General features: G+C 67.9%; 116 protein-coding genes and 6 pseudogenes (1 of these 122 running past the window's edge). 50 read left to right on the forward strand and 72 right to left on the reverse strand.

The window, feature by feature from the left end; all coding sequences use genetic code 11:
* Positions 1-392: 392 nt before the first annotated feature.
* Positions 393-1,616: a non-hydrolyzing UDP-N-acetylglucosamine 2-epimerase gene (wecB, locus tag C466_RS07330; protein ID WP_004598853.1), complete on the forward strand. Its 1,224-nt coding sequence runs from the start codon at positions 393-395 to the stop codon at positions 1,614-1,616.
* Between the two features lie 68 nt (positions 1,617-1,684).
* On the opposite strand, the gene C466_RS07335 is transcribed toward wecB, so the two are convergent.
* Positions 1,685-2,848 carry a glycosyltransferase family 4 protein gene (locus C466_RS07335; protein WP_049911501.1) on the reverse strand — a complete coding sequence of 388 codons (1,164 nt, stop codon included), beginning with the start codon at positions 2,846-2,848 and terminating at the stop codon, positions 1,685-1,687.
* A gap of 323 nt (positions 2,849-3,171) precedes the next feature.
* Between C466_RS07335 and C466_RS16540 the strand changes: the two genes are divergently transcribed.
* Together C466_RS16540 and C466_RS16010 are read left to right on the forward strand one after the other, a co-directional pair.
* Positions 3,172-4,566, forward strand: coding sequence for a hypothetical protein (locus C466_RS16540; protein ID WP_152418591.1), 1,395 nt, complete (start codon positions 3,172-3,174; stop codon positions 4,564-4,566).
* A 4-nt stretch (positions 4,567-4,570) separates the two neighbouring features.
* Positions 4,571-5,728, forward strand: coding sequence for a glycosyltransferase family 4 protein (locus C466_RS16010; RefSeq protein WP_004598852.1), 1,158 nt, complete (start codon positions 4,571-4,573; stop codon positions 5,726-5,728).
* A 182-nt stretch (positions 5,729-5,910) separates the two neighbouring features.
* Here the strand turns inward: C466_RS16010 and C466_RS16015 are convergent.
* Together C466_RS16015 and C466_RS16020 are read right to left on the reverse strand one after the other, a co-directional pair.
* Positions 5,911-6,877 (reverse strand): annotated as a pseudogene (locus C466_RS16015) (IS1595 family transposase).
* Positions 6,878-6,971: 94 nt separating this feature from the next.
* The gene (locus C466_RS16020; RefSeq protein ID WP_080505989.1) at positions 6,972-8,456 is read right to left on the reverse strand and encodes an oligosaccharide flippase family protein; all 1,485 of its coding nucleotides are present in this window, start codon (positions 8,454-8,456) and stop codon (positions 6,972-6,974) included.
* A gap of 414 nt (positions 8,457-8,870) precedes the next feature.
* Here C466_RS16020 and C466_RS16025 point away from each other — a divergent pair, with 414 nt between their 5' ends.
* On the forward strand, positions 8,871-9,686 hold the full coding sequence (locus C466_RS16025; RefSeq protein ID WP_239641204.1) for a glycosyltransferase: 816 nt from the start codon (positions 8,871-8,873) through the stop codon (positions 9,684-9,686).
* 394 nt (positions 9,687-10,080) lie between these two features.
* Here C466_RS16025 and C466_RS07355 read toward each other — a convergent pair whose 3' ends face one another.
* Positions 10,081-11,337, reverse strand: coding sequence for an ISH3 family transposase (locus C466_RS07355; RefSeq protein ID WP_004599679.1), 1,257 nt, complete (start codon positions 11,335-11,337; stop codon positions 10,081-10,083).
* A 136-nt stretch (positions 11,338-11,473) separates the two neighbouring features.
* On the opposite strand from C466_RS07355, the pseudogene C466_RS17570 reads away from it, so the two are divergent.
* Positions 11,474-11,671, forward strand: a pseudogene (locus C466_RS17570) (hypothetical protein); the annotation flags it as partial.
* 77 nt (positions 11,672-11,748) lie between these two features.
* Here the strand turns inward: C466_RS17570 and C466_RS17575 are convergent.
* The 4 genes and pseudogenes from C466_RS17575 to C466_RS17500 form a co-directional block, all read right to left on the reverse strand.
* Positions 11,749-11,859, reverse strand: a pseudogene (locus C466_RS17575) (RNA-guided endonuclease InsQ/TnpB family protein); the annotation flags it as partial.
* A 120-nt stretch (positions 11,860-11,979) separates the two neighbouring features.
* Positions 11,980-12,102: pseudogene (locus tag C466_RS16040) on the reverse strand (bifunctional sugar-1-phosphate nucleotidylyltransferase/acetyltransferase); the annotation flags it as partial.
* Positions 12,103-12,237: 135 nt separating this feature from the next.
* A complete protein-coding gene (locus C466_RS07360; RefSeq protein WP_004598847.1) occupies positions 12,238-12,738 on the reverse strand; it encodes a DUF7529 family protein in 501 nt (166 codons plus the stop codon).
* Between the two features lie 95 nt (positions 12,739-12,833).
* The gene (locus C466_RS17500) at positions 12,834-13,004 is read right to left on the reverse strand and encodes an HVO_0758 family zinc finger protein (protein ID WP_004598846.1); all 171 of its coding nucleotides are present in this window, start codon (positions 13,002-13,004) and stop codon (positions 12,834-12,836) included.
* Positions 13,005-13,686: 682 nt separating this feature from the next.
* Here C466_RS17500 and C466_RS07365 point away from each other — a divergent pair.
* The 5 genes from C466_RS07365 (at position 13,687) to C466_RS17650 (ending at position 20,611) form a co-directional block, all read left to right on the forward strand.
* Positions 13,687-16,398, forward strand: coding sequence for an ABC transporter ATP-binding protein (locus tag C466_RS07365; protein WP_049908414.1), 2,712 nt, complete (start codon positions 13,687-13,689; stop codon positions 16,396-16,398).
* A gap of 196 nt (positions 16,399-16,594) precedes the next feature.
* Positions 16,595-18,283 (forward strand): ABC transporter substrate-binding protein, encoded by a 1,689-nt coding sequence (locus C466_RS07370; RefSeq protein ID WP_049908413.1) that lies wholly within the window; start codon positions 16,595-16,597, stop codon positions 18,281-18,283.
* A gap of 28 nt (positions 18,284-18,311) precedes the next feature.
* Entirely contained in the window at positions 18,312-19,331 is a 1,020-nt protein-coding gene (locus C466_RS07375) for an ABC transporter permease (protein ID WP_004598843.1), read from the forward strand.
* On the forward strand, positions 19,328-20,257 hold the full coding sequence (locus C466_RS07380; protein ID WP_004598842.1) for an ABC transporter permease: 930 nt from the start codon (positions 19,328-19,330) through the stop codon (positions 20,255-20,257). The genes C466_RS07375 and C466_RS07380 overlap by 4 nt, the downstream gene beginning before the upstream one ends.
* A gap of 3 nt (positions 20,258-20,260) precedes the next feature.
* Positions 20,261-20,611, forward strand: a complete 351-nt coding sequence (locus C466_RS17650) for a DUF7268 family protein (protein ID WP_080505988.1) — start codon at positions 20,261-20,263, stop codon at positions 20,609-20,611.
* Between the two features lie 23 nt (positions 20,612-20,634).
* On the opposite strand, the gene C466_RS07385 is transcribed toward C466_RS17650, so the two are convergent.
* On the reverse strand, positions 20,635-21,078 hold the full coding sequence (locus tag C466_RS07385; protein WP_004598841.1) for a VanZ family protein: 444 nt from the start codon (positions 21,076-21,078) through the stop codon (positions 20,635-20,637).
* Positions 21,079-21,193: 115 nt separating this feature from the next.
* Between C466_RS07385 and C466_RS07390 the strand changes: the two genes are divergently transcribed.
* The 3 genes from C466_RS07390 (at position 21,194) to C466_RS07400 (ending at position 23,945) form a co-directional block, all read left to right on the forward strand.
* Complete coding sequence (locus C466_RS07390) at positions 21,194-22,294, forward strand: DUF4330 family protein (protein WP_004598840.1); 1,101 nt, start codon at positions 21,194-21,196, stop codon at positions 22,292-22,294.
* A gap of 125 nt (positions 22,295-22,419) precedes the next feature.
* The gene (locus tag C466_RS07395) at positions 22,420-23,070 is read left to right on the forward strand and encodes a hypothetical protein (protein ID WP_004598839.1); all 651 of its coding nucleotides are present in this window, start codon (positions 22,420-22,422) and stop codon (positions 23,068-23,070) included.
* 47 nt (positions 23,071-23,117) lie between these two features.
* Complete coding sequence (locus tag C466_RS07400) at positions 23,118-23,945, forward strand: undecaprenyl-diphosphate phosphatase (RefSeq protein ID WP_004598838.1); 828 nt, start codon at positions 23,118-23,120, stop codon at positions 23,943-23,945.
* Between the two features lie 73 nt (positions 23,946-24,018).
* Here the strand turns inward: C466_RS07400 and hepT are convergent, their stop codons facing one another.
* Positions 24,019-24,447 (reverse strand): type VII toxin-antitoxin system HepT family RNase toxin, encoded by a 429-nt coding sequence (hepT, locus tag C466_RS07405; protein ID WP_004598837.1) that lies wholly within the window; start codon positions 24,445-24,447, stop codon positions 24,019-24,021.
* Positions 24,448-24,888 (reverse strand): type VII toxin-antitoxin system MntA family adenylyltransferase antitoxin, encoded by a 441-nt coding sequence (mntA, locus tag C466_RS07410; RefSeq protein WP_004598836.1) that lies wholly within the window; start codon positions 24,886-24,888, stop codon positions 24,448-24,450.
* A gap of 273 nt (positions 24,889-25,161) precedes the next feature.
* Here mntA and C466_RS17315 point away from each other — a divergent pair, with 273 nt between their 5' ends.
* The 3 genes from C466_RS17315 to C466_RS07420 all read left to right on the forward strand — a co-directional run bounded on the left by C466_RS17315 (position 25,162) and on the right by C466_RS07420 (position 27,238).
* A complete protein-coding gene (locus tag C466_RS17315) occupies positions 25,162-25,215 on the forward strand; it encodes a DUF433 domain-containing protein (protein WP_394295019.1) in 54 nt (17 codons plus the stop codon).
* Positions 25,216-25,361: 146 nt separating this feature from the next.
* Positions 25,362-25,610: a UPF0175 family protein gene (locus tag C466_RS07415; RefSeq protein WP_049902063.1), complete on the forward strand. Its 249-nt coding sequence runs from the start codon at positions 25,362-25,364 to the stop codon at positions 25,608-25,610.
* 245 nt (positions 25,611-25,855) lie between these two features.
* Positions 25,856-27,238: an ATP-binding protein gene (locus C466_RS07420; RefSeq protein ID WP_004598834.1), complete on the forward strand. Its 1,383-nt coding sequence runs from the start codon at positions 25,856-25,858 to the stop codon at positions 27,236-27,238.
* Between the two features lie 115 nt (positions 27,239-27,353).
* Here C466_RS07420 and C466_RS07425 read toward each other — a convergent pair whose 3' ends face one another.
* The 6 genes from C466_RS07425 to C466_RS07455 form a co-directional block, all read right to left on the reverse strand.
* A complete protein-coding gene (locus C466_RS07425) occupies positions 27,354-27,650 on the reverse strand; it encodes a UPF0175 family protein (RefSeq protein WP_004598833.1) in 297 nt (98 codons plus the stop codon).
* Positions 27,651-27,934: 284 nt separating this feature from the next.
* Complete coding sequence (locus C466_RS07430; protein ID WP_004598832.1) at positions 27,935-28,357, reverse strand: hypothetical protein; 423 nt, start codon at positions 28,355-28,357, stop codon at positions 27,935-27,937.
* A gap of 1 nt (position 28,358) precedes the next feature.
* On the reverse strand, positions 28,359-28,619 hold the full coding sequence (locus tag C466_RS07435; RefSeq protein ID WP_004598831.1) for an AbrB/MazE/SpoVT family DNA-binding domain-containing protein: 261 nt from the start codon (positions 28,617-28,619) through the stop codon (positions 28,359-28,361).
* 350 nt (positions 28,620-28,969) lie between these two features.
* Positions 28,970-29,497: a hypothetical protein gene (locus tag C466_RS07445; protein WP_004598829.1), complete on the reverse strand. Its 528-nt coding sequence runs from the start codon at positions 29,495-29,497 to the stop codon at positions 28,970-28,972.
* A 107-nt stretch (positions 29,498-29,604) separates the two neighbouring features.
* Complete coding sequence (locus C466_RS07450) at positions 29,605-30,345, reverse strand: G protein-coupled receptor family protein (RefSeq protein WP_004598828.1); 741 nt, start codon at positions 30,343-30,345, stop codon at positions 29,605-29,607.
* A complete protein-coding gene (locus C466_RS07455) occupies positions 30,338-31,921 on the reverse strand; it encodes a methyl-accepting chemotaxis protein (RefSeq protein ID WP_004598827.1) in 1,584 nt (527 codons plus the stop codon). The genes C466_RS07450 and C466_RS07455 overlap by 8 nt, the downstream gene beginning before the upstream one ends.
* 204 nt (positions 31,922-32,125) lie before the next feature.
* Between C466_RS07455 and C466_RS07460 the strand changes: the two genes are divergently transcribed.
* Positions 32,126-32,575 (forward strand): acyl-CoA thioesterase, encoded by a 450-nt coding sequence (locus tag C466_RS07460; RefSeq protein WP_004598826.1) that lies wholly within the window; start codon positions 32,126-32,128, stop codon positions 32,573-32,575.
* Positions 32,576-32,645: 70 nt separating this feature from the next.
* Positions 32,646-32,825, forward strand: coding sequence for a hypothetical protein (locus tag C466_RS16545; protein WP_152418590.1), 180 nt, complete (start codon positions 32,646-32,648; stop codon positions 32,823-32,825).
* Positions 32,826-32,874: 49 nt separating this feature from the next.
* Here the strand turns inward: C466_RS16545 and C466_RS07465 are convergent, their stop codons facing one another.
* Both C466_RS07465 and C466_RS07470 read right to left on the reverse strand, forming a co-directional pair.
* Positions 32,875-33,744 (reverse strand): ABC transporter permease, encoded by an 870-nt coding sequence (locus C466_RS07465; RefSeq protein WP_004598825.1) that lies wholly within the window; start codon positions 33,742-33,744, stop codon positions 32,875-32,877.
* Positions 33,741-34,817, reverse strand: a complete 1,077-nt coding sequence (locus tag C466_RS07470; protein WP_004599685.1) for an ABC transporter ATP-binding protein — start codon at positions 34,815-34,817, stop codon at positions 33,741-33,743. The genes C466_RS07465 and C466_RS07470 overlap by 4 nt, the downstream gene beginning before the upstream one ends.
* A 56-nt stretch (positions 34,818-34,873) precedes the next feature.
* On the opposite strand from C466_RS07470, the gene C466_RS07475 reads away from it, so the two are divergent.
* Positions 34,874-35,338, forward strand: coding sequence for a hypothetical protein (locus C466_RS07475; RefSeq protein ID WP_004598823.1), 465 nt, complete (start codon positions 34,874-34,876; stop codon positions 35,336-35,338).
* An 18-nt stretch (positions 35,339-35,356) separates the two neighbouring features.
* On the opposite strand, the gene C466_RS07480 is transcribed toward C466_RS07475, so the two are convergent.
* Genes C466_RS07480 through C466_RS07490 form a run of 3 tightly spaced genes read right to left on the reverse strand, consistent with a single transcriptional unit; the run spans position 35,357 to position 37,273 of the window.
* On the reverse strand, positions 35,357-36,301 hold the full coding sequence (locus tag C466_RS07480; protein ID WP_004598822.1) for an ABC transporter substrate-binding protein: 945 nt from the start codon (positions 36,299-36,301) through the stop codon (positions 35,357-35,359).
* Positions 36,302-36,326: 25 nt separating this feature from the next.
* Entirely contained in the window at positions 36,327-36,608 is a 282-nt protein-coding gene (locus tag C466_RS07485) for a hypothetical protein (protein WP_004598821.1), read from the reverse strand.
* Entirely contained in the window at positions 36,605-37,273 is a 669-nt protein-coding gene (locus C466_RS07490) for a class I SAM-dependent methyltransferase (protein WP_004598820.1), read from the reverse strand. The genes C466_RS07485 and C466_RS07490 overlap by 4 nt, the downstream gene beginning before the upstream one ends.
* 122 nt (positions 37,274-37,395) lie before the next feature.
* On the opposite strand from C466_RS07490, the gene C466_RS07495 reads away from it, so the two are divergent.
* Positions 37,396-37,764 carry a VOC family protein gene (locus C466_RS07495; protein WP_004598819.1) on the forward strand — a complete coding sequence of 123 codons (369 nt, stop codon included), beginning with the start codon at positions 37,396-37,398 and terminating at the stop codon, positions 37,762-37,764.
* A 35-nt stretch (positions 37,765-37,799) separates the two neighbouring features.
* Here the strand turns inward: C466_RS07495 and C466_RS07500 are convergent, their stop codons facing one another.
* From C466_RS07500 to C466_RS07510, 4 genes are all read right to left on the reverse strand, one after another.
* Positions 37,800-38,084, reverse strand: a complete 285-nt coding sequence (locus C466_RS07500) for a hypothetical protein (protein ID WP_004598818.1) — start codon at positions 38,082-38,084, stop codon at positions 37,800-37,802.
* 228 nt (positions 38,085-38,312) lie between these two features.
* Positions 38,313-39,347, reverse strand: a complete 1,035-nt coding sequence (locus C466_RS07505) for a hypothetical protein (RefSeq protein ID WP_004598817.1) — start codon at positions 39,345-39,347, stop codon at positions 38,313-38,315.
* 135 nt (positions 39,348-39,482) lie between these two features.
* On the reverse strand, positions 39,483-39,656 hold the full coding sequence (locus tag C466_RS16970) for a hypothetical protein (protein WP_162832650.1): 174 nt from the start codon (positions 39,654-39,656) through the stop codon (positions 39,483-39,485).
* A gap of 549 nt (positions 39,657-40,205) precedes the next feature.
* The gene (locus C466_RS07510; RefSeq protein WP_004598816.1) at positions 40,206-41,258 is read right to left on the reverse strand and encodes a zinc-dependent alcohol dehydrogenase family protein; all 1,053 of its coding nucleotides are present in this window, start codon (positions 41,256-41,258) and stop codon (positions 40,206-40,208) included.
* A 195-nt stretch (positions 41,259-41,453) separates the two neighbouring features.
* On the opposite strand from C466_RS07510, the pseudogene C466_RS17320 reads away from it, so the two are divergent.
* The 3 genes and pseudogenes from C466_RS17320 to C466_RS07525 all read left to right on the forward strand — a co-directional run bounded on the left by C466_RS17320 (position 41,454) and on the right by C466_RS07525 (position 44,365).
* A pseudogene (locus tag C466_RS17320) lies at positions 41,454-42,533 on the forward strand (type II secretion system protein E).
* 95 nt (positions 42,534-42,628) lie between these two features.
* Positions 42,629-43,300 (forward strand): hypothetical protein, encoded by a 672-nt coding sequence (locus C466_RS07520; RefSeq protein WP_004598814.1) that lies wholly within the window; start codon positions 42,629-42,631, stop codon positions 43,298-43,300.
* 369 nt (positions 43,301-43,669) lie between these two features.
* Complete coding sequence (locus C466_RS07525) at positions 43,670-44,365, forward strand: CRISPR-associated protein Cas4 (RefSeq protein WP_004598813.1); 696 nt, start codon at positions 43,670-43,672, stop codon at positions 44,363-44,365.
* A 39-nt stretch (positions 44,366-44,404) separates the two neighbouring features.
* Here C466_RS07525 and C466_RS07530 read toward each other — a convergent pair whose 3' ends face one another.
* The gene (locus C466_RS07530) at positions 44,405-44,893 is read right to left on the reverse strand and encodes a cupin domain-containing protein (protein WP_004598812.1); all 489 of its coding nucleotides are present in this window, start codon (positions 44,891-44,893) and stop codon (positions 44,405-44,407) included.
* A 300-nt stretch (positions 44,894-45,193) separates the two neighbouring features.
* Here C466_RS07530 and C466_RS07535 point away from each other — a divergent pair, with 300 nt between their 5' ends.
* Positions 45,194-46,765 carry an alpha-isopropylmalate synthase regulatory domain-containing protein gene (locus C466_RS07535; RefSeq protein ID WP_004598811.1) on the forward strand — a complete coding sequence of 524 codons (1,572 nt, stop codon included), beginning with the start codon at positions 45,194-45,196 and terminating at the stop codon, positions 46,763-46,765.
* A gap of 61 nt (positions 46,766-46,826) precedes the next feature.
* Positions 46,827-47,138, forward strand: a complete 312-nt coding sequence (locus C466_RS07540; protein ID WP_004598810.1) for a hypothetical protein — start codon at positions 46,827-46,829, stop codon at positions 47,136-47,138.
* Between the two features lie 31 nt (positions 47,139-47,169).
* On the opposite strand, the pseudogene C466_RS07545 reads toward C466_RS07540, so the two are convergent.
* Together C466_RS07545 and C466_RS07550 are read right to left on the reverse strand one after the other, a co-directional pair.
* Positions 47,170-47,545: pseudogene (locus tag C466_RS07545) on the reverse strand (group I truncated hemoglobin).
* A gap of 59 nt (positions 47,546-47,604) precedes the next feature.
* Positions 47,605-49,041, reverse strand: coding sequence for an MATE family efflux transporter (locus tag C466_RS07550; RefSeq protein ID WP_004598808.1), 1,437 nt, complete (start codon positions 49,039-49,041; stop codon positions 47,605-47,607).
* A gap of 154 nt (positions 49,042-49,195) precedes the next feature.
* On the opposite strand from C466_RS07550, the gene C466_RS07555 reads away from it, so the two are divergent.
* Positions 49,196-49,603 carry a gamma-glutamylcyclotransferase family protein gene (locus C466_RS07555; RefSeq protein WP_004598807.1) on the forward strand — a complete coding sequence of 136 codons (408 nt, stop codon included), beginning with the start codon at positions 49,196-49,198 and terminating at the stop codon, positions 49,601-49,603.
* 268 nt (positions 49,604-49,871) lie between these two features.
* Positions 49,872-51,083: a threonine ammonia-lyase gene (ilvA, locus tag C466_RS07560; RefSeq protein WP_004598806.1), complete on the forward strand. Its 1,212-nt coding sequence runs from the start codon at positions 49,872-49,874 to the stop codon at positions 51,081-51,083.
* A gap of 412 nt (positions 51,084-51,495) precedes the next feature.
* Here the strand turns inward: ilvA and C466_RS07565 are convergent, their stop codons facing one another.
* The 4 genes from C466_RS07565 to C466_RS07580 all read right to left on the reverse strand — a co-directional run bounded on the left by C466_RS07565 (position 51,496) and on the right by C466_RS07580 (position 54,126).
* A complete protein-coding gene (locus C466_RS07565) occupies positions 51,496-51,684 on the reverse strand; it encodes a DUF7511 domain-containing protein (protein ID WP_004596599.1) in 189 nt (62 codons plus the stop codon).
* A gap of 123 nt (positions 51,685-51,807) precedes the next feature.
* Positions 51,808-52,626 carry an imidazole glycerol phosphate synthase subunit HisF gene (gene hisF, locus C466_RS07570; protein WP_004596597.1) on the reverse strand — a complete coding sequence of 273 codons (819 nt, stop codon included), beginning with the start codon at positions 52,624-52,626 and terminating at the stop codon, positions 51,808-51,810.
* 46 nt (positions 52,627-52,672) lie between these two features.
* Positions 52,673-53,716: a glycosyltransferase gene (locus C466_RS07575; protein ID WP_004596595.1), complete on the reverse strand. Its 1,044-nt coding sequence runs from the start codon at positions 53,714-53,716 to the stop codon at positions 52,673-52,675.
* Positions 53,717-53,853: 137 nt separating this feature from the next.
* Positions 53,854-54,126: a MarR family transcriptional regulator gene (locus C466_RS07580; RefSeq protein ID WP_004596594.1), complete on the reverse strand. Its 273-nt coding sequence runs from the start codon at positions 54,124-54,126 to the stop codon at positions 53,854-53,856.
* 151 nt (positions 54,127-54,277) lie between these two features.
* Here C466_RS07580 and C466_RS07585 point away from each other — a divergent pair, with 151 nt between their 5' ends.
* On the forward strand, positions 54,278-54,670 hold the full coding sequence (locus tag C466_RS07585) for a PPOX class F420-dependent oxidoreductase (protein WP_004596592.1): 393 nt from the start codon (positions 54,278-54,280) through the stop codon (positions 54,668-54,670).
* 100 nt (positions 54,671-54,770) lie between these two features.
* A complete protein-coding gene (locus tag C466_RS07590) occupies positions 54,771-55,490 on the forward strand; it encodes a class I SAM-dependent methyltransferase (protein WP_004596590.1) in 720 nt (239 codons plus the stop codon).
* Between the two features lie 15 nt (positions 55,491-55,505).
* Here the strand turns inward: C466_RS07590 and C466_RS07595 are convergent, their stop codons facing one another.
* The gene (locus C466_RS07595; protein ID WP_004596588.1) at positions 55,506-55,916 is read right to left on the reverse strand and encodes a TRAM domain-containing protein; all 411 of its coding nucleotides are present in this window, start codon (positions 55,914-55,916) and stop codon (positions 55,506-55,508) included.
* 152 nt (positions 55,917-56,068) lie between these two features.
* On the opposite strand from C466_RS07595, the gene C466_RS07600 reads away from it, so the two are divergent.
* Positions 56,069-57,172: a bactofilin family protein gene (locus C466_RS07600; protein ID WP_004596586.1), complete on the forward strand. Its 1,104-nt coding sequence runs from the start codon at positions 56,069-56,071 to the stop codon at positions 57,170-57,172.
* 68 nt (positions 57,173-57,240) lie between these two features.
* Positions 57,241-58,146 carry a dihydrodipicolinate synthase family protein gene (locus C466_RS07605; RefSeq protein ID WP_004596583.1) on the forward strand — a complete coding sequence of 302 codons (906 nt, stop codon included), beginning with the start codon at positions 57,241-57,243 and terminating at the stop codon, positions 58,144-58,146.
* Positions 58,147-58,183: 37 nt separating this feature from the next.
* Here C466_RS07605 and C466_RS07610 read toward each other — a convergent pair whose 3' ends face one another.
* Entirely contained in the window at positions 58,184-58,984 is an 801-nt protein-coding gene (locus tag C466_RS07610) for a YkgJ family cysteine cluster protein (RefSeq protein ID WP_004596581.1), read from the reverse strand.
* Between the two features lie 119 nt (positions 58,985-59,103).
* Here C466_RS07610 and C466_RS07615 point away from each other — a divergent pair, with 119 nt between their 5' ends.
* Positions 59,104-59,550 (forward strand): DUF5788 family protein, encoded by a 447-nt coding sequence (locus C466_RS07615; RefSeq protein ID WP_004596579.1) that lies wholly within the window; start codon positions 59,104-59,106, stop codon positions 59,548-59,550.
* 19 nt (positions 59,551-59,569) lie between these two features.
* Here the strand turns inward: C466_RS07615 and C466_RS07620 are convergent, their stop codons facing one another.
* The 6 genes from C466_RS07620 to C466_RS07645 form a co-directional block, all read right to left on the reverse strand.
* Positions 59,570-60,040, reverse strand: a complete 471-nt coding sequence (locus C466_RS07620; RefSeq protein ID WP_004596577.1) for a Rieske (2Fe-2S) protein — start codon at positions 60,038-60,040, stop codon at positions 59,570-59,572.
* An 87-nt stretch (positions 60,041-60,127) separates the two neighbouring features.
* A complete protein-coding gene (locus tag C466_RS07625) occupies positions 60,128-60,727 on the reverse strand; it encodes a DUF5789 family protein (protein WP_004596576.1) in 600 nt (199 codons plus the stop codon).
* A 78-nt stretch (positions 60,728-60,805) separates the two neighbouring features.
* Positions 60,806-61,747 (reverse strand): aminotransferase class IV, encoded by a 942-nt coding sequence (locus C466_RS07630; RefSeq protein ID WP_004596575.1) that lies wholly within the window; start codon positions 61,745-61,747, stop codon positions 60,806-60,808.
* Positions 61,740-62,393, reverse strand: coding sequence for an anthranilate synthase component II (locus tag C466_RS07635; RefSeq protein WP_004596574.1), 654 nt, complete (start codon positions 62,391-62,393; stop codon positions 61,740-61,742). The genes C466_RS07630 and C466_RS07635 overlap by 8 nt, the downstream gene beginning before the upstream one ends.
* A complete protein-coding gene (locus C466_RS07640) occupies positions 62,390-64,129 on the reverse strand; it encodes an anthranilate synthase component I family protein (RefSeq protein WP_004596571.1) in 1,740 nt (579 codons plus the stop codon). Before C466_RS07640 ends, C466_RS07635 begins: the two co-directional genes overlap by 4 nt.
* Positions 64,130-64,185: 56 nt before the next feature.
* Positions 64,186-64,761, reverse strand: coding sequence for a helix-hairpin-helix domain-containing protein (locus tag C466_RS07645; RefSeq protein ID WP_004596570.1), 576 nt, complete (start codon positions 64,759-64,761; stop codon positions 64,186-64,188).
* 104 nt (positions 64,762-64,865) lie between these two features.
* Between C466_RS07645 and C466_RS07650 the strand changes: the two genes are divergently transcribed.
* Complete coding sequence (locus tag C466_RS07650; RefSeq protein ID WP_004596569.1) at positions 64,866-65,324, forward strand: hypothetical protein; 459 nt, start codon at positions 64,866-64,868, stop codon at positions 65,322-65,324.
* A 404-nt stretch (positions 65,325-65,728) separates the two neighbouring features.
* Here the strand turns inward: C466_RS07650 and C466_RS07655 are convergent, their stop codons facing one another.
* The 5 genes from C466_RS07655 to C466_RS07675 form a co-directional block, all read right to left on the reverse strand.
* Complete coding sequence (locus tag C466_RS07655; RefSeq protein WP_004596568.1) at positions 65,729-66,553, reverse strand: shikimate dehydrogenase; 825 nt, start codon at positions 66,551-66,553, stop codon at positions 65,729-65,731.
* A gap of 72 nt (positions 66,554-66,625) precedes the next feature.
* Positions 66,626-67,762: a DUF373 family protein gene (locus tag C466_RS07660; RefSeq protein ID WP_004599694.1), complete on the reverse strand. Its 1,137-nt coding sequence runs from the start codon at positions 67,760-67,762 to the stop codon at positions 66,626-66,628.
* An 85-nt stretch (positions 67,763-67,847) separates the two neighbouring features.
* A complete protein-coding gene (sppA, locus tag C466_RS07665; protein ID WP_004596566.1) occupies positions 67,848-68,783 on the reverse strand; it encodes a signal peptide peptidase SppA in 936 nt (311 codons plus the stop codon).
* A gap of 156 nt (positions 68,784-68,939) precedes the next feature.
* Positions 68,940-69,863: a coiled-coil protein gene (locus C466_RS07670; RefSeq protein WP_004596565.1), complete on the reverse strand. Its 924-nt coding sequence runs from the start codon at positions 69,861-69,863 to the stop codon at positions 68,940-68,942.
* 248 nt (positions 69,864-70,111) lie between these two features.
* Positions 70,112-70,789, reverse strand: a complete 678-nt coding sequence (locus C466_RS07675; protein ID WP_004596564.1) for a 2,5-diamino-6-(ribosylamino)-4(3H)-pyrimidinone 5'-phosphate reductase — start codon at positions 70,787-70,789, stop codon at positions 70,112-70,114.
* Positions 70,790-70,884: 95 nt separating this feature from the next.
* On the opposite strand from C466_RS07675, the gene C466_RS17465 reads away from it, so the two are divergent.
* On the forward strand, positions 70,885-71,010 hold the full coding sequence (locus C466_RS17465; RefSeq protein WP_193365831.1) for a transporter: 126 nt from the start codon (positions 70,885-70,887) through the stop codon (positions 71,008-71,010).
* Between the two features lie 39 nt (positions 71,011-71,049).
* Entirely contained in the window at positions 71,050-71,469 is a 420-nt protein-coding gene (locus C466_RS07680) for a VOC family protein (protein WP_004596563.1), read from the forward strand.
* Between the two features lie 38 nt (positions 71,470-71,507).
* Here the strand turns inward: C466_RS07680 and C466_RS07685 are convergent, their stop codons facing one another.
* The 10 genes from C466_RS07685 to C466_RS07730 all read right to left on the reverse strand — a co-directional run bounded on the left by C466_RS07685 (position 71,508) and on the right by C466_RS07730 (position 81,596).
* Entirely contained in the window at positions 71,508-71,714 is a 207-nt protein-coding gene (locus tag C466_RS07685; RefSeq protein WP_004596557.1) for a hypothetical protein, read from the reverse strand.
* An 83-nt stretch (positions 71,715-71,797) separates the two neighbouring features.
* Positions 71,798-73,939, reverse strand: a complete 2,142-nt coding sequence (gene metG / locus C466_RS07690) for a methionine--tRNA ligase (protein WP_004596555.1) — start codon at positions 73,937-73,939, stop codon at positions 71,798-71,800.
* 333 nt (positions 73,940-74,272) lie between these two features.
* Positions 74,273-74,725 carry a pyridoxamine 5'-phosphate oxidase family protein gene (locus C466_RS07695; RefSeq protein ID WP_004596553.1) on the reverse strand — a complete coding sequence of 151 codons (453 nt, stop codon included), beginning with the start codon at positions 74,723-74,725 and terminating at the stop codon, positions 74,273-74,275.
* Between the two features lie 79 nt (positions 74,726-74,804).
* Positions 74,805-75,713, reverse strand: coding sequence for a thiamine-phosphate synthase family protein (locus C466_RS07700; protein ID WP_004596552.1), 909 nt, complete (start codon positions 75,711-75,713; stop codon positions 74,805-74,807).
* On the reverse strand, positions 75,710-76,330 hold the full coding sequence (gene dcd, locus C466_RS07705; RefSeq protein ID WP_004596550.1) for a dCTP deaminase: 621 nt from the start codon (positions 76,328-76,330) through the stop codon (positions 75,710-75,712). Before dcd ends, C466_RS07700 begins: the two co-directional genes overlap by 4 nt.
* Before the next feature lie 92 nt (positions 76,331-76,422).
* Entirely contained in the window at positions 76,423-77,166 is a 744-nt protein-coding gene (locus tag C466_RS07710) for a YIP1 family protein (protein ID WP_004596549.1), read from the reverse strand.
* 92 nt (positions 77,167-77,258) lie between these two features.
* Positions 77,259-77,867, reverse strand: a complete 609-nt coding sequence (locus C466_RS07715) for an NfeD family protein (RefSeq protein ID WP_004596548.1) — start codon at positions 77,865-77,867, stop codon at positions 77,259-77,261.
* Positions 77,868-77,967: 100 nt separating this feature from the next.
* Positions 77,968-78,255: a DUF7312 domain-containing protein gene (locus C466_RS07720; RefSeq protein WP_004596547.1), complete on the reverse strand. Its 288-nt coding sequence runs from the start codon at positions 78,253-78,255 to the stop codon at positions 77,968-77,970.
* Between the two features lie 118 nt (positions 78,256-78,373).
* Positions 78,374-80,131, reverse strand: a complete 1,758-nt coding sequence (pyk, locus tag C466_RS07725; protein WP_004596546.1) for a pyruvate kinase — start codon at positions 80,129-80,131, stop codon at positions 78,374-78,376.
* A gap of 529 nt (positions 80,132-80,660) precedes the next feature.
* Complete coding sequence (locus C466_RS07730) at positions 80,661-81,596, reverse strand: sulfide-dependent adenosine diphosphate thiazole synthase (RefSeq protein ID WP_004596545.1); 936 nt, start codon at positions 81,594-81,596, stop codon at positions 80,661-80,663.
* A gap of 376 nt (positions 81,597-81,972) precedes the next feature.
* Between C466_RS07730 and C466_RS07735 the strand changes: the two genes are divergently transcribed.
* The 7 genes from C466_RS07735 (at position 81,973) to C466_RS07765 (ending at position 84,274) form a co-directional block, all read left to right on the forward strand.
* Positions 81,973-82,239 carry an eL43 family ribosomal protein gene (locus tag C466_RS07735; RefSeq protein ID WP_004596544.1) on the forward strand — a complete coding sequence of 89 codons (267 nt, stop codon included), beginning with the start codon at positions 81,973-81,975 and terminating at the stop codon, positions 82,237-82,239.
* 4 nt (positions 82,240-82,243) lie between these two features.
* Positions 82,244-82,378 carry a DNA-directed RNA polymerase subunit P gene (locus tag C466_RS07740; RefSeq protein WP_004049526.1) on the forward strand — a complete coding sequence of 45 codons (135 nt, stop codon included), beginning with the start codon at positions 82,244-82,246 and terminating at the stop codon, positions 82,376-82,378.
* Positions 82,379-82,406: 28 nt separating this feature from the next.
* The gene (locus C466_RS07745) at positions 82,407-82,658 is read left to right on the forward strand and encodes a KEOPS complex subunit Pcc1 (protein WP_004596541.1); all 252 of its coding nucleotides are present in this window, start codon (positions 82,407-82,409) and stop codon (positions 82,656-82,658) included.
* Between the two features lie 119 nt (positions 82,659-82,777).
* Positions 82,778-83,164, forward strand: a complete 387-nt coding sequence (locus C466_RS07750; RefSeq protein ID WP_004596539.1) for a prefoldin subunit beta — start codon at positions 82,778-82,780, stop codon at positions 83,162-83,164.
* Positions 83,165-83,168: 4 nt separating this feature from the next.
* Entirely contained in the window at positions 83,169-83,465 is a 297-nt protein-coding gene (locus C466_RS07755; RefSeq protein WP_004596537.1) for a DUF3194 domain-containing protein, read from the forward strand.
* Positions 83,466-83,626: 161 nt separating this feature from the next.
* Positions 83,627-83,824 carry an HVO_0649 family zinc finger protein gene (locus tag C466_RS07760; RefSeq protein ID WP_004596533.1) on the forward strand — a complete coding sequence of 66 codons (198 nt, stop codon included), beginning with the start codon at positions 83,627-83,629 and terminating at the stop codon, positions 83,822-83,824.
* 24 nt (positions 83,825-83,848) lie between these two features.
* Complete coding sequence (locus C466_RS07765) at positions 83,849-84,274, forward strand: universal stress protein (RefSeq protein ID WP_004596530.1); 426 nt, start codon at positions 83,849-83,851, stop codon at positions 84,272-84,274.
* Positions 84,275-84,296: 22 nt separating this feature from the next.
* Here the strand turns inward: C466_RS07765 and C466_RS07770 are convergent, their stop codons facing one another.
* The 5 genes from C466_RS07770 to C466_RS07790 form a co-directional block, all read right to left on the reverse strand.
* Positions 84,297-84,851 carry a GMP synthase subunit A gene (locus C466_RS07770; protein ID WP_004596529.1) on the reverse strand — a complete coding sequence of 185 codons (555 nt, stop codon included), beginning with the start codon at positions 84,849-84,851 and terminating at the stop codon, positions 84,297-84,299.
* Positions 84,852-84,955: 104 nt separating this feature from the next.
* Entirely contained in the window at positions 84,956-86,431 is a 1,476-nt protein-coding gene (gene truD / locus C466_RS07775; RefSeq protein WP_004596523.1) for a tRNA pseudouridine(13) synthase TruD, read from the reverse strand.
* A complete protein-coding gene (pth2, locus tag C466_RS07780; RefSeq protein ID WP_004596522.1) occupies positions 86,432-86,770 on the reverse strand; it encodes a peptidyl-tRNA hydrolase Pth2 in 339 nt (112 codons plus the stop codon).
* 109 nt (positions 86,771-86,879) lie between these two features.
* Complete coding sequence (locus C466_RS07785) at positions 86,880-87,698, reverse strand: bacteriorhodopsin (protein ID WP_004596521.1); 819 nt, start codon at positions 87,696-87,698, stop codon at positions 86,880-86,882.
* 242 nt (positions 87,699-87,940) lie between these two features.
* Positions 87,941-89,476: a phytoene desaturase family protein gene (locus tag C466_RS07790; RefSeq protein WP_004596520.1), complete on the reverse strand. Its 1,536-nt coding sequence runs from the start codon at positions 89,474-89,476 to the stop codon at positions 87,941-87,943.
* 134 nt (positions 89,477-89,610) lie between these two features.
* Between C466_RS07790 and C466_RS07795 the strand changes: the two genes are divergently transcribed.
* The 6 genes from C466_RS07795 to C466_RS07820 all read left to right on the forward strand — a co-directional run bounded on the left by C466_RS07795 (position 89,611) and on the right by C466_RS07820 (position 95,969).
* On the forward strand, positions 89,611-90,390 hold the full coding sequence (locus C466_RS07795; RefSeq protein WP_004596519.1) for a helix-turn-helix domain-containing protein: 780 nt from the start codon (positions 89,611-89,613) through the stop codon (positions 90,388-90,390).
* 121 nt (positions 90,391-90,511) lie between these two features.
* On the forward strand, positions 90,512-90,937 hold the full coding sequence (locus tag C466_RS07800) for a plastocyanin/azurin family copper-binding protein (protein ID WP_004596518.1): 426 nt from the start codon (positions 90,512-90,514) through the stop codon (positions 90,935-90,937).
* Positions 90,938-91,079: 142 nt separating this feature from the next.
* The gene (locus tag C466_RS07805) at positions 91,080-91,922 is read left to right on the forward strand and encodes a sulfite exporter TauE/SafE family protein (protein ID WP_004596517.1); all 843 of its coding nucleotides are present in this window, start codon (positions 91,080-91,082) and stop codon (positions 91,920-91,922) included.
* Position 91,923: 1 nt separating this feature from the next.
* The gene (locus tag C466_RS07810; protein ID WP_004596516.1) at positions 91,924-94,512 is read left to right on the forward strand and encodes a heavy metal translocating P-type ATPase; all 2,589 of its coding nucleotides are present in this window, start codon (positions 91,924-91,926) and stop codon (positions 94,510-94,512) included.
* 90 nt (positions 94,513-94,602) lie between these two features.
* Positions 94,603-95,025 carry a hypothetical protein gene (locus C466_RS07815; protein WP_004596509.1) on the forward strand — a complete coding sequence of 141 codons (423 nt, stop codon included), beginning with the start codon at positions 94,603-94,605 and terminating at the stop codon, positions 95,023-95,025.
* Between the two features lie 158 nt (positions 95,026-95,183).
* The gene (locus C466_RS07820; RefSeq protein ID WP_004596507.1) at positions 95,184-95,969 is read left to right on the forward strand and encodes an aldo/keto reductase; all 786 of its coding nucleotides are present in this window, start codon (positions 95,184-95,186) and stop codon (positions 95,967-95,969) included.
* A gap of 18 nt (positions 95,970-95,987) precedes the next feature.
* Here C466_RS07820 and C466_RS07825 read toward each other — a convergent pair whose 3' ends face one another.
* Together C466_RS07825 and C466_RS07830 are read right to left on the reverse strand one after the other, a co-directional pair.
* Positions 95,988-97,391 (reverse strand): PAS domain S-box protein, encoded by a 1,404-nt coding sequence (locus C466_RS07825; RefSeq protein ID WP_004599703.1) that lies wholly within the window; start codon positions 97,389-97,391, stop codon positions 95,988-95,990.
* Between the two features lie 124 nt (positions 97,392-97,515).
* The gene (locus tag C466_RS07830) at positions 97,516-99,321 is read right to left on the reverse strand and encodes a S9 family peptidase (protein ID WP_004596506.1); all 1,806 of its coding nucleotides are present in this window, start codon (positions 99,319-99,321) and stop codon (positions 97,516-97,518) included.
* 179 nt (positions 99,322-99,500) lie between these two features.
* Here C466_RS07830 and C466_RS07835 point away from each other — a divergent pair, with 179 nt between their 5' ends.
* Positions 99,501-100,550, forward strand: a complete 1,050-nt coding sequence (locus C466_RS07835) for a glycosyltransferase family 4 protein (protein ID WP_004596505.1) — start codon at positions 99,501-99,503, stop codon at positions 100,548-100,550.
* Positions 100,551-100,582: 32 nt separating this feature from the next.
* Here the strand turns inward: C466_RS07835 and C466_RS07840 are convergent, their stop codons facing one another.
* From C466_RS07840 to C466_RS07870, 7 genes are all read right to left on the reverse strand, one after another.
* Positions 100,583-100,786, reverse strand: coding sequence for a hypothetical protein (locus C466_RS07840; RefSeq protein ID WP_004596504.1), 204 nt, complete (start codon positions 100,784-100,786; stop codon positions 100,583-100,585).
* A gap of 102 nt (positions 100,787-100,888) precedes the next feature.
* Positions 100,889-101,524 carry a halocyanin domain-containing protein gene (locus tag C466_RS07845; RefSeq protein ID WP_004596503.1) on the reverse strand — a complete coding sequence of 212 codons (636 nt, stop codon included), beginning with the start codon at positions 101,522-101,524 and terminating at the stop codon, positions 100,889-100,891.
* A gap of 659 nt (positions 101,525-102,183) precedes the next feature.
* Positions 102,184-103,278 (reverse strand): tyrosine decarboxylase MfnA, encoded by a 1,095-nt coding sequence (gene mfnA, locus C466_RS07850; RefSeq protein WP_004596502.1) that lies wholly within the window; start codon positions 103,276-103,278, stop codon positions 102,184-102,186.
* A gap of 75 nt (positions 103,279-103,353) precedes the next feature.
* Positions 103,354-105,711, reverse strand: coding sequence for a phosphoenolpyruvate synthase (gene ppsA / locus C466_RS07855; RefSeq protein WP_049908358.1), 2,358 nt, complete (start codon positions 105,709-105,711; stop codon positions 103,354-103,356).
* Positions 105,712-106,046: 335 nt separating this feature from the next.
* A complete protein-coding gene (locus tag C466_RS07860; protein ID WP_049908359.1) occupies positions 106,047-106,676 on the reverse strand; it encodes a hypothetical protein in 630 nt (209 codons plus the stop codon).
* A gap of 136 nt (positions 106,677-106,812) precedes the next feature.
* Positions 106,813-107,523 (reverse strand): hypothetical protein, encoded by a 711-nt coding sequence (locus C466_RS07865; RefSeq protein ID WP_004596499.1) that lies wholly within the window; start codon positions 107,521-107,523, stop codon positions 106,813-106,815.
* On the reverse strand, positions 107,520-108,287 hold the full coding sequence (locus C466_RS07870; protein WP_004596498.1) for a nucleotide-binding protein: 768 nt from the start codon (positions 108,285-108,287) through the stop codon (positions 107,520-107,522). The genes C466_RS07865 and C466_RS07870 overlap by 4 nt, the downstream gene beginning before the upstream one ends.
* Positions 108,288-108,966: 679 nt before the next feature.
* On the opposite strand from C466_RS07870, the gene C466_RS07875 reads away from it, so the two are divergent.
* Positions 108,967-110,265 (forward strand): MBL fold metallo-hydrolase, encoded by a 1,299-nt coding sequence (locus tag C466_RS07875; RefSeq protein WP_004596497.1) that lies wholly within the window; start codon positions 108,967-108,969, stop codon positions 110,263-110,265.
* Positions 110,266-110,292: 27 nt separating this feature from the next.
* On the opposite strand, the gene C466_RS07880 is transcribed toward C466_RS07875, so the two are convergent.
* Positions 110,293-110,565, reverse strand: a complete 273-nt coding sequence (locus C466_RS07880; RefSeq protein WP_004596496.1) for a DUF7385 family protein — start codon at positions 110,563-110,565, stop codon at positions 110,293-110,295.
* A gap of 109 nt (positions 110,566-110,674) precedes the next feature.
* Positions 110,675-111,254: the 3' portion of an endonuclease V gene (locus tag C466_RS07885; protein ID WP_004596494.1), read on the reverse strand. The gene runs 290 nt beyond the window's last position; only the last 580 of its 870 coding nucleotides appear in the window; the start codon falls outside the window, past its right edge — the gene reads right to left on this strand; the stop codon is at positions 110,675-110,677.

Raw genomic sequence — 111,254 nt, forward strand, 5'->3', positions numbered from 1 at the left:
TTCGTGGATTTCATCGTCTGCTTGCTGGGTTTTAGACACACCTTCTGCAAGCAGACGTCTCAACTAACCGGCTTTGTGATGTACTGAGGTTATCCACACTAACCGAATCGGCATCATCGTTGCGGTCAATTACCGTTGGCACCCGGTCTGTAAATTGATTAGAACCCTTTAGACGGTGACCGACCCGCCGGGAACAACCTCTCTGGCGGCCGTTACTGTCTTCACTCCACATCATTCTCCAACGATCGTTACGGTGTCTTCAGATTCGATGTAATTCTCTAGTGCCTCAATCAGTTCCGCCTCGTAATTAGTCCGGTGTGCTGGCCCCACCCAAGATCGGAAGTAGGAATCGGCCACAATTGGAAGGTTCGGTCGAGGTTGAGGAACTGTACATGTGTATTGTGGCTCTGTTGAACCAGTGGAATATAAACTCGATAGGGAAGTATAAAATCCCGGGGGCAATTAAGGCCGATATGACAGACGCGAAGTTTCTCGAAGATACTGTGCCAGACAAGACGTGTGTGATCGTAGGCACACGTCCAGGAATCATCAAGATGTCGCCGATTATTGATGAACTCGATAACAGAGATGTCGATTCATTCATCATCCACGCGGGTCAGCATTACTCGCACAGCCTTGACGGCCAGATATTCGAGGACCTGCGCCTCGACGAACCAGACTACCACCTCGAAAATGTTAAAAAGAAGACGCATCATGGCGAACAGACCGCGGCGATGCTTACTGGAATCGAGCGCGCGCTTCTTGAGGAGCAACCGGAGAATGTCCTCGTCTGTGGCGACGCCAATTTCAACCTTGCTGGCGCCCTCGCCGCTCGAAAGCTCCGCTTGACGCTCGGGCACGTTGAGGCTGGCCTTCGGAGTGACGACTGGCGGATGCCTGAGGAGCACAACCGAGTCATGATCGACCACATCTCCGACTATCTCTTCGCACCGACTGAACGTGCAGTAGAGAACGCCACCGAGGATAATGTTAAGGGCAAGGTCTTGGTCACCGGAAACACCGTAGTTGACGCGCTTCAGCGCAATCTTGATGTGGCTCGGAGTGAGAGTTCGGTTTGCGATGACCTAGGCGTTACCCCCGGTGATTACGTAGTCTTTACCGCCCACCGGGAGGAGAATGTCGATGACAAGTCCACCCTCACAGACCTCATCGAGATTATAGAACGAACATCTGAGCAGCTTAATATGCCAGTTGTCTATCCTATCCATCCGCGAACAGAAGATCGCCTAGCTAAATTCAATCTCCAAGAGCGCATCGACACTATTGATAACCTCTGCCTCGTTGACCCGCTAAGCTACCTCGATTTCATTAAACTTCTCGGAGAAACAGCACTAGCGATGACCGACAGCGGCGGAATTCAGGAAGAGGCCTGTATAATGGGTGTACCGTGCGTGACGCTCCGCGAGAACACCGAACGCCCCGAGACCGTCGAGGTGGGAGCAAACGTCATCGCCGGGACCGACCCTGACACAGTTCTGGACAGAACGATTACAATGGTCAACGCCGACGGTGACTGGAACAACCCCTTCGGCGATGGAACGGCGTCGAAAAAGATTGTCGACACTGTTCTTTCGACATCAGACGAGAGGGTTTAGAATGTCTCCTCTGAATTTGTTTTGCTGTATCGGCAGCATCACAGATAGATTATCATTAGAGATGAGTATCATCCGCGTTTCTCGACTACCGTGTTGAAATAAGTCCGCATCTGCTCTTCCCAGCGCTCGTTAGTGTAGTACTTGAGTGCCCGTTTACGGGCTCTTTTGCCCAGTATCTGTCGGGTTTCTGGATTCGCGACGAGTGTCTCCAGCGCGTCTGATAGTGCTGGCGCAGTTGGCTTGACTTTAATACCTCCATCGGTCTCACTCTGGTAGACAAGTTCTTTCAACCCACCAACATCCGTGACAACGAACGGCTTTCCGCAAGCCATCGCCTCGATACAGGCGATCGACGACCCCTCCGAATGGTAAGTAGGAATTGTCACTATATCGGCTGCATTATAATATTTGTGCATTTGATCGTGAGGAATGTGGCCGAGAAACTTCACCGAGTCGTAGAGGTTGTACTGGTCAATTCGATCGCGTACAACCTCAGCGTCTTCAATATCCTCGGCGCCTAGGAAGAGGCCAAGGATATCATAACCATTGTCTCTGAGTGTCGCAAGGGCGTCCACAAATAGATGTGCACCCCGAGCAATCCTCAGAGTCCGAGGAAAGAGAATAAGTGAGGACCTAGGATCGATACCCAGCGACTCCGGCGGGTAATCGGCCGGGGCAAAGCGATCAGTGTCAACTCCGTTCGGGACGGGAAATACCTGATTACGCGCCGAAGTGTGTTCCGACTGCGTGTAGGTCAGAAATGAGTTGTCGGAGGCACGCACAAACGCTCCGGATTTGAGGGCTCTCTTCACGTAATGACGCTTAATTCGTGTGGTGAGACCACTACCTTCCGGAACATCCCAGGTCAGTCCCTGCTGATTTACCGAATCAACACGCCCGAACAATGGAATCGTGTAATCCATCGAATGGGCGTGGATGATAGCGTCGTCTGGCACGTTTCGCTGCCAAGTGAGGTTGAACGCAACTTGCTTGGCCCGCCCTGGCAAGTCCGGCACAGATAAGTATTCAATATCGATACCATCATACTGCTCAATTTCGTTGCCCGTATCCTGCTGAATGACTGTCACGTCGTGTCCCATATCCATGAGCAACTGAGCTGTCTGGTAGAGGTTGATTTCCGCACCGCCAATTAGCTCGTCAGGTTCAACACCCTCGTAGTTGTCTGGGTTCCCAAGAAATGTGTCGGTAATGAGAACGAAATGTTCCGTCATATTATTTCTGCCCATCGCGTCACACCTAAGTATTTACAATCGCTCACCCGTAGCATATTACTGATTGTATAGCATCTTCGAATAGCGCGTTTGAGAGCAAACAGCAACAAGCAGTGGCCGGTTTTGTGAGGAGCTGACGCTAGTACCGACGACCAGCGTCGTCCGCATCGGGCCTCGCGGAGATATAGGGGGGGCGTCGATGCGATCCTGACCGAGGTCAAACGCGCGAACTGGGGCTAGCTCAGGTGTTCACCGACGGCGTAAATCAAGTTCACAGATATCGCCAAAGATATACTCGCACACTGGCGACAAATAAACTGTAAATGAGTACGGTTGAAGAGGGAACGACAGACAGTCAGGAGTACGTCGTAGAAACGCTACTCCTCAGCGCGGTTGTCCTAGCTGTGCCGTTCTATGGCTGGGCGTTGTTTAGATTTGGGTCTTTCCCAGTAGGTCGACCGGACCTGCTTGCGATTGGGCTCCTCACCGTCTACGTCAGTATGAGCGTGCTGTTCCGTCACCGAGTTCAAATCGACATCCCTAGCCTGTTGCTACTCGGATGGATAGCCGAAATCATCGGAGTTGGCGTCTGGATATCCTTGACTGGCAGACATATACTCGACTTCACGACCGTATTCTTACAATTAGTGTTGTTGGTCGGTACTTATGTGGCCGTAGTGAATGTCAGAGTCTCGGAAAATAGCGTAGTGGCGCTCGTCCGTCTGTGGGTTCTCTCCGCCATCTCTATGGCGTTGTTCGGGTTCTACCAGGGCGTCGCACGAATCTTCTCGCTACCGCTTGCGTATCTTAAATTCAATATTCCCAAATCAGGCACTATACAGCGTGCCGGCTACGACACGTTGTTTCCTGATGTGTTGAGAGTCGCTAGCGTGTTCGCGGAGCCATCATGGTACGGCGCACACCTGCTTCCACCAACGGTACTCTGTCTCGTACTCGTGGCCCAGGATAGCCGAAAGACACTATTTCGTTCGCGGTGGTCACTGGTGGGAGCGACCGCGATACTGGTCGGTGGTGTTGTACAGTCGGCCTCTATAACCGCTTACATTACCCTCCTAGGGGCTTTATTGATGTATGTCGTACCGGTGTCCGTCTATCGTGGTCCTTTCCGGTTTCGTCACGTGCTAAGTGCTACCACCGCCGGCGCACTCGTTGTGGCCAGCGTTCCAATTCTGCGACTCGTAGCTTTGGAACTCGTTGAGTTGTCTTGGGAAATTATCGTCTGGCTCCAAACAGGGAACGAGGCAGTTCTTTCGTTCGCATCCGCCACCGTTCGTCTTACCAATAACTATCAGGCCCTACAGTACTGGGCCTCTCTAGATCCGGTACATATGCTCTTCGGACAAGGATTAAATTCTATTACGAATACATCCGCAGTACAAGGTACCTCCAGCAGCAATTCGTACCTCCAACTACTGGTCGATACTGGTGCTGTCGGCGCCGGGCTATTTATTTTGTTTATCACATACTTGTTCTGTAAGCTTGTCGTCACCCCTCGGGAACACTCTTCGCGAACCCGGGTCGCAGATCTCGGAGTTGCTCTGGCCGGCAGCGTACTCGCGGGAGCCATGATTTTGTTCCAGACAGGTCACATCCGTCCGGCAAGGTGGTGCTCGTTCTTACTGGCCGGGCTATTTCTCGTAACAGTGAACCGCTCCAAATTTGACGACACAGGTAGAACGTGGAACGAGGGACAATAGACCGATGACGAGTGACAGAGTTGCGGTAATCGATCCGTCGAATTTTACACCACCGTATAATCATCACCTGTGCGAAGGGCTCGCGGACACTGGTTGGGAGGTTAAGTTGTTCACCTCTGGCGAGACAAACTGGACATCTGAGAATTACGAACGTGTTCTGGCGTTCTACCCGCTCACAGAGGAACGTGTGGTGGACGTTCTCCCGGAAAGGATTCGGGTGATCGGCAAAGGTACGGAACACATTATCGGTATGTTTCAGTTGATACAACGTCTCAATCAGTGGGATCCAGATATTATACATTTCCAGTGGCTCCCTCTCCCAGTCGTTGACATCCCACTTGTACGTCTAGTGGGGCACATCGCTCCGACAGTCTTCACGGTCCACGACAGTACTCCGTTTCAGGGGGCCGCCACGTCCCGTATCCAGCGGTTCATGGCCGACAAGGGTCCCCGAGTTGTCGACCAAGTCATCGTCCACACAGAGAAGACAAAAGTCGAACTCGTCAACACCGGTGTCTCCCAAGCAGATATATCTGTCATCCCACATGGTGTGATCCGGCACCCCAGTACGGACCGCCTGCCAACAAACACTTCCGACGTGACTACTGTGTTGTTCTTCGGGAATGTGAAACCCTACAAAGGTGTCGACGTACTAATTGATGCCGTCGCTCGTCTCCCACCGGAGGTCAGACAGAAGTTACGTCTCGTCATTGCTGGGCGTCCACATGGATCCACTGACGAACTTAAGCAAAGAGCCCGCAAGCATGGCGTAACTGATTCAATTACCTGGGAACTCGGATTTATTGAGCACGAACGTGTCGGCGCGTACTTCCAAGAGAGCGATGTTGTCGTCTTTCCATATCGACATATCGACCAAAGCGGCGCGCTGATGACGGCTCTCCCGTTTGGAAAACCGGTGATCGCCACGGAGGTAGGTGGCTTCATAGACGTGCTCACCGACGGTGTACACGGTCGGCTAGTACCACCGGATAACGCCGACGCACTCAGCAGTGCCTTGGCTGAGCTTCTTGGAGACGAGAATCGACGAGAAGAGATGGGTGATTCCGTCGCGGAACTTGCTAATAATACATATTCTTGGGGGCGGATTGCCAAGATGACCACAGATCTATACCGAGAAGCGCAGCGTGACCGACGAGCGTAGCGTGACTAGCCGACTTGTGGCCGAAGCGGGTGGATCCGAGGTTTCACCGCTGATTTATCTACTTGATGAGGGCTGCTAAAGACCCGAATCGTTCAGTGTCTGCCGACGAGCCCCGCAGAGACATACAATGGAACCTTGTACTGAATATTCTTCAATCGCTCTTGTGTAGCACATTGTTGATTTCAGAGAGTCGCTTTGACAGCGTGTTTGAGCGCTTCTCGTCCGGGTTTGCGGTAGAGTTCTCGTCTGAGTTGGAACGCTCGGAGGTACTGTGTGAGACGATCTTTTGAGATACCTCGATGCGGCGAGAGCCACCGTCGCGCCAGCGGCGCGTGGCTCTCGCAGGTGTTCACGTGGACCGTCTCGTCGGCGTACTCACCGTCTCCGTGAACGACGTATTCGCGGTCGAATTGGTCGTCTTCTTCAAGCGGATCATACGCGCAAAATCCGTCAGTATAGACGGTGAGAGGCTCCTGCTGGCGGTTAGCCAGCAGGAGCCGAATTGTCGATTCGTCTGCGGATTTTGCTGGCACAACGTACCGCTGATCGGTGCCGCGATCTACGAGTACGAACACGGGCGGTTTGTCTTGTTCATATGTCCCGCGCCCGCGTCGAGAGAGACCGCGAGAGCGCGACCAGCGGTCGCGCTCGCGGCCTTTCAAGCCGGCAGAGACGTAGAACTCGTCAATTTCGACCGGACCACGGAGCTCGAGTGACGGCGCGTCGAGCGCTTCGCTGAAGCGCTCGACACGGCTGTGGATCGTTTTGTAGGTGACTTCGATTTCACACTGTAACTGCCTGAGACTCGTGTTAAACCGCAAAAACGCGTAGATCGAAAACAGCCACTTGCGGAGCGCGATCTTCGAATGAGCGAAGATTGTGCCGGTTTTATCGTTGAACGTGCGGCCGCAATCCTTACAGAGATACCGCTGAAAGTGCCCGTAGCTGCCGTTTCTGACCGTTCGGTCAGAACGGCAGNAACGTGCGGCCGCAATCCTTACAGAGATACCGCTGAAAGTGCCCGTAGCTGCCGTTTCTGACCGTTCGGTCAGAACGGCAGCGAGGACAGGAAACACCGTCACGCCAGCGAACCTGTTGGAGCAGGTCCGCTGCGACCGATTCCGACCCAAACACATCGAGCGGAATCATTCGTGTCGGACACCGCTGACGCGGTGTCCTTGTCCTCTTCGACTCCACAGCGATAGCTCACCAGTATCAACAATCTCCTACAGAAGAGCGTTCTTCAATTAGGGAAAAAATGGTCTATTAGATCTCTGTCTACTTGTTCCAACCCGAACATGTATAATGAGACTAGATACACGAGTAACCCCAGTGGGATTCCCACATATGACAACGGAGTCGCTAGGAGGGATTGAACCGAGAACATGCTGAAACCCCCCAAACAGAGGGCAGGAAAGAACTTTAGGTATGAACTGTCGTACGGAAATATCCCCTCCAGCACATAAATTTCGACGACACGAGCGATGTTCAAGGCGGCAAAGACCAGCGCGGTTGCCACTGCGGCACCGATTGGACCATATTTTATAAATAGCAAATAGTTGAGAATAATATTGGAGATACCCATACTCATCTGATTAGCTAACAGGACGTACCGATGATCCGTCATCGCCAAGAGATGATCCGCTGGGCCGGCGGCCGAGTTTACCAACTGGCCAACAGCCAAAACGAATAAAATTTTGCCCCCTGCGGTGTAGTCAGATCCAAAGATAGAGAGTAAATCTGTACGATAGATCATAAGGCCTACAAATCCTGCAGAAGTTAATATAATTGACCACCTCGTCACGATACTGTAGAGTTTTTCAAGCTGGTCTATGTCTGCCTTTTCGTATAATCTGGAGGCAATTGGCGGGAATAACTGACTAAACCCAGCCAGAGGCAGTAGCAACGTCCCAGACAGAAGGAGTGATACATTATATACCCCCACTGCTGTCGAGACAGACAAATAGCTGAGCATAAAAATATCAATTCTTCTAAATAACAGCGCGGATGAGTGCGAAAGTGACATCAAGAAAGAATATTGGAAGTGGTCGCTGACTATTGACCTCGAATCACTTAACGAAGGAACGCGGTCTGTGTATACCACAAATAAAACCACACTCAGCGCGAGAGTCGCAACGCTTGCGACGAAAAGGCCTTGTACAACACGGCCGAGTGACGGGTCAAACAGAGCTATACCGCCGACAACGACAAATAGGACTCCAGGACGAATGATCTTTTCGATGAGGATTTTCATCCGAATCCGTTCCATTGCCCGAAATGCACCACTTAAGGTCTTAACTACGGAGAGGAGAGGAATAGTGACAGCGACTACTCGAACATACCCGACCGTCAGTTCGCCGGTGAACGTCAGGGCAGACAGCACCGGTGCCAATATGTATAAACTGCTGCCGATGAGGGCACTTCCAACAACAGAGAACACGAGTGATAGGCCCAGTATACTGTCCTGTTTGGATGGTTCGTCGATATACTTCGACAAGAACCTATTAAGAGCCGTATTAGAACCACCCGAAAATAGTCCGACGGACAGCGCAATTAGCTTCCTGATAAACGCGTAAACGCCATACGAGGCAGTCGAGAGAGAGTTAGTCAACAAGATCTGGGTCAACAAGCCGACTATGTACTTAAACGCCCAACCGAACAAAAACCAGTAGCTACCGGACGAAATTGACTCCAGCTCAGACGTAATTTTCTCTCGATCTTTGGACATCGTGTTCTCTCATCACGGCTATTGTAGTCCAACCCTATGCCGGCCAGTTGGTGGCACTGTACCCGAGCCGAATTCTGTCTTGATAGAATGGCGACCACATAAAAAACGAGTCGAATTCCGACAGAGGTTCAGATGAGACAGTGCTGGCACCACCCCGACTGATGTTTGTGTCCAAGTCGTTCCGTCTATCGAGTGTTTTCCGAACCATCGTACCCGCCATAACGTAATTTGGTCCCCTAAGCAGTTACATTGTCGATGATACCCTCGTAACCGGTAATGGAGATCAGGGGATGTATTTATGCGCTGGTTGGACAAATCAGAAACAGGCGTGGGGGTTCCGAAGAACTCTCACCGGAGGATGCCACTCGCGTGAGACTACCAGAATTAAATACGTAATGTACTCAACAAAGAGATATGGATACAACCGTTTCGGTCGTAATGACAACATATTCTGGAGATGATCATGCCGAATTACGGGACTGTTTTACTAGTTTATTAGAACAAAAACGGCAACCCGATGAGGTGATTATTGTAAGGGGATATAATCTTCCATCTGAACTGGTCAAAGTGATTGCTGAGTTCGAAATGAATGCCCCCTTTTCGGTAAACGACATTACTATCGACGAGCAGGGGCGAGGGCATGCCCGGAGAGTTGGCGTAGAAAGAGCAACCTCAAAGTTTATTGCTATTATCGATGCTGATGATATAGCGTGTCCAAATCGGCTGAGTAGACAGTTAGAATATTTTGACGTGAATCCATCAACCGACGTTGTTGGAGGATATATTGGAGAATTTGAAACGGAGTCTGCTGACATTACATCTGTTCGCGAAGTACCGACAGAATTAGATGATATAAAGAAAATGTCATATTATCGGTGTCCGATTAATCATCCAACAGTAATGTTTCGGCGCGATACCGTACTTGATGTGGGAAATTATCGAGAGATAGAATATGGAGAAGATTACGAACTTTGGTGTCGCCTATTAGCGAATGGTAAGAAGCTCGCTAATATACCAGAAACACTAGCGAAAGTTCGAGCGACAGATCTGATAACACGACGGCAAGGGCGCGAAATTGCCCGTCGTGAAGTCCAGTTACAATATGCTATCGTTCAATCAGGGTTCTATGGATGGGGAATCGCATTTGTGAATCTCTGTATTAGAATACCGATCCGTCTTATTCCGAAACAGTACTTAAAACGAATCTACCGGAAGCTTCTACGCTCATGATTTTATATACCGATGTGGCTCTGTTGAAATCCTTAGAAAGTGATAGATTCTGCCCCGGTTGTGGTCAGTACAGGGGAACCACTTTTCGGTAGGTACTTTGCTCAATTCTCTGGATTTGCGACATGGTTTCCCACGAGAATCAGAAGCTGGTCGCCTCTGCTGTGGTAGCCCTTGCTGTTCTTGTCGCCCTTCGGGCATTGACGAATTTTCAGTACCTCACAAAGCATCCTCAGCTAGCTGTTTCTGAAGCCTGAGTTCTGTGGCGGAGCGGTTGTGCTGGGTGGTCTTGACGAGAAGATCGTCGACGAACCGACGGAGAGCTGTCGCTGTCGGCGGCGGCTGCCGCCGACGCGACAGCGTTGCCACTTCTGGCGGAGGCTAGCCCGGTCGGAGATTAGCGGGTAAACCGGTCGTCTGGTGGTCGGTTTGCGGGGACGGCCCGACGCGTCGCGAGGGCCGTCCACGCTGCCCGTTGAATCATGTTGATGAACTCCTTGAACGACCACTTCCAGAGGCGACGCCCCCCACGGCGGGGCGTCGCCACGTATTCCCAGTGTAAATACCGCCAGACGTTCTGTAACAACAAGCTCACCACGACGTACAGCAGCCGTACGACCGGATTTTGTGTCGAGGTCGTCGCAATACTTTGCTCGGAGAGTCGGTAGCTGGCCTCGATACCAAAGCGTTTCGCGTAGTGGTATCGAGCGTCTCGTGGTGAATCGATGAACGGCGCGTCAGCGGCGTAGCCGTGACGCGCCACTCCATGTTCGTCGTACCGTCCGTTTTGGTACGTACAGTCGATGTAGACGGGAAACTCGACGGTCCAGCTGTGACCGTCGAGTTTCGCCNCTCCATGTTCGTCGTACCGTCCGTTTTGGTACGTACAGTCGATGTAGACGGGAAACTCGACGGTCCAGCTGTGACCGTCGAGTTTCGCCGTCATGTCGTGTTGAATCACGCGACTCCAGCCTTCCGAGAGTTCTTGCTTGATCGTCTGTCCCCAGCGGACGATCGGCATGACGTAGGCGTGGTTGTGTGCCTGAAGCAGCGTCAAACACTTGCTGTCGTAGAATTCGCGGTCAAGAAAGACGGCCTTGACCTCGAGGTCAAGGCCGTCGAGGATACCGAGAAACTCTGCGAGGACACTGCTGGCGGTGTCGCCGTCTTCGAGACGGCGCACCGCCAGCGTGTAGCGTTTGTTCTTCACACGCGCGTAGAGTGTGGCNTAGGCGTGGAACGCAGTCGTTCCACGCTTCGCTTGTGAGTGGTACAGGCCGTCTGTCCCATCTTCGTCGCCGTAGTAGGGCCGCAGGTGGAGGTCTGAAACGACCTCCACCTGCTGGGGAAGGACGTCGAGAACGTCCTTCTGAAGGAGCGCGTTTCCGACTTGCTCAAGCGTCTCAAGGTCGAATTTGGTGTGGAGATGGTAGAGAACCGAATTTTCGTGGGGGGCGTCTTCACTTTTCTCACAGAGCGTTGAGACCGAGGTCCCGTCGGCGCACGCGCCGACGAGGACCTCGTAGATGTCTTCAGCATCGATCTCGGCGTTTTCAGCGAGTGTGAGAGCAACTTCCTCGTCAAGAGCGTTGACGAGGAAGTTAAGGAGTTGGTCTTCGTGGATTTCATCGTCTGCTTGCTGGGTTTTAGACACACCTTCTGCAAGCAGACGTCTCAACTAACCGGCTTTGTGATGTACTGANTCTTCGTGGATTTCATCGTCTGCTTGCTGGGTTTTAGACACACCTTCTGCAAGCAGACGTCTCAACTAACCGGCTTTGTGATGTACTGATGTTTGGGATCTGATCGACGAGCGGACAAATGAGCAAACAGAGCCAGCAACGTACAGTTGGGTCCATCTCAACAAGTTCCGCAAATTCGAACTCCACGATCGATGCGTCCCGTGGACGACAGAGGACGAGCTTCGAACCGCGGTTGACGAACTCCCGTCTCCGACACCACGTCCAGAGTGGGAATCGAATAAGTAGGTCACTCGAGGGAATTCTCAAGCACTGCGGCTGAGTCACCAACAAAGGGCAAATCGGGCGACGTGAACTACCCCACCCTACTCAGCGGCTGACGCCGCTTCGTTGAAGGTGGGGCTTCCTGTTTCGATGACGCGCTTTGCAGACACCTGAGTGGTGTCCGTAGGGAGTGCAGTCTCCACAGGCGTAGATAATTCTACTTAATGGTGTGGATTAGCGTGGAATATCCGGTCTGCCATCGGCGGTGGATTGGGTAAGAGTTGTCGGATTCACTCCCGGCGTAAACGCCGGGATTCTCTCCTCAAAGAAAGATAGCCAGTGACGACAACGAATTCGCCGACAACCCCAACCGCAGTGTCAAAGGCGCGTTCAAGTAGTGAGCGGTCCCCCACTGGAAGCAGCGGTTTCGGGCGGCGATCCGTCAGCGGCCGCATGCGAGTCCCACGGCCGGCCGCAAGCACGACTCCGTACCTGTCTGATGTCGACAAGAGGACAGGGTTTATTGGCTGCGGTCGTCGTCTGCCTGCTCAACAAGAAGCGGCTCCAGTTAGGAGATAGCGACCGCGACGTTACGCGTCTCCAGTGTCCTGAGGCGGAAACAGTGGGGTCGGATCGTCATGGTCGAACTCAATCCGCTCGTCTCCAGAGAGAGCGTGACAGTAGGTCGTCATCGCGTCACCAGCCCGGACGCGATCAAGCATGCGATCCGCTTCGGTAACTCGGTAGTACAGGGGAAGACAAAACACGGTTTGAGTTGTCGTTGCCCGAAACACCAGCGTCAAATAGACAATTCCGTTCTCATGGGCACGGAACGCTTCGAACTCATCAAACTCATCCATCTCAACTAACTCCACTAACCGTTCAAATTCCGCACCAGACAATAGCACGTCAAGCCCGACCTTCGCATCTGCGGAGTCACCGGGTGCGGGGACCGGGACGACGTCACCGGGGACCGGGGCAAACACTGTCCAGCCACGGTCTCGGTACTCTTCAGCGGTCGCACGACACTCCTCAATAACCGTGTTCCAAGTATCGTCGTCGTCGGCGAGTGGATGCTCTTCAAAGTCCATACACGGCGTAGGCAGTCGACGGCCGGTAAAACTTCCCTCCTATCTATCGATGTATTGGTGATATCCGGCCACACCACAAGACCCGCAACGGCCAGTCACGGCAGATCTTTGTATTGTGTGCCGCACTCTGGACAGGTGCGAAGATCAAACACAGTGTTCGAATCAGTCGTCGTGTTTAATACTTTCTCACAGTCTGTACAAGTAAGGCGCTGATAGGTGTCCTTGTATAGGTCATCATCACGGAGTCCCTTTCGTGTCGACTTCATGTGATCCTGTGCTCCATCGATCCGGATATAGCCTCGGTATTGACATCCTCCTCCGCGTGAACGCGGAGGAATCCCGAGCGGTGGGATTTCCAGGCTCGCAACCACGGACGCCGCCAGTTTACGGGAACTTGTTTAACCCAGTCGTCGTGGTCGGTGGCTGTCTGGCGTTGACGAGAACGGAGTTCTCGTTCGCACATCAGAAATCTTCGATTTCTGAGGACGGTGCCAAACCGCCGTTACTCCTATCCTCGATGCCGTTGGCTCCCATCTGTTGTTTTTGCCAGCAGGGAGTCGCTGACACGTCAGGGGATTCGGAGATATCTTCGGGCTTGCTCAACTGACGGGCACGAGACGAACCCTTCGAGGATTCGCGTTCACCGCGTCGGCGTTTCGGATACTGTCTCATTGGATTAAGCGGCAAGGCCGCCTCCAAAGGCCGTTCGGAATCCGCCCCGTTCCGACCTGACCTTACCGTTGTGTAGTGGTTTTTCTCACTTGAACGGATGGGTTGGAAACCCAAAACCTGCTACCGAACCGCTGTTTGATCGCCAGTTGTCGGATTCATCCTGCGGCTGAAGCCGCAGGTTTTCTCCTCGATTCTGTATAATGACAAAAAAAGACAGTGACCCTGATATAGAACGGAAGCCAAAACTATATCCATTGACAGTCGGATAATCGCCATATGCCTCCGCTGCTTTCACTTTCTGATCTCCACACCCAGTTCTCGACAGAACGGGGACAGGTAAAGGCAGTCGACGGAATCGATCTCGAAGTTCGCGAGGGCGAAACAGTCGGTCTTGTCGGCGAATCAGGCTCCGGAAAAAGCGTCACTGCGCTATCAACAATGGGCCTTGTTGATGATCCTGGTGAGATCGTCAGCGGGAGCGTCGAGTTGACCGACGCGCGACTCGCTGACGAACTCCGTAGCCGGTACGACGCTACCGGGTTTATTTCTGGTGACACAATCGACCTCACCGCCGCCCCTGAAGAGGCACTCCGGTTCGTCCGTGGCCGGGAAGTGAGTATGATCTTCCAAGACCCGATGACATCACTAAATCCATCGGTAACTGTCGGTGAGCAGGTCGCCGAGAGCCTCCGTCTCCACCAGTACGGGGGGCGTCGCAAAGACTCCTGGCTCAATGCGGTGCGGGAGATCATTCCGAAGATCAGCCGTGACATAGACGAAGAAATTCGTGAAGAGACTATCGAGGTACTCGAGGAAGTGGGTATCCCAGAACCCGGCGCGCGGGTTGACGAGTACCCGCACGAGTTCTCCGGCGGGATGCGCCAGCGAGTGCTCATCGCGATCGCATTGGCCTGTCAGCCGGGATTGCTCGTGGCGGACGAGCCGACGACCGCGCTTGACGTCACCATCCAAGCACAGATCCTCGATTTGATTGATGACCTCCAAGCCGAGTTGGGGATGTCTGTGTTGATGATCACCCATGACCTAGGAGTCGTTGCCGAAACCTGTGATCGCGTCGCAGTCATGTATGCGGGCGAGATTGTCGAGGAAGGGCCAGTTGAGGAGATATTCGGGAATCCGTCGCATCCGTACACGTACACTCTCTTGGAGTCGCTCCCCACCGAAGAGAAAGAACGACTCACACCGATCGAGGGAAACGTCCCTGATCTCATTGATATGCCGACCGGATGCCACTTCGCGCCGCGGTGTCCGTGGGCAACCGAGGAGTGTACGGACGGCGAGATCCCGTACCTCCAACATGGGGGAGAAGACATCGACCACCGCTCAAAGTGTGTCATGGAGTCGTTCGACACAGATGACTACGGCGACGGCGCGGTCTCTCCTGGACGTTCTCGTTCGATCGGCGAGCCGCTCGTTGAAATCGACGGACTCAGGAAGTACTATGAGCAGGCCGACAGCGTGCTTGACCGGGTTCTTGGTGCTGACGATCGGAGCGTGAAGGCAGTTGACGGGATCGACTTTACAATAAACCGCGGGGAGACGCTGGGGCTCGTTGGCGAATCCGGCTGCGGGAAGTCAACTGCCGGTCGAGCGCTGTTACACCTTACCGAACCCACCGACGGACGAGTAGTATTCGCTGGGACTGATCTCACGGATCTCGACGGGTCGGAACTACGAAAGACCCGGAAAGATCTCCAGATGATCTTCCAAGATCCGCTCTCATCGCTTGATCCGAGACAAACCGTCGGCCAAACAATCCGTGAACCACTATCGATTCACGACCTACCTGAGAGCGACCCGAAGGTCACGACTGAGGCCGCAGTGACAGTCTCTGGGATCGCTCGCGACCGGGTCGACGTGACAGTTGACAATGGTATCGACGCTGTCGTTGGCTCTGGTGACGGTGTGGCAACTGCTCACATCGACGTAACGGTCACGGGCGACACGGTTGATGTCGATGTCCGTGAACACCTCGGCGTCGAGGGGACTGTCGAGCGCACTGACGCCGGCGACATCAAACGGATCTCAGTGAAAGTTTCTGCCGGCGACAGCGACCGGCTTCGCCGGCAGCGGCGGGTCCGACAGCTACTAGAGGCAGTTGGGCTTGAGGTGGGACAATACGATCGGTATCCCCACGAACTATCTGGGGGGCAGCGCCAGCGTGTTGGCATCGCACGGGCGCTCGCAGTTGACCCAGAGTTCATCGTCGCCGATGAGCCTGTTTCCGCACTCGACGTGAGCGTCCAAGCGCAGATCCTCAACCTGATGGAAGACCTTCAGGATCGGTTCGATCTAACGTACCTGTTCATCGCACACGACCTCTCGGTGGTACGGCACATCAGCGATCGGGTCGCCGTTATGTACCTCGGAGAAATCGTCGAGGTGGCCGCCACCAACGAGCTGTTCGCGGATCCACAGCATCCGTACACAAGGGCACTGCTCTCTGCGATCCCTGAGCCGGATCCGACGGCAGATACAGATGATCGAGTTATACTCGAAGGCGACGTACCGTCGCCGATCGACCCACCTTCGGGATGTCATTTCCGGACCCGGTGTCCCTCAGTGATCCCACCAGATGATCTTGATATCGAACAGGAGATGTACCGGGCAGTAATGGACTACCGTCAACGCGTCGAGCGAGAGGCGATCGATGTCGAGACAATTCTCGAGACGGCCGACACCACACCTGAACAGGCGGCAACCGACGGCGGTTCCGCGCCTACCGCTCAAGCTACCGGCGACTCGGTCCCGCTCGATGCAGTTGAGGCGGTCCGTAATGCCCAGTTCGATCGACCCCCAGAGGGACGAGCTGGAGAGGTCGTCGATCGCTCTCTCAAGTTGGTGATCGGCGGGCAGTGGGAAGAAGCAGCAGAGATCTTAGCGGAAACGTTCGCAAGCGTCTGCGAGCGCAAGGATCCAACGCTTTCAGACGGTGACCACCCGGCAGCGTGTCACCTGATCGACTGAACGGCTCTCTCGTTGGAGCTGTCGTGTTACGCAACTGATCGGGTGCTATGCCGCGACAGCTACACAAGCACAGACCAGCAGGGTGGGAGAAAATAAGATGGAGAGACAGACTTCGAAAGCAAACAATTAGGTGGATCAGAACAATCTATCCGATTCGTTCGGTAGGTTTATACTGGTAAATGCTCAGATAGTATCTATGTCATCCGGCGACACGGACGTTTCACGGCGAAAGTTCCTTGGAGCTGCTGGCGGCGCCGCAGTGACGGTTGGGCTCGCTGGCTGTTCCGGTAACGACTCAAACGGTTCCGATGGTTCAGACGGAGCGGACGGCTCCGATGGCGGAGACTCCAGCCTCCTCCGGTATGGCCGCGGAAGCCATTCCGCGACGCTGGACTTCCAGAACAGCACAAGCGGCGAGGTCGCAAAAGTCACCGAACAGATCTACGACACGCTCGTTAATTTCGAGCCGGGCGAGTCAACGCTCACCGACGGGCTCGCCTCGGATTACACGCTCGAAGGCGAGACGGCGTCGCTCACACTGAAGGAGGGAGTTACGTTCCACAACGGCGAAGAGTTCACCGCACAGGACTTCGTGGCGACGTATCGCCGCTTCGTCGATTCTGAGTACGAGAACTACGCCGGAGACGACTATGTCTCGGCGTACGGTCCGTTCACGCTTGGCAGCTGGATTGATGAGATTCAGGTTGACGGCGACTACGAGCTGACAATTCAGCTCACACAAACGTACGCGCCGTTCCTGCGTAACCTAGCGATGTTCGCAGCCGCGGTACACTCTGAGGCCGCCATTGAGGAGTACGGAACCGATCTGTCAGAGAACGCAGTCGGGACGGGTGCGTTTGAACTCGACACCCTCGACGACTCTAACGAACAGGTTCGACTCACCGCATACGACGATTACTGGGGCGACGGCCCGGAAGTCGATGAAGTCGTATTTGTCACGGTCGGTGAGAACTCCACCCGTGCGCAGTCGCTCGCGAGTGGTGAACTCGACATCATCGACGGACTCGGCGCACAATCCTCCCAGCAGGTAGAAGGCACTGACGGCGTCGAACTGGTACGCACCGAGGGTATCAACATCGGCTACATGGCGTTCAACATCGCGGAGGTTGAGGAGTTCCAAGACCGCCGCGTCCGGCAGGCGGTTAGCCACGCGATCAACACCGAAGCAATCGTCAACCAAATCTACTCCGGCTTCGCGACGGAGGCCAGCCAGCCCCTGCCGCCAAACGTGATGGGTCACAATGACGACCTCGATCCATACGCATACGACCCAGAGCAAGCACAGACCTTGCTTGAGGAAGCTGGCTATGGTGACGGATTCTCTTTCGAGCTGGCGACGTTCCAGAACCCCCGCGGATACAACCCCTCGCCGATCCAGACGGCCGAGACTGTCGCCTCCAACCTCAGTGAAGTCGGCATCGAGGTAGAGATCAATCAGCAGTCGTTTGCTCCATTCCTCGAGTACACCGCACAGGGTCGCCACGACGCCTGCTTCCTCGGATGGTACACTGACAACGCGGACCCAGATAACTTCGCGTACGTTCTCCTCCATCCGCAGGTCGAGGACAGCGAACTCACCGATGGCCAAGACTGGGTCAGCTTTGACGCTGAGGGGTACAACACAAGTAACCGCTCGGCGTGGGCGAACAGCGAGTACATGTCACTCGTCGAGGAATCTCAGCAGACAACCACCGAGAGTGACCGCGTAGAGTTGTACAACGAGGCGATGGAAATCGCTCACGACGAGGCACCGTGGGTGTACCTAGACTACGCTGAAGAGTTACGAGGAGTGGCCGACAGAGTCAGTGGATTCCAGATTGCCGCGATCAGCGGCCCGTACCTGAACCTGGTCTCGCTGGAGTAGTCAAACACTCCACCTCACCTATCCGTTGATGTTTCCAAAACGATTTGTACTGAAGCGGCTGCTGTTGCTCGTTCCGGTGTTAATTGGAGTGGCGACGCTAGTTTTCTCTATCCTTCATCTTTCGCCGGGCGATCCAGCACTCACAATCGCCGGGGAGCGCGCAAGCCAAGAGTTTGTTGAGCGCATTCGCGCTGACTTAGGGCTCAACGATCCGATCTGGGTCCAATATATTGATTTCCTCGGGAACGTCGCGCAGTTCGACTTCGGGGAGTCATATGTCATTAACCGGAACACCAGCGTGCGGGAAGTACTCACCGACACCCTCCCGGTGACACTTGAGCTGGCGCTGTACGGTCAATTATTCGGCATCCTGTTTGGGATCCCGCTTGGCGTGTTGAGCGCGGTGAAACAGGACACGATTACCGATCACGCCACGCGGGTCGGCGCGCTTACCGGCATCAGCGTGCCGATCTTCTGGAGCGGCCCATTGCTGATCCTGTTGTTTGCGCAGGTACTCGGTATCCTCCCAACCAGCGGGCGGATCTCATCAGTGTACAGTGTTGTCGATATCCGCGTTACAGGAATGGTAACAATAGACACTCTTCTGGCCGGTAATTGGGAGATGTTCCGTTCAGCGGTCAGACACATGCTCTTACCGGCGCTTGTGATCGGCGTGTACTCGATGGCGCTTATTTCACGAATGATGCGCTCATCGATGCTAGAAGTCGTCAGGCAAGATTACATGCGTACGGCCCGCGCAAAGGGCCAAGGTGCGAAGATCACCGTGTTGAAACATGGATTTCGTAACGCCCTGATTCCGGTTGTCACGATTATCGGCATCCAGTTCGGGGGCCTCCTCGGTGGCGCAGTGCTGACCGAGACTGTGTTCGCGATCGGTGGGATCGGAACCCTCCTTGTTGAGGCGATCAGGGTCGGCGATTATCCGATTGTCCAAGGAACCGTCCTGACGTTCGCGCTCCTGTTTACGCTGGTGAATCTCATCGTCGACGTAACCTACTCGTACCTCGATCCGAGGATCCAACAATGAGCACCGAAACACTCACCGACGGAGAGACAGAGACGAAGAGTCGTGGGTTCATCGACCGGGTTCGCGCCTCGCCGTTCCTCTCACAACTGTTGTCGAATCGGCTCGCGCTGGCTGGACTCGGTATCATTGTTGCGATGCTCGTGGTCGCGATCTATGCGCGATTAACGCTTGACTTGGAAGTCATCTCTCGATCACAACTCGGTACGAATCCGAACCGCGCCGCTCCGAGTTTGGAGTACCCATTTGGGACCGACGGGCAGGCGCGAGCCCTACTTCCGCGTGTTGGATACGGCGCGTGGTACGCGATGCTGTTTGGTACGGTGACCGTCGGGGCATCAACGGTGCTGGGAGTTGGCCTTGGGATTATCGCCGCCTACTACGGTGACATCACCGACAACGTGATCATGCGGACAATGGACGTGCTGTTAGCGTTCCCCTCGCTGCTCTTAGCGCTCGCACTCGTCTCTATTTTCCCGGACGAACTCGGACTCTGGCGGGCAGTTGCGGCACTCACACTAGTGTACACGCCGCGGTTTGCCCGTGTCGTCCGTGGAGCCGCACTCACGGTGTTGGAAAATGAATATGTCGACGCGACTGTTGCCCTAGGTGCCGCAGATCCCCGGGTACTCGTCCGGCACGTGTTACCGAATTGCCTCGCGCCGATTACTGTTCAATCAACACTGAATTTCGGGCTGGCAATAATCGACTTAGCCGCGCTCTCATTCCTCGGGTTCGGTGCCTCTGCCGGCACACCTTCATGGGGGCTAATGCTCTCAAACGGTGTGAGTCAAGGGCTGCTCACCGGCGTCTGGTGGTGGTCGTTCTTCCCCGGACTGTTCCTCGCACTGACCGTCCTCGGGTTCAATCTGCTTGGCGACGGGATGCGGGACGCGCTTGACCCCCGGATGCGAGAAGCAGTCGACTGATCAATGTTATTGCCACCGGTTCTTTGGGAGCGGAGCCGACTCGTTGCTGGCGGTGCTGTCGTCGGGGCCGCTGCCACGCCGGTTTTTGTCGTCGGAACAAACATAATTGGAGGTATTGGGCCACTGGCTGCCGCCGAAACGGCGTTCGCATTCGGCGGCCTCTGGTTTGGGTTCGCTCTTCTTGGCTGGGCCGGATCTGTGGCGTCCGGCGAAGCTATCGAGGCCACACAGGAGTTCCTCGACGGAGACACCGGCTGGACCGAGCAGCGATCACGACGTGCGATGGCGCGAATTGCCGGATTTGGTGCTGGGATGATGTTTGTTGCGCCAGTTATCGGAACAGCCGTCGGTTAACCGGGCTGTTTCCGCCCAGCCGGTCAAACAGGCGCTTCAAGTTCGTCTACCCGCCGCACCCGGTAGAAACGCACCCATCGCGTTACCACCCGCCAGCACACGACCGCGACGGCCGCTCCGACTGCATTCACGAGTAAGTCACCGAAATCGGCGGTGCGCGCGTCCAGTGTCGACTGAAGTAGCTCAATACTGCCCCCGTACCCGACGGCAACAAAGAACACGACAACCAACACGGTCCAGTCGCGCCATGACCGGTCTTGGAGCGCGTACGCGAGCGTCACTGCGAGGCCGGCGTACGCTAGCCCGTGGAGCCACGTGCTGTACGGGAGGATACCGAACGGTCCCGTCCGAATTACTCCACTACCCGGCGGGGTGACCACTGAAAAGTAGAGGATCGTCGCCGCAACCGCGACAACGCTCGCTAGTCGGAAGGAACGCGGCACAAGCGGGAGCCGCAAACGACTCATTGTGTCCACTCTCCTGAACGACCGACAAAAGCCTACGGGTTCAGGGCGTCGAACGGGTACGCTTTTTACCCGCGCGCCGGTCATCGATGGTAATGCTGCGCTCGGAGGTACCTCCATGGAGTTGATCGACGACGAGGGGCGGTTGTTCGGCCGCGTTAACGTCATCGACGCGCTCGTCGTGTTGCTGATTGTCGCCGTCGTCGTTGCGGGTGCTGCGTTCATGTTAACCGACGATTCGGCTCCGGCACCGGAGACAAACACCACCTACGCGACGCTCGATGTCGGCACTGTCTCACCATACGTCGTCGACGCAATCGAGGAGGGTGATTCCTATGAACCCGACGGCGCGTCGGCGCTCCGGATAACAGATGTGCATCTCACGCCACAAGGCGAGGACACCCGTGTTGTCCTCCGCGTGGCACTTGAAGGCGAACGCAACAATCAGGACAGTCTCACGTACGCAGGGGCCCCGCCGCGGCTCGGGCGGACGCTCGACATCACCACCGACCGCTACCAGATCGACGGGCAGATCCGTTCTGTGGGCGACAGCGACGCATTGGCCACCGAAAAACAGCGCGTACTCCTGTCCAGTCAGGTCGACGCGGGCACCGCAGCGGACGTAACTCCCGGCGATGAGATCCGCCTGAGTGGCCGCACCGTCGCCCATATCGAAGACGTGACCACCTACGCGACCAACCGGTCGACCCAACGACAACTCCTCGTCAAGGCGACACTCACAGCCCACCGCCAGCAGGATCGGCTCCGTTTCGGCGACAGTACGGTCAGACGCGGCCAGACAATTACCCTCCCGACGAGCGATTACACGCTCGAAGGACAGATCGAACAGATCGGTGGCGACATCAATGTGGGTGCGACGACGACGCAGACCGTTACCCTCCGGATGGAAGAGGTCCGCGAGGACTTCGCGGACGCCATCGAGCCGGGGATGGCCGAGCGCACCGGCGACACCACTATCGCACGCGTCACCGGCGTGGAAACGGAGCCCTCGCTCATCATCGCCACCGGGGACGACGGCAGCGTCAACATCGTCGATCACCCAGTCAACCGCGAGGTGACAATCACCGCAGAACTCCAGCTGCGGGAGACCCCAAGTGGGCTCGCGTTCAAGGGCGACCAAATTCGCCAAGGATCGACCGTCACGCTCGATCTCGGCACGGCTACCGTGGAGGCGACAGTCGTCTCCGTGAACCGGTAACGCACCCAGCGGAGACGGTGGCCACAGCCACCATACACGCGCCGCGAGATCTCCAGTGGGCGTCATCGGCCAACTTCCGGACACAGACGCAACACACATGAGGCCGGACGCGAAGGTCCAAACAGATGGGTGACGAGAGGGGGACGGGCACACAGGCCGGAAGCGTGCTCCGGCGAGCAGCCCACCAGTCACGTCTGGGCCAGTTGTGGCGTCGAGCGGCCACCGCCGTCCGCAGTTCCTATCTGTATCGCTGGCTCACCGCGGAGCCGGATCCGGAGGTGATCGTGATCGACCTGCGGGAGACGTGGACGGTCGACCCGGTCATCCGCCTCCTCGATGCGATCCTCGATCGACTGCTCCCCGCGCTCGACGACTCGCGGGTCGCAGCGGCGGCCCGCACCGGCGCAGCGTCCACGCTGGCAGCGCCGGCGGTGGTGGGCGGGCTGGCAGTCCTCGTGGCAGGCCTCGCCCTCGTGCTGGTGAGCATCGCGGCCGGAACCCTCGGCACGACACGGCTCGGCCTCGCGGCCGGCCTCACCGTTGTAGGCGTGAGCGCTACGCGTGAGCGCCGGAGTTGGGCCGAGCTCCGCGAGACGCGCCCGGTCGAACTCCTGGTTGCCGCACTCGAACCCCCCGAGCCCCCGGACGAGTCGGAGCCAAGCGCAGCCCCAACCGACGGCAAACGAGATCCCACGGCAACCGATACTGACGAACCCGACCCCGACCCGCCCGAGCAGGAAGGGGACACTGACAAGCGACCGAACGCCGACCAGTAACCCGCAATCGTCGCCTTTTACCTGTCCACCCGCCTCCGATTTCGATAGTGACCACCACGGAGCTGCTCGTTGCGATACTCGCCGGGATTGTTCAGGGCGTCGTCGAGTGGCTCCCCGTCTCGAGTCAGGGGAACCTCTCGCTCGTACTCACGTTCGTCGGCACGGATCCCGCCGTCGCCGTCCAGCTCGCCCTGTTCCTCCAGTTGGGCACGACGCTGTCGGCCGCGACCTACTACCGCACAGAGATCGCGACCATCCTCAAAACACTCCCCGGGTGGCGTCCCACGAAAGCGTACGACGGCGACCACGCGATCGCGACGTACGTCGTCGTGGCGTCGCTGTTCACCGGGCTCGTCGGTATTCCACTATATATCCTCGCCGTGGATCTCGTCAGCGACCTCACAGGCGGCGTCTTCATCGCCGCGATTGGCGTCCTCCTCGTGATTACCGGCCTCCTCCAGCGGGCCTCAGATAGCGTCAGCATGGGCGGCCGCGAAACACCGTCGCTCGTCGATTCGATCCTCGTCGGCAGCGCGCAGGGGTTCGCCATCCTCCCCGGTATCTCGCGGTCGGGCGTGACGGCAAGCACGCTGCTGTTCCGTAGCTACGACCCGCCGACCGCGTTTCGGCTCTCCTTTCTGCTGTCGATTCCCGCGTCCATTGGCGCCGCCGCGCTCACCGTCGCCGGCGCGGGCGGCCTTCCCGGTATCGCGCCGGTGCCCGCGGCGGTCGCGCTCGGCGTCAGCGGCGTCGTCGGCTACCTGACGATCGACGCGCTCATGCGCGTCGTCGAGCGGGTGCCGTTCGCGACGGTGTGTTTCGCGCTCGGTGCGCTCGCGATCGTCGGCGGGGGCGGGATCGCGCTCATCGTGTGATCTTGTCGGTCCCCCGGCCGTGCTCCGCTCGGCCGACAATGCGTTTCAATACACCGTTTACACAGTCCAAAAACTACGAATCGCGGTCGCGAAGCCACTGTGCGACTTCCTGCTGGAAGCGCTCGAACCAGAGGAGATCTTCGTGGAGCACCTCGTAGACCACCTCGTGGTCGACCTCTCCGTAGCGGTGTGCGAGGACGTTTCGGAAGCCGACCGCCTCCTCAATTCTCTCCCGCGTGTCTTGAGAAATGATGCCCAGCTCTCCCAGTGCCTGAATCTCGTCTTTCGCCGTCCCCCCGGACGAGAGCTCGTTCGCCGCCCGAACGTGTTGCGCGAGATCGATACAGGACTGAATTAGATTCATCAGTGTCCGCTCGACCGCCCGCTGGATGACGACGTCCGAGACGTACTCCGCTTTTGAGATCCCTCGCATCTCTTCGAGGTCGTTCGTGTACTCGTGTGCCTGCCGCAGTTTCGTCGCGACGACCTCCTCGTCGACCATCTATATGTCTCCCTTTGCGAGCCGATCGACGAATTCCCGACGATCCCGCTCCCGTTCGGTGGCGGTTTCGTCGTACTCGGCCTCGACCCGTTCGCGATAGGCGTCGATGTCCCGGTCGTCTCCGACCAGCCGAATCCCGTCCCGGAGGGCGGCGCGCGCGATCGGGAGTGGCAGATTGTCGATGTCGCTCACGTCGACGAAGGCGTCCGCGTGACTCTGGAGGTCCGCGTCGATCCGGTTCCGTCGGCGGAACCGCTCCGTGGGAGACAAATCGTCCGGGAACCGGAGGGCGACGTCGGCGTCGGACGACTCGTGGGCGTCGCCGCGGACTCGCGAGCCGAACAAGACCGCGAAGCGGACGTCCGTCTGCGCGAGATACCGCCGAATCGCCGCCACGTCCACGCCCTCGACGGGCGGTTCCTCGTGGTTCGCTCCCGCCATATCGTCCACCAGTACGGCGGGGGACAAAACCGTTTGGTGGCCAGCGAGTGATCCGAGATGAGGTCTCGACGACGATCCGCTGGACCATGCGTTTCAAGCCGGTACGAGTCGATTCTCCGGTATGGGAATCGTTCGGGATAGCGACCACAGCGACGGGGCGCCGACCGTCGAGGAGACAGGAATTCGTGTCAAGGACATCGCGTCCGCGTACGAACACAGCGGGTACAGCCCCGACGAGATCACCCCGGGTACAGCCCCGACGAGATCACCCAGCTGTACCCCGATCTCACGCTCGGCGGCGTTCACCAAGCGCTCGCGTACTACTAGACCACATCGACGACTTCCGGCCATCGTCCTCCGAGCCGGCCTCCGTATGACGCGACCGCTGTACTACGACGAGGGTGGTTGAATTTGTGCTACGGGTCGGCCCCCTGAGCGGCGATATTACGTTCCACAGCGCCGAAATGAGCGATATGAGTAGTATCGATCTGCCGTCCGGGGTGCTGGACGCGATCGCGGCACCGCCGGCAGACCGCGAGCCCATCGTCCGGCAGGAGCTCGCCGTCTCGCTGTACCGAGCGGAGTACCTCTCCTTCGGGACGGCACGGGAGCTGGCCGGGCTCTCGGAGGCGGGGTTCCAACCGCTGCTCGGCGAGCGCGAGGTCGAACGTCACGACACCGCGGCGGACCTCGCGCTCGACGTCGAGTACGCTCGGGACTGACGGTCGTCTCGAACACTCGCCGCGGACTCGCGGGCCGAGCAGAATCGCGAAGCGGACGTCCGCCTCCGCGAGATACCACCGAATCGCCGCCACGTCCACGCCCTCGACGGGCGGTTCCCCGTGGTTTGCTCCCGCCGTGCCGTAGACCGGTGTGGCGGGGGACAAAGCCGTTTGGTAGCCGGCGAAGGATCGCCGTCACCGACCCGAACAACTATTATGAACGCGATAATATTATCGCACGCATAATGATAAACCGGGAGGCGGAGCTCGAGTGGCTCACGTCGCATCTCACGCGCGCGGAGCGACAGCTGCTCGTCGTGTACGGCCGACGGCGGGTCGGGAAGACGACGCTGGTGACGACGGCGCTCGAGACGCTCGACGACGCGTCGGTCTACTACCTCTGTGACGAGCGGGGCGCGACGCACAACGCCCGCCGGTTCGCGGCACAGTGCGCCGAAACGTTCGACGACGTCACGCCGGACGTCGACGGGTTCGTCGACGCGTTTCGGTACCTCACGGCCCGCGTCGACGGGCCGTGCGTCGTGGCGTTAGACGAGTTCTCGTATCTCGTCGCCGAAGACGACACCGTCCCGTCGGTGTTTCAGACCGTCGTCGACGACGTGCTCGCGGGGACGGACGTCTCGCTCGTGTTGTTGGGGTCGTCGATTTCGATGATGAAGGAGGGCGTGTTGAGCTACGAGAGCCCGTTATACGGACGCCGGACCGGACAGTGGGAGCTCGCTCCGCTCTCGTTCGCGGACGTTCGCGGGTTCTTCCCGGACGAGGACCTGGAGACGCAGATCCAAGTGTACAGCGTCCTCGGCGGCGTCCCCGCGTATCTCGAACAGTTCGACCCGGAGCGGAGCCTCCTCGAGAACGTCGAGCGGGCCGTCCTCTCGAAAGGCGAGTTCCTATACGAGGAGCCGGAGTTTCTGTTACGGCAGGAGCTTCGTGAGCCTGCGACGTACATGGCGATCCTCGAGGCCATCGCCGGTGGCGCCACGCGTGTCACCGAGATCGCCAACGAGATCGGCCGCGACGCGAGCAGTCTCTCCCGGTACCTCCAGAACCTCACGCAGCTGGCGATCCTCGAGCGAGAACACCCGGTAACGGATCCTGACGGCCGGGGACTGTATCGATTGACGGACGATTTCCTTCGATTCTGGTTTCGGTACGTGGCACCCAATCGAGGAACGCTCGAACAGGGGCGCACGGAACCGGTCCGGTCGGCGATCGCCGAGACGCTGCCGACGCACACGAGTCGGACCTTCGAGACCGTGTGCCAGCAGGCGGTTCGGACGTCGGCGTTTCCCGTCTCCTGCTCGCGAGTCGGCCGGTGGTGGTACGACGGCGAGGAGATAGACGTCGTCGGGATCAATCAAGAGACCGAGACCCTGTTGCTCGGCGAATGCAAGTGGACCACAGATCCCGTCGGGCGAGCGGTGTTCGACGATCTCACGGCGCTCGAACCGGAGGTCCGATGGCGGGGACGCGACCGGGATGTACGGTACGCGGTCTTTTCCCGAGCCGGCTTCACCGAGGAGTTACGGACCGCCGTCGACGAGCGATCCGACGCGTCGCTGTACGGAATCCGAGAACTCACGTCGCTGTTCGACGCCGAACAGTAGCAAGCGATTTCACCGCTACCCGACGACGGTCACGGACATCCCAGACAGCAGTTCCAACCGATCGACCGCTCCGAGCGAAGTTGAGACGGTGGTCTCGACGAGCGCCATCCGCCGATTACTCGAGGAACGTTTCCAGCCGATCCTCGCGGGCGGACTCGCTCAGGAGTCCGGCCTCCCGGTCGATCCCCCGTTCCGCGAGTTCGCGTTTGAAGGACTCAGTCGAGACGCCGGCCAGTTCTGCCCCTCGGTTGAGACTCACCGCACCGGTGCGGTACTTCTCGACCGCGAGCGAGAGCCGAAGCTCCGGACGCCGACGCAACAGCTCGCGGACGGCCTCCTCGACCACGGCGTCGGTGTCGTCGTAGCCGCCGGCGGCCGCGATGGCATCGAGATCTGCTCCGAGCCCGGACATACGCGGCGCTACGTCGGAACCACGGATAAATATGCTGTCGCGTCCGATCGAGCACCTGTTACGCACGGGGACGAGAGATGCGTCCCGCTTCGATTGTCTCGGAGCGTGACACCGACGGACCCGGGATCGACGCTCGGTCGCCACCGACGCGAGAGCGTGCGTGTCGCTGTTTGCGAAGCGGACAGTTTGGCCGCCAGTTCGAGTTCGGTGCCAGTCGGAGCGACGATGTCGAGCCGGCCGTCGTCGGACGATTTGACGGCGTCGATACGAGCGAATCTACGGCTTCAGTCGCGGGCCACTGACTCCCAGATCGTTTCGTACCCGGCGTCGCGGATGACACCGTCGGTCGTGAGGATCGCGTCCGTCTCCCGTGCGCGGTGGCTGGCGACGATCAGCCCGTCGTGGATGCTGAACTCGTCCAGCAGTTGCGCGTACGTCGCCAGCTCCGGCTCGTCGACGGGGGCGACCGAGACCGGCCCGTTTCCGACCAACGCCTGCCGGGCATCCTCGGGCGTCCCGGTGAGTGTGATCCCTCGGACGTCCTTGTCGCGGGAGACCGAGTACAGTACCTCGGCGAGAGCCGTACTCGGTGCCTCGATGACCGTTTCCCCGGCTTCTGCCTCGGCGAACACCTGGTCGGCCCCGTGCGGGAGCGCATCGACGAGATACGCCAGTAGCGAGACGGCGTCGGCGGTGTACGTCGCCATCTCAAGCGTCCTCGTAGTTACGGTCGCGGCGGTCGCGGACGCGCTGACCCAGTTCCGCTGCGATCTCCTCACGCTTCTCCGCGGAGGTGCCCTCGGGAACGAGCATCCCACGGCCACCAGTGCGGGTGCGCTTCTTTACAACGATCCCCTCGTCGGTGTCCATCCAGACGACCTCGTCACCGGGCTGTAAGTCGTACTTTTCGCGGAGTTCGTGAGGGATCGTCGCTTGGCCCTTCTCAGTGACACGCGTGGACTTGCTCATATCTAGTAATACTTCTCGTAATACCTTAGTCTTGTGGAGGTCGGACTGTCGCCGTTCAAGCGGTTACAACGGGGTAGAAGCAAGCAACACCGACAACCGCGTCGACCATCTATATGTCTCCCGTCGCGAGCCGACCGACGAACTCCCGGCGGTCCTGCTCCCGCTCGGTGGCGGTCTCCTCGTACTCGGCCTCGACCCGTTCGCGATAGGCGTCGACCTCCCGGTCGTCCTCGGCCAGCCCCGCGAAACGTTCCGGAGATGGTGTTTGCCGTCGGCACGGTCTCGCGTTCGGTGACGACGACGTGCCCGACGCGATGTCCGACCTCACAATCCACGTTCGTTTGGTTTAGTCACGAAAACTCGACGCGGACAGGCGCTTCGGGCCGGTAGTCATCGAGGGAGCCACCCCCTCGCTCGCCGAGAAAGACGATCGCGTCGAGTTCCCCGCGCGTGAACCGTGCTTCGTACGACCAGTGAAGTCCGTCTTCGATGTCGTCGCTCCGCCCATGGAATTCGAAGCTGCCGTGCATATTGTGGTCGAGCCAGAACTCCTCGTCGACGGTCTGGGGATCCGGTGCTCCAAGACCGATTCCACGTTGGATGCGGTCATCTGGGGCTGCGTCCTCACAATACGAGACGTACTCCTCCCACGAGTCGAACCCGTGATCGGCGGCCGCCGTCTGCTTTTCTTCGGGCGTCTTCTCACGGAACTCCCGCTCGCGTCGCAGGAGCCGTCCGTCTGCGGTCAGCTTGTACGCTTGCATGGCTGGCCGGCCGATATCTTTCGTCTGCCACTCGATATCGGACGGGCTGGCGTCGGCCGGAAACTTCGGCAGCCTGACGCCATCTGCGACCAGCACGACATCGTACAGGCCCATGGCAGGGTATCAGTGAACGCCGACAAAAAACACCCTCCCGGATTAACAGTGAGTGGATTGGTGATCGATGACAATACAGACAGCCCAGAGAAGCCGACTGCGCCGACTCAGTCCGCGTTCGACGCCGCAGTCGTCGCGCCCGCGCTCAAACCGACATCGCCGCCGTCCTCGTCGACCCCAGACCCCACCTCAGCCGCCAGCGTCTCCACGTTCGCGAACACGAAGCCCGCGAAGCCGACCCGCAACAGGAGGTCGAGGTACTCTAAGGTCACCGCCGCGGTGAACGTATCGAACAGCCCGGCGATCTGTAACATTGCCCACGCGATCAGCACGCCGAACGCGAACAGCGCGAGGTTCCGCGTCTTCTTGTAGAACAGCTCGCGTTCGGGCGCCTGCCGCGCCGCCGCGCTCGCCACCGGCCCGAAGAACAGCCCGACGAGCGTCGCGTAGCCGACGAGGATCCCGAGGGTGCCCGCCGTCGCGAGCGGGCCCGCGAACACCTCCGCGAAGTCGTACCCGAGCCGCATCGCGACGGTGAGCGCGACGATCCCCCCGACGTACCGCCGGCCCGCCCCCGAGACGAACGCCGCGAACCCGAACAGGAACGGGTACGCCACGTAGTCGCTGAGCAGTTGCCCGGCCTCCAGCGTGCCGGCCCCGACGTCGAACGCCCCGATCCCGGCGCCCCAGCTCGCGATCCCGACGCCCGCGAACGCGACGACCGCGACGAACGGGTAGCAGTACCGCCGCAGGTCGGCGGGCTTGTGCCGCGCCAGCGCGAGCAGCACGACCGCGGAGACGGCGTAGATCCCCGCGGAGGCGAACCGCACCGTCGACGGCTCAATCATCGGCGCTCACCTCCGCGTCGCCGGCGGCCGGGCTCGCGGCGGCCGCGACCCCGCCGCCGGCGCCGCCCGCGTCCGCCCGCGTCTCGAACTGGTCGAGCCGCTCGGTGAGCGACGCGGTGCGCTCGGCGAGCGCGGTCGCCGTCTCGGCGAGGTCGCCGACGGTCTCGGCCGTCTCGTCCGCGGTCTCCGCGAGCGAGCGCGCGCGGTCGGCGGCGTCGGTCGCCGAGCCGTGGACGGCCTCGACGCGCGCCGCGACCGACTCGATCCCCTCGGCGCCCTCGTCGGTCGCCCGCGCGATGTCCCCCATCGCGACGTCGACGTTCTCGACGGTGCCGGTGAGCTCCTCGATCGCCTCCCCGGCGGCCTCAACCGCCGCGGTCGTCTCGTCCAGCTCGGTCATCGTCCGGTCCATCTCGCCGGCGACCGCCGACACGTCCTCGGTCACCTCGCCGATCGTCGCCTCGATCTCGGTCGTCGACTCGCGGGTCTCCTCGGCGAGCCCCTTCACCTCGTCGGCGACGACCGCGAACCCGTCGCCGTCGCCGCCCGCTCGCGACGCCTCGATCGAGGCGTTCAACGCGAGGATGTTGGTCTGCTCGGCGATGTCGGCGATCACGTCGGTGGTCTCCGCGACGCCGTCCATCCGGTCGTCGAGCCCCGTCACGAGGTCGTCGAGCTCCGCGAGCAGGTCGCCGATCGCGGCGATCGCCTCGACCGCCTCGGTCGCCCGCTGTTCGCCCTCCTCGCCGAGGTCGGCCGCGGCGCTCGCGTCGCCCGCCACCTCGTCGGTCGTCGACGCGATCTCCTCGACGGTCGCCGAGAAGTCGTCGGTGTCGGCGGCCGTCTCGCGCAGCCGGTCGGTCTGCTCGTCCAGCTCGTCGGCCAGCCCGCGCATCTCGGCGGCCACCTCCTCGTTCATCGCGGCGACCTCGTCGGCCTCCGCGGCCATCTCCTCGCTCGTCGCCTCCACGTCGCCCGCGAACGACTGGATGTCCTCGACGGTGGTCGAGAGCCCGCCCGTCATCTCGTTGTACGCGGCCGTGATGCGCTCGATCGCGTCGACGTCGCTCTCCTCGTCGAGCCGGTGGGTGAGGTCGCCGTCGGCGGCGTCCTCCATGGCGCCGCCGATCTCGTCGGCGCGCTCCAACAGCGTCTCCGACATGGACTCCGCCTCCTCGCGGGCCGCCTCCGCCTCGCTCTGGGCCCGCTCGGACTCGGCGACCGCGTCCCGGAGCGACCGCCGCGTCTCGTCGAAGGCGGCGAACAGGCGCCCGATCTCGTCGCGGCGGTCGGACGTGGCGCTCGCGTCGAACTCGCCGCGCCCGACCGCCTCGGCGGTCTCCGTCAGCCGCCGCAGTTCGACCGCGACGTTGCCGACCAGCACGATGCCCAGCAAACCGAGGTTCAGCGTGACGACGACGCCGACCGACGTCAGCGCCGCCGTCGCCGCCGCCGGCGTGCCGACCGTCGCTACGTGGCCCGCAAAGAGAGCGACGAAGCCGAGCGTCACGGCGAGCGTCAGGATGACGGAGGCGCCGACCCGTCGCCCGTACCGCGTGGTGATTGCGTTCAACATACGTGTTGTCTGAAGGAAATAAGACTCCCCACTTAGGAGTGAAGGCCGAATTATACGAGACAATAATTTGAGCGGCCGGGCCGCGTTCTCGACCGGCTTCGAGATCCCCGAACGCGACCGTTCGTGTCGCTCGCCCGGTTCCGGATCACGACGGTCAGTCGATCCGAGGGCCGGGCTTTTCCCCCGGCCGCGCCACCGGCGAGTATGCCCAGCGTCAGCGACACGTACATCGAGAACCGCCAGCGCGTCCAGCCCACCCACACGAACAACTACGCCTCCGCACACGGGGGGAACGTCGTCAAGTGGATGGACGAGATCGGCGCAATGTCCGCGATGCGCGCCGCCGGCGAGACCTGCGTCACGGCCAAGATCAACGGGCTCGACTTCAAGCGCCCGGTCCCGCAGGGCGACACCTGCGTCATCGAGTCGTACGTGTACGCGGTCGGGCGCACGAGCCTCCGGACGCGGATCCGCGCGTACCGCGAGTCGCCGCGAACCGGCGAGCGCGAACTCACCACGGAGTCGTACTTCGTGTTCGTCGCCGTCGACGCGGACGGGAACCCGACGCCCGTTCCCGAACTGGAGATCACGGGCGAGCGCTGCCGCGAGCTCCGCGACGAGGCGCTCGCAGCGGAGCCGGACGAAGATCGGTAGGCGGATCAGAGTCCCGCTCCGCGGGCCCGAGAGCGACACGTCCATGTGAGCCCGGAGTCGTCGATCGGGCATGCGGAGAGCCGCAGCGGTGCTCCTCGTCGGCCTCGCGGCGAGCGGGGTGGCGATCGGGCTGTTGACGGCGGTCGGCGCGTCGACGGCGCTGATCCCGACGGCCGCGCTCGGCGCGGCGATCCCGGTGGCGCTAATCTACGCCGTCGTGACGGCGGGCGAGGGGGACGCGGCCGGGTGAGACCCGTCCACGTCCCGAGTCACGCCCGCCGATCTGTGCCCCGGCGCGCTCAGTAGTCGCCGAGCACGCCGAGCCGCCGCGCCCGCGCCGTCGCGTACTCGAACACGAGGTAGCCGCCGAGCAGGTAGCCGACGGCGACCGCGACGAGCAGCGCCAGGTCGACGAGCGGGAACTCCCAGAGTCGGACGCCGTCGACCATCGCGCGCTGGAGCATGGCGCTGCCGTGCGCCAAGGGGAGGACGCGCGTCCACGGCAGGTCGAAAACGGGCGCCGAGATCAGCGCGACGAAGCCGAACTGAAGCAGGTTGAGCCAGTTGCCGATCCGCTTGTAGAGGACCGTCACCCCGCCCGCGGCGAAGCCGAGTCCGAGGACAGACGTGATCGACAGCCCCGCGATCGCCACAACCGTCACCGGGGCGAGACTCAGCCGCGTCCCGGTCGCGAGGAGCATGACGGCGAGGATCACGGCGCTGGTGAGGAACGTCCGCACCACCTTCGCGACCCCCTTCAGCAGCGCGACGGGCGCGAAGCCGAACGGGGTGGTGATGTGACGCTCGAGGGTGCCCCACTGCACCTCGCTGCCGATGTCGTTCGACACCGACGAGTACGCGCCCACCGACAGCGTCCAGAGGAAGTAGCCGACGACGATCCCCTCGATCGAGTCCGTCAGCGCCTGCCCGGCGAGCAGTTGGCCGCCGAGAAACAGCGCGGCGAAAAAGAACAACGACACCACGATCCCCCCGATGGCGTTGGCCGGGTACCGCACGAAGATCAGGAACTCCCGGTACAGCACCGCCCGGGCCAAGTGGTAGTAGGTCGCCGGGCGGGGCTGGTCGTCGACGGCCGTCGCGTCACCGGACGCGCCGTCGGCGGTCGATTCCGCCGTCGACGCCGTCCCCGCGGACGCGTCGCCGCTCACGAACCCTCACCCCCGGACGCGGGGCCGGCGGCGCCGAGCCCGGTCCCGGTGCGCTCCAAGAACACCTCTTCGAGGTCGGGCTGAACCGTCCGAATGTCCGAGACGGTGACGCCGGCCGCCCGCAGCGCGTCGGTCAGGTCGTAGATCCGATCGCCCCCGGCCGCGACCGTCACCGCGGGCGGGCGCGCGTCGCGGTCGACCCCGACGACCTCGAATCGCTCGCGCAGGTCGGCGACCGTCTCGGGCGTGAGGTCCGGGCTCGCCACCCGCACCGCGTCGCTCGCGGCCGCGCCGAGCAGCGCCTCGACGGTGTCGTCGGCGACGATCCGGCCGTTCGACAGCATGACGACGCGGTCGCACACCGCCTCGATCGTCGTCATGTCGTGGCTGCTGACGACGATGGTGAGCCCCTCCTCGGCCGCGAGCCGGCGCAGCTCCGCCCGGAGCGTCCGCGCGCTCTCGACGTCGAGCCCGAGCGTGGGCTCGTCGAGGAACACGAGTTCGGCGCCGCCCGCCAGCACGCTCGCGAGCGACACCTTCTGTTTCATCCCCCGGGAGAGGTCGCGAACCGCCGTGTCGGCCTTGTCCGCGAGGTCGAGCCGGTCGAGCAGCCGGTCGTGGCGCGCCGCCACGGAGTCGGGGTCGACCCCGCTGATCGTCGCGAAGTACCGCAGGTTCTCCCGGACCGTGAGCCGCCAGTAGTCGTTGCGCGCGCCCTCCAGCATCGCGTCCACGTCGGCGTACGCCGCCCGCCGGCCGTCGCGCACGTCGTTCCCGAACACCCGCACCGAGCCCGCGTCGGGGACGACGATCCCCAGCGCGCACTTGATCAGCGTCGTCTTGCCGGCGCCGTTCGGCCCGAGCAGGCCGACGACCGACCCGCGCTCGACCGTGAGGCTCACGTCGTCGACGGCCACCACCGCGTCGTCGCCGTCGCCGAACCGCTTCGTGAGCCCCTCGACCGCGAGCGCCGGCGGGTCGGGCTCGCCGTCGGGCGACTCTGCGCCGCGTGCCGCGTCCGTCTCGTCGCGCTCGCGGGGACCACCGCGCGCGCTCGTCGCGCTCCGTGCCATCGCCCCGTCGTACGGGCTGCCGGCGGATATATCCGCGCTCGGCGGCGATCCCGCGTGTGGACCTCGACCGCTTCGCCGCGGACGTCCCCGAGGATGACGCGCCCGGCGACGCCCGCATCTGCGTCGTCGCCACGCAGCAAGAGACCTTCGAGCGCTGCCGCGCCGGCTTCTACCCCGCGCCGCGCTCGTACGACCGCACCCGTGCCGAGTTCGAGTACATGGCGTTTTACCGGACCGCGCCGGTGTCGGCGGTCACGCACTACGCTCGCGTCGTCGACCGGACCGAGCAGACGCGAGGCGAGCCGGGACCGATGGACGAGGCGGACTGGGCGGCGCTCATCGACCCGTTCTCCGAGGAGCGCGTGGTCGTGATCTTCGAGCTCGACGACCTCGTGCCGCTGGAGCGCCCGGTCGACAACGACCTGAACGGCGTCCGCGGCGCGTGGTATTGTACGGTCGCGGACCTGCGCACGGCAGAGACGCTCTCCGCGCTCCGGGAGTCAACGGAGACGGGTGCCTGACGCGGCGGCCGGGACCGCTCACCCGCCGTCGGGGCAGACGGACGGCATCGCTGCGCGGTCGACGCGCGCGACTCGGTCGTGTGCGGCGGGCGTCGTCGCGGCGTACTCGGGGTGGAGACAGGCGAAAAGCGCCTCCAGCGAGTCGACGAGCCGGTGGCTCGGTCGGTTGAACAGGCCGTTGCCGTCGACCGCGTAGGCTCGGTCATCGACGACCGCCGTGATCTCGTCGAAGCCGGCGCGGGCGGCGAGGTCGGCGACCGAGTCGACGGCGCGGTCGCGGTCGAAGCCGCAGGGCGCGACGACGAGCGCCTCGGGGTCGTGCGCGCACACGTCCTCCCAAGACACCGGCTCTGAAGGGCCGTCGGGCTGGAACGCGGGGTCGCCGCCCGCGAGTTCGACCATGTCGCGCACCCAGTGGCCCGCGCGGATCGGCGGGTCGGTCCAGTCAAGGACGGCGGTCCGGGGGCGCCCCTCGTCGGCGACGGCGCGCTCGGCCCGCTCGCGGACCGCGTCGACGCGCTCGCGGAGGTCCGCCCGGAGGTCGCTCGCGGCCGCTTCCTCGCCGACCGCCGCGCCGATCCGCACCACGTCGTCGAGCGCGTCTTCGAACGAGTGCGGGTCGCAGGCGAGTACGTCGGGCGCCGGGTCGAGGCGTTCGGCGGCGGCTCGGACCTCGCTCGCGTCGACCGCGCAGACGTCGCAGGTGGCCTGCGTGACGAGCAGGTCCGGCTCCAGGTCCGCGAGCCGCGCCTCGTCGAGGTCGTAGACCGCGCCGTCGACCTCGCGCATCTGTTCGTCGATGTCGGCCGCCGAGCGGTCCGCGTGGTCGACGACCGTGCTCGTCAGCGTCGGGAGGTCGCGGGCTGCCGGGGGGTGGTCGCAGCTGTGGGAGACGCCGACCGGCTCGACGCCGAGGGCGAACAGCGTCTCCGTGGCGGAAGGGAGAAGCGAGGCGACGCGCATGTCTGGCTCCAAGTCGCGCGAGGGCCTAAAGTGAGGGGTCCGACGCGCCGACGACGTCCGCGGTCGCCGTTGCGTACGCCGCTGCGAGGTCGGCGTTCGGCAGCGCGTCGAGCGCGGCCGCACACCCCCACCGGACGCGGTCGCGGCGCTCGCCGGCCGGCAGCTTGTTCGTCGCCACCGTCTCGGCCGTCTCGAGCAGGGGCCGCGCGGTGTCGACGTCGCCGCGCTCGGCGGCCACGCGGGCCTCCGCGAGCAGCTGATCGAGGCTGGCGCGCACGTCGTGGGGGACCTCGTCGGAGTCGGTCACGGGTCGGTCGCCCCCGACTCGGTGGCGCCCCCGTCGGGCGCCGCGTCCCCTTTTACTTTCGCGAACGCGAACTCGGTGCTGCTCCCGAGCGGGTCGGTCGCGGTCCGCGTCTCGACGTCGGCGAACCCCGCCGCGCGGAGCTGGTCGAGGGTGCGCTCGCGGCCGGGCGCGGAGAAGAACATCTCGCCGCCCATCCAGCCTTGCCGCACCGTCTCGAAGCGGCCGCTCGGCAGCGTCGCGAGGAGCCGGCCGCCGGGGCGGAGGACGCGCGCGAACTCGTCGTACACGTCCGGGTGGCGCTCGCGGTCGACGTGAAACACCGCGTGGTACGCCGTGATCGCGTCGAAGCGGTCGGCCGCGAACGGGAGCGCGGACATCTCGCCGTGGACGAGCCGCGCGTCGGGGACGGTTTCGCGAGCGAGTTCGAGGCCGCGTCGGGAGACGTCGAGGCCGACGCTGCCCGGCGGGAGGTTCGCGAGGGTCCGGGCGCCGTCGCCGCAGCCGACGTCGAGGACGAGCGGGTCGCCGTCGCCGGCCGCGGGGTCGCCGGCGAGCGCGTCGAGCAAGTCGTCGATCAGCGCCGCGTCCGAGCCGTCGGGGTCGCGGCGGGCGGCGTACGTCTCGGCGACCGCGTCCCAGGCGCGGCGCACCGCGTTGCGGTCCATACGGACGGAAGGTGCGCCAGCGACATGATTGCTCGGGCGAGCCGGTGCCGCGTCGGCCGCGGGGGGCGGCGGTCGGGAACCGGCGGTCGGGAATTTATCACGGCGGGGCGCGAGGCCGACGCATGGAGATTCTCCACACCTGTCTGAACGTGGCGGACGCCGACCGGACCGCGGACTGGTACGTCGACGAGCTCGGCTTCGAGCGGTCGTGGGAGTTCACCACCGCGGACGGCGACACCCGCAACGTGTACGTCGCGGACGGGAACGGCGTCGAGTTCCAGCTGTCGGACACCGATGGCGAGGCGCCGAGCGCGGACGGCGACCGCTACGACCACGTCGCCGTCGGCGTCGACGACGTGGACGCGGCGTTCGCGGAGATCGATCACCACGGCGTCAGGGAGGCGCCGACCGATCACCCGGAGGCCGGCGCGCGGGTCGCCTTCGTGAAGGACCCCGACGGCCACGTCGTCGAACTGATCGAGCCGCTCTGAGCGGGCGTCGCGAACCGCGTTCGACGGGAATCGGGTTAGCGGTCTGCGCGGCGGACCGCAGCGACGACGAGTAACGCGACCGCGACGGCGACCCCGACCGCGCCGAGCGTCTCGGGCGAGACCAGCGCCGGCTCGGCGGTCGCGGCGGCGGTGTCGATCGGCTGGTCGGCGGCGATCGGGTTGCCGCTCTCGTCGATGAACGCCCCGTTCACGTCGCCGTCGTTCTGTGCGAGCGGGCTTCCCGCGAACCCGACGCCGACAGCGAGCAGCAGCGCGACGATCACGACGAGCGTCGGGACACGGACCGAGGCTCGTCTCATCCGGCGATCACTGTCGTGCCTGCGTCGTCGGTTCGGGTGCGGCGGCGTATTGAACTCATGCGTGGAATTCAGTGGCGAAGCTATCGGAGTGAGTACCGCGACACGCATAGTATTTCGCCGATAGAACGACTTCGGTGGGATCCTGAGGGTCGTTCAGGATGGGCCTGAAATCCAAGGCAAACGCGTCGACCGCGTCGGTCGGGATCCCGGAGTCGATCGGCTCCCGTGCTACCCGGCCGATACCTCCGGCGCGGGCCGCGCGAACCAGTACCCGTACCCGAACGGAACGGCGCCGGTCGCGACGCCGATCAGAACCGCAAGCGGTCCGAAGATCAGCCCGACGACCCCGAGCGCGCCCGCGATCGCCGCCGTGGCGAGGAGCCCGATTCCGACCGTCGTGCCGGCGAGCAAGGCCCACCGACGCTGAGCGGCGAGGACGCCGGCGAGGACGCCTGCCGCGACGACCGTCGCGCTCGCGGGACCGGTGACGATGCGGGAGAGCGAGCCGCTCTCGAACAGGGCGGTGCCGACGAGCGCGACGGGGAGCGCGAGCGCGGCGACAGCGGCGGCTCGGCGCGGGGTGAGGAGGCGGTCGCGCGTCGGATCGCGGTAGCGGTACGCGAGGAGGCCGAGCGCGACCGCCGCGTACCCGCGGCCGACCGGCGTGAGGACGAAGCCGACGATGGAGCTCGCGACCTGCGCGAAGACGGCCGCCTCGCTTTCGACCGCGACGGCGTAGTACGCCCCGTCCTGCCGGTACAGTCCCGACCGGAGGGACCCGTTCGTCGCGGTCCCCTCGTCGATAGCGGTCCGCACGCCGGACGACGCCGCGGCCGCCGGGCGCGCGACGGCGTCGAACACCGTCTCGGGGCCGGTCTCACGCATCTCGATCGTCGCGTTCGTCGTCTCGCCGCGCGTCGACAGCGTCCACTCGTAATAGCTCCCGTTGTACGCGACGTACGGCGAGTCGGCGTCGTCGAGCGCGATGTCCAACTCCGGGGAGAGCGACCCCTCGAACGACCCGGTCGCGGCAGCGGTCCGGACCGGCTCCCGGTGCCGATCGGACGTGTCCGAGAGCCGCTCATCGAGGTCGGTGACGTTGCGCGCCGCGTCCGCGACCGACGCCGGGTCCTCGCCGGGTTCGACGGCCGTCGCCTCGTAAGTGATCTGCGTGTCGCCCGCGGTTGCGTGAAAGGCGAAGCTGAGTCCGAGACCGACGACGAGGAGGGCGAGGAGCGCGAGCGTTCGAGTGGAGGGCGGCACGGACCGGAGTACATGATAAGCAGTTGTAAATTTGTGGATCGGGAGTCGGGGGAGGCCGAGGCGAGGCGGCCGCTCGGGGTTCGGGCAACGCGCGATAGAAAGTGGGGGTTCGAGGCGGGGTCGTGCCCGACCGCGTCAGTCGTCGGCCGGAGCGCGCGGCTCCGCCGGGGGCTCGGGTTCCTCCGTCTCGTCCGCCGGCTCGTCGACCGCGTCGACGTCGGGAGCCTCGTCGAGTTCGTCCGCCTCCTCGGACCGGTGACGCGCCTTGACCTCCGTCCACGTGCGCGCCTCGTCGTAATGGTGGCACATGACAACAGGTAACAAGGTATTGGGCGTGATAAAAGTCACGCCGATACGGTCGAAATAGGACGCTTGAGCGGTTCTGTCTGCCATGTGCCCGAATGCCCATCGGCGGCTACTAGTCCGTCGACGGCAGCGGAATCCACGACCGCTCGCTTATAAATGAGCGACTACACCTCGGCGATGAACACGACCAAACCTCAGCCGTTCGTTTATAAATTGGCGTCCGTGGATCGACGGCCAGCACCGCCAAAGCCCCGGCAGACCGTTTATGAATAGCTACTGGCGACTCCGCGATAGACACCTCCAAAGCCCCAGTCGCGAGGCGCTACGCGCCACGGGCAACCGGCGGCTTCACCGTCGGTGACTGCCCCTTTGAGTCCCACCCGACCGCGACAGCACAGCACCTCATTCCTCCCCAGCCTCGTCGCTGGCGGCTGGCGCCGCCAGCGACTCCCTCGCGCGTGCTCCTCGCGCCCGAGGGGCGCTCGGAGGCACGCGCCACCGCTTAAAAATGAAGTCAGTAGCGTCAGCGTGGATGACGGGTGTCGCGGCCGTCTACGCGTCGCCGTGCGGTTTGACGAGCACCTTGATCGCCTCCCGTTCGTCCATCATGCGGTACCCCTCGGCGACGTCGTCGAGACCCACCGTCTCGGTGAAGATCGGCGCGGGGTCGAGCGTCCCCTGGAGCACGTCGGCCATCAGCTCCTCGGCGTACGCGCGGACGGGGGCGACGCCGCCCGCGAGCGTCACGTTCTGCCCGAACATGCCGAACACGTCGAGGCCCTCGTCTTCAACGCCGTAGGGGACGCCGACGTACCCGATCGTGCCGCCGGGGCGGACGGCGTCGATGGCGGTGTTCATCGCGCTCGCGGCGCCGACGCACTCCATCACGTGGTTCGGCCCGCCGTACGTGAGCTCGCGGATCCGCTCGACGGCGGCCTCGCCGCGCTCGGAGACGGTCTCGGTCGCGCCGAACTCCTCCGCGAGTTCGAGGCGGTCCTCGTGGTGCCCGACCGCGATGATGCGCTCCGCGCCGAGCCGGCGGGCCGCGAGGACGCCGCAGAGCCCGACCGCGCCGTCGCCGATGACGGCCACTGTCGAGCCCACCTCGACGCCCGCACTCACGGCCGCGTGGTGGCCGGTCCCCATCACGTCGGTCAGGGGGAGCAGCGAACGGAGGGTGTCCTCGTCGTCAGCGTGGCGGTCGGGAACGCGAACGAGCGTGCCGTCGGCGTGGGTCGAACGAACGTACTCGCCCTGGCCGCCGCCGTTGTCGCCGCCCCACGAGTCGCCGTTCTCGCAGGAGGTGTGGAGCCCCTTCCGACAGAACTCGCACTCGCCGCAGGAGATCGCGAACGGCGCGAGCACGCGGTCGCCCGGCTCGACGGAGGTGACGTCGTCGCCGACCGCCTCGACGATCCCCATTGGCTCGTGGCCGACCGGTGAGCCCGCGTCGCGGTCGCTGTCGCCGCGGTAGAACCAGAGGTCGGAGCCGCAGATCGCGGTGTGAGTGACGCGGACGATCGCGTCCGTCGGGGCCTCGATCTCGGGGCGCGGTCGCTCTTCCACGTCGATCTCGCCGGGGGCGTTGAAGACGGCTGCGCGCATACCGTCGGTGCGGCGCGAACGCACAAAAGCGCGGCGTCGTCAGCGCGGAGGTTTCAGCCCGCAGAAACGACAGCGTTCCGACAAAAAATAACGCTTAAACTGCGGCGCTGGCGAGCCGGAGGCGATTCGAAGAATGACACGGTGCGGCGACGCGAGCGGGGCGACGGATCGACCGGCGAAACGGGTGTTCGAACCGTGAGCGACGGCGCGACCCTCCGGATCGTCGACGAGCCCGACGACGACCCGGGCGGCGCGGTCCCCGCGCCGGTGCCGCCGGGCGACCCGGAGGCGTGATACGCGCCGGACGTCCGGGCGCAGTACGAGGCGGCGCCCGGCGTGGTGGCGACCGTCCGCGAGCGCGACGGCGGGCGGTTCGGCTACGACGTCCGCGAGCCGCCGCTGTCGCCCGCCGACGAGCGCGCGCTCGACCGGGTCCGCGACCGCTTCTCCGCCGTGCGACACCGCCGCCCGCTCACCCGGGTCGGGGTGGTCGAGCGCGCCGAGCGCGGGTTCGAGCCGAAGTACGCGACGGCTATCGACCGGCTGGTCGACGCGAGCGCGGCGGCGCGGCGGCGGATCGACTACCACGCGCTGCGGGAGTTCCGGCTGCTCGGCGAGCTCACGCCGGTCGCCCTCGACGACCGGATCGAGGTCGCGGACGTGGGCGACGACCGCGAGCTGGTGGTCCACACCGAGACGTTCGCGCCGCTGGAGACCGGGATCGACGCCGACGCGGACTACGTGGAGCGCGTGGCCGCCGAGCGGCTCGCGCAGTACGCCGTCGAGTTCGCCGGCATCCCGGTCGAGGTCGTCGTCTACCGCGTGGACACCCCGCTGGCGGCGCGGACGCTCGGGCTCGTCACGGGCGCGCTCGACGCCGGCGGCGACGCCGACGCGGTGTTCGAGACGCTCCGGATCGAGGTCGGGCGCCTGTACAGCGAGCAGCGCGCGCTCCGCTCGTCGATGCAGCCGTACATCGCGGTCGGCTGGGCCGCGGCGGTCCTCGTCGCCGGCGTCGTCGCGGTCGTGAACACGCAGGTGGTCGACGCCGCGCGGCTCGCGGAGATCGCCGCCGCCTCGGAGGCGGTGACGGAGCCGGAGGGCGTGTATCCGGAACTGGAGCGGTTCCGGCTGTACGTCGTCACGCAGGCGACGGTGCTCGCGTCCGGGTGGTTCGCCGGCACCGCGGCGCGGGGGCGATATGCGGCCTTGCTCCACTCGGGCGTGCTCGTTGCGTGCTGTTACGTGGTGTTCACGGTCGGCGGGCTGGTGTGAGGCTGCTCGAAGGCCGAGCGAGCGGCGCGCCGCCGCCCGAGCGGACGCGGCGCCGACACGAGGCTTTTCCACCCTGCCCCCGTAGTTCGAACCCCATGGACGAGAAGACCGCCGAACTCCGCGACCTGTTCGTCGACGCCACCGGCTCGGAGACGGTCACCGAACGCCAGGAGGCGGAGCGGGGGACCCTCGTCAATCGCGACGACGCCAGCGAGGGGGTCCGCGACCTCGTCGCCGCGATGCGCGAACGGTACGGCTTCTCGACGCCGCTCGACGACGCCGCCTACGCGCTGGTCGCCCGCGGCCGGTTCGACAACGCGGACGACGCGGCGATCGCGGCGGCGATCCGCGACGCGCTGCCCGACACGGACGGCGACAGCGACGTCGATCCCGCGGACGTCGACGCCGAAACCGTCCGGAAGGCGCGCTTCGACCTCCACCTCGTGCGCGAGTCGGACCGGGAGGTCGACGCGGGCGGCGGCGACTCCGATCCCGCGTTCGAGTACGCCGACCTGAAGCGGCTCACCGCGGCCGGGAACTCCATCGTCGAGTGCGCCGAGGAGTTGGACGCACGGCCCGACACGGTCGCCCGGTACGCCGCCGTCGCGCGGACGGACATCGCCTCCACCCGGGCGAACGACCGCTTCCACGACGCGTTCCGCGACCTCCTCACCGACGCCGACATCGAGGGGTCGCTCGCGAGCGACGCCCGCGAGGACGGCCTCCGCGAAGCGACCGAGGACATCGAGACGGACGTTTCTTTATAAGTAGCAGCAGAGGCGCGGATGAGCGGTTCCGAAGCCCCAACCGCTCGCTTATAAATGACTGACTTCGAATCGACGGCGAACACCTCCAAAGCCCCAGCCGCGAGGAGCCCGTACGCTTGCTGCGCTCCTCGTCACTCGCTTCGCTCGTTCCTGCGGTGCTTGCGTCGCCTACGGACTCCTCGCGGCTGCCCCTTTGAGTCCCGCCCCACCGCACAGCAGCCGCACCTCACGCCTCCCCAGCCTCGTCAGTCGCCTCCGCTTCGCTCCGGCGACTGACTCCCTCGCGCGTGCTCCTCGCGCCCGGTGGGCGCTCGGAGGCACGCGCCACCGCGGTTCTGTTTATAAGCGAAGCCGCGGCCAGCCCGTCTCGTGACCCTCGTTCCGTTCAGCGACCTGGCCCGCGCGGCGTACTGCCCCCGACAGCTCTACTACGTCCGGCGCGACGACGAGCGGAGCGTCCCGCCGAAGGCGCGCGATCGCATCGACCTCGCGTTCCGGTACGACGAACTGGTCGACGCGCCGGAGCGGGTGTTGCGGCAACTGCCGCTCCATCGGTCCCCGGCCGCGTACCGCCGGAATCTGGACCGACTCCGCGAGCGCGAGGCGTACGACTCCCTCGTCGACCCCGCGAGCGAGCGCGGGTTCCTCTCGGGCAAGGACTGCCACGGCACCGTTCACAAGGTGCTGGAACCGAGCGGAGAGCCCGACGACCCGGACGAGACGGAACCGTCGCCACCGCCGATTCCGACGCTGGTCTCGTCGGGCGAGCCGCCGGAGAACGGCGTGTGGGAGCCGCAGGCGGTGCGCGCGGTCGGGCTCGCGAAGGCGCTGGCGTGGGAGCGCGAACGCGAGATCGAGCGCGCGCTGGTCGAGTACCCCGCGGTGGGCGTCGTGCGCGAAGTCCGACTGACGCTGCGGAAGAAGGCCGCGTATCGCGAGGCACTCCGCGCGGCACGATCGATCGACGGCCCGCCGCCGCGCGTCGACGACGACCGGTGTAACGTCTGCGACTACGCGGCCGAGTGCGGCACCCGGCGGCGGTCGCTGCGGTCGCTGCTGGGGTGACGCGGCGCGCGGCGGTCGACACCGCCCCGCGGGCCGCGATCAGGGCGAAAAGGAGGTCCCGCACTCGGTACAGGTGAACCGGAACCGGCCCTCGTCGGTGAGTTCCGTGTCGTGGACCCGTTCTTCGCCGCAGTCGCGGCACTCGACGATCGACTCGATCTGGTCCCAGTCGTGGCGCGCGCCCGGCGCGCCGATCGCCCACGCGACCACCTCCTCGTCGGCGTCCTCGGCCACGAACCCGGACTGGAACTCGCCGGGCGCGAATCGGATCGCCTCGTCGGGGCCGACCTCGACGCGCTCGCGCTCGCGCCCGACCTCGAACGTGGCGGTGCCCGAGCGCACGTAGAATATCTCCTCCTGGTCGCCGTGAGTGTGGAGACCGCCGGAGAAGCCGTCGCCGGGCGCGAGCTCGAAGTAGTTCATCGCGACGTGGTCGGCGCCGAGCGCGCGCGAGACCGGCTTTCGGATGTCGTGAACGCCCATCGGGTTCGTGACGACGTCGACGTCGTCGATCGCGGCTCGCTCCATGCGGGGTCGGTCGCAGGGGTCCCTCCTAACGCTACCGGCGGTCGCATCGAGGATCCCTCGACGAAACCCGGGTCACAGCGAGGATCGCTCGGCCAAACCTGACGCGACCCGGCAGTTTATACGTGTGTACATCGTTCGCACGGGTACGAATGACGCGAGACACTCGCGATCGTTCGGAGGATAGAGGAAGTCGCCTCGCGGCGGCTGGCCGCGAAATTCTCCGACGATAACGACTCCGGGGCACGACCGCCCCGCGGCGGCACCGACCCCGAGACCACCGCAGAGCCGACGGACTCCCTTTTGACCCGAACACCACTCACCGACCTCGACGAGGTACAGCTGCTGGACACCACCTTACGCGACGGCGAACAGATGCCCGGCGTCTCCCTGACGCCCGGCGAGAAGGTCGACGTGGCCCGCGAGCTCGACGCCGCCGGCGTCCACCTGGTCGAGGCCGGCTCGGCGTGCACCTCGGAAGGCGAGCGCGAGGCGATCCGCCGCGTCGCCGACGAGGACCTCGACGCGACCGTGACGAGCTTCGCCCGCGGCGTGAAACGCGACGTCGACCACGCGCTCGACTGCGGCGTCGACGGCGTGAACCTCGTCGTTCCCGCCTCCGACAAGCACGTCGAGACGAAGGTGGGGTCGACCCGCGACGAGGTCGTCGAGACGACGGTCGAACTCGTCGAGTACGCCAAAGAGCACGGCCTGTGGGTGGAGGTGCTCGGCGAGGACGGCTCGCGGGCCGACCTCGACTACCTCGACCGCCTGCTCGGCGCCGGCCTCGACGCCGGCGCGGACCGGATCTGCTACTGCGACACGGTCGGCGCGGCCGACCCCGAGCGCACCGCCGAAGTCGTCTCGCGGCTCGCCGACCGCGGCCCGACGAGCCTCCACACCCACGACGACCTCGGGTTCGGGCTGGCGAACGTCCACGCGGGGCTGGCGGCGGGCGCCGACACCGTCCACGGCACCGTCCTCGGCGTCGGCGAGCGCGCGGGCAACGTCGCCCTCGAAGAGGTCGCGATCGCGCTCGGCGAGTCGTACGACGTCGACACCGTCGAGCTCGAACGGCTCTACCGGCTCTGCCGGACGGTCTCGGAGGCGACCGGCGTCGCGCTCCCGCCGAATAAGGCCGTCTGCGGCGCCAACGCCTTCGCCCACGAGTCCGGCATCCACACCGACGGCACGCTGAAGGACGGGACGATGTACGAGCCGTACCCGCCGGAGACGGTCGGCCGCGAGCGCCGGCTCGTCCTCGGGAAGCACGCGGGCCGCGCCGGCGTGAAGGCCGCGCTCGCCGAGCACGACGTGGCGGTCGACGACGACGAGCTGCGCGAGGTCGTCGCCCGCGTGAAGGAGCTCGGCGAGCGCGGCAAGCGCGTCACGGACGCCGACCTGCTCGCGATCGCCGACGACGTTCGCGGGCGCGAGCGCGAGCGACACGTCGAGCTCGTCGACCTCTCGGCGACCTCCGGGGGAAACCTCCCGACCGCCTCGGTGCGGCTCCGCGTCGGCGACGACGAGCGCGTCGCCTCCGGCACGGGCGCCGGCCCGGTCGACGCGGGGCTTGAGGCGGTCCGCACGGCGCTGGCGGGCGGCGGGGACGGCGAGCGCGGGAGCGACGACGAACGCGACGGCGTCGCCTTCGAGCTCGACTCCTACCACGTCGACGCCATCACGGGCGGCACGGACGCGGTCGTCACCGTCGAGGTCGACCTCTCGCGCGGCGACCGCTCGGTGAGCGTCTCGGCGTCGGACGCGGACATCACCCGCGCGAGCGTCGTCGGGATGGTCGACGGGCTTGACCGCCTGCTGGCCGCGGAAGCGGACGCCGCGGACGCCGAGCCGGGCGCCGTCGCCGACGACTGAGCGGCGGCCGTGCGCGCCGCGTCTGACGAGGTTTTTACATGATGGCGTCCGACCTCGGGGTGTGAGCGTCGTCGTCGCGATCAAACCGTCCGCACGCAAGCGGAACGCGAAGGTGGGCAAACTCGTCTTCGAGGACGGGACCCGCCACGCGTTCGAGAGCCGCGCGGCCGCCGAGCGCTGGGCGGACGACCTCTCGGCCGGCGACGGCCACGTCTGGGTCGCGAGCGCGCACCCCCGCGACGACGGCGACGCCGACTGTTACCTCGTCTCCCGGGCGACGAACGCGAAGCTGGAGGCCGCCTACGACAAGCGCCGGCGGCGGCTCCGCGGCGACGCGGGCTCCGAGCAGGAGTCGCTCGGCGGCGAGCCCTGACCGGCGGTCACTCGTCCGCTGGCGGGTCGCGCTACTCGTCCGCTGGCGGGCCGACGACGTCCCCCTCGAACCCGGAGACCGCCTCCATGACGGCCTCGCGGTCGGCGTCCCCGACGTCGAACTCGCGCAGCGCGTCGTCGAGGTGGGTCGCGACGATCTCGAACTCCGCGTCGGTGATCGCCAGCTCCTCGTGTGCGGTCGCCATCTCCTCGCCCTCGTACCGGATCGGGCCGCCGGTGACGGCGCTCAGGAACTTCGTCTGGTGCGAGCGCCTGGTCGGCCATGTCCACGTCGTCGAAGTAGTGGTTCACCCGGTCGTCGGCGAGCACCCGGTCGTAGAACTCGCTGACGATCGCGCCGATCGCCGGTTCGCCGCCGAGGCGTTCGTACAGCGTCTCGTTCGACATACGCCGGTGACGGACGCCGGCCGTATCATTGTTCTTCTCCCCGCGCCGTCCGCGCCGCGTCACGGCGAGTCGTCCGCGGGCGAGCCGTCGCCGGACGTCGCGTCGGACTCGGCGCCGGGCCCGGACCCGCGCGCGTCCATCATGTCCGCGGCGCGGTTCGCCCAGTCCGTGTACCGGAAGCCGGCGGCGACGACGAGCGCCATCCAGGCGTAGGCGGCGAACACCCCGACGTACGCGCCTTCGGGACCGAACCCCGCGGTGCGCCCGAGCAGCCACGAGAGCCCCAAGAAGAGGCCGAACATGCCCGAGACGCGCGCGACGAGGGGGATCCGCGTCTCGCTGGCGCCCTGGAGCGAGCCGGAGAGCGCGGAGAAGCAGGCGAGGGCTGCGCCCGCGACGCCGTACACCCGCGCGAAGTCGACCGCGGACGCGACCGTCGCCGCGTCGTCGGTGAACACCGGGACGATCCGCGGGGCAGCGACGACGAGTCCGAGCCCGATCGCGCCGACCGTGAGCACGCCGAGGCTCGCGACGGCCCACCCGTTGAACCGCGCGCCCTCGGGGTCGCCCTCGCCGAGCGCCTGCCCGACGAGGATCGACGCCGCGACGTTGTAGCCGCGCGAGAGCGGTCCGGTCACCTGCTGGTAGACGCGGCGGCCGATCTGGAAGCCGGCGTTGACCGTCTCGCCGAAGCCGAGCAGCAGGGCGTTGAACGGGAACTCCGCGATCTCGGAGCCGAACCCCTCCAGCACGCGGGGGGCGCTCACGACGAGGAGCTGTTTCGCGACAGTGAGGTCGCGCGGCCGCGCGAAGTCCGCGTCGGTCCACGAGCCCCAGATTGCGAAACAGAGCAGCCCGGCCGTGAGCACGTTGGCGCCCGCGGTGGCGAGGCCGACGCCGACGACCTCCAGCCGCGGGAGGCCGAACAGGCCCAGGCCGAGGACGACCGACCCCGCGATGTTGACGGAGTTTGCGGCGATGTTGACGTACATCGGCGTCCGGGTGTCGCCGGTCCCTTGGAGCGCGCGGGCGCCGACCAGGGCGACGTGGCGGGCGGGGGCGGTCGCGAACACGATCGCGAGGTACGTCGAGCCGAGGTCGACGACCGCGGGCGAGGTCCGCTCGCCGACGAGCCGACCGAACACGTCGATCGCGAGCTCGCCGAAGAGGAACCCGAAGAGGACGAACGGGATCCCCGCGAGCGCGCCGAGCAGGATCGCCTGCGTCACCGCCTCGTCGCGGTTCTCCGCGGCGCCGGCGCCGGTGTCCTGCGAGGAGAGCGCGATGGCGCCGCCGCCGAGGCCGAGCCCGATCCGCAGCGGGAACCGGGCGTACAGGTCCGCGAGGCCGATGGCGACGACCGCGGCCGGCGAGAACAGCGCGGTGACGAGGATATCGGTCGTCCGCATCGCGGTGCGGAACGTCTGCTCGGCCATGACGGGCCACGCGAGCGAGAACACGCGCTTCCAGACGCGCCGCAGCCGCGGGAAGTCCATGCGTCGCGTTCGACGAGCCCCCGCGGTATTGATATACCGGAGCCGGTCGGCGTCGCCGGCACTCGGCGTCGCAGGGGGCCGATCGCATCTCCGACCGACAGCATCGGACGGTGAGCGCCCGAACGTTGAAGCCCGCGAGCGACGCACGGCCCCCATGGACGTCTTCGTGTACGGCACGCTGACCGAGCCGGAGCGGGTCGCCGCGGTCCTCGGCTCGTACGTCTTCGTCGGCCCGGCGACGCTCGACGGGCTCCGGCTCGTCGAGGGGCGGTACCCGACGCTCGCGCCGGGCGGCGAGACGGCTGGGCGGCTCCTCCGGACGGACGAGGTCGACGCGCTCGACGCGTACGAGGACGTCGACGGCGGCCTGTACGTCCGCGAGACCGTGCCGCTCGACGCCCCGAGCGAGCACCCGGACACTGCCTCGGTGTACGTCGGCGACCCCGACCGGCTCGACGCGGACGCGACGTGGCCGGGCTCCGGCCCGTTCGGCGAGCGGGTTCGATCGGTCCTCGACGAGCGCGACGTGCGGGTGCGGCTCACCCCCCGAGATCCCGTCTGACGGAGCGATGACGGCGCCGCAGTCGTGCGGTTTCACTTTCGCTCTGGTAGCCTCACCTTTTTGTGTTCCCGTCGCCTCGTTTCAGGTGCACGTCACACGCGTGCATTCCCCCCTTATCACCCGTGAGCCGCCGGGCCGTCGACCCGGATCGGCGCGGCGGCCGGGGCGGCGACCGCGGCGCCGCGGCCGCGACGCGCGGCCGCTTGCCGTCCGTTCTCGCGCGGGGTCGACCGGAACCGATTAGCGGCCGGCGCGGCGACGAGGTGGCATGCTCAGTCTTGCCGACATCCGCGAGGCGCGCGAGCGGGTCTCGGGCGTCGCCCGGCACACGCCGCTCGAGCGGTCGCGCTCCTTCTCCGAGATGAGCGGCGCGGACCTCCACCTGAAGCTGGAGAACTTCCAGCGCACCGGCGCGTTCAAGATCCGCGGCGCGATGAACCGGATCCAGACGCTCTCGGACGCGGAGCGCGAGGCCGGCGTCGTCACCGCGAGCGCCGGCAATCACGCGCAGGGCGTGGCGCTGGCGGCGAGCCGCGCGGGGGTCGACGCCACCGTCGTGATGCCGAAGTTCGCGCCCGTCTCGAAGGTGAAGGCCACCCGCGGGTACGGCGCGAGCGTCCGCCTGGAGGGCGTCGACTACGACGAGGCGCAGGCGTACGCGCACCGGCTGGAGCAGGAGGAGGACCGCACCTACGTCCACGCGTTCGACGACCCGGTCGTGATGGCCGGGCAGGGGACGCTCGGCCTCGAGATCGTCGACGACTGCCCCGAACTCGACACCGTCGTCGTCCCGATCGGCGGCGGCGGGCTGATCTCGGGGGTCGCGGTCGCGATCAAAGCACAGCTCCCCGACGTGCGCGTCGTCGGCGTCCAAGCGGAGGGGGCGGCCTCGGCCGCGAAGTCGCTGGAGGCGGGAGAGGTGACGGAGATCGACAGCGTCGACACGATCGCCGACGGGATCGCGACGCGGTCGGTCGGCGAGGAGACCCTGGAGGTGATGGCGGAGTACGTCGACGAGGTCGTCACCGTCGACGACCGCGAGATCGCCCTGGCCCTCACGCTGCTCTTGGAGCGCGCGAAGACGCTCGTCGAGGGCGCCGGCGCGGTCGCGCTCGCCGCGGTGCTCTCCGACGCGTTCGAGTACGACGACGGCGAGACGATCGTCGCCGCGCTCTGCGGCGGCAACATCGACCTCAACCGCCTCGGCACGGTGATCCGGCGCGGGCTCGTCCAGATGGGCCGGTACCTCAAGATCACGATCGATTTAAAAGACCGCCCCGGCGAACTGGAGCGCGTCTCCAGCATCGTCGCGCGCACCGGCGCGAACGTGTACGCGGTCCACCACGACCGCACCTCGCGGGACGTGGCCGTCAACGCCGCCGAACTCGAACTGGAACTGGAGACCGACGACGCCGAACACGCCGCCGACATCGTGGATGCGCTCGAAGCCGAGGGGTACGACGTGGAGATTCTGTCCTAAACCGGGCGAACACGGTGAGTATTTATAAATAGATCCGCGGTGGCGCGTGCCTCCGAGCGTCCGAAGGACGTGAGGAGCACGCGCGAGGGACGCGGCGACCGGAGCGAAGCGGAGGGAGCCGCGAGGCTGGGGAGGCGTGAGGTGTGGTTGCTGTGCGGGGCGGGACTCAAAGGGGCAGCCGCGAGGCGGGCGCAGGCGACGTAAGCACCGCAGGGAGAGAGCGAGTGAAACGAGCGACCGACCGAGGAGCGCAGCGAGCGTGCGCCCGCCTCGCGGCTGGGGCTTTGGAGGTGTTCGCCGTCGATCTACCGTCTGTTATTTATAAATGAGCGGCTGGAGTTCCGGAGGTAATTGTCATCGCTCCGCTAACACCGATTTATAAATAACCACCAAAACTGCCACAAAATTCCTCCTATCGCCACTCGTCGCGGGAGACGCAGTCTGACTCGCGGACCGTGATCCACCGGGTGGTCCGCTCGTCCGGGTCGACGTCCCGCTCGAAGAACGTCACCTCGCCGCCGTCGTCACCGTCGTCGGTCCGTTTACAGACGAGCTCCGGCGAGCCGTCGCGAACACGCGTGGGTGACGTGGACGTGGACATACGTCACAGTTCGCGCTCCGTCGGATAATAACTGTTGGTTTCGGACGCGGAAAAATAGACACTACTGTGGTAGTTAACGCACCACCGACACGCCGAGCTCAGCGGCGCACCGGGATCCCACGCTCAGCGCCGCACCGGCACGCCGCGCTCGTCGAGGTACGCCTTCGTCTCCTCGATGGAGTAGTCGCCGAAGTGGAAGATGGAGGCCGCGAGCCCGGCGTCCGCGTTCGCCTCGGTGAACACGTCGTACATGTCCTCGGGGCTCCCGCAGCCGGAGGAGGCGATGAGGGGGGTCGAGACGGCCTCGCCGACCGCCTTCATCAGGGGGATGTCGTAGCCGTCCTTCGTGCCGTCCTTGTCGATGGAGTTGACGAACAGCTCGCCCGCGCCGCGCTCCTCGGCCTCCTTCGCCCACGAGACGGCGTCGATCCCGGTGCCCTCGCGGCCCCCCTTCTTCGTGCACTCGAACCACACCGTCTCGCCGTCCTCGTCCTCGTAGAAGTGGTCGCCCGCGTCGTCGTACCGGCGGCGGGCGTCGACCGAGATGACGATGCACTGGCTGCCGAACGCGGCCGCGCCCTCCTCGATGAGCTCGGGGCGTTCGAGGGCGCCGGTCGTGATCGACACCTTGTCCGCGCCGGCCCGGAGCGTCTCCTTGATGTCCGCTTTCGTCCGGATGCCGCCGCCGACCGTCAGCGGGATGAAACACTCGTCGGCGACCGCGTTCACCACGTCGAGCATCGTCTCCCGCCCCTCGGCGCTGGCGGTGATGTCGAGGAAGACGAACTCGTCGGCGCCCGCCTCGTTGTACTTCTTCGCCAGCTCGACGGGGTCGCCGGTGTACTCCAGGTTCTCGAAGTTGACGCCGGTGTACACCGCGGCGTCGCCGTCGTCGTCGAGGTCGACGTCGATACAGGGAATGATGCGCTTCGTGAGTCCCATTCGTTGCCGGAGCGTAGGCCGCGCCCTCGGTTAAAATGCCCGGGGCTCACTCGGGATCGCCGTCAGCCTCGATGGCTCCGCTTTCGTCTCCGGAGCGACCGCGCTCGCCCCGCTCTGCCTCCGTCCGCCGGTCGTACTTCGCGACGGCGCGGTCCGCGCGCGTCGAGATGCCGTTCGGGTTCCGCGCGGGGCTCCGGTCGCGACGCCGCGCGACGAACCCGTCGGAGCACCCGCCGGTGAGTCCCACCAGCACGTCGCGACCCGTCGCGGCCCACCGCGAGGGAGTCGACTCGCCGCGGACCACGTCCTTCGCCGCGCCGATGGCGTCGCCGACCGCGTGCGACCCCGTCCGGAGGAGGACGGTCGGCCGCACGCCGTAGTTCTTCAGCAGCCGGTAGGCGAGCCCCCGGTACTTCCAGCCCCACTCGTGGGCGCTGCGCCCGCCGTCCGCGGCGGTCGGGGTCGGGAGCTCCTTCCGCGTGGCCATCGCCGGCCGCCACGCCACCTCGCGGTCCATTCGCGCGAGCCGGTGGGCCGCGTCGCGCGCGCCGCCGACCCGGAGGTACTCGTCGAAGCCGTCGAGGTCCCGGAGGGCGTCCCGCCGGAACGCGACGTTCCCGCTCTCGAAGTAGGTGACGTCTCTGCCAGCGATCCGGTTGCGCTCCGGCTCGGTCGGATCGCGCTCCGAGTCGGTCTCCGCCGGTCCCACCGCCTCGGTCTCCGCTCTCTCGGCCGCCTCGCTCGGCGGGATCGGCGTCACCGGCCCCGAGACAACGGGGGCCGCGTCGAGGCCGTCGGCGACCGCGTCGCGCCACCCCGGCTCGATCCGGTTGTCGTAGTCCACCAGCGCGACCGCGTCGCCCGTCGCCACCTCGATGCCGGCGTTGCGGGCGACGTTGACGGTGCGGTCGGAGATCTCGACCAGCACGTCGACGTCGTCGCGGTCGCGCACCATGCCGGTCGTGCCGTCGGCCGAGGGACCGTTGACCACGATCACCTCGGCGTCGGTGGCGTCGGCCGCCAGCGCGTCGAGGCAGGCGGCCAACCGGTCCCGACCGTTGAGCGTCGGGACGACGACCGAGAGGTCCATACGAGGCGTTATCGGGGCGAGGAGGTAAAAAGGGCAACGTGTGCGTTCGGTGCGGCCCGATCCGGCGCCGAGCCGACCACGGCCGGCGACGGCGGTCCGGAGCCGTTCAGCTGGTCACGACGGCGGTCCGGAGCCGTTCAGATGGTCAGGTAGTACACCTGCTTGCGCGCGTCCTTGAAGCTGTACCGCGAGTCGACGAGGTCCTCCTCCTCGAGGCGGTTGAGCGCGTAGCGGACGGTGCGGTCGGGGAGCAGCGACTCCTCGGCGAGGCCGCCCTGCGAGAGGGGGGCGTCCCCCTCCAGTACCTTCGCGACGAGCTTCGCGCTCGGGGGCAGCTCGCGCAGGCGGTCGCGGTACTCGGTCTCCGACAGGCGGTCTTGGTCAGCGGTCTCCGCGGGACTGGTACTCATGTCTCACACGAATCCCGTGGGTAGTGGTAAAGGTTGGCTACATATAGGGGAATTCGCCTGTGATAATATAATGTGTTAATATCACTCTTCGCCCGGTTATCGTAGACGATCTATCAGGCAGGTTTTCCGACGGCGGCCCGTACGCGGCCCCGTGATCCCCGAGTCCCACGTCGACATCCTCGAAGCCGAGTCGTACGCGCACTTCGCGACCGTCGGGCCGGACGGGCTCCCCCACGTCACCCCGGTGTGGGTCGACCACGAGGACCGCGAGTACGTCCTCGTCAACACCGCCCGCGGGCGACGCAAGGAGCGGAACGTCCGCGAGAACCCGAAGGTCGGCGTCAGCGTGCTCGACCCCGACGACCCGTACCGGTACGTCTCCGTCCGCGGCGAGGCCGAGCTGACCGAGGAGGGCGCGCGCGAACACATCGACGAGCTCGCCCGCCGGTACTTCGGCGTCGACGAGTACCCCCACCACGACGAGGAGGAGGGCGAGCGCGTGATCGTCAAGATTCCGGCCGAGAACGTAGCAACGAGCGGGTGAGCGAGGGCCGCCGGCCGAGCCGTTCCGACGGACACCACCGAGGTCGCCGCCCGCCCGCATCCAGTACGGTTTTGTCGGTCCGGACTCCATCACGGACAACGTGAAGGGACAGGACTGGTACCAGGCCGACGAGGTCGCCGAGGAGTACGACGACGTCCGGTTCTCCGGCGGCGGACAGCTCATCGATCGCCGGGAGAAGGAGGCCGTCCTCGCCGCGCTGGGCCCGATCGACCCGGGCCACCGCGTGCTGGAGGTCGCCTGCGGCACCGGGCGGTTCACGACGATGCTCGCCGACCAGGGGGCGGACGTCGTCGGGCTCGACGTCTCCCGCGAGATGCTCGAACAGGCCCGCGAGAAGGTCGCCGCCGCCGGGCACGCCGACACGGTCGAGTTCCTCCGGGGCGACGCCTCGCGGCTCCCGTTCCCGGACGACCACTTCGACACGGTCGTCGCGATGCGCTTCTTCCACCTGATGGACGACCCGGTCCCGTTCGCGAAGGAGCTCCGCCGGGTGAGCCGCGATCAGGTGTTCTTCGACACGTTCAACGGCCGCAGCCTGCGGACGCTGTACACCTGGCTGCTCCCGATGGGGTCGCGGCTCTACTCGGAGCGACAGGTCGCCGCGATGCTCGGCGAGGCGGGACTCACGCTCGCGAACGAGGAACACGACTTCGTGTTGCCGTACGGCTTCTACCGCGAGCTCCCGGGCGCCGTCGCGAAGCCGTTCCGGGCCCTCGACGAGCTCGCGGGCGACACGATTCCCGGCGACTACGTCGCCTCGGTATCGTACTGGGACGCCAGGGTGCCGGAGGAGGAGTAGCCGCCTCGCCGCCGCTCAGCCCGCCTCTTCGACGACTTCGCCGACGGCGAAGTTGGACTTCACTTCGGTCACTTCGATCTTCACGCGCTCGCCGACCTCGGTGTCGGGGACGATGATCACGTACCCGCGCTCGACGCGGGCGATCCCGTCGCCCTGCTTGCCGAGGTCCTCGATCTCGACGTACCGCATCTCGCCCGGCTCGACCGGCGGCTGCGGCCCGTCGTCGCTCCGCGAGGGGGAGGCGTCGGCGTCGTCTGCCGACGCCGCGGTCCCGTCGCGGGCGACGAGCGCGACGCGGTACGTCTCGCCCGGCTCCAGCGATCCGGCGTCGATCTCTCGGTTGGGCACGTCGACGACGTACTCGCCGTCGTCGGCCTCGCGAACTTCCGCGCTGAACAGACAGAGGAGCTTCTCGGAGATTTCCATAGTAGACTCCACCGGAATCTGATCGCGAGCCAGTATAGTTGTACCGCCGACACAGTCAGGCGTCGCGCCGACGTCGGTCCCGGCCGACCGAGCGAGGCGTTCGTCACCAGTTGTCGAATAGACATATATGCCTCGACGGAGATACCTCGCGCATGGTCCTCTCAGACGGCAACGCGCGCCGCCGAATCGCCCTCCTGCTTGCGGCGGTCGCACTCCTCTCGCCGCTCGCTACGGGGGTCGCGGCGGCACAGTCGGTACAGACGCCGTCCGCCTCCGTGGTCGTCGACGAGGGCGAGACGGTCGACAGTGTCGAGACCGCGGCCGCGACGATCGTCGTGCGCGGCACCGTCGAGGGAGACGTCTCCGGCGCGGCCGGGTCGATCCGGATCGCCGAGACGGGTCGAGTCGGCGGAAACGTCGACTCCGCCGCCGGAACGGTCAGCATCGACGGGACGGTCGCCGGCGACGTCGAGGTCGGCGCCGGCGCCTTCGAGCTGACGGAGACCGGGCGGATCGACGGGTCGCTCGACGTCGGCGCGGGCTCGATAACGGTCGACGGCGCGGTCGGCGGCGATGTCCGCGCGGCCGGCGAATCGGTCGTCCTCGGTCCAAACGCGGTCGTCGACGGCGAGTTCCGATACGACGCCGAGGAGTTCACCCGGAGCTCGAGCGCGTCGGTCGCCGGCGGCGTCGTCGAGGACCCGAGCCTCGGCGGCGACGGCGGCCCAGGCATCGGCGGCGGGGGATCGTTCCTGCCCTCGTGGGTCGGCACCGCCTACGGCGTCGCCGTCAACCTCGCGCTGGGCGCCGTCCTGCTGCTCGTGTTCCCCCGGTTCTCCCGCTCCGTCGGGGACCGCGTCGGCAGCGACACGTTCGTCAGCGGCGGAGTCGGCCTCCTCGCGCTCGTCGTCACCCCGCTCGCCCTCCTTCTCGTGGCGATCACGATCGTCGGGATCCCGCTGGCGCTCGTCGGGTTCGCGGTCTACGGCGTCGCGATCTGGGTCGGGTCCGTCTACGGCCAGTACGCCGTCGGGTCGTGGGTTCTCGACCGGCTCGGAAGCCCGAACCGCTGGCTCGCACTGTTCCTCGGCGTCGTCGCACTCGCCCTGATCGGGCTCCTCCCGTGGGTCGGCGGGCTCGCGGAACTCCTCGTGCTGCTGCTCGGCCTCGGTTCGCTCGCGCTCGCGCTGAACGACAGGTACCGCGGTCGCGATTCCGGAGCCGCTTCCGATCAGGAGGCGGTGGCCGCCGACTGACGGCGCGCTCCGGGACGGATCTCGCCGCCGGACCAAGGCCTTTGTCGCGGCCCGTCGAACCGGGGCGCATGGACGACATCGATTTCCCCCACGCCGCCGTCTCGCCGCCGATCGTCACCCCGTTCGACGCCGACGGGAACGTGGACGCCGACGTGCTCGCGGACCACGCTGAGACGCTCGTCGACGCCGGCCTCGACGGGGTCGTCCCCTGCGGGACGACCGGCGAGTTCGCGAGCCTCACCGACGAGGAACACCGAACGGTCGTCGAGACCGTCGTCGAGGCGGTCGACGGTCGCATTCCCGTGCTCGCCGGCGCGGCGGACACGACGGTCGCGGGGGTCCGCGACCGGCTCCGATTCGCGGCCGAGGTCGGTGCCGACGCGGGGCTCGTCACCCTCCCGTACTACCACAACTCGACGGCGCCGGCGGGACAGCGTGCCTTCCTGGACGCGGTCGCCGACGATGCCCCGCTTCCGATCTACCTCTACGACATCCCGTCGACGGTCGGCGAGCCGATCGCCCCCGACGTCCTCGCGGCCGCCGCCGAGCGCGACTCGATCGTCGGGCTGAAGGACACGAGCGGCGACGTCTCGGCGGTCGACACCGCCGTCGACCGGACCCCGGACGAGTTCACCGTCTTTCAGGGCGTCGACGCGCTGTTGTACCCGAGCGCGAGCCTCGGCGTCGACGGCGGGATCCACGCGCTCTCGCAGGTGATCCCGGAGGTCTTCGTCGCGCTCGGCGAAGCGATCCGCGACGGCGACGACGAGCGCGCGCTGACGCTCCACCGCCGCGCGGTCAGGCCGCTGTTCGCCCGCTGCGCCGACCACGGCTTCGCGCCCGCGACGAAGGTCGCGGCCGCCCACCGCGGGTACATTCCGGACCCGGCCGTGCGCCCGCCGCTCACGCTCCCGGACGAGGACGCCCGCGGGGCGATCCGCGCCGACGTGGACGCGGCGCTGGACGTGGTCTGAGAGGCGACGGGGGCGAAGCGGCGCCGGACTCGGTCCCCTACCCCCCGCCGATCGGGCCCCCGTCGGCCTCCTTCGGGCCCTCGGAGTCGAAGACGACGACGTCGCCGTCGGCCCGCTCCCGTGCGTTCGGATCGTAGGTGTCGCGGACGCCGATCGCCTCCTCCAGCTCCCGCACGGCGCGCTCCTTCAGCGCGGCCGCCAGCTCCTCGGCGTCCTCCCGGGAGATGTCGCGGCCGAGCCCCTCGCACTCGTGGGCGCGAACGACGCCCGCCTCGTCGACCGCCTCGCCCATCGGCTGGCTCGTCCCCTCCAGCGCGACGCTGAACGGGTACGTCCGACAGATAAGCGGCCGGGCGTCGTGGACCGTACACGCCCCCTCCCCGTCGGACTCCTCGTAGAAGGTACAGTCGCCGCAGTCGTCGGTCGCGAGCGCCCACTCGAACGTCTCGCCGACCGGGTCGCCGTCCGCGTCGGCGTCGAGGCCGAACGGCATCGGCCGCGCCACGTCGCGCCAGTCGTACCCTTCCCCGAACGCCTCCTCGGCGGCGTCGGCGACGCGCCGGACCTCGTCCGGGAAGACGGTCGCGGTGTGGGGCTCGCGGTCGGCGTCGCCGACCGCGCCGTCGTCGTGGCACCCGGCGCCGCTCTCGGCGCTTCCCGCTCCGTCGTCCTCGTCCGCGCCCTCTCCCGCGGGCGCGCCGCCCGGCTCGTCCGGGGCGTAGCCGGTACAGCAGCCGCCGCAGCGCGTACACTCGAAGCCGATGGACTCGATGGCGTCCGCCAGCTCCGCGACGTCGAGGTCGCGGGCCGCGGCGAGTTCGGCTTCGAGCGACTCCATGCGACCCGGTTGCGGCGCGACGCGGTTAACGTCGTCTCTTCGAGTGACGCCCGCCTCGGTCGGCGGGCGACGGCCCAGGGGCGAAGGAGCGAAGTGCGCCCGCTCCCTACAGACCCGGCGTGAAGGAGTTCGAGCGAAAACAGCTCCTGGAACGGGTCGAGCGGGAGTCTTCGACGATCGGCGTCGACATCCCGGAGTCGATCGAGATCCAGGGCGAGGCGATCGACCTGCGGTCGTTCGTCTTCGAGATCAAGCGCCGCGACTCTGTCCCGCCGGGCGAGCGCGACCGCGTCGAGCGCGCGAAGCGGAACCTCCGGCGCGAGCGGCTCGACCGGCTCGAATCCATCGAGGAGAACGAGGTGAGCTACGAGGAGGGCGAGCGGCTGGCGTCGTCGATAATCGGCATCGACCGCGCGCTGGAGGCGCTGGAGGGGCTCGACGCGCCCGATCCGGAGACCGAGGCGAAGCGGCAGGAGGCGGCCGACCAGAAGCGGTGGATGAACTTCTTAAAGAAGGCGCTCGGGCGCGAGGACGCCGGCGGCGGGAGCGGCCGCACGCGGTTCTGACCGGTCTTCTTCGGGAGGTTCAGTTCCCGGTGAAATCGATCCGCGAGCCGCTGCCGTCGCCCTTCCCCGCCGAGGGGCCGAGCCGGACGAACTCGTAGCCGTCGTCGTCGAGGTACACCGCGTCGCCGTCGACCGTCACGTCAACCGATTCGAGGACGGCGCCCTCGCAGGGGCCGAAGTTACAGTAGCCGCCGTCGGCCTCGAACGTCGCGCCGTGGGTCTGACAGAACACCTCGCCGTCGCGCACGAACGCGCCGTCGTCCTTGTCGAGCCGGACGTCCGTCCAGTGTTGACAGTAGTTCCGGAACGCGCGCACCTCGCCGGCGGCCCGCGTGAGGACCGCCTCGACCTCGGGGTCCCCGTCCTCGCCCTCGCCGAGGTCGCCCTCGCCCTCGTCGACCGACTCGGGGTCGACCGGGCGCAGCGTCGCGAGCAGCGTGCTCTCCTCGGGAACCTCCTCGACGCCGGCGATCCGGCGGTGCTCGTCCATGTCCGTGCGAGGCCGGCGACCGGCTTGAACGTTGTGCGTTCCCGCGTCGAGGACGACTTCCCCGGTCCGACGCGGGCCGGAGTCCCCTCAGACCCCGAGCCACTCGTCGTCGCGCACCTCGTAGCCGTGTTTCCGACAGTACTTCGCGGCCTGTCGGCGCACGTCTCGCGACCCGGGGACCGTCTCCTTCTCCGCGATCCGGTCGGCGACCCAGTCGGCGATCGCGCGGACGCCCTCCTCGTCGTCGAGCTCGTCGACGTCGCTCAGCGCGCGGAAGGTCCGCTCGAACGCCTCGTGTTGCGACCGGCCGAACTCCTCGTTCTCGAGCGTCGCGGCCGCCTCGACGACCCGCTTCATCGCGGCCGCGACCGCCGGGCGACGGACGCGCTCCCGGACGGTCGCGGGCGTGTCGAACGCCTCCATGTCGGCGTCGGGGAGCAGGTCGGCGACGGCGTACACGCGGGTCGACGATTCGAGTTCGCGCTCGCCGACCTCGGCGACGATCTCGCGGCCCGTCGCCGGGAACGTCAGCGGTTCGAGCGCCGCCTCGAACTCGTCGACCTCGTCGGGGTCGATCGGGGGCTCGGCCTCGTCGCCGCGCTCCAGCTCGGCCTCGACGTCGCGCTCGCGCTGTCGGCGGTCCTCGTCTGCGGCCTGTTTCTCTCGTCCGTCCTTGTCGTCTGCCATCCACCGTCTACGGCTCCCGGCGGGATAACGGTGTGGTCAAAATTGGCGGCGAAACCGCTTCTGCGGCGGGAAATCCGATCACAACCGCTCGCCGTCGTAGGACCCCTCCTCGATCCGCCGGTCGAACAGCCGCGAGAGGAGCGTCGTGAGCGGCCCGGCGACCCCCTCGCCGTCGCCGTCGACCGCGATGCCGTCGACGGTCGCCACGGGTCGGATCTCCCACGTCGAGTTCGTGAGGAAGACCTCGTCGGCCTCGCGGACCGCGTCCGGCGCGTACGTCCCCTCCTCGACCGGGATCCCCTCCGACTCCGCGACCTCGATCACGGTCCGTCTGGTGACGCCGGGCAGGATCGGCCCGTCGAGCGAGGGGGTCTTGAGGGCCGTCCCGTCGACGAAGAAGAGGTTCGCGGTCGCGCCCTCGGCGACGTTGCCGTCGGGGTCGAGCATCAGCGCCTCGTCGGCGTCGGTGACGCGGAGCTCCAGGCGGGCGAGGATTCCGTTGAGGTAGTTGTGCGTCTTCGCCGCGGCCGGGATCGCGCGGTCCGCGACCTTGCGCGTCTTCGTCGTCTGGAGCGCGGCGGGGCCGTCGTGGACGGGGTCGCTCCCGACGCCGCCCCGCGGGAGCGGCTTCGCGATGACGACGACGGTGGGGTCGACCTCGGGCTGCGGGTCGAGCGTGCCGGGCTGGACCCCCCGCGAGATCGAGAGCTTCACGTACGCGTCCGCGAGGTCGTTCGCGGCCAGCGTCTCGTCGACCCGCCGCTTCAGCTCCGCGTCGGCGACCCCGTGGTCGAGCGCCAGCGTCTCGCAGGTGTCCGCGAGGCGCTCCGCGTGCGCCTCCCACCGGAAGACGTCGCCGCCGTACGCGCGCATCGTCTCGAAGGCGGCGTCGCCGTAGGCGAACCCGCGGTCCTCCACCGAAACGGTCGCCTCCGGGGCGGGGACGAGGTCGCCGTCGACGTGGTACCGCAGCGGGTCGTCGTCGCCGGCCGCCTCGGACCCTTCGCCGTCGTCACTCATGCGCTTCGCACCCCTCCACGAAGTTCCGGACCATGCGCTTCCCGCGCGGCGTGAGGATGCTCTCCGGGTGGAACTGGACGCCGACGTGGGGCTTCTCGCGGTGGCGCACGCCCATCACGACCTCTCGCTCCTCGTCGGTGCGCGCGGTCTCGACCAGCTCGTCCGGGAGGTCCTCGCGCTCGACGCACAGCGAGTGGTAGCGCCCGACGCGGAGGCGGTCGGGGAGGCCGGCGAAGACGCCCTCGCCGTCGTGGCTGATCGTCGAGGGCTTCCCGTGGACGACCTCGGGGGCGTGGCCGACGCGGCTCCCGCGGCTCGCGCACAGCGCCTGATGGCCGAGACAGACGCCGAACACTGGCCGGTCGAGCTCGAAGACCGCGGTCGAAATCCCCGCCTCCGCGGGGGTGCCCGGGCCCGGCGAGACGACGACGCCGTCCGGGTCGAGCGCGCGGATCCCCGCGAGGTCGACCGCGTCGTTCCGCCGGACCGTCACCGCGCCGGCGACCTCGCCGACGTACTGGACGAGGTTGTACGCGAACGAGTCGTAGTTGTCGACGACGAGGACCCGCGCGTCGGACTCGCCCGCGCCGGGGCGCCAGCCGTCCCTCCCCTCCGTCGGCTCCGAGTCAGTGCTGCCGCCCGTCATCGCTCGACCGCCTCCTCGGTCGGCTCGTCGGCCTCCCCGATCGCCTCGCCGACCGCCATCCCGCCGGCGGCGAGCGCCTCGTCGACGGCGCTCACGAGGGCGCGGGCCTTCGCGAGCGTCTCCTCGTACTCGGCGTCCGGGTCGGAGTCGTGGACGATCCCGGCCCCGACCCGGAGGTGGTACTCGGCGGCGTGGCGCACCAGCGTCCGAATGACGATGTTCAGCGTCGCGCGCCCGTCGAACCCGGCGGCGAACATCGACCCGGTGTACGGCCCCCGGCGCGTCGGCTCCAGCTCGTCGATTATCTCCATCGTCCGCGGCTTCGGCGCGCCCGTGATGGTCCCGCCGGGGAAGCAGGCGGCGACCGCGTCCGCGAACCCGGCGTCCGGGCGGGCCTCCCCCTCGATCAGGCTCACGAGGTGCATCACCTCGCTGTAGCGGTCAACGCGGCGGTACTCCGCGACGTCGACGGTGCCGAACCGGGACACCTTCCCGAGGTCGTTGCGCTCTAAGTCGACCAGCATCGCGTGTTCGGCGCGCTCCTTCGCGTCGCCGGTCAGCTCGGTCTCCAGTCCGGCGTCCGCCGCCTCCGAGTCCCCCCGCGGTCGCGTCCCCGCGATCGGCTCCGTGACGAGCCGCGCGCCGCGCTCGGGGTCGTCGGTCGGCTCGCGTTCCAGGAGGAGCTCCGGGCTCGCGCTCACGAGGTCGACGCCGCTCGGCCGGTCGGACTCGGTTTCGCCGGTCCCGGCCTCTCCGCTCCCGCCGAACTCGATCAGCCCGGAGTACGGCGCCGGGTTCACCTCGCGGAGCGCGTCGTACGCCTCGACGGCGTGGACCGCGGCCGGCGCGGTGAGCCGCTGGGAGACGTTCGCCTGGAACGTGTCGCCCTCGCGAATGTATTCCTTGACCCGCCGGACCGCGTCGGCGTACCCCTCGCGGCCCACGTCGCTCTCGAAGGTCGCGCTCTCGGCGGTCGGGTCCGGCGCCGGTCCCGCTGCCGGATCGCCGTTCTCGATCCGGTCTATCAGGTCGGCGGCCCGCGTCCGCCCCTCGTCGAACAGCGCGTCGAGCGCGTCGCGGTCGTCGTCTGGGTCGTCGAGCCCCGCCGGCACCCGGGGACAGGCGGTGACGCGGAGCGTGACGGTCCCGTCGACGTCACCGTCGCCGCCGTCCACCGGACACTCCCACGCCGCGATCCGGTCGAAGAGCGCGGCCCGGAGCCGCGGGAGCCCCCGGTCGTCGACCGCGCCGGGGCCGTCGGGCGCCGCCGGCGGGAAGTCCTCCAGTTCGCGGGCGGCGTCGTAGGAGAGCCAGCCGAACGCGCCGCAGGGGTACGGCACCTCGCAGTCCCCGCGGGCCAGCCGCTCGCCGTCGAGGACGCCCTCCAGCGCCGCGAGCGAGGGCGAGGGGCGCCGGTAGTCGCCCGCGGCCCCGGAGTCGTCTCCGTCGCCGGACCGCTCCGGGCTGCTGTCAGATCGCTCCGGGTCGCCGTCCGCGACGACCGCTTCGCCGGAGACGGTCAGCCGCTCGACCGGGTCGACGCCGAAGTACCCCCACCCGGACTGGCCGCCGGTCGTCTCGTAGAAGACGCCGCCGGGGCCGTCGCGCGCCCGGCGGTAGGCCGCGAAGGGGTCGTCGACGGCGACCCGGAGTTCGACCGGTACCCTCGCGCCGTCCGGCGCCACGGCGGCGACCGCGCGGAACCGGTCCCGGTCGGTGTGTACCGTTCGCCTCATGGAACCCTGTTCGGCGGGGGCGGTGAAACAGTTGCGGTCGTCGGAACCGGCCGACCTCAGAACTCGCTCGCGCGGTCGATCCACGTCGCGGCGCGCTTCTCGCCGACGCTCGTCCCCTCGGCCACCGCGGCGGCGTCCGCGCCGGCGAGGTCGTCGACCGTCTCGATGCCGATCTCCGCGAGGCGCTCGGCGTACGCCGGGCCGATCCCCTTGATCTCCTCGACGCTCGGGCCGCGGTCGCCGTCGGCCTCGTCGGCGTCGGCGGCCGCCTCGTCCTCGGCGTCGTCGACGTCGGCCTCGCCGTCCTCGGCCGCCGCGGCCTCCGCCGGTTCGGCCGCCGTCTCGGCGTCGCTCGCGGCCGCCTCCTCGCCGACGAGCGACTCGGTCGAGGCGGCGGCCTCCGTCTCCGCGGCGACCGGCTCGTCGTCCTCATCTGCCTCGTCCGCCGCGGCGGCCGCCGACCCGGCCTCGTCCGCCGGTTCGTCGTCCGCATCGGGCGCCTCGGCGGCCGGCTCGGACTCGGCCGCCGGCTCCGATTCGCGCTCGACCGTCACTTCCGTCTCGCCGGACTCGCGCTCGCCCGAACCGCTCCCGAATCCGAGCTTCTCTTTGAGCTTCTGGAGTAGAGCCATTGCCGGCGGCTACACGTGCGAGATATTTAAAAACCGTCTCCGACGCAACCGCCCGCCGCCGCCGTCCCGCCGGTTTATAAGTGGGGCCGGCGCCTTCCGACCGTATGGACGTTCTCAATCCGGTCATGTGGTCGGTCCACGTCGGCTTCGCCGTCCTCTGGGTCGGCAGCGTGCTGTTCGTCACCCTCGCGATCCTCCCGCCCGCGCTCCGCGGCGACATCGGCGGCGACGCGCTCGGCTCGGTCGTCGGCCGCCTGCGCTGGATCACCCGGATCGGCGCGGTCGCGTTCGTCGCCACCGGCGGCCACATGGCCGGCACGCTGTACACGTTCGAGGGGCTGACGGGGTCGCCCCGCGGCCACCTCGTGTTGACGATGCTCGGCCTGTGGTTCGTCGGAACCGGGCTCGTCGAGGTCGCCGGCTCGAAGCTGGCCGACGGCCTCGACGCCGGCAAGCTCCGGGAGCCCGCTCGCGACGCGAAGCCGTTCCTCTACGGCGCGTCCGCCGTCTCCGTCGGGCTGATCGTCACCGCCGGGCTGCTCGCGAGTCCTGGATTGTTTTAACGAGGCTTAGTTCGGGTAGTCGGGTTCCTTTAAGATGTCATCGACAGCTTATAAATAGCTAATAGCAGATCGGCGGCGAATAGCTCCAAAGCCCCAGTCGCTCGCTTATAAACGGCTGACAACAGATCGGCGGAGGATACCTCCAAAGCCCCAGCCGTGAGGCGGGCGCACGCTCGCTGTGTTCCTCGGTCGCTCACTCCGGTACTTGCTTCGCCTGCGCCCGCCTCACGGCTGCCCCTTTGAGTCCCACCCCGCACCGCACAGCGCCTCACACCTCCCCAGCCTCGTCAGTCGCCGTCGCTTCGCTCCGGCGACTGACTCCCTCGCGCGTGCGACTCGCGGCCTCCGGCCGCTCGTCGGCACGCGCCGCCGCAGTTCTATTTATAAATAGTTGCGCCGCCGCCTCACTCCAACTCCGCGCGCAGCGCCGCGTTCATCGCGTCGACCGGCGCGTCCTCGCCGGTCCAGATCTCGAACGCCTCGACCCCTTGGTACAGCAGCATCCACGCGCCGTCGACGGTCGTCGCGCCCGCGGCGGCGGCCTCGCGCAGCAGCCGGGTCTCGATCGGCGCGTACACCGCGTCGAGGACCGCGAGGTCGCCGTGGAGGTGGTCTGCGGGGACCGGCGTCTCCTCGGGCGCCTCCATCCCGACGCTCGTCGCGTTGACGAGCAGGTCGGCGGTCGCGACGCGGTGAGCGAGGTCGTCGAGGCCGCCGCCGGTCGCGTCCGGCACGTCCGCGGCCAACTCCGTCGCGCGCTCCGCGGTGCGGTTCGCGACGTGGACCGCCGCACCTGCGTCGGCGAGGGCGAACGCAGCCGCCCGTCCCGCGCCGCCCGCGCCGACGACGAGCGCGTCGCGCCCGTCGACGGGCACGTCGTGGTGCGCGAGCGCCCGCGTCACCCCGGCCGCGTCGGTGTTGTGGCCGCGCGGCCGCTCGGCCTCGCCGGCCCGGACCGGCCCGTAGTCGACCGTGTTGACCGCGCCGATGCGCTCGGCGAGCGGGGCGGGGTCGACCGCGTCGAGGGCGTCGCGCTTGAACGGCACCGTCACGTTGAGCCCCGCCACGCCGAGGTCGGCGGCGCCGGCGATCGCCGCGGCCGCGGCGTCGGCGTCCGGCTCGAAGGTCACGTACCGCCCGTCGAGGCCGAGCGCCTCGTAGCCAGCCTCGTGCATCGGCGGTGACAGCGAGTGGCCGACCGGGTTCCCGATCAGTCCGTACACGTCCATGCCCGCTCACGCGGCCGCGACCGACAAAAGGCGGTCGGTCGCGGTCCCGGTCCGCCGGTTCCGACCGGGGATTCACTCCCGCCGGCCGTCGGCGTCCCGCTCCGCGTCGATGACGTCTTCGAGGGTCTCGGTGCCGACGTCGCTGGCGACCTTGACGCCGACGAGCGACACGACGATGCCGCCGACGATGAACGCCGCGAGCTGCTGGACCGGGGTCATCGTCATCCCGTACATCGACAGCGGCTCGTGGATCGCCTCCTGCGCGAGGAAGTAGCCGGCGAACCCGCGGACGACGAGGGCGACCGCGGCGATAACGAACGGGAGGTTGAGGTACGGCGTCCGGATCCCCTCGTCGCGGATCAGCTCGTCGAGGAGCCGCCCCACGGCCGCGGTCACGCCGGCGACGGCGAACCACGGGACCGCCGCGTAGGCGAACTCAACGACCTCGACGATCCGGGGCGACCCGGGGCCCAGGTCCGAGGCGGCGAGGAAGCCGAAGAACCCGCCGACCAGCGCCAGCCCGCCCGCCACCACGTACGTCACGACCGACACCTGCCCGGCGTACAGCGCCTCGCGGACCCGCTCGGGCATGCCCGCCACGAACCGGTCGATCGCGAGTCCTTTATAAAGGAGCGCGGCGCCGAGCAGCCCGGCGACGCCCGCGATCGCCTCGCCAGCGGAGAACTGGGAGAACAGCACTGGCAAGAGCAGCAGCGCGACGCCGATGGGGACCAGCACCGTCGACCGCAGCTGCTCGTCGGCGAGGAACTGCTTCAGCAGGTAGTAGGTGGACTCGATGTCGCGGGCCTGCCGGACGACGACGCGGTCGACCGAGTCGACCGGGATCCGCGACTCCACGACCGGGAGGACCCGTTCGTCCTCCGCGGAGTCGACGACGACGATCGCGGCCCGCGGGTCGTACCGGTCCACGAGGTCGTCGAGCTGGGAGGCGATGGAGCGGTCGGCGCCGACCGCCGTGTCGCTCTCGGCGGAGACGACCGCCACCACCGACTCCTCGCGCTCGTCCCTGAGGTCGCGCGCGACGCGCAGCGACTCCAGCAGGCAGTTCACGCTGGCGTCCTCGGGGTCGTCCAGCCCGGCGTCCGTGACCAGCGACCGGACGGCCTCCCAGCCGGCGACCGGCATCGGGACGTTGGTGGCGCGACCGATCGCCCCGGACCGGTCGACGCAGATGACCAGCGTCGTCACGTGTCGTTCCACACCGCGGCCGGACAAAAATCCTCCCCGTTGGCCGCCCCGCGGCGTTCGGTCTCCCCAGCCGCTCTCTCGCCCGCTATCGGAGTTCCACGTCGATGTCGCCGCCGTCGTCGACGAAGGCGTCCGAGACGCCGCTCCCGGCGGCGAACGCGACGCGCTCGGCGCCGATGCCGAGCCGCTCTGCGAGCCCCCGGTCCGGGGTGAACTCCCGGACCGCTGGTTCCGTCCCGAGCAGGTCGGCGAGCCGGTCCTCGACGTCGTCCTCGGTGCCAAGCTCGTCGACAAGCCCGATCTCCGCGGCGTCGTCGCCGAGGTACACCCGCGCCTCGGTCTCGCGGATCTCCTCGGGGTCCATGTCGCGGCCCTCGCTCACGGTCTCGACGAACTGCTCGTAGTAGCCGTCGATGATCCCCTGGAGGTACTCGCGCTCGTCCTCCTCGATCTCTTTCAGCGGGACGCCGGCGTCCTTGTACTCGCCGGCGGTGAACTGCTCGTAGGAGATGCCGAGCTTGTCCGCCAGCCCCTTGGCGTTCGGCCGGGACCCGACGACGCCGATGGAGCCAACGAGGCTGGCGTCGCGGGCCCACAGCTCGTCGCAGCCGCTCGCGATCCAGTAGCCGCCGGACGCGCAGAGGTCGGTCGCGTACGCCACCGTCGGCCCGTCGAAGTCGGCGGCGGCCCGCCGAATGTCGTCGCTCGGGACGACCTCGCCGCCGGGCGTGTTGAGCTCGACGAGCAGCGCCTCGACGTCCTCGTCCTCGTTGGCCGCCTCGATCTGCTCGACCACGTCGTCCGCGGTCGCGCCGCCCGGGCCCGACAGCGGCGAGGGTCGCCCCTGATTCCGCCGGATCGGTCCCGACACGGTCACCTTCGCCGTGTTGTACTCGTCCGCGTCACCGAACCGCCCGCCGGTGAGGCGCCCGAGGAGCGCGCGGCCCGCGATCGTCGTCGCCGCACCCACCGCGGCGGCCGCGAGCAGCCCCTTCCGTCCGTTCGTCGGCGCGTCGTCCATACCAGCGATTGACGGCGCACGCGTTTATAAGCCGTGGCCGGCGCCGACCGTCGCCGCCGGCCCCGGCTCGATCGTCGCGGCCGCGACGCTGCCCGTCACGCCACTCGTCGCGAAAAACCGCAGAAAACCGCGTCGGAACCGGGGGACTCGACCGACTTACAGGAGGCCGGTCTTCTGGAGCTTCATCAGGTCCTCGGTGTCGAGCGTCTCGCCCTCCTTGAACTTCTGATAGATCTCCTCGGCCTCCTCCTTCTCCTCTTCGCGCTTCTCGGCGCGCTCGTCCTGCCGCTCCTCCTCCTCCTTCTTGTCGAGCTCGCGCAGGCGCTTCTGGACGCGGACGAAGTCCTCGTGATGGCGGTCGGCCGCCTCCTGGGCCTCGACGAAGAGCTCGTGCATCTCGTCGGCCTCGTCGCGGATGTCGTCGGCCTCGCGGTAGGCCTCGATCATCTGGTTGTGGTGCTCCTGGGCCTTGTCCGCGAGCTCCGTCACCTTCTGGTGGTGCTGGGACGCCTCGGATCGGACCTCCTCGGCCTCCTCGACGAGCTCGTCGAGCTCGCTCGTGTCGTCGACCTTCTCCTTCTTCTCGGCGAGCTTCTCGCGTTTGTCGTCGATCTTCTCGATGAGCTCGCGCTCGTCTTCCGCGTCGAGCACCTCGGTCTGCTGGCGGAACTCGAGGTCCTCGATCTCCTCTTCGAGCTCCTCGATGGACTTGCCGGAGCCGAGCTCGAGGTCCTGTTTGAGCTCCTCGACCTCGTCGAACAGCTCGTTGGCCTCGGCGTTGAGCTCGTTGCGCTTGTCCTTGTGCTCCTGGACCTGCTCGTTGAGCTCGTCGCGCTGCTCGCGGTGTTCCTGGGCCTCGTCGACCTTCTCGCGCGTCTTCGCGTTGAGGTCGTCGCGCTTGGAGGCGCGCTCGGACGCCATCTGGTTCAGCTCGTTGCGTCGGTCTCGCAGCTGGCCGGCGCGTTTGATGAGCTGACCCTTGGAGCCGTTCTCCAGGTCGTCCTCAGAAAGGTCCACGTTGTCCGCCTCGTCCATCGGTTCCACGTCGTACTGCTCGATGACTTCTTCTTTCGTTACCATTTGTTATCTCTCCATCACCGCTCCGGCGATAGCGGACGCTCGCTGTGGTGCGTCGGGCCGTCTGCAAGAACTCCCGTTCATTTCAGCGTGCGATTCCACCAGCGCCAGAGGCGTTCTGGTACCCGCAACTACCCCCGGCCGATACATAAATACTTCGGTGATTTTCGTGCGTACCGGTGCCACGGCGCGTGTACCCGACGATTCTTGTGGTTACCGTTCACACGGGTCCGGGGATCGACGGCCGCCGATCAGGACTCGCCGGCGTCCCCGACCTCGTACGAGAGGACGACCCCGTCGTCGAGTCGTTCCGTCTCCGCGAGCGTCAGTTCTGGGAACCCCTCGGTGAAGCCGGCGCCGTCCGCCAGCGTAGGGGCGTCGCGGCCGCCGATCACGAGCGAGCCGACGTAGACGTGGAGCTCGTCCACCACGCCGGCCTCGAAGCAGGAGAAGATCACCTCGCCGCCCCCCTCGACCATCAGGCGGTCGACGCCGCGGTCGGCGAGCGCATCGACCCCCTCGGCGACGTCGACGCGCTCCTCGCCGGCCACGATCACCTCCGCGCCCGCGTCGGCGAGCGCCTCCCGTCGCTCTCGGTCGGTCGCGGCCGAGACGAGCAGGTACGTCGTCGCCGCGTCGTCGAGGATCCGGGCGTCGGTCGGCGTCCGGCCGGTGGAGTCGACCACCACGCGGGCAGGGTCGCCGGGTCGCCCGTTCCGCAGGCGCTCGACGCGGCGGTCCTCCTCGTCGAGCGTGAGGCGCGGGTCGTCCGCGAGGACCGTCCCGACCCCCACGAGCACCGCGTCCGCGGCCGCCCGGACGCGGTCGACCCGATCGAAGTCCTCGGGCCCGGAGATCCGGAGCTGTTCCCGGCGGCGGGTGGCGAGCTTCCCGTCGACGCTCTGGGCCGCGTTGACGACCACGTGCATATGCGAGGGTCGTCCGGACGCGGAATGGTCGTTTCGGTCGGGTGGCGGTCGATCCCGTCCCAACGCGTATCCGGCGCGAGACCGAACCGACCCCCATGAGAACGTCGACGATTCTCATCCTGGTCGGCGCGCTCCTGTTCGTCCTCCCGGTCCCGGGCACGTTCGTCCTCGGGGCGCTGGTCGCGCTCGCGGGCCTCGCCGCTCGCCTCTTCGGGCTCTGACCCGACACGGTTTAGCCGGCCCCGACCGAGCGCCCACCCGTGTCCGACCCAACCGCGCACCACGTCGGGATCACCGTGTCCGACCTCGACCGCGCCGTCGAGTTCTACGCCGAGACGTTCGACCTCGACGTCGTCGCCGAGTTCACCGTCGGCGGCGACGCCTTCGCCGAGGCGGTCGCCGTCGACGGCGCCGCTGCCGAGTTCGCCCACCTCGACGCCGACGGCGTCCGCGTCGAACTCGTCGCGTACGACCCCACCGTCGACTCCGGCGGCGACCCCGAACTGAACCGGCAGGGGGCCACGCACCTCGGGCTCACGGTCGACGACGTCGAGGCGTTCTACGCCGACCTCGCGGACGGCGTCGAGACGCTGAGCCCGCCGCGGACGACCGAGAGCGGGACGACCGTCCTGTTCGTCCGGGACCCGGAGGGGAACCTGATCGAGGTGCTGGACGCCTGAGGAGCGTCCCGGACCGCGCGGGCGGCCCCCGCGGCGGCCTACCCCGCCATCGACTCGCGGAGCACGAGCAGCGACAGCGGGACGCTCGCCGCGACGAGTCCGTACACGCCGCCGAGGATCGGCTCGACGCCGAACTCGGGCGCGAGCAGGTAGCCGCCGGCGAACCCGACCGGGTCGCAGACGACCGCGACGAGGAGTAGCCGTGCCTGAAACGAGAGCGCGTCGAACCACGCGAGGAGGGCCATTACGAACGGTCCTGCGCTCCGCGATCAGATAAAAGTTCGAGCGGACGCGCGGGTCCGGCGGCTGTCGCGGCCCCGTGCGGCCCTCACTTCACCTTCGTACCCGGTCCGGCGTCCTCGTAGGTGGTGAGGAGGTCGGCCTCCTCGCCGGCCGCGAGGACCATCCCGTTCGACTCGACGCCGAACAGCTCGGCCTTCTCCATGTTCGCGAGCACGATCACCTTCGTGTCGGGAAGGTCGCTCACGTCGTGGAGCTGCTTCAGGCCCGCGACGATCGTTCGGGTCTCGGCGCCCAGATCGACGGTGAGCTTCACGAGGTCGTCGGCGCCCTCGATCCCTTCGGCCGCCTCGATCCGCCCCACGCGGATGTCCAGTTCCTGGAAGTCGTCGAAGCTGATGCGGTCGTCGCTGAGGGGTTCGATGTCGGTCATGTCGGTGTCGTCGGTGTCGTCGTCGTTCTCGTCGGCGGCGCTTCCGTCTGCCTCGCCGCCGTCGTCGTCGCTCTCGTCGCCGTCGCCGTCCTCCGACTCGGCGACGCGCGCTTCGAGCTTCTCGTTCAGGTCCTCGACGCGCTCGTCTTCGACCTGTTCGAACAGCTCGGTCGGCTCGCTCAGGTCGCCGGCGGGCCCCTCGCGGGCGGCCTCGACGGTCGCCTCGTGGACGGTGCCGGGCTCGCCGAGCTGGGCCCAGAGCCGCTCGCTCTTCTCGGGGGCCAGCGGCTCGAAGAGGACGGCGATCGCCTTCGCGAGCGCGACGCAGTCGTAGATGACCCGTTCCGCCTCCGCGGGCTCCTCGTCGACGAGCTTCCACGGCTCGTTGCGCTGGATGTACTCGTTGCCGTAGCGCGCGAGGTCGGTGACGGCGTCGCCCAGCGCGCGGACCGAGTAGTCGTTGACCGCGGCCGCGAACTCCTCGACGGCCTCGTCGATCCGCGCCGCCACCTCGTCGCTCGGGGCGTCGGCGTCGGGGCCGTCCTCGTAGTTGCGGTGGGCGAAGAGCAGGGAGCGGTAGAGGAAGTTGCCGACGGTGCCCACGAGCTCGGTGTTGACGCGCTCGGCGAACTTCTCCCACGAGAAGTCGACGTCCTGTTGGAACCCGCCGTTGGTCGCGAGGTAGTAGCGCAGCGGGTCGGGGTGGAACCCCTCGTCGAGGTACTCGTCGGCCCAGACCGCGCGGTCGCGGCTGGTCGAAAAGCCCTTGCCGCCGAGCGTGACGAACCCGCTCGCCATCACCGCGCGCGGCTCCGCGTGGTCGGTCGCCTCAAGCATCGCGGGCCAGAAGATGGTGTGGTGCTGGATGATGTCGCGGCCGATCACGTGAACGATCTCGCCGCCCTCGGGGTGGTCGTCGCTCACGCCCTCCTTCCAGGCGGCCTCCCAGTCGAACGCGTCGGCGCCGACGCGCTCGGAGTACTGCTTCGTCGAGGAGATGTACTCGATCGGGGCGTCGACCCAGACGTATAAGACGAGGTCCTGCGGGTTCTCCCCCGGCAGGTCGATCCCCCAGTCCATGTCGCGGGTGATACACCAGTCCTGAAGCCCCTGCTCGATCCACTCGCGGGGCTGGTTGCGGGCGTTCGAGGTGCCCTCCAGGCGGTCGAGGAAGTCGGAGAGGTAGTCAGCGAACTCGGAGACCGCGAAGAACTTGTGGGTCCGCTCGCGGTACTCCGCGGGGTTGCCGGTGATCGTCGATTCGGGATCTTCGACCTCGCCGGGTTCGAGGTGGCGCTGGCACCCCTCGTCGCACTCGTCGCCGCGGGCGTGCGCGCCGCAGTACGGGCAGGTCCCCTCGACGTAGCGGTCGGGGAGGTACTGGTCGTCGACGGGGTCGTACGCCACCATGATCTCCTTCTCGTAGAGGTGGCCGGCCTCGTCGAGGTCGCGGACGAGCTGCTGGGTGATCTCGGTGTTCGTCTCGTCGTGGGTGTGGCCGTAGTTGTCGAAGTCGACGTTGAACTTCGGGAACGTCTCGGCGTAGCGCTCGTGCCAGTCGAGCGCGAACTCCTCGGGGGAGACGCCCTCCTGCTCGGCGTTGACCGCGACCGGCGTGCCGTGCATGTCGGAGCCGGAGACGAATGCGGTCTCTTGGCCGAGCCGTTCGAGCGCGCGGCTGTACACGTCGCCGCCGACGTAGGTGCGGAGGTGACCGATGTGGAGGTCGCCGTTGGCGTACGGCAGTCCACAGGTCACCACCGCCGGGCGATCGGTGGGGAAGTCGTCGTGGCTCATGTGGTGTGTGTATGTCGTGTGTCGGTCGATCGGGTCTAAAGCCCGCTGGTTCGGGGCCGTCGCCGGCGCGGCGATCGGTCGCGGTCGCGGATCGCCGTCCGCTCCGCGGCTCGCGCGATCGACGGCCCGGACGCTGCGGAGGGCGACGGGATTCGCCGCCGCGTCGGCGCCGGCCGCGTTACCGGCCGACGGCGACGCGACGGGTCCACCCGTCGCTAAAAGGAGCGCATCCGCATCTCGGACCGTCGACGCCGTGTCACGCTTCACGCTTCGGACGGTCCCGTCTAAAAAGCGTCGCCCCGAGCCGGGTTGACGGCGGTCTCGGCCGAGGCCTCAGGGCTCCATCGCCCGCTCGGCGCGGCCGGTGAGTCGGTCCGGATCGAGCCGGTAGAACTCGAACGTCACCTCGCTCGTCGGCTCGCCGAAGACGTCGACTATCGGAATCCGCTCCGTGCGTTCGAGGCCGGCGAGCGACTCCGTCGAGTCCGCGTCGTCGGTGGTCGACACCAACCGACCGCTCGCCACCACGCTCTTCCACCGTCCGTTCGCTTCCCCGTAGGTGACGAACGTGACGCCGCGGTCGGTAGGGTTCGCCTTTCCGCTCTCTTTCCCGACGGCGAGGCGGAAGTAAAACACCTCCTCGACCGGGTCGTACCCGTACGACACCGGCACCGAGTGCGGGGGCTCGTCGCGGGCCGTCGACAGGGAGAGGACCCCCGTTCCCGACCGCCCGAGGAACTCGTCGCGCTCGTCGTCCGCCATCCGAACCGCGTCCGTGCTCTCCATACGCGATCGTCGTGGCGTACGCTAATGAATACCAACCACGGTCCGGGCGGGCGGACCGCTTCGTCCCGCTGCGCCCCGCCTACAGGATCTCGCGGACGATCGCGGCCGCCTCGGACGCCGTCGGCGCGAGCACGTACACGATCGGCTCAATGCCGACCGCGCCGGTCTGGTACAGGACGAGCGTTTCGCCGTCCGCCGGGAGGTCGGCGGCCGCGACCGCGTCGGCGACCGCCTCGCGCGTCGGTCGCTCCGCGTCGAACTCCACGGTCGGGTGGTCGGCCGCGAGCGTGTCGACCGTCTCCGGGTCGTAGCGGAGGTTCACCGCGCCCCGGACGGGGGCGCCCGCCTCGCGGGCCGCGAGCAGCACCGTCGCGACGTGTTCGCTCACGCCGAACTCCGGCTCCCCGGGCACCATCGCCCGGCCCTTCACGTCGACGAGCCGGCCGGGGACCGCGGCGACGTCGTCGACGGTGGCGGCGTCGGCGAGGCACTCGGCGACGTTCGCGCCGACGTTCGGGATGAGCCCGGCGAAGCCGGAGGCGTTCGTCAGGGTCCGAAGGCCGCGCCGGACCGAGGTGAGGACGCGCTCGCGCTCGCGAAGCCCGCTGTCGGGGTCGTGGACCGAGAACTCCACGTCCGCCTCGGCGAGCGCGGGCATCGCCGCCTCGTGGAGGTCGGCGAGGAGGTCGCCCTCCTCCAGCTGGCGGATCAGCACCTCGATCTCGACGAGCGCGGCCACCGGCGTGAGATCGCCGCTCGCGAGCCCCTCGCCCACGCGCTCGACGAGGTTTCGCACGCGCTCGTCGTCGACGATGTCCTCGTGTCTGGCCACGTCGCCGGCGGCGTACTTCGAGACCGCCGACTGGGAGATGCCGAGGGCGTCGGCGACCTCAGACTGCGTGAACCCGCGGTCGCGGAGGTCCTCCGCGAGCATCGAGCGGACGGTCGGCAGGAACTCGTCGACGACGACCTCCTCGATGAACCTCATCGCCCGTCACCCCGCTCCACGTCCGCCGCCCGGTCGGCGTCGTCGAACTCCGGGTCGTCGCCGATCCGCGACGCCTGCGGCCCGTCCTGGTTCTGGTACTTTGAGCCGCGCTCGGCGCCGTACGGCCGCTCTGCGGGCCGCTTCAGCTCCGTGAAGGTGAGCTGCGAGACGCGCATGCCGGGCGAGAGCGCCACGGGGGCGGTCCCGAGGTTCGAGAGTTCGAGGGTGATCTGGCCCTCGTAGCCCGGGTCACAGAGGCCCGCGGTCGCGTGGACGACGATCGCGAGCCGGCCGAGCGAGGAGCGGCCCTCGACGTGGGCGACGAGGTCGTCCGGGATCGCGACGCGCTCGACGGTGGTCCCGAGGACGAAGTCGCCGGGGTGGAGGATGAACTCGTCGCCCTCGTCGACGGTCGTCTCGGTGACGTACTCGCTCACCTCGCCCGCGTCGGTCGGGTGGATGCAGGGGATGTTGGTGCGCTGGAACTCCAGGAACCGCTCGCCGAGGCGCAGGTCCACGCTCGCGGGCTGGACCTGCTGGTCGACGTCGTCGAGCGGCTCGATCGCGAGGTCGCCCTCCGCGAGCCGGTCGAGGATGTCGGCGTCCGACAGGATCATACCGAGAGGGGGAGCGCCAGCGGGTTAAAAACTCCCGAATCCGCGGTCGCGGGCGTCCCCGCGGCTGGCGCGGCCGACCGGTCCGGTGGGACTCAAACCGCCGCGATCACGAGCGCGATCGCGGCGAAGAACGTCGCCACGCCCGCCGCCGCCCCGCGACCGAGGTCGTGTTCGGCCTCCAGCCCGCCGACGACCACGACCCACTGGATCGCGATCGCTACCGCGGACGCGACCAGCAGCGGGCCCGTCGCGCTCGTGATCGCGGCGACGAGGTCCGTCGTGAGCGCCTCGAACGACGACCCCGCGGGCGCCGCGTTCGAGAGCGTGTACCAGATCGCGACGATCCCGGCGCCGAGCCGGAGCAGCTCCGCGCCGAGGGCCCACCCGGCGATCACGAAGGAGTCGGCGACGGAGCCGGAGCCGCCGGCGACGAGCGCCCCGACGTGGAGCGCGAGCGCGAACATCACCCACCAGAGCGGCACGCCCAGCAGGCCGTAGTGGATGTATCCGCCCGCGGCGTCGCGCAGTTCCTCCCCCGCGTCGACCTCGATCCGCTTCGGCTCGTCGCACTGCTCGCCGATCACGGAGTCGGGGTCGTCGCCGAACGTCTCGCAGGTCGACTCCGAGGGGCGATCCGGGTTGTCGACGGTGATCTGCTGGTCGACCGTCGCGTCGAAGACGGCCCCGAGCGCGATGATTCCGACGCTGGTGCCGATCGTGACGACGACCAGCATCGCGACCGCGACGGTCCCGGCTCGGGGGGAGCCGAAGGCGTCGCGGACGCGGTCGATGAGGCTGCCGGGCAGACTCGCGAGGGCGGCGAACGGGGAGGGCATCGGCGGGTCATCGCCGCCGACGGACAAGTGCTTTTCCGCTCGGTGGCGGCGACCGCGGTCCGGGACCGATCCGACGCCTCACGCGGGCCGCGTCACTCCCGGTCGAGTTCGGTCTCCGCGTCGGCGTCGGTCTCCTCGGCCTCGCTCGCGGCGGCCTTCCGCGCGCGGTCGGCCGCCAGTTCGCGATCGATGTCGTCCTCGACGTACCCCATCGACTCCACGGTGACGACGTTGCCGCCGCCGGGGTCGACAACCATCACCTCCTCGCCCTCGTCGATCTCGCCGTCGATCGACCGGGCGGAGTAGTGGGGGCTGAAGCCGCCGCCGGTGAGTTTCACCTCGCCGCCTGTAGGGGTCACCCGCTCCGTGACCGTCCCCGTCTTCCCCTTCAGCGAGTCGCTGTCGCTGGTCTGTTGCTGCCCTTTCCCGCCGTAGAGGTCGAACTCGTGGTAGCCGTAGAAGGCGGCGGCGCCGAAGGCGAGCGTCAAGAACGCCATGAGCAGCGTGAGGAGGACGCCGGCGACGCCGAGCGAACTCAACACGAGCCCGCCGAGCCCCGCGCCGATGAGCGCGATACCGACGACGATGAAGTTCGCTCCCGGGGCGAGCGCCTCCGCCATCGAGAGCAGCAGCCCCGCGGTCAGAAGCAGGAGCGGGAGAGTGTCCGGCGAGAGGAGCCCGGACTGTGCGAGCGCGTTCATGTTCGGTCCTACGGCCGCGGCCTGATAAGTGGTGCGCGGCCGCGGTGTCGGTCGAGCGGCCGTCCCCTCTCGGTTCGCGCCCGACCGGCGGCGACCTGGCTCAGAACCCGACCAGCAGGACGCCGACCGTGAGCGCGACTCCGAGGACGACGAAGACCGCGTGTTCGAGGGTGACGTCCCCGGGCTCTATCGGCTCGTCCGCGGGCGTGGCGGTGTCTTCCGTGACCCCGTCCGGCCCGACGTCGTCGACCGCGAAGCGCCACTCGCGCCCGTCGTCCGGGCTCTCTTCGCCGGCGTCGTTGGCCCGCGTCCGCTCGCCGAACTCCGCCGACTCCGGGGCGCCGGCCGAGTTCTCCTCGCGGGCGTCGTCGCCGGATTCGTCGCTCATGGACGAGCGTACGCGACTCCGTAATAAATGGCTGGCGGGCGCGGGCGGTCGGATCGGTCTGGCGGATGGGGTCCGCGCGGGACGGGGCGGGACGGCGGGCCCGGTTCGGCGGAGCGGCCTACCGCTCGCGGGCCGCCCGGAGGACGTCGCCGTCGTAGACGACGCCGCGTTCGCCGTCGACGGTCACCGTGGTCCCGTCCGCGACGGACTCGGGCAGGCCGGCGCCGGAGACCATCGGCACGCCGAGTTCGCGCGCGACGACGGCGGGGTAGCCGGTCATCCCCTCGCGGGCGTCGATGACCCCGGCGATCCGGTCGAGGTCGCCGGAGAACTCGCCGTCGAAGTCGGCGCCGAGCGCGACGACGGCGCCGTCCGGCAGCGCGTCGAGGTCGCCGTCAGCGGTCCGGTGGACGGGGCCGGCGACGCGGCCGGCGACGACCGCCTTCCCGGTCACGAGCGTCTCGGCGGCCACGTGGACCTTCAGGGTGTTCGTCGTGTTCGTCCCCTCGAACTCGGTGAGCATGCCGGAGAGGACGACGAGCGTGTCACCCGACTCGGCCCCGCCGGTGTCGAGGGCGGCGTCGACGGCGTTGTCGAGGACCGCCTCCATGTCGTGGGCGTACTCGGTCAACACGGGGCGAACGCCCCACGAGAGCGCGAGCTGTCGGCGGACGCGGTCGTTCGGCGTCGTCGCGACGACGGGGACCCCCGGCCGGAACATCGCGGTCTTGCGGGCGGTGAAGCCGGACTCGGAGACGGCGACCACCGTCGAGGCGCCGATGTCGCGCGCGAGGTACCGCGCCGAGCGAGCCAGCGCCTCGGTGCGCGATCCCTCGTCGGCCGTCGGGACGCGCTGCTCGCGCGTCTCGGCGTACTCGCCGCTGGCCTCGACCTGCCGGACGATCCGGTCCATCGTCTCGACGACGTTGACGGGGTCCTCGCCGATGGCGGTCTCGCCGGAGAGCATGACGGCGTCGGTGCCGTCGAGGACGGCGTTCGCCACGTCGGAGGCCTCCGCGCGGGTGGGCCGCCGCGAGGAGACCATGGAGTCGAGCATCTCCGTCGCGGTGATGACGGGGACGCCCTCGTTGACGCAGGTCCGGATGATCCGCTTTTGGATCACCGGAACGTCCTCCAGCGGGCACTCGACGCCGAGGTCGCCGCGGGCGACCATCACGCCGTCGGCGGCGTCGACGATCTCCTCTAAGTTCTCGACCGCGCCGGCGCGCTCGATCTTCGCGACGATCGGGATGTCGTCGCCGCCGCGGGCCTCCAGCTCGTCGGCGATCTTGTACACGTCGTCGGCGTCGCGCACGAAGGAGGCGGCGACGAAGTCGGCGTTCGTCCGGGCCGCGAGGTCGAGCTCCGCCTCGTCCTCCGGGGTGATGAGGTCGACGTCGATGGCGACGCCCGGGAGGTTCACGCCCTTCCGGGAGCCGAGCTTCCCGCCGGAGACGACCGTCGCGACCACGGACTCGCCCTCGACGTCCTCGACGCGACACTCGATCCGGCCGTCGTCCAGCAGGATCGTGTCGCCCGGTTCGGCGGCCCCGATCGAGTGGGTGAGGCCGACGCGCTCGGGCGTCGCGTCGTCGCCTTCGAGGAAGGTGACCTCGGAGTCCGTCGCGAGTTCGATCGGCTCGTCGATCTCGGCGGTGCGGACCTCCGGGCCCTTCAGGTCGACCATCACCGCGAGCGGGTCGTCGATCTCCTCGTCGACGGCGCGGGCGCGCTCGATCACCGTCTCCCGGTGGTCGGTCGTTCCGTGGCTGGCGTTGAGCCGGACGACGGACATCCCCGCGTTGGCGAGGCCGCGGATCGTGTCCCGGTCGTCCGAGGCGGGACCGATCGTACAGACGATCTTGGCGTTTCGCATGTCGCCGGGTTCGACGTAGCGCCGGAAAAAGGCACCCGGTTGCGTCGCTCCCGAGTAAACGTTCGTGAAGGACGATCGCAGTCGATTCCAGGTCTGGGCTGCGGTGACTGTTTATAAACGAACACGTGGCGGCGCGTGCCTCCGAGCGCCCGCCAGGGCGCGAGGAGCACGCGCGAGGGAGCGGTGAGCGACGGGCGACCGGAGGGAGCCCCGAGCGAACCGCGAGGCTGGGGGGGTGCGAGGTGCGGTTGCGGTGCGGGGCGGGACTCAAAGGGGCAGTCGCGAAGAGCGCGGAGGCGACGTAAGGACCGCAGGGAACGAGCGTAGCGAGTGACCGAGGACCGCAGCGAGCGTCCGCGCTCTTCGCGACTGGGGCTTTGGCGGCGTTCGCCGTCGATCCGCGGCCAGTTATTTATAAGTGAGCTGTCGGAGCGTTGGCGGCGTTCGCCGTCGCTTCGTCGGCAGCCAGTTATAAAAGACCGGCCGAGTGCGTGGAGGGGGCCGTCCTCGAAGCGTCAGCGGTGGGTTCTCAGTCGTCCGCGGGGGCGGGCGCGCTGCCGGTCGAGAGGTTCACTTCGGGCGCGTCGACCTCCAGCTCGTCGAGCGCGGTCTGTGCGGCGCGCTTCCCCGACACCAGCATCGCCCCGAACGTCGGGCCCATGCGCGGGAGGCCGTGGGCGGTCGCGACCGCCATCCCGGAGGCGATCAGGCCGTCGTGGACGACGCCGGTGTGCTCGACGACGGCGTCCTCGCTCTCGCCGACCCACATCGAGTCGTGGCCGGGCGAGTCGTGGCCGGGGGCGCCGTACTCGCCGTCGGCCGTCTGGTCCATGCCGGTGTTGTGCTCCTTCGCGTGTTCGATGCCGGGCGCCGAGAGGACGCCGCGCTCGTCGAGCTTGCTGATCGCGACGGCGTCGTGACCGGTCGCGTCGATGACGAGGTCGGACTCGACCGCGATCGGGTCGACGCAGGTGATCTCGCGCGGGAGCGCGTGGACCGGCGTCCAGTTCATCACGATCCCGCCGACCTCGTGGTCGTCGCGGACGACGAGGTCCGTGAACTCGGTCATGTTCTGGACGCGCGCGCCGGCGTCGCACGCCGCCTTGATCAGCCCGGAGCAGGCCTCCGGCCCCGCGGCGGTGTAGAGGCCGTCGACGTCGTCTACCGGCTCGTACTCCACGTCGAGGTCGTCGAGGATCTCCTGGGCCGGGTCGCGCACGGTCACCGTGTTCATCAGGAACCCGCCGAGCCAGAAGCCGCCGCCGAGGTAGTTGTTCTTCTCGACGATCATCACCTTCACGCCGCGCTCGGCCAGCTCCTTCGCGGCCATCAGCCCGGAGGGGCCGCCGCCGAGAATGATCACCTCGGAGTCCGTGAAGTCGAGGAACCCGTCGGTCCACTCGGTGCCGATGGCTCTCGTTACGTCCGTCTCGCTCACGTCCGCGAAGCCGTTGAATCCCTTCATACAACTTGGTAGTATTACTTGGTTGTGAAATACGTTGCGGTCGATGCGGAGTTGTATATATAAGATCTTCCGGCAGACCGGCGGCGAACACCGCCAAAGCCCCAGTCGCGAGGACGAAGACGCGCGACTGGGGCTTTGAGTCCCGCCCGCACCGCCCCGCACAGCAGCCTCACGCCTCCCCAGCCTCGCGGTTCGCTCCGGGCTTCCTCCGGTCGCCCGTCGCTCACCGCTCCCTCGCGCGTGCTGCTCGGCCGCAGATGCGGCCTCGCAGGCACGCGCCACCGCCGCGTCGGGTCGTCTGCTATCGTCGCGCGTACCGTTCCGACCGCCGCGACTCGCAGCCTTTTTACCTACGCTGGCGGTAGAAGTGGCTACTATGGCTGAGGACAAGGCTCGAAGCACCGGCAGCGCGGGCCGATTCGGCGCTCGCTACGGCCGGGTCTCCCGCAAGCGGGTCCAAGACATCGAAGCGGAGATGCGCAACGCGACCGTCGACGGCGACGACGTCAAGCGCGTGGGTACCGGCATTTGGGTCAACGAGGAGACCGGCGAGACGTTCACGGGCGGTGCGTACCGCCCCGAGACGCCCGGCGGTCGCACCGTCCGCCGCTCCATCCGCGCCGCGCTCGCCGACGAGGAATAGGACGATGAGCTACAAGTGCTCCCGCTGTAAGCGCGACGTCACCCTCGACGAGTACGGCGGCGTGCGCTGCCCGTACTGCGGCCACCGCGTCCTCCTGAAGGAGCGCGGCGGCGACGTGAAGGAAGTGAACGTCGAGTAATCCGACGCTTTCGTCTCCCTCTCGGACCGTGACGCGCGCACACGAGACGGTCCTCTCGTTCACCTACCCCTCCGAGCGGCGCGCACGGGTCGTGGCCGCCGCGCTCGGTCCCGAAGTCGGCGAGATTGACGACGCCCGGTCGAGCGCGACCGTCGACCGCGAGGGCGACGCGGTCCGCGTCCGCGTGCTCGCCGACGACCTCGTGGCGCTGCGCGCCGGCGTCAACAGCTGGTCGCGGCTGGTCTCCGTCGCCGATGGCGTCGGCGCGGGACGGGATTGAGGCTCACCGGATACGCCGATACCGCCCCCTCTCGGGCCGCTGCGCTCCGAATACCCCGTCGTCCGAGAAGTAAGGGGTTTTTCTGTCCGGGTCGCCTCGGTCCGCCCATGCAAGGGAACATGCCGCCCGAGGCACAGGAGAAGATCGAGGAACTTCAGGAGCTTCAGGAGACCGCACAGCAGGTCGCCGAGCAGAAGGAGCAGGCGGAGTCCGCGCTCAACGAGTCGAAGACCGCCCTCGACGCCCTCGAAGACGTCGACGAGGACGCGGGGATGTACCGCGAGATCGGCGAGGTCCTCGTCGAGACGGACTACGAGTCCGCCTACGACGACCTCGAAAACAAGGTCGACTCGCTCGAGGTCCGCGTCGAGCAGCTCCAGAAGCAGGAGGAGCGCGTCGAGGAGCAGTTCGACGACCTCCAGAGCGAGCTCCAGCAGATGCTCCAGGGCGGCGCGGGCGGCGGCGGCCCGATGGGACCGGGCGGCCCGGGCGCCGGCGGCGCGTAAGGCCGTGACCGACGACGGAACCGACGCTTCCGAGGCCGACGGCGGCGCGGACGACGCCGCGGGGCCGAGCGACGACGAGGTCGTTCGCACCGCCGCCGAGGCGGCCGAGGGGATCGTGTTCAAGCACTACGACCAGTCGACGGTCACGGACCTCGACGTCACCGTCACGTTCGAGGAGGGCGTCCTCGACGTGGACGTCTACCTCAACGCGCCCGAGGACGCGGAGCCCGACCGCGAGGCGGTCGCGCAGGAGGCCGTCGAGACCGCGGGCGAGGCCGTCGACGAGCTGTTCGCCGAGTAGGCCGCGCGCCCGTCTGTCAGGCGGCACGCCCGTCAGCCGGGCGGCACACCCGTTTTTCCGGAGTCGATGTCGGACCCGAGGAGCCGCTTCTGCCGCTAGGCGCAGCTGCTCTCCCCCTCTCGTAGTAAACTATTAATAATGACATTGAGTACCGTTGCCACATGTCATCTCGTGACGGCGGTACCACGGCGTTCGACCGGCTCCGGGCGCGCTTCGACGGCCGGACCTTCGCCTGCGAGGAGTGCGGGTTCGTCGACGAGGAGAGCGAGTGGGCGGCCGCGACGACGGGCGCGACCGTCGAGTACCGCCACGAGTGCCCCGGCTGTGGCGACACCACGGTTCGGCGGTACCGGCTCTGAGACGGGGGCGCGAGACCGATACCGATGTACGACGCGATCCTGTGTCCGACCGACGGAAGCGCCGGGAGCGCCGCCGCGATCGAACAGGCCTGCGGGCTCGCCGCGCTGACGGGCGCCCGGATCCACGCGCTGTTCGTCGTCGACGAGGGTATCGCCGGCGCCGACGAGTGGGATCTGGTCGTCGAACGCGAGGAGGAGCGCGGAGAACGCGCGCTCGACGCGGTCGCGGAGGCGGCCGCGGAGCGGGGCGTCGAAACTGAGCTCCACCTCCGTCGCGGTCGCCCGCACGAGGAGATACTCGACGCCGCGACTGACTACGGGGCCGACCTGATCGTGATGGGGACTCACGGCCGCACCGGGATCGGGCGCTTCGTCACGGCGGGGTCGGTCGCCGAGCGGGTCGTGCGACACAGCGAACTCCCGGTGTTGACGGCGCACATCAGAGAATAGTCTTCTGCTCCCGTCGGAGGCCCTACGCCGACTCGCAGATCGCGACGAAGTTCTCGAAGACCTCCTCGCCGCGCTCCGTGTGCGCGACCTCGGGATGCCACTGGACGCCGTACAGCCCCGCGTCCGGGTTCGACATCGCCTCGATGCCGCAGACGTCGGAGGTGGCGGTGCGGGCGAACCCGTCGGGCAGCGCCGTCACCTCGTCGGCGTGGGAGGCCCAGACGCGCGTCTCCGGCGCGAGCGAGCCGACGAGCGGGTCTGCGTCGTCGGTTATCTCGACGTCGACGTCGGCGTAGCCGCCGTAGTCGCCCGCGCCCACCGCGCCGTCGAGCTCGCTCGCGATCAGCTGCATCCCGAGGCAGATGCCGAGGACGGGAATATCGCGGTCGAGGTAGTCGGGCGCGTTGCCGACGCGGTCCATGTCCGGGCCGCCCGAGAGGACGACCCCGTCCGCGTCGACCTCGTCGGCCGGCGCGTCCGCCGAGATAATCTCGGTGTCGACGCCGAGGTCGCGGAGCGCCCGCCGTTCGAGGTGGGTGAACTGGCCGTGGAGGTCGATGACGACGATCCGGGTCATGCCTCCGGTTGCGGGCTGTCGCACAAAAGCGGCTCGGAACGGAGCGCAGTATCGTGGTGATTTCGGCTACTGAGTTCCAGCTTCAATACACAAACGCGGATCGATCAGAGGTCCAACGGACCGCGCTTCGTGAACTCGCGGAGCAGCACGGTCGCGTACGAGCCGCTCGGGAGCGCGAAGGCGAACCGCGGATCGCCCCCTTCGAACGTCACGTCGAGGTCGGTGCGCAGGAGGACCGCGCGCCGCGTCCCACGGGAGTCGAACTCGCGGGGGAGCGCGAAGTCGCCCGGCTCGACCCCGGCGTCGGCGAGGACCTCGCGCTCGATCTCGCCCGGCTCGCCGTCGCCGAGCTCCGTCTCGGTGCCGACGAGCGGCGCGGTGACGAACGCCCGCCCGCGCTCGCAGTGCCGCGAGACCACGTCGACCCGGTCGGCGTCGACCCGCTGGAGCCGGTCGGTGTCGGGCGCGTACAGTTCGTCGGGCGCGTCGGCGTCCGCGAAACACACCACGTCGCCGGCGACGGGGCGGTCGAACGGGAGCCCGCGGCGCAGCCGCTCGCTCACGACCCGGTTGAAGCAGTACGACTGCGCGGCGTTGACGAACAGCCGCTGGAGGTTCGAGGGCACCGCCTCCAAGGCGTGCCACCAGTCCTCGTCGTCGGGCGGCGCGTCTGGGTCGACGCCGCGGTCGGCGAGCCGGTGGACCATCGACCGCTCGAACCGGAGCTTGCCGGGGATCGCCTCGAGGCAGGCGGCCCAGTCGCCGTCGCCCGTGCCGTCGGCGGCGGCGCGGTCGGCGTCGTCGGAGCCGGAGCCCTCGTCGACGCCGAACGCCGCGTCGACGCGGTCGCGCGCGGCCCGGGTGTCGTCGGGCTCCGTCTCGGCCGGGTTGCCGGCGTACAGCCGGACCGCCTCGCGCGGGTCCTTCCGCGCGATCGCGAGCCCCACGAGGTGCGTCACCGGCCGCCGGCTACCGAACCGCTGCTGGCCGAAGTAGTTCGGGACGCCGACGGTCGCCTCGGTCGGAGCTCCTCCCTCGCCGTCGGGAGGAGCCTCTCCGTCGCCCGCGAACGCCCGCAGATCCCGCACCGCGTCGGCGACGCGGTCGGGCGCCTCCTCGACCGCGTCCGCGACCCGGATCTCGAAGGCGTTGCCGGCGAGGTCGCCGAACGAGAGGCTCCGCCCCGACCGGCCGAGCGCCTCGATCTCGGCGCCGCGGATCTCGGGGAGCTCGTCGGCGCCGATCCCGCGGACCGTGAACAGCTGCGTGGTGACGGCGCGCTTGTCCTTCGTCCCCGCCCACGAGACGCGCTCGCGGCTGATTCCGAGCGCGTCCGAGAGGCGGCGCGCGAAGTCGTTCGTGTCCCAGTCGCGGAGGGTCGCCCGGAGGACGAGCTCGGGGTAGCTTCCGGGTTCGGCGTCGAGCGGCTCCGCGTCGAACGCCTCCAGCTCGCGGACCCGGAAGTCCTCGGGCGACTCGCGGAGCCGGCCGCCGATGCCGTCGGCGTCGCTGACGTAGTACTCGATGCCGACCGCGCGCTCGGTCGGGTGCGCCTCGCGAAGCGTGCGTTCGGGGGCCATTCAATACAGCGAGAGGTCGCCGGTCACGCGATCGACGCTGTCGTCGCGGGCGGGCCCGACCGCGAGCGCGGTGACGGTCCCCGGTTCGAGTTGGGTGTGACCGGCGTCGCGGACGATCGCGTACGGGAGCCCCTCCTTGTCGGCCTTGTCGGCCAGCCCGAACAGCTGGCTTTCGGAGTCGCCCTTCAGCACGACCTTCTTCTGTCCCTCGCCCTGCCACTTCTTCCGGGCGCGCTTCCCCGCGTCCTGGTACGCCGACAGCGACGCGTGCGCGACCTGCGCGGCGAGCTTCCCCTCGCCCATGCCGATGTCCGTCCGGGCGACGATGGCCTGTTTCATACCGTCTCCACCGCCGCCGCGGGTTTAGCGCTTTTCTCTCCGCCGCCGAGCCGCGGGGCTCGTCGTCGCCGGTCGAAATAGGAAGGGGCGGGGGACCGACCGCGGCCGATCAGTCGTCGGCGGGCGCCGCGCCGCCGCGGGAGGCCGAGCCGAGGCCGGCCGCCATGTCGCCGACCGTCCGCTCGTTGTTGACGACCCAGCGCAGCAGGAGGAACGCGAAGAGGTACTTCGCGATGATGTCCATCCCGCTGTACGCCCACGAGGTGATCGCGACGTCCAGCACCGCGATCCCCTCGGCGCCGAGCGCCCAGAAGATCGGGTAGCCGAGCCAGAGGACCACGGTGAGCACCTTCAGCGTGTTGAAGATGTCCGCGGTGCCGGCGACCTCCGCGTCCCGCGCCCACTCGGCGAGCAGGATGTAGAGGACGACGACGAAGAACGCGCAGCTGATCCCGTACCAGACCCACCGCAGCAGGAGGGAGGACGTGGTCAGCGCGGCCGCGAGCCCGGTGATACACATCCCGACATCGGCCACCACGGCGGTGAACAGCTTGCTCAGGTTCGACCCGGCGAGCAGGCCGAGCGCGACGAGGATCATCGGCGTCGAGAACGCCCACGTGAGGTATCGGCCCCACGGGGTGAACACGCCGCCCTCCGGTCCGGCGCCAGCGCCGGCGAGCGCGTGTCCCGCCGGCATCTCGAGGAAGCTCACCGTGAGTCCGGAGACGAGCCCCGTGTAACTGGAGATGGACACCAGCGGTACCATCAGGGTCGCGACGAAGATGAGCTGCGCGCGCGGGTCCTCCACGTTCCGTCCCATATAGACGAACAGGAGGATCGACAGGCCCGCGAGGGCGATGTTCACCCAGAGCGACGCGCTCAAGAGCGTGTTGCTCTGGATGAACTGGAATATCTCGGTCTGCGTCATTTCGAGCGGGACTGTTCCGCTTGCGAGTAAGTCAGCCGCTGCTGTTTCGATCATGCGACAGTGCTAATCACGTGGCGTATTTATTAAATGTACTAACCTGACTGGTAAGGTTTTTCTGTCCGTTTTCGATCTCGCGGCCTATTTTTCGAAATATTTTTTCTCTTATCACTAACTGTGGACGTTCGTTTCGTTCTTTGTCCGCCCCGCTCTGCGCCTCGCCGCTCCGCTCTTCCCGGCGCCACTCACCGACCCACCAGCGGCAGCCGATCGAGGGGCCCCCCACCGGCCGCGTCCGCCTCGACCGCGGCCGCGCAGTGCTCGCCTCCGAGCAGGCACATCGGCACGCCGATCCCGGGGTTGCTGCTCCCGCCGACGTAGTAGAGCCGGTCGGTCCCGCGGACGCGCGGTCCGGGACGGAGCGGCCCGGTCTGCGACATCGTGTGCGCGAGCCCGAGCGCGCTTCCGCCGGGCTGGTCGAACCGCCCCGCGAACTCGGAGACGCACACCGACTCCTCGGCGACGATTCGGTCTCGAAGGTCGACGCCGGTCCGGGACGCCACCGCCTCCAAGACCCGCTCCCTGAGCGCCGCCCGCCGGTCCGGGGTGTCGTCGAGCCCCGGCGCGAGCGGCACGAGCGTCACGACCGCCTCGTGGCCGTCGGGGGCGACCGACGGGTCCGTCCGCGACGGGACGTTCACGTACACCACCGGTTCCGTGTCGCCGGTCGGCCACCCGGGGTCGTCGAAGATGGCCGCGAAGTGCGGGTCCCAGTCCGTCGGGAGCGCGAGCGTGTGGTGCTCCAGCTCCGGCAGCTCCCCCTCGACGCCGAGGTACAGCAGGTGCGCCGAGGGGCCGTACGTCCGGCGGCCCCAGTAGTCGCCGAGCCGCGGCACCGTCCCCTCGGGGAGCAGCTCGCGCTCGACGTGCGCGGGCGGCGCGTTACAGACGACCCGGTCGTGGACGTAGCGGTCGCCGCCGAGCTCGGCCTCGACGCCGCCGTCGATCGGCTCCAGCCCCGTCACCTCGACGCCGGTGTGGACGTCGGCGCCGGCGTCGCGGGCGACCGTCTCGACGGCCTCGATCACCTCGTACATCCCGCCCATCGGGTAGTAGACGCCGAGCCCGTAGTCGACGTGGCTCATCAGCTGGTACAGCGCCGGCGTGTTGTGCGGCGACCCGCCGAGGAAGACGAGCGTGTACTCCAGCAGCTGCCTGAGCTTCGGGTGGTCGACGTACGACCGCACCGTCTCGTCGAGGCTGGACAGGAGATCCAGCTCCCGCCCCCCGGCGAGGACGTCCAGCGAGAGGTAGTCGCGGAAGCGCGACCGCCCGGGGAGCACGAACCGCTCCATGCCGGCGTCGTACGCCCGCTCCGCGTCGTCGAGGTACTCGCGGAACGCCGCTCCCGCCCCGTCCTCGTACGACTCGAACAGGTCGGCGGCGGCCGCGGGGTCGGCGGGGACGTCGGCGCGGTCGCCGTCGTCCCAGAACACGCGGTAGTGCGGGTCGAGCCGCGTCAGCTCGTAGAACTCCTCGGGCGAGCGGCCGAAGTCGTCGAAGAACCGTTCGAAGAGGTCCGGGAGCAGGTACCACGACGGGCCGGTGTCGAACCGGAACCCGTCGAGCTCCAGTCGCCCGGCGACGCCCCCGACGCGCTCGGCCCGCTCGTACACCGTCACCTCCGCACCGGCGGCCGCGAGGTAGGCCGCCGCCGAGAGCCCGCCGACGCCGCCGCCCACTACCCCTACCGACTCCCCGCGGAGCGACTCGTCGCTCATGGGTACGGTAGGGACTCGTGCCGTGTGAGTGGTTGCCAACTCTCGACGGGGCTTTATCAAGCGGGCCGCCGGCCCGCCGCGAGGCGTACTCGTTCGGGGTCCTTTTTTTCCGGCTTCGCCCCCGAGATCGACACATGGGACAGCGGTCGCGGTCGTCCGACTCCAGCCGCGCCGAACGCCCGGGATCGGTCGGCCCCTCGGGCTCTGACGGCGGTGGCACCTCGGACGCGGCCCGGAGCGGCTCGGACGCGGCGCGAGACGCCGGGCGGTCCACCGGTGCGGTCGGCTCCGGCGGCGCCGGCGTCCGCGTTGAGGTTGTGGTCCGCGACCCGACGCCCGCGCCGGTGGCGGCGGCGCTGCCGCCGGGCGCGGTCGCGGAGGACGTCGACCGCCTCCGCGTCGACGGCGCCGCAGTCTCGCAGTTCCGCGCCGACCGCGCCGTCGACGCCGAACTCGTCTTCGACGGGGGCGACGAGTTCGTCTACCGCTGCCGGAGTCGGGCGCCGGACCAGTTCCCGTCCGACGCCGTCGAGTCGCTCGGCTACCCCGTCTCGTCGGTCACGGTCCGGACGGCGCCCGACCGCGTTCGGCTCGGGCTCTCCCTGCCCGCGGCCGACCCGCTGGGGGACGTGATCGACGCGCTGGAGGCGACCGGCGGCTCGGTGCGGCTCGAACGGCTCACCAGCTCCGGCGGGGCCGACACCCGCTCGGACCCAGTCATCGTCGACCGGGGGCGGCTCACGGAGCGGCAGCGCGAGGTGGTTCGGACCGCCCACCGGCTCGGCTACTTCGAACACCCCCGCGAGGCGAGCGCGACCGAGGTGGCCGACGCGATCGGGATCGCCCGCGCGACCTTCTCGGAACACCTCGCGGCGGCGCAGCGCCGCGTCTTCGATGACCTCGTCGGCGGGTGAGGCCCGCCGCGGTCGCCCCGGCGCGTCGGGGTCGGCTCGCCCCTCGCCCGGGGCCAGAAATCCGTTCTCACGCGGCGGGGGCGACCGCGGTATTGAAACCGTTCAGGTGCCCAGGTAAGGTATGTATCGCAGACGGTTCCTCCGGTCGGCCGGCGCCGCCGGGGGCGCGGCGGCGACCGTCGGCCTCGCCGGGTGCGCGGGCGTCGGCGGCGAACCGGACTTCGACGTCGGGATGCTCGCGTCCGCCTACCAACCGAGAGAGATCACGGTCTCGGTCGGCGACACCGTCGTCTGGGAGAACACGAGCGCGCGGTCGCACACCGTCACCGCGACCGCGGGCGGGATCCCCGACGACGCGGAGTTCTTCGCCTCCGGCGGCTTCGACGACTACGAGACCGCGCTGTCCGCGTGGCAGTCCGACTTCGGCGGCAGGATGGAGAACGGCGACCGCTTCGAGCACACCTTCACCGTCTCCGGCGCCTACGAGTACGTCTGTATCCCCCACCGCGAGGGCGGGATGTTCGGGACCGTCGTCGTGGAGGAGTGATCCGCGTGGCCCGTCTCGCCACCGTCCGACCAACCGCGCCCCGCGCCGCCGACCCCGTCCGACCAACTGCGGCTTGCTCCGCCGAATCCGGCCGCCGAAACCCGTTTCCGCCCGCGCGCCGAACGGTCGGTGACTGATCTCCATGGCCCTCTCGCCGCTCCTCGGAACCGACGTGTTGCTGTTCGCAGCCATCGGGCTGCTCGGCGGCGCCCACTGCATCGGGATGTGCGGCCCGCTCGTCACGGTGTACGCGAGCCGGATGGACGCCGACGCCGGGCGGACCGACGGCGGCGAGGCGGGCGCCGCGCGCACCGCGAGCGGGACCTCCGGCCGCGAAGGACACCTGACAACCTACGAGGTCCGCCAGCACGCGCTGTTCAACCTCGGGCGCGCGGCGAGCTACGCGACGATCGGGACCCTTCTCGGCGCGCTCGGCGGCGCGGTGTTCGTCACCACCGCGACCCTCACCGGCGCCGCCGAGACCGTCCGCGGCGGGGTCGGCCTCCTCGTCGGCGCGGCCGTGATCCTCGTCGGCATTCGATACCTCCTCGGCGGCGCCACCGGCGGCGTCCACCTTCCCGGGCTCGAACGCGTCACCGGGTGGCTCACGGGCCACGTCGACCGGCTCGCGAACGGACCGGGGATCGTCGCGCTCGGCGCGGTCCACGGCCTCCTCCCCTGTCCGATCCTCTACCCGGCGTACCTGTACGCCTTCGCGAGCGGCTCGGCGGTCGCGGGCGGCGTCGCGCTCGGCGCCCTCGGGCTCGGCACGATCCCGGCCGTCTTCGCGTACGGGACCCTGATCGAGAGCGTCGACCCGGTCCACCGCCGCCGGATCCATCGGCTGCTGGGGGTCGCGTTCGTCGCGCTCGGCTACGTGCTGTTCGCCCACGGGCTGATGTCGGTCGGGATCCACGTGCCGCACCCGCGGCTCCCGTTCTGGAACCCGCTCGACGTGGCCGGCGCCGGCCACGGGGGGATGTGAGATGAGCGCGACTCGCGACGACGGCTCGGCCGACGACCCCGCCGCGTGTACCCTCTGTGAACTCCCGACCGAGGGCGTCGACGTGACCGACGGCGACGGGAACCGCTTCTGCTGTACCGGCTGCCGCGACGTGTACGGCGCCCTCGGCGACGTCGACGTCGACGCCGACGCGGTCCGCGAGCGGCGGCGGGCGGACGCGGGTGACGGAGGGGCCGGAGTCGAGGACGGCGCCCCCGCGGACGACGGCGACCGCGACGTGCCCGACGGCCACGAGGCGACGTACCTGGAGGTCGACGGGATGCACTGCGCGACCTGCGAGGCGTTCATCGAGACGGTGGCGACCGACGCCGAGGGCGTCAGCGGCGCGAGCGCGAGCTACGTCACCGACACGGTGCGGATCGACCGCGACCCCGACGCGGTCACCGTCGAGGACCTCACGGAGACGGTGAGCGGGCTGGGGTACAGCGCGTACGCCCGCGACGACGCCTTCTCGCGGCGGCAGGCGAGCAACATGGCGACCGCGCGGCTCGCGGCGGGCGTGCTCGTCGGGATGGCCGTCATGCTGCAGTACATCGTGCTCATCTACCCGACGTACTTCGCGTTCCCGTTCTACGACGAACGGACCCTCACGTACCTCAACGAGGCGATGGCCTCGACCTCCGGCACGTACTTCTTCATCGTCATCGGCGTCCTGACCACCATCGTCCTCTTCTTCACCGGGAAGCCGATCCTTCGGGGGGCGTACGTCAGCGCGAGGACGCGCTCGCCGAACATGGACCTGCTCGTCGCCATCGCGGCGGTGAGCGCGTACCTCTACAGCACGCTCGCCGTGATCTTCGTCGAGTCGCCCTCGATCTACTACGACGTGACCGTCGCGATCATCGTCATCGTCACGGTGGGGAACCACTACGAGGACTCGGTGAAAGACCGCGCGACGGAGCTGCTCTCCGAGGTCACCGCGGTCCAGGTCGACGACGCGCGGCGGCTGACCGCCGACGGCGACACCGAATCGGTCGCCGTCGAGGCCCTCGACCCCGGCGACCGGCTCCTCGTGCGCGCCGGCGAGCGGGTCCCGGTCGACGGCGAGGCGGTCGACGGCGACGCCGCGGTCGACGAGTCGGTCGTCACCGGCGAGTCGCTCCCGGTCCGGAAGGTCGCGGGCGACGCGGTCGTCGGCGGCTCCGTCGTGACCGACGGCTCGCTCACGGTCGCGGTCGGCCCGGACGCGACCTCCAGCCTCGACCGCGTCGCGGAGCTGGTGTACGACCTCCAGAGCGGGAACCACGGCGTCCAGAAGCTCGCGGACCGGCTCGCCACCGTCTTCGTCCCGGCCGTCCTCGTCATCGCGGTCGTCGCGGCCGGCGCGTCGCTCGCGCTCGGCGGAAGCCCGACGAACGCGATGCTCGTCGGGTTGACGGTGCTGATCGTCTCGTGTCCGTGCGCGCTCGGGCTGGCGACGCCGCTCGCGGTCGCCGCCGGGATCCGCGACGCCCTCGAACGCAGCATCGTGGTCTTCGACGACACCGTCTTCGAGCGGATCCGCGACGCCGACACGGTCGTCTTCGACAAGACCGGGACGCTGACGACCGGCGAGATGCGGCTGATCGACCGCCGGATCGACGACGATCTGCTCCGGCTCGCGGCCGCGCTCGAATCGCGCTCCGCGCACCCGGTGGGGCAGGCGATCGCCGCGGCGCGGTCCGCGGCTGGCGCGGCCGACGCCGCTCTCGGCGAGGGCGGCGCGACGCCGGCGGTCGCGGACGGCGGGGCGGAGGCGGTGGACGGCGAGGCGGTGGACGGCGGGGCGGAGCCGGTCGACGGCGAGACCGGCGAGGGAGGCGACGCCCCCGCGGTCGAGTCCTTCGAGAGCCACGCCCGCGGCGTCTCCGGTGTCGTCGACGGCGTCGAGGTCGTGGTCGGCCACCCCGACCTGTTCGACGAGCGCGGCTGGAGCGTCCCGGACGAGGTCCGCGAGGCGGTCGCCGACGCGCGCGACGTGGGGCGCGTCCCGGTCGCGGTCGGTCGCGACGGCGTCGCCGAGGGGTTCGTCGTGGTCGGCGACGAGCTGCGCGACGGGTGGGAGGAGACGGTGACCGCGCTCGATCGCTCGGGCGTCGAGGTGATCGTCCTCACCGGCGACGACGAGCGCGCGGCGACCGTCTTCAGCGAGCACGACGCGGTCTCGTCGGTGTTCGCCGGCGTGCCGCCGGAGGGGAAGGCCGAGGCCGTCGGGCGACTGAAGGAGCGCGGCGTCACCGTGATGGTCGGCGACGGGACCAACGACGCCCCTGCGCTGGCCGCGGCCGACCTCGGGATCGCGCTCGGCGGCGGCACCGCGATGGCGGCCGACGCCGCCGACGTGGCGATCGTCGACGACGACCTCGGCTCCGTGGCGACCGTCTTCGAGCTCGCGCGGGCGGCGGGCCGGCGCGTGAAGGGGAACATCGGCTGGGCGTTCTGCTACAACGCGGTCGCCATCCCGCTCGCGGCGACCGGACTCCTGAACCCGCTGTTCGCCGCCGTCGCGATGGGCGCGTCGAGCCTGCTCGTGGTGACGAACTCCTCGCGAGCGCTGCTCTCCGACGAGTGAGCGGGCGGTGCTGCCGCCCCGTGGACCGAGCGGGCGGCGCCCGCGGCCGCGACCCGAAGGCACTTTTCTGTCCCGGCCGTGCCGCCGCGCATGTCCCTCCACGAAGCCGAGCGGCGCCGCGACCGGCGGTCCTCCTCGTCCGACGACGACCGGGGCGACGGCGAGACCGACCGTCGGCTCGGCGTCACCCTGATCGTCGCGCTCGCGCTGATCAGCGGGCTCACGGACCTGGTCGGGGGGCTGGCGCTGGTCGCGAGCCCGCTGTTCCTGATCGGGGTCCCGGTCGCCGCGATCGGGGCGGTGAAGTGCTGGGCCGCGCTCGGGCTCCGCCGAGGCAGCGCCCGGGCACTCGGCCTCACCTTCCTGTTCTTCGGCGTCGGGGCCATGGTGTCGACCGGCGAGCTGCTCTTCGCGCTCCGGGGCGGCGGCGGCCTCGTCGCCCCCGCGGCCGCGCTCGCGCTCGACCTCGCGGTCGTCGGCTACCTCTTCGTGCTCGTCGACGAGTTCGACTGAGCGCCCCGCGGGTTCGCGGTCGCCGCTCTCGCGACCCGTCCGCCGGCCCCGTGACCCGGCCGCGCCCGCCCCTACCGCAAGCGATTTTCGGCTCACGCGAGTAGACGGTGACGATGACAGACCAACAGCAGCAGCCCGCGGTACCGACCCGCAACGGAATGCCCGTTCTCGGGCTCGGCACGTGGGAGAACGACGACCCCGCGCAGTGTACCGAATCGGTCGCGAACGCGCTCGACGCCGGCTACCGCCACGTCGACACCGCCCAAATCTACGGCAACGAGGCGGCCGTCGGCGAGGGGATCGCGAAAAGCGACGTCGACCGCGAGGACATCTTCCTCGCGTCGAAGGTGTGGATCGACGAGCTCTCGCCCGCCGACGTGGCCTCGTCGACCCGCGAGAGCCTCGACAAGCTCGGCGTCGACGCGGTCGACCTCATGTACGTCCACTGGCCGGCCGGCGAGTACGAGCCCGAGGAGACGCTGCCGGCGTTCGCGGAGCTCCGCGACGACGGGCTGATCGACCGGATCGGCGTCTCGAACTTCGAGCCGCACCACCTCGACGCCGCGACGGACGCGCTCGGCGAGGCGCCGTTCGCGAACCAGGTCGAGATGCACCCGCTGCTCCGCCAGGAGGAGCTTCGCGAGTACGCCGACGCCAACGACGTCGAGCTGGTGGCCTACTCGCCGCTCGCCCGCGGGGAGATCCTCGACGATCCGGACATCGTCGACATCGCGGAGAAACACGGCGTCAGCGCGGCGCAGGTGAGCCTCGCGTGGCTCCGCGAGACGGGCGTCACCGCCATCCCGAAGGCGACCGGGATCGACCACATCCGCGACAACCTCGCGAGCGTCGACCTGACGCTCGACGACGAGGACGTCGAGCGCATCGACTCGCTCGGCAGGACCGACCGCCAGCTCAACCCCGACTTCGGGCCGGACTGGTAGGCGGCAAGAGCGCCCCCCTCACTCCGTCGCCCGGGGGAGCGACACCGTGATCCGGTTACCGCGCTCGCGACCCGTCGGGTCGGCGTCGACCGCGATGCTCCCGTTTGACAGCTCCACGCTCCAGTAGATGAGCCAGAAGCCGAGACCGCTGCTGTGGTAGACGTTCGTCATGTCGTGGTCGCCGGTGAGCACGTCGGCCTCGACGGCCGGTATCGCCGCGAGGTCGTCTTCGATCACGAGATCCGCGCCGTCCTCGGTTCGACTGAGACGCACCGTCACCGTCGGCGCTCGGTCCTCGCTGTGCTGGAACGGGTTCTCTAAGAGCTCGATCACCGCCGACCGGAGCTCGCAGCGCCCGTCGACGGTGACCGGATCGAGGGCGTCCACCGCGATCGACCCCTCGGGGTATCGGTCCCTGACGGTCCCGACGCACTCCTCGACCACGCTCCGGAGGTCGATCCGATCGGTCTCCCGCTGGTCGGTGATGAGTTTGATGACCTCGCGTTCCTTCTGGGCGGTCTCGAGGAGGCCCTCGCCCATCCGCCGGATCACCGCGGTGTGTTCCGCCGCCTCCGGCACGTCGTCGTCGAGCTCCTCCAGCTCGCCGAAGACGACGTTGAGGTCGTTCCGGAGGTTGTGGCGCAGGAGGTTGTCCATCACCACCAGCTGCCGCTCGCGCCGTCGCCGGTCCGTGATGTCCTTCGTGAACCCCGTGATCCGGACCACCTCGCCGTCCTCCGTTATCGGCTCTCCCTGAACCCAGACCCACCGGCCGTAGTCCTCGTCGGCGTTCACCCGGTACTCGATGTCCACCGACGAGCCTGCGGCGAGCAGCTCCATCGCCTCCTCGACCGCGGGTCGGTCGTCGGGGTGGGTCGCCTCGAGGAACTTGTTCGGGTCGCCACGGAGCTCGTCGGTCGACGCGCCGTATATCTCCTCGTAGGCGGGGTTCACGAAGAGGAGCTCCGACCAGTCGGCGTCGAACATCCAGAGGACGTCGCTGGAGACCGACGCGATCTCCCGGAGGTGCGAGGCGGCCTCCTCCCGCTGACGCTCCGCGCGGACGCGGTCGGTCACGTCGCGGGAACTGATCACGTACCCGTCGAGCTCCCCGTCGATGAGGTTCGACATCCGGCTCTCCAACCACACCCACGAGCCGTCGCGCGTCCGGTGCCGGTAATCCGCCGTCACCTCGGTGAACCCCGCGGTCCGGATGGCGCCCTCGAAGGTGCGTCGCACGGCCTCCCGCTCGTCCGGGTGGATGTACTCGAAGGCGTTCGTCCCGATCAGTTCGTCGCGATCGAATCCGAGGATCCGCTCCGCGGTCGCGTTGACGTACGTGTACGTTCCAGTCTCGTCCAGCAGGGCGACCTTGTCTTGGGCCTGATCGAGCAGCACCCCGTGCGGATCGGACCGGCTCATGGACGCCCCCTTCTCACGCGCGTCTCATAACCGTCACGGCCGGATTAGCCCGTGCCGGACGACCGTCACCGCCGGACCGTCGTGGTGGAGCCACCACGCACGGGACCGGCCGCTTCGGACCGCCTCAGACGTGCTCGGCGAGGAAGCCGACGATCTCTCGATACGCCTCGATCCGGTTGTCGAGCTTCGCGAAGCCGTGCCCCTCGTCGTCGAAGATCAGCTTCCGGACCGGGACGCCCTGCTCGCGGGCCTCCTCGACGATCTGCTCGGCCTCGCCGACGGGCACCCGCGGGTCGTTCTCGCCGTGGAGGACGAAGAGGGGAGCCTCGATCGACTCGATGTTGTTGATCGGCGAGACGGACTCGAGGAACTCGCGGTCGGCTTCGAGCGACCCGTACTCTGCCTCGCGCAGCGAGCGGCGCCAGTCGCCGGTGTTCTCGAGGAACGTGACGAAGTTCGCGATGCCGACGATGTCGACGCCGGCGGCCCACAGCTCGGGGTACTCCGTCAGCGACGCCAGCACCATGAAGCCGCCGTAGGAGCCGCCCATCGCGACGACGCGGTCCGGATCGACCTCGGGGTGGTCGTGGAGCCAGCCGACGGCCTCCCGGACGTCTTTCACCGAATCCATCCGATTTTCCACGTCGTCGAGCCCGGAGTACGCCTTCCCGTACCCCGAGGAGCCGCGGACGTTGGGCTCGAAGACGGCGTACCCGTTGTTCAGCAGGTACTGCGTGACCGAGGCGAAGGAGGGCCGCCGCTGCGACTCCGGCCCGCCGTGGATGTCGACGACGACCGGGTAGCCCGACTCCGGCGGCTCCGTCTCCGGCACGGAGAAGAAGGCGGGAATCTCGCGCCCGTCGAAGGTCGGGTAGTGGACCAGCTCGCGCTCGACGAACGTGTCCGCGGGAATCCCCGCGGTCGAGGCGCGCGTCCACCGCTCCGCCTCGCCAGTGGTCGCCTCCACCACGTAGACGTTCGCGTTGTGCGTGCTCCCCGTCGCCGTCACCGCGAACCGGTCGCCGTCGGGACCGAAGCTCACGCCGCCCGCGACGCCGTCAGGCAGGTCCGGGTCCGGGAACTCGTCGATCCGGTCGGGCGCGACGAGCTCGCCGGCGGTGAGCTCGGTGTAGCCGTCGACGTTCCGGGAGTAGACGACCCGACGGGACTCGTCGTCTATCGCGACGCCGTCGACGTTCCACTCGCCGCCGTCGGCGACGACCGCGAACTCGTCGGTCTCCAGGTCGAGCCGCTCCAGGCGCAGCGTGTCCGTGTCGCGGTCGGTGACGAGGTAGACCCCCTCGCCGTCAGGGCCCCACTCCGGGCCGGAGTAGCGCACGTCCCCCTCGTGGGGCGTGTGGTGGGTCAGGTCCCCGGTCGCCAGATCGAGGGTGTACACGTCGTGGTCGAACGAGGAGTGCGCCTCGTGGACGATCAGCCGGTCGTCGCTCGGCGACCAGCCGGCGACCGAGAGCCAGCCGTCGCCCTCGTAGACGAGTTCGGCGTCGTCGCCCGTCTCGTCGCGGCCCTGGACGTACACGTCGAAGACGGCCTCGTCGCGGCGGTTCGACGCGAACGCGAAGCGGTCGCCCGTCGAGTCCCAGCCGCCCCACCGGTGTTTCGCCTCGGGCATGTCGGTGAGGTTCGTGATCGCGCCCGACTCGTAGTCAAGCCGGTACAGCTGCGCGCGCTCGTTGCCACCCTCGTCCATGCCGAAGACGGCCTCGGAGCGCTCCGGCGAGGAGTCGACGAAGGAGACGGACTCCTCGAAGAACGTGTGCTGTTCGGGCCACGACTCGGGCTCGCGGACCGACCACACCTGTCCGGTCCCGGTCGTGTCGAGGAGAAAGGACAGCCGTCCGTCGGGGCCGAGGTCGGCGCCGCCCGCGTTCCGCACGTTGAGGTAGCGCTCGATGTCGTACTGTCGCATGCCACTCGGTTCCGCGCGCCCCGTGAAACCGTTTCGGGTGACGGAACCCCGTAGACCGTCGCGCCGCGCCGACGGTCGGCCGCGGGCGGAGCGGCCGGGCGACGCCGCCCCGCCGTCGACGCGCCGTCTCCCGGCCGGATGCCGTGTCTTTTTACCGGCGCCCCCCGTGCGGTCGGCGTATGCGCGTCGCGTTCGTCTCGCTCTTCGCCCCCGGACACGGGGAGACCCCCGCGCGAACGCGAACGCTGCGGACCGCCCGCGCCCTCGCCGACCGCGGCCACGACGTGGTCTGGCTCTGCGCGCAGTGGTGGGGCGGCGACCACGGCGCCTTCTCCGAGGACGGGATCGAGTACCGGTCGGTCACCGTCGAGCCCGCGCCGGTCGCGTTCGCCGCGAAGCTCCCGGCCGCGCTCCGGCGCGTCGGGCCCGACGTCGTCCACGCGGTCAACAGCCCGCCGACGCCCGCGCTCGCCGCCACGGTCGCGGGGTCGCTCTCGCGGGCGCCCGTCGTCGTCGACTGGTGGCGCGACCACCCGGCCGACGCCCGCCGCTGGTATCGGCCGCTCGCGCGCCGCGCGGACGCGGTGGCGACCCCCTCTCGGACCACCAAGACGCGCGTCCGCGAACACGGCGCCGACGGCGACGACGTGCGCGTGCTCCCCGAGAGCATCGATTTCGACGCCGTCGAGGCCGCGGGCGTCGACGACCGGTTCGACGCGGTGTACTCGCGGCGGCTCGACCGCCACGCCAACGTCGAGACGTTCCTCCTCGGACTCGCCGAGCTGCGCGGCCGCGACTGGACCGCGGCGGTGATCGGCGACGGCCCCGAGCGCGGCCGGATCGAGTCGACCGCGAGCGACCTCCGGATCGACGACCGGGTCGAGTTCCTCGGCGACCTCCCGACCGAAGAGCGGATTCCGATATTCAAGGGAACGCACGTCGCGGTCGCGACGGCGACGTGGGAGACGTTCGCGACCGACCTGCTGTGGGCGGTCGCGTGCGGCTGCGTCGCGCTCGTCGAGTACCAGGCGGACTCCAGCGCCCACGAGCTCGTCGAGGGGCGCGAACGCGGGCGGCTCGTGACGAGCCCGGCCGAGCTGGCCGACGAGTTCGTCGCCGTCGGCGACTTGGAGCGGCGGTCGATCGACCGCGAGTTCGCCTCCTTCGACCACGAGGCCGTGATCGACCGCTACGTCGCGCTGTACGAGGACCTCGTCGGCGACGAGTGAGACGCGCGCGTCCCGCGCCGGACGGGACGCGGTCAGGCGAGCGCCGAGAGGCGGGCCGCCCCGAACGGGACCAGCATCTCCGCCGGACTGATGCCGCCGTGCGTCCCCACCAGCGAGAGCTCGTCCGGCTCGACGTCGCCGAACCACATCCCCAGGTCGCGGTGCGTGACCACGAGGTCGCCGTACCGCCTGTGAAACCGGTCCGACGGCGGGCGGTCGACGCCACCGCGGAACACGGGCTGACGTCGGGCGACGACTGAAAAGCTCTTCGGGCGGCGTGTCACTCGGTCCGCTCTGGGGGTGCTCGCCGATGTCCCGGGCGAAAACAGGCCGGAGGGTTACGCCTGGTCCTGCCGGGTGATCGTGCCGCCGTACTTCATGAAGACGAACGCCAGCCCCAGCGTGCTCACCATCGCGATGAACGTCGCGATGCCGAGCGCGCGGGCGGCGTCCGGGACGAACACCGCGTCCGACCCGCCGCCGCCGACCTCGACGGTGGCGATGTCCTCGCCGACGGCGAGGCCGGCGTGCATGCCGACCGCGGTGTGGGGCACGCAGTGGTAGTGGGTGATGCCGGCGTCCTCGCTCGACGTCTCGTACTCGTAGGTGGCGCCCTCCTCGCCGACGGGGTCGCCGCTGTCGAGGCTGGCCGGGCCGCCGCCGTCGACCGTCTGGACGTTGTGGTTGCCGCCGTTCCCGGTCCACTCCCAGGTGATCGTCGTCCCCTCGTCGACCCACACCAGGGTCGGATCGAACGCGAGCCCCTGGTCGCCGGCGCCGACCGAGATGGTCACCGAGTCCTGGCCGCGGGCGTCGGTGTACGACCCGACGTTGCCCTTGGTGGCGCTCGGCCAGTCGGGTTCCACTTCCTGTGCAGCCGCCGTCCCCGCCGTCGCCGTCGCCGCGCCGGCGGCGGCCGCCGCACCGCCGGCCGTCCGCATGAACGCGCGCCGAGAGACGTCGTCCGAACTCATACAGGCCGGTTCGTGGTGACCCGTAGTGAATATGTTGATCCGAACGCGGGATCACGGGTCGCTCGGTGCCAGTGATTGTTTATAAATGGGTTGCGGCCCTGCGGCGGACTTCTCTGAACTCCCGGCCGCTCATTTATAAATAGTTGACAGTAGATTGGCGACGAACACCGCCAACGCCCCGGCCGCTCGGTTGTACGTGGCTGCCTCTCGAACGGCGGAGAAGGCCCACAAAGCCCCAGTCGCTCGGTTGTACGTGGCTGCCTCTCGAACGGCGGAGAAGGCCCACAAAGCCCCAGTCGCTCGGTTGTACGTGGCTGCCTCTCGAACAGTGGAGAAGGCCCACAAAGCCCCAGCCGCGAGGACGCCGTACGCTCGCTGCGGTCCTCAGTCGCTCGCTTCGCTCGCTCCCTGCGGTCCTTGCGTCTCCTACGGCGTCCTCGCGACTGCCCCTTTGAGTCCCTCCCCCGACAGCACCGCAACCGCGCCTCACGCCTCCCCAGCCTCGTCGGGCGCGTCTTCGGGCTCCCTTCGGTCGCCCTCGTCGCGCCCGACTCCCTCGCGCGTGCGACTCGCGCCCTGCGGGCGCTCGTCGGCACGCGCCACCGCGTGACATATTTATAAGGAACAGTCGTCACCGCGGTCGAGTATTTAAAAGAGGCCTACCGCCGGATCCCGTCGACGTCGTCGAGGAACGCCCGCAGCGCCGCCCGCGTCACGTGCGGCATACACACCACGCGGAGCTCTCCGGTTCCGGTCCGCGACACCTTCCAGCCGGCGTCGCGGAGCGCCTGGAACTCCGACTCGGGCACGTCGGCCGCGACGAGCGGAAGTTCGGGCTCGACGACGTCGTACCCGCGGTCGGCGAGCCCCTCTGCGAGCCACTCGGCGTTCTCGGCCGCGCGCTCGGCCGCCTCGCGGTAGCCGTCGGGCCACAGCGCGTCCATCGCCGCGACGGCGCCCGCGACTCCGGCGCCGCTCCGGGTCCCGGTCAGCGTCGCCTGCGACCGCGTCTCCAGGTAGGGGGTCTCGACCGCGAGCGCGTCGAGCGCGGCGTCCTCGCGGGCCAACAGTCCCCCCGCCGGGACCGGCGCCTGCCCGAACTTGTGGGGGTCGATCGTCAGCGTGTCGACCGGCGCGTCGGCGAACGCCCACGCGTGGTCGGTGAAGGGGAGGACGAACCCGCCCCACGCGGCGTCGACGTGGAACCGCGCTCCCGCCTCCTCGGCGATCGACGCCAGCTCGGGGATCGGGTCGACCCGGCCGTACTCGGTGCTGCCGGCGACACCGACGACGAGCGCCGTCCCCTCGTCGACCGCGGCCGCGACGGCGTCGGGGGCGGCGCGGTAGTCGCCGTCGAGGGGGACCGTCCGGAGCTCGACGCCCAGAAGCTCCGCCGCCTTGTGGAACGAGAAGTGTGCGCTGGCCGGCGCGACGACGTTGACGTCGCGCTCGCCGTTCTCGGCGTCGCTCCCCTCGTGTCGGTTCCGCGCCGACCGCACCGCCTGGACGTTCGCCTCGGTGCCGCCGGAGGTGACGTACCCCGCGGCGGTCTCCGGGTCCGGGTGGGCCGCGAGCGTCGCGAGCCCCTCGACCGCGCGCGCCTCGAGGTCCGCCACCGCCTCGTAGGTCGCGGGGTCGCCGGGGTTCGTCGCGAGGAACCGCTCGGCGGCCGCGCGGGCGTCCGGGTGCGGCTCGGTACACATCGAGGAGAGCACCCGGTCGAACGACTGCGGCTCCGGTTCCGGCTGTCGCATCTGCCCCGCTGTTGTCGGGGGCGGCTCTTACCGGTTCCGCTCTCGGGTGCGTCGAGAAACTGACCGCGAGCGGCCTCAGCGGACCGAGTCGAGCAACAGGCGCTGTTCGGTCCGCTTGACCTCGTGTTGCACGTCCCGGACCGCGTCGATGTTCGCGGAGATGGAGGAGACCCCCTTCTCGACGAGGAACTCGACCATCTCGGGCTTCGAGCCGGCCTGCCCGCAGATGCTGGTGTCGACGCCGAGCTCGCGGCACGTCTCGATCGTGTCCCCGATGAGCCGCAGCACGGCCGGGTGGAGCTCGTCGAACCGGTCGGCGACGTGCTCGTTGTTGCGGTCGACCGCGAGCGTGTACTGCGTGAGGTCGTTGGTGCCGAAGGAGGCGAAGTCGATCCCCGCCTCGGCGAGGTCCTCGATCTGGAGCGCGCTGGCGGGCGTCTCGATCATCACGCCCCAGCGGTGCGTCTCGGGGTCGATCCCGGCCTCGCGCATGTGGCCGGTGATCCCCTCGACGTCGGCCGCGTCGTTAACCAGGGGGAACATCACCTCGAGGTTGTCGTAGCCCATGTCGTAGAGCCGCGCGAACGCGGCCAGCTCCTGGCGGAACGGCTCCGGCTTGTCGAGGCTCCGGCGGATCCCGCGCCAGCCGAGCATCGGGTTGTGCTCGGCGGGTTCGCCCTCCCCGCCCTCCAGCTCGCGGAACTCGTCGGTCGGCGCGTCGATGGTGCGCACCCGGACCGGTCGGGGGTAGAACTCGTCGGCGACGCGGCGGACGCCCTCGATCAGCTCGTCCTGGTACGCCCGGGCGCCGTGGTCGGCGATGTACTTCTCGGGCGTCTTCCCGAGCGACAGCACCATGTGTTCGATCCGGAGCAGCCCGACGCCGTCGGCGCCCGTCGCCGCGGCGCGCTCGGCCGCCTCGGGGATCGAGACGTTCACCTTCACCTCCGTCGCCGTCATCGGCTTGACGGGGGTCTCCGGGCGCGCGGCCTCCACCGGTTCGAACTCCTCGCCGGGCTCGGCCGACGCGGACTCGCCCGCGCGGATCGTCCCCTTGTCGCCGTCGAGCGTGACCTGCTGCCCGTCTTCGAGGACGCGGGTCCCGTTGCCGGTCCCGACGACCGCGGGGACGCCGAGCTCGCGGGAGATGATCGCCGCGTGGCTCGTCATCCCCCCCTCGTCGGTGACGATGCCGGCGGCGCGCTTCATCGCGGGGACCATGTCCGGCATCGTCATCTCCGTCACCATCACGTCGCCCTCCTGGACCTGATCGAGGTGGTCGAGCTTGTGGACGATCCGGACCGCCCCGGAGACGACCCCCGGACTGGCGCCGAGCCCGTCGACGAGGACGTCCGCGTCCGAGTCGGCTGATCCGCCGTTGGCCGCGCCGGGCTGGCCGGACGCCGCGTCCCCGACGGTGGACTTTCTCGGCGTCTCGCCGCCGGTTCCGCCCGCGTCCCCGTCCGCCTCGTCGCCGGCGTCCTCCTGGATCGTCGTGATGGGGCGCGACTGGAGCATGTATATCTCGCCGTCGTAGATCGCCCACTCGACGTCTTGGGGAGCGCCGTAGTGGTCCTCGACCAGCTCGCCGAGCTCGACGAGGTCGCCGATATCCGCGTCCGAGAGCACCCGCTCGTTCCGGCGGTCCTCGTCGACGTCGAGCTGGACCGTCTCGCCGGTCTCTTCGTCTTTCACCATCTCCACCTTCTTGTCCGCGACGGTGACCTGGTCGACCTCGCCGCGCTCGCGGTCGTACACGTAGTTATCGGGGGAGACGGTCCCGGAGACGACCGCCTCGCCGAGCCCCCACGCTGCCTCGATGGTGACCTGCGGCTCGCCCGTCGAGGGGTGGCTGGTGAACATCACGCCGGACTTGTCGGCGTCGACCATCCGCTGGACGACGACCGCGATGTCGACCTCGGAGTGCGGGAACCCCCGCTGCTGTCGGTAGTAGATCGCGCGCTGGGTGAAAAGCGAGGCCCAGCACTCCTTCACGCGCCGGAGGAGGTCGTCCTCGCGGACGTTGAGGAACGTCTCCTGCTGGCCGGCGAACGAGGAGTCGGGCAGGTCCTCGGCCGTGGCGGACGAGCGCACCGCGACGAACGCCTCCTCGCCGTCCTCGGCCATCGCCCGATACTGTTCGAGGATCTCCTCACGCACCTCCTCGGGGAACGGGGTGTCGAGGATGAGCTCCTCCGCGCGCGCCTCGGCCTCCCGGAGCGCGGCGGAGTCTTCCGGGTCGACGTCGACGGCGTCGAACAGCTCGTCGTCGATTCCGGCCTCCTCGATGAACGTGCGGTACGTGCCCGCGGTGACGGCGAACCCCGGCGGAACCGGGAGCCCCGCACCGATGAGTTCGCCGAGCGACGCGGCCTTTCCGCCGACGGTCCCGACGTCGTCGGCGTCGACGTCCTCCAGCAAGAGTACTGCCATTCGTGTACCCGGAGGATCCGCGAGCCGACGTATGAAGCTTCCGACAGCCGTAACGATGAATAAAAGATTACTCGCCGCCGAGTTGTGTTCGTCCGCGGCAGACGGAAGTTGAACGAGGCGAAAGGAACCGGGTCGGGAACCCTGCGACCGCGAGCGAAAACGAGGGCCGAACGTCGGGGACAGCGAACCGAAACGTGGTTCGTACAACGCAGTAATGGAGTGATCCGTCTATACTTACCTCCCGTTTCGCGATTAGGGTCCGTAACTTGTTACGGAAGCTGTAGCAGTTCAACGCCGTCGGCTCGAACCGCGAGTCGGTCGACCGCCGTCCCCAATCAGTCGCCGCCGAGCCGCCGCCGCTCGTCTCGGAGCAGCCGCTCCCAGAGCCCGAACAGGGCGCTGTCGAGGCCGTACGCCTCGTCGACCCGGCTGACCCAGCGGTCGTCGGCGAACAGGTGTCGCTGGAACCGCCGGACTTCGGGCGAGAGGCGGTCGCGCTCCCCGCCGTAGTAGGACAGCGACTCCTCGCGGGTCCGCGCGACGAGGCCGTCGGGCACCTCGATCCCGTCGGCGGCGGCGACGTGGTCGAACCACTCCAGGTGGAGCAGCGAGTCCGCGAGGAGGAACCGCTCGCGGAAGCCGGAGACCCGCGACAGCGCCGGGGCGCCGTCGATTCGGACGTCCGTCGGGCGCGAGAACCGCGGCGCGGTCGCGGTCGCGGACGCGCGCTCGGCGACCGCGCCGGCGACCCGCCGCAGCCGCCAGTCGCCGTAGCGGACCGGCGCGATCAGCGCGAGCTCGTACCAGGTCGGCAGCCACTCGCAGTACGGCTCCGAGAACGCGCCGTCAGCGAGCAGCGTCGCCGCGACCGAGCGGGCCTCGGCGGGCGTCAGCTCGTCGGGGGTCGTTCGGAGCCGACGCGCGATTCGGTCGTCGTCGAGGGCGTCGACGCCGGAAAACCCCATCCCCTCGGCGACGCCGGTCGTGTACGCGCGGCCGGCGGCGTACCAGGCCGCGAAGTCGGCGGGCGTCGTCAGCCGCAGGAGTCGGAGGACGGTGATACCGATCGGAGGGCCCGCGTCGAGATAACCGTTCGGTCGGTCAGCCGTCGCCGGCGCCGCCGGCGTCGCGCTCTCCCATCCCACCCGGATCGTCGGGGGCGTCGCTTTCCGCCATCTCCTCCGGATCGTCGAGCGCGTCGTCGAGCCCCCACTCGGCGGCGCGGTCGCGGGCCTCCGACCGCGCCTGCTCGCGGATCGCGTCGATCCGGTCGTCGTCGGCGAGGAAGGCGGCGACGGCGTCGTCCTCGTCGTCGGCCGCCCGAAGCCGCTCGTCGGGCGCCGCGTCGCGGGTCCGGTCGGCGAGGTCGGCGTCGTCGGCCAGCTCGGTCGCGGCCGCGTCGGGCGCGACCCGCAGCGCCTCCTCCTCGTGGGCCGCCGCAAGCCCGGTCGCGTCGACGGCGTACAGCTCGACGCGGTAGGGGCCGGGCACTGCCAGCTCCGCGAGCGCGTCCGGGCCCCCGCTGTCCGTCACGGTGTTGTACGCCAGCACGGGCACGCCGTCGTCGAACGTGATGACGCCGCGGGCCTCGCCGGAGAGCAGCAGCGTCTCCTGCGGGACGAGCGTCGCGTAGCCGGTAAGCCCGCGGTCGAGCGCGCGCGAGAGCGTCGTCCCCACGTCGGAGACCACCCGCGAGCGGAGGAGCGTCCCCCGTGGGATGGTGAGGGTGGCCGGCTCCGAGCGGTCGCCGCCGGGGCTGTCGCCGTCCGGGCGGTCGCCGTCTGAGCCGTCGTTCTCCGGGCTCCCGCTCATGGCGTGTCGGGGACGACCGCGCTGCGGAATCGGTCGGCGACCGCGTCGCCGTCGCCGTCGCGCACGTTGAGCCGGTCGGCGGCCCGCCGGTAGCGCGTGGCGGCCTCGCTTTCCGGCGCGTGCGCGAGCAGGGGTTTCCCCGCTCGGCGCGCCGCCCGAACGTCGTCGCTCTCGGGGACGTTCGCGAGGACGGGGCCGCCGAAGTGGCGCTCCGCCTGCGCGGCGACGTCGTCGGCCTCGTCGCGGACCTTGTTGAACAGGACGCCCGCCGTCTCCGTGCCGTACGAGCGCGCGTACTCCTGGACCTTCAGGCCGTCCGAGAGCGCCGGGATCGTCGGCTCGACGACGACCACGACGCGGTCGGCGAGCACAACGGGCAGGACGGCCGACTTCGACCCGAGCGCGGCCGGCGAGTCGAGCAGGAGCACGTCGGTGTCGCGCGCGAGCTCCGCCACAACGTCGCGGAGGCGCTCCGGTTCCGCGGCCTCGAACCCGGCCAGCGAGGTGCCGCAGGGGACGACCGAGAGCCCGAACCGGTCGTAGGTGGCCTCGGTCACGTCCGTCGCGGTGCCCTCGACGAGCAGGTCGTGGAGGGTGACCGCCGCGTCGTCGAGTCCGGCGTGAAAGAGGAGGTTCGCCATGCCGGTGTCGGCGTCCACGACCGTCACGTCGTGGTCCTCGGCGAGCGCCATCCCGAGCGCGAGCGTGCTCGTCGTCTTCCCCGTGCCGCCCTTCCCGCTGGCGACCGCGAACGCCTCGACCATACGCCCGCTCGCCGGGCGCTCCGAATAAAAGCTACCCATCGCGGTCGCGACGGATTCCGCATCTGTTGCGGTTGCGGTGGCGCGTGCCGATGAGCGCCCGAAGGGCGCGAGTCGCACGCGCGAGGTCGCCGGCGCTACGCGCCGGCTGCCAGAGAATCTCCGATTCTCGCTGGAGTCGGCGGTCCGGAGCGAAGCGGAGGACCGCCGACGAGGTTGGGGAGGCGTGAGGCTGCGGTGCCGTGCGGGGCGGGACTCAAAGGGGCAGCCGCGAGGCGGCCGTACGCTCGCTGCGCTCCTCGCTCAGTCACTCCGTTCCTTCGCTGCGGTGCTTGCGTCGCCTACGGCCGCCTCGCGGCTGGGGCTTTGGCGGTGTCCGCAGTCGGTCCGTAGTTGATTATTTATAAGCGAGCAGCTGGGGCTTTGGCGGTGTCAGTCGTCGATCCGCAGTCGATTATTTATACGCGAGTAGCTGAGGCTTTGGAGGTGTCAGCAGTCGATCCGCAGTCGGATATTTATAAACGAGCGGCCGGGGAATCGGAGGCATTCGCCGCAGCGCCGTTGTTCACTTATCTGTAATCCGCCGGCGAGTCCCAGAACGCAGCGTTGATCTCGCCGCTGCCGATTCCCTCGTACTTCCCGCCCACCGAGCGCTTTTGATCGCGCGGAACAACACTTCGGTATGGTCGAAACGATCTCCGCCGACGAGTTCCGCGACAGGATCGATGAGCGACGCCGCGGCGAGCGTTCGTTCGTCATCGTCGACACGCGGCCCGAGGAGAGCTTCGCGGGGTGGCGCGTGGCGGACGCCGTCCACTACTTCTACAAGCCGTTCCACGAGTTCGACGTCGACGACTTCGAGCGCGAGACCGGCCTCTCGCCCGACGACACCGTGATAACCCTGTGCGCGAAGGGGAAGGCCTCGGACGACTTCGCCGCCGAACTCGACGCGGCCGGGTACGACGACGTGACCGTCGTCGCCGACGGCATGCGCGGGTGGTCCGCGGTGTACGACCGAACCGAGGTTTCGCTCCCCGACGCCCCCGACGCGGCTCCGCCGCTCGACGTCGTCCAGGTCCAGCGCCGCGCGAAGGGGTGTCTGGGGTACCTCGTCGTCGGCGGGCGCGAGGCGGGCACGGCGGACCACGTCCCCGCGGCGTCCGACGGCTCCGACCGCGTCGCGGTCGCTATCGACGTCTCCAGACACGGCGACGAGTGGATCGAAGCGGCCGCCGAGCGCGACGCGTCGATCGCGACCGTCCTCGACACGCACGTCCACGCCGACCACCTCTCGGGCGGGCGAGCGCTCGCAGACGAGCTCGGCGTGCCGTACTACCTCCCCGCCGCGGCCGCCGAGCGCGACGTGGCGTACTCGTTCGAGCCGATCGACCGGAACGAGACGCTCGACGTCGGCGGGATCGACCTGAAGGCGCTCGCGACGCCCGGGCACACCGACGACGGCGCCAGCTACCTCGTCGGCGACGCGGCGGTCCTCACGGGCGACACGCTGTTCACCGACAGCGTCGGACGAACGGAGCTCCAGTTCTCGGCGGGCGGCGACGGTGACGGAGACGACGGCGAAGTTGACGGCGCCGCCGACGAGGGCGCCGCGGGCGCGGCCCGCCGGCTCTACGACTCGCTCCACGGCACGCTGCTCGCCGAGCCGGACGGCGTCGTCGTCTGCCCCGGGCACTTCGCGGTCGCGAACGACGGGACGACCGGCGACGTCGTCCCGGGCGAACCCGTCTTCGCGACGGTCGGGGACGCGCGCCGCGAGATCGACGTCCTCGACCTCGACGCGGCCGACTTCGTCGAGCGGATCACCCGGACGCTCCCGGAGAAGCCGCCGAACTACGAGTCGGTGATCGCGGCCAACCGCGGCGTCGAGTCGCCGCCCGACGAGACCGCGGCGATCGAACTCGAACTCGGGCCGAACCGCTGCGCGGCCGAGCCCGACGCGGGATCCGCCGCGGACGACTGAGGGGCCGGTATCGTCCCCGCAGCCTGATTACTCGTCGTGGATGAAGACGAGCCGCTTCGACTCCGTGTTGACCAGACAGAGGTCGATCCCGTCGCGGGTCGCGCCGATCTGCTGCCAGCCGTGGTCGCTGACGAACAGCGTCTGGAAGACGCCGCGGTCGCAGTCGGGGTTCGGGCAGCCGACGCCCGCCGCGTTCTTGTAGACGGTCGTCCCCCCGCCCGAACTCTGTCGCACCAACCCGTCGGTCAGCGACCGGAACTCCTCGGCGGACATCGGACTTTCCGCGTCGTCGTCTCCCATGCGTTCGCGTTCGCAGTCGATCGTCTAAAAACCGCCTGCCCGTGGCAATCGGTGGCACGGAAGCGACGCCGCGCCGACGCCCCCCGCGCCCGTCGCCGCCGTCCGCGTCTCAGTCCGCGTCCCGCTTCACCGTATCGGCGTACGCGTCCGCGAGCCGCGTCGGCTTGGGGAGCTTGTACCCCGCGCAAAGCGCCGCGACGAACTCGACCGCGGTCGCCGCCGACACGCGATGGCCGGGGCTGACGTACAGCGGGTTCACCCGTTTGCTGTTCGGGTACTGGCGCGACTGGAACGCGTGGCCGATGACGGTTCCCGGCTCGGCGGTCGTCACGGCGTCGTCGGCGCGGACCGGCGTCCGCCAGCCCTCGGGCCGCTCGACCGTCGGTTCGTCTGGCTCCCCGCAGAGGAGGCTCTTGGCGACGCCGACGCTCGGCACGTCGCGGAGGACGCCGACGTGGGTCGCGAGCCCCGCCTCTCGGAAGTGGATCCGGCCGGAGCCGTCACAGATCAGCAGGTCGGGGTCGGCGTCGAGCGCGTCGAGCGCGGCGAGTATCGGCTCTCCCTCCCGGAACGCGAGCAGGCCGGGAACGTACGGGATCGACAGCGGCGTCGTCGCGCTCGCGTACTCGACCACGGTCCCGGCGCGGAACGCGACCGCGGCGGAGACGGCGGCGTCGGGGCGGTCGCCG

This window comes from Halorubrum distributum JCM 10118 (assembly GCF_000337335.1).
Lineage (GTDB): Archaea > Halobacteriota > Halobacteria > Halobacteriales > Haloferacaceae > Halorubrum > Halorubrum distributum.

Coding starts and splice junctions, on each gene's coding strand:
- C466_RS07415 (WP_049902063.1), top strand. CDS start 25,362: ATGAGTAGTATCGATCTGCCGTCCGGGGTGCTGGACGCGATCGCGGCA.
- C466_RS07815 (WP_004596509.1), top strand. CDS start 94,603: ATGTCCCTCCACGAAGCCGAGCGGCGCCGCGACCGGCGGTCCTCCTCG.
- C466_RS07490 (WP_004598820.1), bottom strand. CDS start 37,273: ATGGACCGCAACGCGGTGCGCCGCGCCTGGGACGCGGTCGCCGAGACG.
- C466_RS07635 (WP_004596574.1), bottom strand. CDS start 62,393: ATGACGGGCGGCAGCACTGACTCGGAGCCGACGGAGGGGAGGGACGGC.
- C466_RS07500 (WP_004598818.1), bottom strand. CDS start 38,084: ATGAGACGAGCCTCGGTCCGTGTCCCGACGCTCGTCGTGATCGTCGCG.
- C466_RS17650 (WP_080505988.1), top strand. CDS start 20,261: ATGTTATTGCCACCGGTTCTTTGGGAGCGGAGCCGACTCGTTGCTGGC.
- C466_RS07610 (WP_004596581.1), bottom strand. CDS start 58,984: ATGGAGTCGCTCGAAGCCGAACTCGCCGCGGCCCGCGACCTCGACGTC.
- ilvA (WP_004598806.1), top strand. CDS start 49,872: ATGCTCAGTCTTGCCGACATCCGCGAGGCGCGCGAGCGGGTCTCGGGC.
- C466_RS07620 (WP_004596577.1), bottom strand. CDS start 60,040: ATGGACGAGCACCGCCGGATCGCCGGCGTCGAGGAGGTTCCCGAGGAG.
- C466_RS07580 (WP_004596594.1), bottom strand. CDS start 54,126: ATGAGTACCAGTCCCGCGGAGACCGCTGACCAAGACCGCCTGTCGGAG.
- C466_RS07675 (WP_004596564.1), bottom strand. CDS start 70,789: ATGCACGTGGTCGTCAACGCGGCCCAGAGCGTCGACGGGAAGCTCGCC.
- C466_RS07870 (WP_004596498.1), bottom strand. CDS start 108,287: ATGGTCGAGGCGTTCGCGGTCGCCAGCGGGAAGGGCGGCACGGGGAAG.
- C466_RS07825 (WP_004599703.1), bottom strand. CDS start 97,391: ATGAGCCGGTCCGATCCGCACGGGGTGCTGCTCGATCAGGCCCAAGAC.
- C466_RS07865 (WP_004596499.1), bottom strand. CDS start 107,523: ATGAGCGGGAGCCCGGAGAACGACGGCTCAGACGGCGACCGCCCGGAC.
- C466_RS07770 (WP_004596529.1), bottom strand. CDS start 84,851: ATGACCCGGATCGTCGTCATCGACCTCCACGGCCAGTTCACCCACCTC.
- C466_RS07365 (WP_049908414.1), top strand. CDS start 13,687: ATGCCTCCGCTGCTTTCACTTTCTGATCTCCACACCCAGTTCTCGACA.
- truD (WP_004596523.1), bottom strand. CDS start 86,431: ATGGCCCCCGAACGCACGCTTCGCGAGGCGCACCCGACCGAGCGCGCG.
- C466_RS07375 (WP_004598843.1), top strand. CDS start 18,312: ATGTTTCCAAAACGATTTGTACTGAAGCGGCTGCTGTTGCTCGTTCCG.
- C466_RS07420 (WP_004598834.1), top strand. CDS start 25,856: ATGATAAACCGGGAGGCGGAGCTCGAGTGGCTCACGTCGCATCTCACG.
- C466_RS07625 (WP_004596576.1), bottom strand. CDS start 60,727: ATGGCAGACGACAAGGACGGACGAGAGAAACAGGCCGCAGACGAGGAC.
- C466_RS16540 (WP_152418591.1), top strand. CDS start 3,172: ATGAGTACGGTTGAAGAGGGAACGACAGACAGTCAGGAGTACGTCGTA.
- C466_RS07740 (WP_004049526.1), top strand. CDS start 82,244: ATGAGCTACAAGTGCTCCCGCTGTAAGCGCGACGTCACCCTCGACGAG.
- C466_RS07715 (WP_004596548.1), bottom strand. CDS start 77,867: ATGAACGCGCTCGCACAGTCCGGGCTCCTCTCGCCGGACACTCTCCCG.
- C466_RS07860 (WP_049908359.1), bottom strand. CDS start 106,676: ATGGGGTTTTCCGGCGTCGACGCCCTCGACGACGACCGAATCGCGCGT.
- C466_RS07760 (WP_004596533.1), top strand. CDS start 83,627: ATGTCATCTCGTGACGGCGGTACCACGGCGTTCGACCGGCTCCGGGCG.
- C466_RS07645 (WP_004596570.1), bottom strand. CDS start 64,761: ATGGCTCTACTCCAGAAGCTCAAAGAGAAGCTCGGATTCGGGAGCGGT.
- C466_RS07700 (WP_004596552.1), bottom strand. CDS start 75,713: ATGAGGTTCATCGAGGAGGTCGTCGTCGACGAGTTCCTGCCGACCGTC.
- C466_RS07650 (WP_004596569.1), top strand. CDS start 64,866: ATGGACGTTCTCAATCCGGTCATGTGGTCGGTCCACGTCGGCTTCGCC.
- mfnA (WP_004596502.1), bottom strand. CDS start 103,278: ATGCGACAGCCGGAACCGGAGCCGCAGTCGTTCGACCGGGTGCTCTCC.
- C466_RS07805 (WP_004596517.1), top strand. CDS start 91,080: ATGGCCCTCTCGCCGCTCCTCGGAACCGACGTGTTGCTGTTCGCAGCC.
- C466_RS07460 (WP_004598826.1), top strand. CDS start 32,126: ATGCCCAGCGTCAGCGACACGTACATCGAGAACCGCCAGCGCGTCCAG.
- C466_RS07785 (WP_004596521.1), bottom strand. CDS start 87,698: ATGACGCAGACCGAGATATTCCAGTTCATCCAGAGCAACACGCTCTTG.
- C466_RS16020 (WP_080505989.1), bottom strand. CDS start 8,456: ATGTCCAAAGATCGAGAGAAAATTACGTCTGAGCTGGAGTCAATTTCG.
- C466_RS07640 (WP_004596571.1), bottom strand. CDS start 64,129: ATGAGGCGAACGGTACACACCGACCGGGACCGGTTCCGCGCGGTCGCC.
- C466_RS07435 (WP_004598831.1), bottom strand. CDS start 28,619: ATGAGCAAGTCCACGCGTGTCACTGAGAAGGGCCAAGCGACGATCCCT.
- C466_RS07445 (WP_004598829.1), bottom strand. CDS start 29,497: ATGGGCCTGTACGATGTCGTGCTGGTCGCAGATGGCGTCAGGCTGCCG.
- C466_RS07735 (WP_004596544.1), top strand. CDS start 81,973: ATGGCTGAGGACAAGGCTCGAAGCACCGGCAGCGCGGGCCGATTCGGC.
- C466_RS16545 (WP_152418590.1), top strand. CDS start 32,646: ATGCGGAGAGCCGCAGCGGTGCTCCTCGTCGGCCTCGCGGCGAGCGGG.
- C466_RS07835 (WP_004596505.1), top strand. CDS start 99,501: ATGCGCGTCGCGTTCGTCTCGCTCTTCGCCCCCGGACACGGGGAGACC.
- C466_RS07555 (WP_004598807.1), top strand. CDS start 49,196: ATGGACGTCTTCGTGTACGGCACGCTGACCGAGCCGGAGCGGGTCGCC.
- C466_RS07575 (WP_004596595.1), bottom strand. CDS start 53,716: ATGGACCTCTCGGTCGTCGTCCCGACGCTCAACGGTCGGGACCGGTTG.
- pth2 (WP_004596522.1), bottom strand. CDS start 86,770: ATGAAACAGGCCATCGTCGCCCGGACGGACATCGGCATGGGCGAGGGG.
- C466_RS17465 (WP_193365831.1), top strand. CDS start 70,885: ATGAGAACGTCGACGATTCTCATCCTGGTCGGCGCGCTCCTGTTCGTC.
- C466_RS07630 (WP_004596575.1), bottom strand. CDS start 61,747: ATGAGTGACGACGGCGAAGGGTCCGAGGCGGCCGGCGACGACGACCCG.
- C466_RS07800 (WP_004596518.1), top strand. CDS start 90,512: ATGTATCGCAGACGGTTCCTCCGGTCGGCCGGCGCCGCCGGGGGCGCG.
- C466_RS07395 (WP_004598839.1), top strand. CDS start 22,420: ATGGGTGACGAGAGGGGGACGGGCACACAGGCCGGAAGCGTGCTCCGG.
- C466_RS07845 (WP_004596503.1), bottom strand. CDS start 101,524: ATGAGTTCGGACGACGTCTCTCGGCGCGCGTTCATGCGGACGGCCGGC.
- wecB (WP_004598853.1), top strand. CDS start 393: ATGTGTATTGTGGCTCTGTTGAACCAGTGGAATATAAACTCGATAGGG.
- C466_RS07450 (WP_004598828.1), bottom strand. CDS start 30,345: ATGATTGAGCCGTCGACGGTGCGGTTCGCCTCCGCGGGGATCTACGCC.
- C466_RS07875 (WP_004596497.1), top strand. CDS start 108,967: ATGGTCGAAACGATCTCCGCCGACGAGTTCCGCGACAGGATCGATGAG.
- C466_RS07670 (WP_004596565.1), bottom strand. CDS start 69,863: ATGGTAACGAAAGAAGAAGTCATCGAGCAGTACGACGTGGAACCGATG.
- C466_RS07720 (WP_004596547.1), bottom strand. CDS start 78,255: ATGAGCGACGAATCCGGCGACGACGCCCGCGAGGAGAACTCGGCCGGC.
- C466_RS07730 (WP_004596545.1), bottom strand. CDS start 81,596: ATGAAGGGATTCAACGGCTTCGCGGACGTGAGCGAGACGGACGTAACG.
- C466_RS07455 (WP_004598827.1), bottom strand. CDS start 31,921: ATGTTGAACGCAATCACCACGCGGTACGGGCGACGGGTCGGCGCCTCC.
- C466_RS07480 (WP_004598822.1), bottom strand. CDS start 36,301: ATGCGCGTCGCCTCGCTTCTCCCTTCCGCCACGGAGACGCTGTTCGCC.
- C466_RS07880 (WP_004596496.1), bottom strand. CDS start 110,565: ATGGGAGACGACGACGCGGAAAGTCCGATGTCCGCCGAGGAGTTCCGG.
- C466_RS07605 (WP_004596583.1), top strand. CDS start 57,241: ATGGACGACATCGATTTCCCCCACGCCGCCGTCTCGCCGCCGATCGTC.
- C466_RS16010 (WP_004598852.1), top strand. CDS start 4,571: ATGACGAGTGACAGAGTTGCGGTAATCGATCCGTCGAATTTTACACCA.
- C466_RS17500 (WP_004598846.1), bottom strand. CDS start 13,004: ATGAAGTCGACACGAAAGGGACTCCGTGATGATGACCTATACAAGGAC.
- C466_RS16025 (WP_239641204.1), top strand. CDS start 8,871: ATGGATACAACCGTTTCGGTCGTAATGACAACATATTCTGGAGATGAT.
- C466_RS07600 (WP_004596586.1), top strand. CDS start 56,069: ATGGTCCTCTCAGACGGCAACGCGCGCCGCCGAATCGCCCTCCTGCTT.
- C466_RS07510 (WP_004598816.1), bottom strand. CDS start 41,258: ATGCGCGCAGCCGTCTTCAACGCCCCCGGCGAGATCGACGTGGAAGAG.
- C466_RS07390 (WP_004598840.1), top strand. CDS start 21,194: ATGGAGTTGATCGACGACGAGGGGCGGTTGTTCGGCCGCGTTAACGTC.
- C466_RS07765 (WP_004596530.1), top strand. CDS start 83,849: ATGTACGACGCGATCCTGTGTCCGACCGACGGAAGCGCCGGGAGCGCC.
- C466_RS07425 (WP_004598833.1), bottom strand. CDS start 27,650: ATGTCCGGGCTCGGAGCAGATCTCGATGCCATCGCGGCCGCCGGCGGC.
- pyk (WP_004596546.1), bottom strand. CDS start 80,131: ATGCGAAACGCCAAGATCGTCTGTACGATCGGTCCCGCCTCGGACGAC.
- C466_RS07370 (WP_049908413.1), top strand. CDS start 16,595: ATGTCATCCGGCGACACGGACGTTTCACGGCGAAAGTTCCTTGGAGCT.
- C466_RS07810 (WP_004596516.1), top strand. CDS start 91,924: ATGAGCGCGACTCGCGACGACGGCTCGGCCGACGACCCCGCCGCGTGT.
- hepT (WP_004598837.1), bottom strand. CDS start 24,447: ATGGTCGACGAGGAGGTCGTCGCGACGAAACTGCGGCAGGCACACGAG.
- C466_RS07820 (WP_004596507.1), top strand. CDS start 95,184: ATGCCCGTTCTCGGGCTCGGCACGTGGGAGAACGACGACCCCGCGCAG.
- C466_RS07565 (WP_004596599.1), bottom strand. CDS start 51,684: ATGTCCACGTCCACGTCACCCACGCGTGTTCGCGACGGCTCGCCGGAG.
- C466_RS07380 (WP_004598842.1), top strand. CDS start 19,328: ATGAGCACCGAAACACTCACCGACGGAGAGACAGAGACGAAGAGTCGT.
- C466_RS07750 (WP_004596539.1), top strand. CDS start 82,778: ATGCCGCCCGAGGCACAGGAGAAGATCGAGGAACTTCAGGAGCTTCAG.
- C466_RS16970 (WP_162832650.1), bottom strand. CDS start 39,656: ATGTGCCACCATTACGACGAGGCGCGCACGTGGACGGAGGTCAAGGCG.
- C466_RS07685 (WP_004596557.1), bottom strand. CDS start 71,714: ATGGCCCTCCTCGCGTGGTTCGACGCGCTCTCGTTTCAGGCACGGCTA.
- C466_RS07335 (WP_049911501.1), bottom strand. CDS start 2,848: ATGACGGAACATTTCGTTCTCATTACCGACACATTTCTTGGGAACCCA.
- dcd (WP_004596550.1), bottom strand. CDS start 76,330: ATGATCCTGTCGGACGCCGACATCCTCGACCGGCTCGCGGAGGGCGAC.
- C466_RS07430 (WP_004598832.1), bottom strand. CDS start 28,357: ATGGCGACGTACACCGCCGACGCCGTCTCGCTACTGGCGTATCTCGTC.
- C466_RS07795 (WP_004596519.1), top strand. CDS start 89,611: ATGGGACAGCGGTCGCGGTCGTCCGACTCCAGCCGCGCCGAACGCCCG.
- C466_RS07595 (WP_004596588.1), bottom strand. CDS start 55,916: ATGGAAATCTCCGAGAAGCTCCTCTGTCTGTTCAGCGCGGAAGTTCGC.
- C466_RS07695 (WP_004596553.1), bottom strand. CDS start 74,725: ATGGAGAGCACGGACGCGGTTCGGATGGCGGACGACGAGCGCGACGAG.
- C466_RS07710 (WP_004596549.1), bottom strand. CDS start 77,166: ATGCCCTCCCCGTTCGCCGCCCTCGCGAGTCTGCCCGGCAGCCTCATC.
- C466_RS07520 (WP_004598814.1), top strand. CDS start 42,629: ATGGACGAGAAGACCGCCGAACTCCGCGACCTGTTCGTCGACGCCACC.
- ppsA (WP_049908358.1), bottom strand. CDS start 105,711: ATGGCAGTACTCTTGCTGGAGGACGTCGACGCCGACGACGTCGGGACC.
- metG (WP_004596555.1), bottom strand. CDS start 73,939: ATGAGCCACGACGACTTCCCCACCGATCGCCCGGCGGTGGTGACCTGT.
- C466_RS07655 (WP_004596568.1), bottom strand. CDS start 66,553: ATGGACGTGTACGGACTGATCGGGAACCCGGTCGGCCACTCGCTGTCA.
- C466_RS07830 (WP_004596506.1), bottom strand. CDS start 99,321: ATGCGACAGTACGACATCGAGCGCTACCTCAACGTGCGGAACGCGGGC.
- mntA (WP_004598836.1), bottom strand. CDS start 24,888: ATGGCGGGAGCGAACCACGAGGAACCGCCCGTCGAGGGCGTGGACGTG.
- sppA (WP_004596566.1), bottom strand. CDS start 68,783: ATGGACGACGCGCCGACGAACGGACGGAAGGGGCTGCTCGCGGCCGCC.
- C466_RS07495 (WP_004598819.1), top strand. CDS start 37,396: ATGGAGATTCTCCACACCTGTCTGAACGTGGCGGACGCCGACCGGACC.
- C466_RS07790 (WP_004596520.1), bottom strand. CDS start 89,476: ATGAGCGACGAGTCGCTCCGCGGGGAGTCGGTAGGGGTAGTGGGCGGC.
- hisF (WP_004596597.1), bottom strand. CDS start 52,626: ATGGGACTCACGAAGCGCATCATTCCCTGTATCGACGTCGACCTCGAC.
- C466_RS07360 (WP_004598847.1), bottom strand. CDS start 12,738: ATGGACTTTGAAGAGCATCCACTCGCCGACGACGACGATACTTGGAAC.
- C466_RS07550 (WP_004598808.1), bottom strand. CDS start 49,041: ATGGACTTCCCGCGGCTGCGGCGCGTCTGGAAGCGCGTGTTCTCGCTC.
- C466_RS07530 (WP_004598812.1), bottom strand. CDS start 44,893: ATGGAGCGAGCCGCGATCGACGACGTCGACGTCGTCACGAACCCGATG.
- C466_RS07470 (WP_004599685.1), bottom strand. CDS start 34,817: ATGGCACGGAGCGCGACGAGCGCGCGCGGTGGTCCCCGCGAGCGCGAC.
- C466_RS07385 (WP_004598841.1), bottom strand. CDS start 21,078: ATGAGTCGTTTGCGGCTCCCGCTTGTGCCGCGTTCCTTCCGACTAGCG.